Below are 82,329 nucleotides of genomic sequence, written 5' to 3'. Positions count from 1 at the left end.
TGAAACGGTGCGGTTGCACCCAAACCTCCAACAGTTACAGCACCCATTCCAAGTATCCCTGCAAGTAAAAAACTTGCTACTGATGCTCCTGCAAGCTGAGAAAGTATGTATGGAACCACATCATGTCCCGGGAACTTTTTAACAGACCACAAACCCAGTGTAACTGCTGGGTTTATATGGGCACCTGAAACATTTCCAAGGGCATATATAGATGCTGTAATTGCAAGTCCAAAGGCAAGTCCTATTGCAAGCCAGTCCCCCAACCCGCCAAGGGCACCTATTCCTATGTTAAATGCGTTGGGAGTCGTAACCCCGTGACTTATCATTAAGGTTATGGCTGCAGCCCCTGTACCCATGAAGACCAGGAAAAATGTTCCTATGAATTCTGCAAGGCACCTCTTTGTGAGGTTAACCAATTCAATCACCACCCACGGCATTGTAACACTCTGGGCACAGTATCCTTGGAAGAACCTTCTTCATTCTCTGGGCAGGGAATGGATAACCTCCCTCCCAGACATCAACATCTTCCCTTACAAGGTGGTCCATGCAGAGACCCATACCACAGATTATGCACATTGCAACTGCATCAGTATCCTTTCCTTCCTTTGCACAGATGTAACACTTCATTTTCTACAACCTCCGTCTTGTTAGGTTTTATAAATTATTGAGTGTTCTAAAATCCTGTTTAAAAAAATGGAAGTTTATACTGCCTCTTTCCACTGGCAGTAGTTGTGTCTGAAGTCAACGAGCGATGCTGATGCACAATCCTTACATACTCTTGCAGGTGAAGCTGGACTTTCCTTGTGCATTGCAATGATGTTGGTCATCATTGTGGCTGTTACAGGTTCGCTTGTTAAAAGACATGGGTAGTCAGCAAGGCGCATCAGACTTGAGAACCTTACAGATATTGCACATGCAGGGTATGCATAGCGCTGTGGGTTCATTATAACCTCGTTCTGACTTACAGGTTCCAGGTCAACCTTGAATCCTGCAACGTTTGGTTCAAGTGGTGCTCCAGACCCGTTTCTCATCCTGCGCTCCTTGTCAAGGTAGTTCCATCCCCTGTATATCATGTCCATGAAGTCGCAGTTGTGGAGCTCTGCTGCAGCACCCCTATCTGCATAGAGCTGCACGTAGTTATGGAACCTTTCTGTGAGAAGGTTAACTATCATCGGTGCGTTGAAGCCGTCGAGTTCAAGTATGTATTCAACTGCACATGCAGATGAGCCTGTTGCAAGGGATAAAGGTTGATATTCACTCTTGAATGAGGGTATTGCTTTCTTGAGTGTTGATTCCATTACATCTGTTGTTGCTTCTATCACAGCCATGATCACATCATCTTTGCACATGTTGTAGGTTGATTGAGCTATGTGATGTGATATATCCCCAACACAGTAAGCTGGAACCGTTACTATGTTACCGTAGTGCACGCCATCATCAACTGCATTTTTAACTGTTTTTTCCATCTTCTTTTTGTAATCCAGCATGTATTTGTTTACATCAAAGGATTCGTGTCCTGCTGCGTTCATGAGTTCTGTCTGGGCATCTATGGGGCTGTCATATATCCTTTTAATCATGTCTATCTCATTTTTTATGGCTTCTGTGAGCGTTGCTCCCGCTTCCACCTGGTTTGCAAAGGTTTCCCCTATACCGTAGGATGTGTTCATACCCCATGATTTTGCTGAAAGAAGGGCCTGTTTGTGTTTCAGGGGAATGTCAACCCCCTTGAGTATCTGGTTTACCACGTTACTTGTGCTCCCAGGTATGAGTGCAAAGTCAACAACACACGTTGGGCCGTAGAACCCTCCATACCGCCTTACAACCTCTTTACCTATGAGGGCCTCTGATTTTCCTATGGCTTCTATGAATTTTTCTGTACTTTTTCTGAAGGATTCATCCTCTTCGTAGAGTATTTCAAGAACTGCAGGCGTCTGATAATGCTCCACGAATGGATCGTCTTCAGGTCTTACTGTGTCTGTGAGATTTGAAAGGGCATTGTAGTGTGCATTAACCGAATCAACGTGCAGATCTATGACAGATTTACTCTGACCGTCTGCAACACCCATCTTGTTTACAACATCAAGGTACGCCTTTGTATCAGTTATCTTAAATTTTCCACCTCGGTTATTCTTGATGGTTTCTACATCTGCTTTTTGAGCTGCAATAGCTTCATTTACCATTTTCTCATATATCTCAGACATGTTATCACCGTAGATTTATTATGAACCATCACAAACATATATTTTGCTATATTTTTATTAATAAGCCATTTAGGACCTAAAGTTAATACTTAATTAATGGATAGTCCCTTGATTTTAACCATCATAGGTTTATGAATATCTATTTTATCAGTATCACCTTCAATTATCCTTCCCCTAACATTTAAAAACAAAACATTGCCCCCACTGAAAATGAAGTATTTAAAAATATGTAAAACAAACATTAAACCATGAACCCAGAATACTTTCTTCTTATAGGTTCATTACTGTTGCTTATAAGCATAATACTGAGTAAAACATCACACAAACTTGGAGTTCCATCACTTCTATTCTTCCTTTTAATAGGAATGCTTGCAGGTTCTGAAGGAATAGGTGGAATCTATTTTGATAATTCGTATATAGTGCAGTTTGTAGGGATAATTGCACTGATATTCATCCTTTTTTTCAGGTGGACTGGATACAAAGTGGGGAGATGTGAAGCCTGTGCTCTGGAAGGGTGTGGCCCTTTCCACTGCAGGTGTCCTGATAACAACTATTGCAGTTGGATTCTTCATAAACTGGATTGCAGGATTTCCTTTAATGGAATCTCTCCTGATTGGTGCCATCATCTCATCAACTGATGCAGCCGCTGTTTTTTCTATCTTTCGATCCAAAAAAGGAGGAATGAAACATAATTTAGAAGCTCTTCTGGAGCTTGAAAGTGGAAGTAACGATCCTATGGCTTACTTTCTGACGGTAACCTTGATCTTCATGATCCTGAATCCTGAAACTTCCATTCAGGGAATGATTATATCTCTCATCCAATCAATTGGTCTGGGAGTTATTCTGGGTGTCCTCTTTGGAAAGGGTATGGTGGAACTGATAAACAGGATCAAACTCCACCTTGAAGGACTTTATCCCGTTCTTACAATTGCTCTGGCCCTGCTTACATTTTCTTTAACCAATTATATGGGCGGAAATGATTATTTGAGTGTTTACATTGCTGCTTTAATCTTAGGAAACAGCGAGTTTGTCCATAAAACGGAACAGATCCAGTTTCATGATGGTTTGGCACTGCTCATGCAAATAATCATGTTTCTAGCATTGGGACTTCTTGTATTCCCCTCCCAGATGGTTCCAGTTATGGGTGTGGGAATTCTAATTTCCCTGTTTCTGATGCTGGTTGCAAGGCCCCTTGCAGTTTTTATATGCCTTTCACCATTTAAGGTTGGATTCAAGGACCAGATATTCATTTCATGGGTTGGTATCAAAGGTGCAGTTCCCATAATCCTTGCAACCTATCCTATAGTTGCAGGAATAAATGGTGGAGATATGATATTCAACATAGTTTTCTTCATAACATTAACATCTGCCCTTATACAGGGTTCAACCATTAACACCGCTGCAAAATACCTTGGGTTATCTGAAGAACCAGAATGAGAGGGTAAGATTTACTTAAATATTTTAAAATCTTAAAATAATTAGATAATAATAAAATAAAAGAGTTTTATCACTTTTTAAGCAAGGATACAAACAGCGTGGTTCAAATCTTCAACGTATGAATTTATATACTATTTCTTTAATAATTATTATTCAAGTGATTACAAAGGATGATAACTTCAATTAGGGTTTAACCTACATGAGGAGGTGTGTTATAGATGCAGAGAACACTCGTTGTTTATGAGAGCAGATACGGTTCAACCAGAATTGTTGCCAAGACCATTGCATTGATCATGGGGGCTGCAGTACACTGCGTTGTTGATGAGTTCAAAACTGAGTACAAGGACTTCGACTTCGTTGTCATAGGCTCTCCAATTTACATGGGAGACGTGGAACCCAAGATCAAGGGGTTCATCCATGAAAATCAGGATTGGCTATCTGAAAAACCTGTGGCCCTTTTCTGCACATGTCTCGACCGTAGGGGAGGTATTGATAACCTTAAATCCATTGAAAAGAGTCTTGGAAAGGATGCTGTTAGTATTGATACCATAGGTGGCCGATTGAAGTTGAACAACCTTGATCTGGAGGATTACAAAGCCATTGAATCCTTCCTGAAAAGGGCTGATCTTTCCTTTGAAGATATGGACTTCTTCAACATTGAAGAGGTGATAGAGTACGCCCTTGAACTTAAAAACCTCAAGGAAAGGGATATGAATAAATTGGATCCCTCAAAGCTCAAAGTATACGTGGAAAAGTTTTTAACATCCCACAACACCTGCACCCTTGCCACATCATTTAAAAACAGAGTCAGGGCAACTCCATTGGAGTATACTTACAAAGAAGAATACATCTACATCTTAACTGAGGGTGGGGAAAAGTTTGCAAACCTGCTCATGAACAAAAACGTTTCCCTGGCAATCAATGACCCATATAAAGGTATGGCAAGCCTTGCAGGGATGCAAATAACCGGAAAATGCGATATAATCCCAAGAGAGAGCCCTGAATATAAAGATGTGATGGATCTGAAGGGGATCAAGATGTCTGCAATTGAAGCACTGCCTGTGAATATGAATGTGATAAGGATAGGTCTTGAAAAGGTTGAGTTTCTCTACTGGAAATTCAGGGAGGAGGGCTACAATGCCAGACAGATCATTACATTCTAAATCTTGAGATTCGAATGGATTTACCTATGTCATTATTATCACAATATATTGGAAGTATGAGGCCATATTCAGTTAACCTGTTCAAAAAAATCCATTGTGGAGGTTGATCAGAAAAATTGCAGGGATCACCAGAAATACCCTTTGCAGTATACATCCAACGTGCAAAATAGGGAGGTTTTGAAGATTTTTCAGGATGGACTCAAAAAGATCATTAAAATCGTTACAAATTTGATGGTACATGTAGACTGGAACCTGGTTGAATGGGTGATCCCTTAATTTTGAGATATCACACTTGTTTCCAGGAAAAAATATGCATAGACTTTTTGAACTGAATTATTTTAAAATAATTTCTTGAAATTTATTTCACCAGGTAATGGTTTTTTAAACAGGAAAACTAATTAAAGTTCATTACTTTTTTTTATAAAGCTCTTTCCTTCGTTTTACAGTCAGTATAATTTTAAGTTTCAATCTATTTCGTTATAGAATAGTTTAACGAAGTAAATCTTCAAGTGAAGTTCAGCGAAAAATTTATTTTAGAGCATATTTTGACAATATAGCAATTTATAAACTTTTTAAGACCTAAAATGATACAATTATCTATTTAAAATTAATTTAAGAATAAAATAATGTTTTAAATAATATCTCTGGAAAGTATCCTTAAAACTTCCGAACATGAGTAATACTAATATATTTTGGAATAGCTTAAAGTAGCATATCTTAAAGGCACGTTGATACTTCCAAAAAGAAATGTAGATCACTGCATAAATATGAATCAGAAATTAGTTTTAGGTTTAAACCAATATTTGAACTCAAAAAAGACGATGAAGAGATCTAAGGGTAAAAAACAGGATAGTTGTGTTGTTTAAAATTTTTACAATAAATACAGTTATATCTAGTTTAAGAACATAATATTAATAGACTCAAATACCTAGAGGGGTTTCCTAATGAAAACCGTGGTTTTTTCAGATCTCCATGCCAATAAGCAAAGTCTTCAGGATATAAAAGCCACATTAAAAAATGCTGACTTAAGCATATTCTGTGGAGATATTTTGGGTTACGGTGAGGATCTGGAGGAGTGTATTGATTTCATTTTCCAACATGTGGATTTAGCGGTGCTGGGAAATCATGACCGTATGTCAATCACTCAAGAGAATCTGGATAACCAACATCCAGCAGTTCGAGATTCCATTGAGTATACCCGTGAAAGACTTTCTAATGAACAGATATTGTCAATAGGATCTTTGAAACCAGAAATTTATTTTGAAAACATGTATGTAACCCATTCTTTAGGGGACGATTATTTACGATCAAAAAAAGATTTGATACGATTGAGTGATCACACAGCTGCGAACATCAAATACATTTTTTTTGGGCATACCCATGAAAAGGTTTTTTTTGAGCACAATGGGAAAATCATTATCAACCCGGGTTCAATTACCAAAGGCAGAAATGGCTTTAAAAGAGGCTATGTACAAATAAATAATGGCGAAATAAAATTCATTGATCTGGAGGATGTACTATGAAGGTAGCAGTTACTGGAGTGGGTGGAGGAGTCGGCCAAAGCATAATAAAAGCACTGCAGGATACTCCCCATCAATTAGTTGGAATTGATAGTGATTTGCTGGGAGCAGGATTGTATGGAGTACCTTGTGCCTACCTAGGATACAACGCTAAAGAACCTCAATTCATACCCCGCCTTGAAGAGATATGTGAAGAAGAGAAGTGTGAAGTACTTTTTCCAGGTTTAGATGCAGAACTTCCCTATCTGGCAAGGCATAAGAAACAAATGGAAAGAAAAATGCCTTTAACTGTGATGGTCAGTGACCCCTCAGTGATTGAAATTGCAGACGATAAACTTAAAACCTACTATTTCTTAAAAAAACATGGTTTTCCTGCTTTAGAAACCTACAACCTTCGAGATTACAATGGAGAATTGAATTTTCCAGTTGTGGTAAAACCCAGAAAAGGAGGAGCTCGATCAGTTGATAAAACTGTGATTAAAGATGATAAAACGTTGGAAAGTCTCCAGCAATCATCAGAAGCAAATAAATTCGTAATTCAAGAATATGCACATGGAAATGAGTACACCTGCGGTGTAGTATCATTTGACGGAGATTGTTTAGGTCCCATCATTATGAAACGTCAGCTTAGATGTGGAGATACTTATAAAGCATTTGTTATCAAAGATGACGAGTTAGAGAATCATTTGAAAGAAGTAATTGGAGCTCTTAATCCCTATGGGCCCTGTAATGTGCAATTAAGAATGGATGAAGATGTTCCTTATATTTTTGAATTCAATGCACGTTGTTCAGGAACTACAGCCAGTCGTGCACTGGTTGGCTTCAACGAACCTGCCATGGTATGTGACTATCTCCAGGGAAAAACACCCTGCTACAACATTAAAGAAAGGGTTATTTTAAGGTACTGGAATGAATTAGTCGTGGAATATGCTCAGATAGAAAACATGGGACTGAACAAGCACGGGTATTCCAGACGTGATTTATAATTTTATTTTTGTGAATGTTTATTTTGCTGGAGATCCAATTTCACTAATTTTTAAAATAGTTACAACTCAATTGACTGTCATTATGCGTAGAATCAACAGTTCGTTCTGAAGAGGACTCATAATTATATTCACAAACATTATTGGCATGGATTCAGCGTTAACATGCTGATAAACGCATCAACAATTTCAAAAAAATAGTGTTTATATTTAAATTTATCTAATTCAGGGGATGTGTGAAATGTTATATAATACGTCATACATAAAATATAGGTAGTTAGTGAAAAGAAATAGGTGAGGTTAACGAAATAAACAACTCCAGCTGATAATCAAAAATCATTGCATTATTTCCTAGAATTGTAATATTTATCCCCTTATTGGAGTAAGTTTATTCCTGATATATTCAATTTTACATCTCATGATGTAAAAACAGTTGGGGGGAATGTATTGAAAAAAGCGGGAATAATAGGTCTTTTGACAGCCCTAATGGTATTAGCTACAGTTTCTACAGCAGTAGCTTGCCATATAGATATTAAACCTTGGAGCGATCCCAACGCCGTTAATCTCAATAGTAACGGCGTGATACCTGTAGCTATTTTAACATACGGAGGTTATGATGCTACTAAGACAGATACAAACAGTATAATGTTCGCAGGAGCCAAACCAGTTCGTTGGACCTATGAAGATGCCAACGGCGATGGGACTATTGATCTAATCTGTTTCTTCAAAAAACAAGATTTAAATATCCCTGATCCTGATGGTGACGGCTGGGCTTATGCTACTTTAACCTGCCACTACGATGCAAGTAAATATGGAGAGTATTACTTCGAGGCTTCGGATCTTGTAAAACTTGTAGGACAATAGATTAAAAAACCTATTTCCTCATATTTTTTTCAGAAGGGGGTTAAAAATGGCAAATTCTCATCCATTGAAGAATATGGTGGATTATTTATTTTTAAAATACCCTATAAATGATTTGTATAATCATGATACCATTACTAAGGAGGGGTATCAGGAGAATTATATCCCCGATATAATAGAAGGTATCTTAGATTTAGATTCCGTAGGCGTGAAGCCTGATGTGGAGTCTGTGGCTGAAATTCAAATCACCACTGAAGTTTCTGATGAAAAGCGTGTCAATGTTACCCTTCCGGATTTACCCGATATAAATGAATATATAAATTATTTAGAGGAAGTATGGGATAGTAAATGGTTAACCAATGATGGCCAGTTTGTACAGTTGCTGGAAAAAAAACTAAAGGAATTTATGGGTTTAAAAAAGTTTTTACTTGTTTCTAATGGTACTTTAGCCTTACAAATTGCTTTAAAAGTCCTGAATATAAAGGGCAGTGTTATTACCACACCCTTCACCTTCGCTGCCACCACCAATTCCTTACTATGGGAAAGATTAAATCCGGTTTTTGCAGACATCGACCCTGAAACATTCAACATTGATCCTGAGGATGTAGAACGGAAAATCACCCCAGATACTACGGCCATAATGGCTGTACATACTTATGGTAATCCCTGTGACGTGGAACGCATTGAGGAGATTGCAAAAGATAACGATCTCATGGTCATCTACGATGGGGCTCATGCCTTCAATGTTCAGTACAAGAATCGTTCAATTTTTTCCTACGGGGACATATCCACCTTGAGCTTCCATGCTACCAAGGCTTTCCACACCATTGAGGGTGGGGCTCTGGTAACCAAGGACGCAGAAGTGGAGGAAAAAATTAAACTGATTCGTAATCATGGTATTGACACCTCCATAGAAGAAGTGATCCTGCCGGGTACCAATGCTAAAATGAATGAATTTCAGGCTATAATGGGATTATGTAACCTTAAAAATATAGATAGAAGTATTCAGATACGTAAGTTTATTTATGAATGTTACGTGGAGAATCTGCAAGATCTGGATGTGAAATTCCAAAAAATTCAGGCTTCCCAGTACAACTACGCCTACATGCCAGTTTGTTTTGAGGATGAAAAAACAAGGAACCGTGTAGAACTAGCCCTGTCTCAAATGGGTTACTACCCGCGTAAGTACTTCTATCCACTGACCGTTGATTTTGAATACTTTAAAAGTAGATCAAAGGATTTGAACAGAAGATTTGATTTGAAAGCAGCCACTGACGTTTCTAGCAGCGTACTCTGCCTGCCATTATACCCAACTTTGTCCTCAGCAGATGTTTCTAAAATTGTGAGTATCATCAGGGAGGTTATGACCTGAACATTTGTTCTGTTCGTTTAATAAACGTTTTTTTTATTATAAGATGAGGAGAGTATTGTTTTATAAAATTGGTAATGTACAAATGTTCTGTCCAATTGAGAGGATGTGAATAGGGTTTTATTAGTTGTTACTTTATTTTTATAGGTTTTTCTATCGTTGGAGGGGGGATTGAATGGATGATCTTCGAGTTTCAATAGTTATCTTGAATTGGAATGGGTGGAAAGATACATTGGAGTGTTTGGATTCACTTTGGGAAATCAATTATCCAAATTATGATATAATAATTGTTGACAATGATTCCTACGATGATTCCGTTCTAAAAATAAGGAAATACCTTGAGATGGTATTTAAAACAGATAATAGCTTAAAAAAACATTTTGAAGTAAAAGAAACTTCCCAAATGGATTTAAAGGAGGAACCTGAGGAATCCACTAAAAATGAGGTAACCCTTATTAAAGCCCGAGAAAATTTGGGTTTTTCCTGTGGAAACAATCTGGGCATTGAATACGCCTTGAAGTTCACTAAGCCAGATTATCTTTTGCTTTTGAATAATGATACCGTGGTGAAGGGTGATTTTTTAAATGGGCTTCTGGCCCCTGCCATTGCCTATGAAGGGGTTGGAGTGGTGGGTCCTAAAACCTGTTACTTCCCTGAAAAGGATTACATCAATTCTGCCGGTGCACAAATGAAGTGGCCCCTGGGTATAGCCCAAAATAGGGGTATTGGTGAACTGGATCAGGGTCAATACGATGAAAGCCGTGAAGTGGATTCTGTGCTGGGGGCCTGTATGTTGATTAGGTCCCACGTTATTGAGGAAGTGGGGATGCTGGATTCTAATTTTTTCTTAATGATGGAAGAAACAGATTTCTGTTTGAGGGTGGCTAAAGCAGGTTATAAAATATTTTACCAACCTTCCTCCATAGTGTATCATAAAGAGGGATTTTCAACTAGATCTAGTCAGCTTTCACTCTATTATTCCTACAGGAACCGCATCATCATACTGAAAAAACATTTATCACATTCTAAACTAATTATTTATAGTAATCTGATCTTCTTTAGAGCATTAATGGATGCTATGGCCTTCTGGATCAGAGGTGAGTGGAAACTGTCTGGGGCAGTGATAAGAGGTTGCTACGCTGGTTGGAAGTTCTAAAAATTTAATGTTTCTTTATTTTCAAAAAAAGGTAACAGAGCAGATTAAACAGGACAAAAATATACCTAAAAATCAGTTTTTTATGTAGTCCCAAATACAGTCCATGGCATAATCCATTTTTTCTTCCAGATCCACATCATCTATAACGATCCATGAATTTATGGTTCCTGTAATAACTGATTGGATAAACAAGGAGATTTTGGAGTTTTCAATGTCCTGTCTTATTGTACCTCTGGCTTTACCATCGTCAAGGATGTTGTAAATTACATTTAGTAATTTAACAAGCAATTTTTCGTAGCGTTCATGTATGGTGCCATATTTTTTTACCCCTTCCATGAGAAGTACGTGCAGATCTTTATAATCTATTTTTGTACCATCTGATAGTATCGTGGCTTTTTTAGAGTGTTCACCATGACCCATCATTGAAAATGCTACGGTTTTTAAGAGTTCCTTGTGGGAACCCTCACAATCACTGATTCCATCAAGGACAAGGTGATAATAACGAAATATAAAGAGTTGCATTGTTTCATCCATAAGCTCATCCTTACTTGCGAAGTAGTGGTAGAAACCTCCAGAAGTTATATTGGCTTCTTTTTTTAGTTTGCTCAACGTAACATCGGTCAATCCATTTTCAAGATATAACTTAAATGCAGACTCCATGATCCTGAGTTTCGTTGTGATAAATATTCATCTCCCATCATTAAATTGGCAAAACTCGTTAAATTATTCGTTATTATTTTTACTTATTCGTAGGATAGGTTTATCCATATAAATGGGATTCCATCGGTAATTCATGAGATGAACCGTGTTTAGATTGAAATTGTTAGACCATACCTTGAATTCTTCCAATTAACTTCAGTAACGAAGTAAAGGGAGATATTAAGGAAAAAGTGTATTGAAACTGAAGTATCATTGGAAGAACAACGTAAATAAACGATTATTCAGGTACCACGGCGTGAATGTTCATTTAAAGTTTTCAGAAGTTTTATAACAGAATATGCTGCTAAAAGGCTTGTTTTCGGATTTGTTTTGCAGCTCATGTTCTGGGTTGTGGTTGTTATCTCACCGAAGTCACCCACGACATGGATCTCGTGACAGTTTCTGTCGATCTTTGGATCCGCCACGATCTTAACATCTGCCTCCATACCACAGGCAATACTCAGGGCAGCTGCAACGTTGATATTTGCAGGAAATTTACGCACTGCACCGCTTGCTTTACCATCATAGAGTACCTTTTCTGTGTCCGTTGAAATTCCAAGTGACCTTGGAGGTTTTCTGGTGACAAGGCTAACCTCCCTGATTTCACCTATGGAAGCTGATTTGACCCCGTCCAAACCTGCAATGGCCCCTGAAGGCATGTAAATTCTGGAATCATTCCTCTTGGCCAGATCTTCCAGGTGGTGTTTAAGATCCTGGTCCATCAGAGCCCCCAAACTCATAATAATAACATCACTTTTAGACTCCAGAACCTTGGGAACGATTTCCATCACTGCCCCTGGGGAAGCAGCCTCAACAATCAGATCCACGTAACTGAGCATGTCCTGCACATTCTGGACAGCCACACCTCCAGCATGTGATGCAAGATCTTCTGCCCTTTTCATGTCCTGGTCGTAGAAGAATTTGATGTGAACACCAAGGTTTTCTTTCAACGCAAAATCTGTGATTGTTCTTGCTATGGCACCGCAGCCCACGATCCCTACAACGGTGGTACGCTTTTCAACAGGATCCAACGAGTTTTCAGGGCCAGATACAGGAAAGGTGGCATCAGTCACCTTAGTTTCCATTAGTTCCTCAACAAGAGTTCTGTTCATTTTTACACACCTCTACTAATTTTTTGAAGCTTTAAACATCCTTAAAATGGCTTTTTTTGCTTTTTTTGCTGTTTCCTCATGAACCCGAACCTGGACTTCCCCATTTAAAAGACAGTTTTTGATCTTTTCAACTGTGTGCAGCTTCATGTTCTTACAGACTGCCTCATTCAGGGCAGGAATGAATGTTTTATCAGGATTTTCTCGCTGCAGACGGGTTATCATATCCACTTCAGTGCCCACAATGAAGGTTTCCCCTTGGGATCGTGCCACGTGATGGACCATGTCTCCTGTGCTCAGCACTTCATCAGCCAAGCTTTGCACCTCAGGATCACTCTCTGGATGGATGAGCATCTCTGCATCGGGGTACTGTTCCCTCAGGAAATGTAAGTATCCCTCATGGAACATTTTGTGAACGTAGCAGTGCCCGTCTTCAGGCAGGGGTATGATCTTCTTATCCACCCTCCGGGATACGTAGCCTGCCAGGTTCCGGTCTGGGCCGAAAAGGATCATTTCGTTGGGCAGACTTTCAACCACCTGCACCGCATTTGCAGAGGTGCACAGAACATCTGCCTCTGCCTTAGCCTCAGCAAGGCTGTTAACGTAAAGCACCACTGCAGCATCAGGATAAAGGATTTTAGCACGTCTGATGTCCTCTGCAGAGAGCATGTGGGCCATGGGACATTCTGCTCCTGCATCAGGGATGAGTATCTTTTTACAGGGATTGATTATGGCAGCTGTTTCTGCCATGAAATCAACCCCACAAAAAACCACCATGTCTGGATCCTCTAGTTCCAGTGCCTTTATGCACAGTTCAAGGGAATCACCCACAAAATCTGCAACTTCCTGCACATCACGAGGTTGATAATTATGAGCCAGTATCAGCGCGTTTTTTTCCTCTTTAAGTCTGAGAATTTCCTGGAGATGGTTTAACATGGGGATCACGTTTTGAAATAATGATGATTTGGTGAATGTAAAATAATGATGATTTGGTGAAAATTTTTTAAAATTTTTTGATATGAGTTTACAGGATTCAATTTACAGATATGATTCAATATAACAAACTTTAGACTTTTTTGGAAGTATCTGAGTACACAAATGTTGTTTTTAAATAATTAGGGCATCATGAGGTGGTTTTGAGCAAAGGTAAGTTAGATGCCCTAATCTATGTTTGATCTACAAAAATCCTTCAATTTTTTTAATATCTATCAATCAACCCTCAAATGGCCCCTGTCAGATCAACGTTTAGATCCAGTTTCCAAATACCCTCCCCCATATCAGCAACTGGAGATATGATATCCTCTATTTCTACGCTTTTTATGATTATGTCCAGCTTTCCAAAGGCATCTAAAGCCGTGCTAATGGCTCTTTGGACATCTTCTTCGTTGGAAGCGATTCCTTCAACAGCGATGGCTCTTCCACCATTGGCATTTATCTGGTTGGTGAGGCTTTCCAATGCTTCCTTCTTCCTTGCAACCAGGACAATGGATGCTCCCTCATTTGCAAAGAGTTTAGCAATTTCATTTCCTATCCCTGTATCTGCACCGTCAACAAGTGCAACCTTGTTTTCCAATTTCATATGGAACACCTGCATACTTTGGTAGAGAAGTGATTTTGGATTTTTAGTTGTCAAGACCTGTGATCCTTATTCCTCCGAATTGGGTTTTGTTTCTTATGTTCAATCCAATGAGGAGCGGGGTGATCTTCTCTATGATCTTGGCCCTTTCCAGTGGGCCGCAGTCTATGACCTTGACACCGGGGATCTTCTCGATGAGTTCAGATGCCACGACCTTGGAATCTACATCATCACCGGAGATAAGACAGTCACAGTCGATTGGTTCTTCGTAGTTCATGAGGGCTGCTGAGCTGATGTTGTTGAAGGCACATATCACGTTGCTCTCAGTCAGAATCCTTGCGGATCTCTCTGCTGCTGCACCATCCCAAAGGTCCAGGTAGGTTATGGGTGAGCCACCTATTGCTGATTCTAAAGGTCCTGTAGCATCCAGTAATGTTTTACCCTTTGCTGCTTCTTTAATAGAAAGTAGGGTTGATTTTTGAGCAGCCAGAGGTACCGTTAAAACCAACAGTTCAGCTTCTTCTGCTGCATCAGCATTTTCAGCAGCTTTGACATTTTTTACTTCACCCAAAAAGCCTTTGACTTTATCAACAGCTGCTTGAGCTTTTTCAGCTGTTCTTGAACCTATTATAACTTCTTCTCCAGCCTGAACAAATCTTATTGCAATTCCCAGACCCTGTCCGCCAGTTCCACCTATTATCGCTATCTTCATCTTAAACACTCCTTTTTTTATTTTTTTTAAAAAATAAAAGAATGAAATTTATTCTAAGAGGACGACTGGTTTGATTAGGTCCCTTGGTTTCTCCCTCATCAATTCTAGGGCGTCTTCTATTTTATCGAAGCCTTTGAAGGTGTGGGTGACCATGAGCTCTGGATCCATACGTCCGTAGGTCACAAGGTCTGCCAGTCTTTCCATTCTGGTCCTTCCACCAGGGCAGAGGCCTGTGATTATGTCTTTGTCAGCCATACCGAATCCCCAGTTCACACGGCAGAGTGGTATGGTGTCCTTTTCACCCTGTCCTTTACCGAAGTAGTTGTTGTTTGAGATTTTTGATCCTGCTTTGGCCATCTTCAATGCGTCCAGGAGTATTTCAGGGCCACCACCTGATACTATCACACCGTCGACACCCACTCCATCGGTTGCCTCCAGGATCTGGTCTGCTGTGTCTCCATTTTTGTAGCTGATTATATCTGTGGCACCGTATTTTTTAGCTACCTCAACTGAGATTGGTCGGGTTCCAACTGCGAATATTCTTCCTGCACCAAGTAGTTTTGCACCTGCTACACCGCAGAGTCCAACCGCCCCTATACCTAACACTGCCACAGTTGATCCGAGTTCGATTCCAGCGTTTTCAGCACCCATGAAACCTGTACTCATCATATCGGTGATCATGACGGCTGCTTCCTGGGACATTCCCTCAGGTAGATGTGCCAGGTTGTTGTCTGCCAGGTTGACGTGGAAGTATTCACCAAACACACCGTCCTTGAAGTTTGAGTACTTCCATCCCCCACATGGACCTCCAGTTTGTGAGGGGTAGCCACGCTGAACTGCTTCTGAATCCCAGTCCGGGGTGATAGCTGGTACAATTACCCTGTCTCCCGGTTTGAAATCCTTAACTTCGTCTCCAACTTCGTCAACGATTCCTACGGCTTCGTGTCCCAGGATCATGTTGTGCCTGTCACCTATTGCTCCTTCCCAAACTGTGTGGACATCAGAGGTACATGGAGCCAGTGCTGTTGGCCGAACTATAGCATCCCTTGGACCACATTTTGGCCTATCCTTTTCTATCCATCCTACTTCACCTATTTTCAACATTGCAAATCCTTTCATTTTTTTCACCTCGTAATTCTTACAGAGAGATTACTCTCTATAGTATATAAACATACCGAATAGTTGGTCTGTAACGATTGATAATGTAAGTTTGTAGAGAGTGTTCTCTTTTTTATAGAGAGCATTCTCTTTTTAGTTGCTTTGAACATGGAATTTTAGAGGGAATCCTTACAAAAAAGTAGGATATGAAATGTTAAACAATAATTAAATTCATTTTTAATGAATAAAAGATTTTTTAAAAGATAATAAAATTTTAAAAATTTATTTAGGAGTTAATAACGATTTTTAAATCAAATTAAGGATTATGAATCGTTTAATGAGTGGAAAATCAAAGAAATGTCTTGATTTTTTATGCACCTTAAACCTTCATGATTCTCCACGATGCAAAGTCCATTTTTATCCAAAGATGAACACCTCCCCATGTTGCCACTGTCGATCAAGCATTCAAAAACAGTATCCCCCATTAAAAAACCTAAAAAAAGGAAAATATATTAGGTTGTTCCCATTACTAAATATTGTAACTTAACGATTGATAATTTTTCAGGGATCAGTTTATAAAAATTAAAAAGAAGGCAGCATATGGAGACAAAAGTTAGGATCATGGAAACAGCCTTTAAACTCTTCCTAGAAAAGGGATTTGCTGATGTTTCGTTGAACGAAATCATAAAAAAATCGGATATAACCACAGGCGGATTCTACTACCACTTCGACAGTAAAGAGACTCTGCTGGTTGAAGTCATCAACAAGTACATTTTCAACTACTTCAGTTCAATCATACAGGAGATGAGGGAGTGTAAGGGCACCCACAAGGAGAAATTGAAAAGGGTGATACTGCTCATTGTTGGGGATGATTCAACCATCAACGAGACAACACAGCTTTGTGAAAGCGCCGAGAAGATAGACTACAGGACCCTGCACCTGCTGCTCTTTGAGGGTGTTCAGAAGTACGAGATGATAAGCAAGCGCTACACAGAATTTTACTACGATCTCTTTGATTTCATCAAGGAAGTCATTGAGGACGGTATGGCTCAGGGCGTTATCAGAGAAGACATCGACCCCACCGAGATCTCCCTAACCATTGAAACCATCATGGTGGGAACAGTCCTCATGTGGATAGGAATGCCTGCAATGCCCCTGGGAGAAAGGATGGACTCAAACATAAACCAGCTTTGGAGTTTCATAAAAAAAGCGGATTAATTCCGTTTCATTTTTAATTCAAAACTTCTTAATTCAAAACTTTTAAAAACTCATAACATTTCAATCCTTTACTTTTTGAATCCTTTTTTATTTAAATCAATTTTTAATTCTAAATTAAATCTTTTGTAGGTCAAATTTAGTAGTTATTTACCCTTTAAATATTTCTTTTAGTACCAATAGAGTTTTTATAGATTATTAACGGAAGTTGAAGAACCTTCCTTGATGAAACATATCACTTACTCCCACCTTTACAAACAGAATATTCGCTATGTTTATATAGTGGGTGCTGTATGAAACTTAATTCAAGGATTGTCAAAGTGGGATGGATCCAATTGATGGATAAATCTTCAAGGATTTTTAGGAGGGAAAGCAGATGATAATTGTAACAGCAAAAATAAAGGCCAAAAAGGGTGAAAGAGACAAGATCATTGCAAAATCTCAGGACATAATCAAATTCAGTCGTTTAGACCCTGGTAATATCAGTTATAATTTGTACGCAGACACAGGGGATGATGACCTTCTGGTGATGCTGGAAGAGTGGGAAAGTTCCGAACTTCTGGAGGCCCATATGCAGACGGAACACTTCAAAGCATTCGGCGAAGCTATTAAAGATAGTATCGCTGAAGAGATGGATATTGGAGTTTATTCAGCTGATAAACTGTAATTATATTTAAAATATGAAGTATAATGGACTTAAAATAGGGAGTATATATCCTTAAATAAATCAAAATGAACTTTTTTTTATTTTTAGTATTACTCCTATAAATCTATGAAAAGAGTTTAATCTATGAAAAGAGTTTTTCAATAAAAAGAGAGATAACATCCCCGTTTACAATGGGGGACTATTGAACTATTTTTTGATGGCTTCAAGGTTTTGAAAGGTGCCACCTTGGACTGTACTCCTTCTCATAGCCTGTTACTCCATCGTAATCAACACCAGTTACTGATGATGTTAATTCTGCACCCTGAGCATGTTTTGGGTTGTATTCAAGAACACCCCACCTGCCTGAGGATGGATCGTAGTTCAGCCATGTCTTGTAGTACCATCTGTAGGCGTAGTTTGAACCATAAATACCTGTGGGCATGAACCACCCACTTATAGTGTTTTTGGTTACTGTTACCCTTGAAGTTTTGGTTACTACTGTTTTTGCACCGGCCCTATCCTTTGCACTGGAATCCAGTGAAGAGTTGACCTCAACATCGGCACTTGAAGGTTTCGGTACAGTGGCGTTTAAAACCTGACCCAGTGATCTGGTCATATGCTCCTCTGTCCAGGCACTGCTGGATTTTTCAGAATCTTCAGAACTGTTTTTGGTTTCAGAGTTGTAGTGGCCGTAGGATCCATTGATGGCCCGTGTGTAGTAGCCCTGATCCTGGAACCATGGCTGTACCTTGGCCACGTTGTACACCTCTGAGCCTGTTTTCTGGCTGTTATCTGTAAGGTTTGTTGTTTCGTTCAGTTTTTCATTAAAATTTCCGTTTAAACTATCTTTCACAGTATCATTTGTTTTGACAGCACCTGCAAAAGGCAGGGCACTGAAAATCAGACACAACGTAAAAACCGCTGCGTATTTACATTTTCTATTAATTGTACCGCCTCCACGTCCCAACTTCATAAAGACTTGTTTTAGAACTTTTTTTGGTACCTTCTTTGATCACTTTAACATGATATATAAATATTTGGTCCTAATTTCTAAAAAACAGAGAGTAATGTGCTCTTTTTTTAATTTAAAAGCATTTAAGAAGGTATTAAAAGAAGGGTTCTGGAATGAGCTTTCTTAGTTTGTAATTTAAGTAAAAAATGGTTATTCAAGGGTTATTTATGAAAAAAAGCGTTCCCCAAATGATTTCTATTGGGTGCATGCAACGCGTTAAGATATATGACGTTAGCGTGCTGATTGATAATTTCAAGTTCTGATTCTGAGGGTATTAATTTAAAAATAATAAGGTTTTCAGTTGAATTTATGGTTTTTAAGTGTTATTATTGATTTTAACATTTTTTAGATGAATGATCACACAGTGCAGTAGTTCATAGGTGTACCTTGTTTTAAACTAGTATACGAGTATAAGAAGATATACCCAAAGTTCAAGGTATAATTAATAGGAGCAGTATAGTTAAGTATACTTGAACTTGAAAGTTTAATAAGTTGAACCAGTATAATTAAATATACCTAATGTTGCAGGTGATCATCATACCAATATTACCACTTGGAGTTCCCTCAGATTTGGAAAGGTACTTCTACAACCGAGAAAAAGACCTTAAAAGATTAAAAAACCATTTAAATGCATTGAATGAGGATGTTGCAGAACAAATACTCATCACAGGATACAGAGGTGTGGGGAAAACTTTTCTTCTTAAGAAAATGTTAAATGAACTGCCAGATAATATCCTTGTCTCATACATAGACATATCACGGGTCTACGGAAATCAAAGGGGAAATCTAAAAGAAGAACTGATAATGCAGTACTTATTGAACTCAATGAATGAGGCCTTGAAGGATAGTTCTGGAAAACTGAAAAATATATACAACACTGTGAACCATTTTTTAAGCAAAATAAGCCTGAAAAAATACGATTTTAAGGAAGCAGGAAACATACTTGGAGTTGCAGTTCCAGAGGGTCGCAACGACTATGAAAAATTGAGCAAATTTGTAATGGAATTTCCCCAGAAGGTGGTTGAATCATCAACAAATATCCAGGGGTTTGTAATTGTAATTGACAAATTTCAATTGATAGGTGAACTGGAAAATCCAAGCTCATTCTTCTGGCTGATTCGAAGTTACACCCAAAATCAGGACAATGTAAGCTACATATTCACGGGTTCAGTTTCAAAAACAAGTGAGATAATCCAAATGATAAACGGGCAAAACGGTGCATTCGGTGGAAGGATGATCCAGGTGAACATCGATCCATTCACACAGGATGAACTACAGGGTTACCTCAACGAGAAGGTGGGAGAACTTAAATTCACAGAAGATGGATTCCGGAGATTTTATGAATGTACAAGGGGTATCCCCGCATATATAAACAGTTTCTGCAATACCATGTCGTCTGGGGAGGTTTACAACAGCGAAAAAATTAAAGAAACCTTCTTCGAAAAGATGGATCAGATCACGGTTATGTGGATACAGATCTGGGGAACCCTGTCCATCCACGAGAAGGAGATCGTGATATCAATAGTTGACAAAGGTCCGCAAAAATGGAACGATCTACTGAAAACCGTACCTGTATCCAGAAATACCCTGGCAAAATATCTGGATATCCTTAAAAACAAGGGAATTGTTGTGTTCAGCGATCAAGATGGCTATAAAATAGAAGAAAAAATGCTTGAAGCCTGGATCAAACATAAAAAGAAAGTCAACGGTTACTACCCACCTTAGAATATCTATTTTCTGTCCTTCTTCTTTTTATCAATAATTTCTTCATAGGTTTCAAGCAGTATCTTCTCCTTGAAGTTCAGGGCTTCACCCTTCCTTTCAAGTTCATCATGCCTTTTTTCAAGCTTTTCAATCTCGGCTTGGTTTAAAAGTTCGGCGTACTTCTCATCCAGTTTTTCCTGCTCTTTCTTTATCCGTTTTTCATCCCGCTTCAGGTACTTGAACCCCATGTGATGCACTCCCTGTAAAAATTGTTATTATATTCTGTCCCTTTTTATATTAATAGTGAGGGGTTTTACAATTCATTGGAGATTGATTTTCAGATGCTCCAGTGAGAATATTATTTTTTAGAACACCACAATGTTTCAAAGGCGTGAAAATCTTTTTAAACCCCAAAAATCAATGCTACAACTATTTTTAACCTTTTTAAAGAACTGAACCAATGATCTGAGTTTGAACCTCGAACTATTTAATAATACTTATTTTAATAAAAATAATAAAGTATAAGTAATTGTATTACTTAATTAATAAGTAGTAATACAAATGAGGTGATAAAAATATGAAGAGAATTGCAGCCCTGCTTATTGCAACCGTGATACTTTGTGCAACGCCCTCTCTCGCAGTTGCAGTTTCTGCAGATTCGCAAAACAGCAATCTAATAAATTTAAGGGGGAAAGGAACTGATACCGAGCTTGATGATCCTGAGTTTGAAATTCCAATTGAAAATGAAACTGCAGATTTGACAGCTCCAATTGAGGAGAACATTACGTCAGACATAATTCAAGAGGACAACAGCTCCCTGAAGATTACAGAAGAAGAGACCAATGAAGACTCTTTATCTGATGTTCCCAGTAACACAACAGGGGTTGTTATGCAAACAACCAACTACACCTGCGGACCTGCATCCCTTGCAACCGTTCTGAACAATCTGGGCTTCAATGCAACAGAGATGGAACTTGCAGCCCTTGCAGGTACAGATGAAAATGGAACAACCATGTACGGACTGCTTCAGGCAGCAAGATCCAAAGGTTTAAATGCAACTGGTATGAAAATATCATCAAATGATCTTAAAAGTAATAATATTGTGTACATGACTGTGAACGGAGGAGCCCATTACAGCGTGATACGTTCAATAAACAATGAAACAGTATTACTTGCAGATCCAAGCCTTGGAAACATCAACATAACACGTGAAGAATTCGAAGAACAGTACAACGGCTACGCAATGGTCGTAGATGATCCCAAAGCGAGTGCTCTGGAAGAATCTGCAGTTAACAGTGAAAATAACCCAGACAAATCCTCTGGAGACAGTGCACCAGAAACCCCCATAAATACCTGTAACGATGCAAATTCAACCCTTGCAAATCCCCAGAACAGGACTCTAAGTCAGGATGAAATGATGGAGATAAAGGGTAAGAACTGGAAGTACCGACTGAAGAAAAAAGCTAAAAATAAGAAGAAAAAGAAAAAATGGAAAGCTCCTAAGGTAAGATGGTCCTACAAATGGAAAGGATGGGGGCGTGTGAAGAACAGAGTGTACTATGGTAGATGGATGTATGTTGGAGCGTTCGGTATGGTAGGAGCTATCGGTGCTGGAGGATGGGGCTATTGTGGTTTACCTGCAGCAATGGGAGCATGGCACAAAGGTGCAAAGGAATATATGAACCATCTAAATGAGGTCAATTAAAAAAAAAATATCTTTTTATTTTTTAAAAGATGGAGGAATAAAAATGGAAAATATTAATAAAGAGTGGTCCTTAGGATTGGTTATAATTGGATTATTAATATTATTTTCAGCACTAATTATAAAACCATTAACACTTATGAATATATTTTTTATGTGTTTTGCGATCTATTTTATATCTGTGGGAATCCTTAAAAAAGGCCATGAAGATACCATAGCAATTATAGTAGGAATCTCACTTTTAACATCCACAATAATTTGGACTATGATAAAAAATGTGTCTATTATAAGTTATCCCAACATTCTGTACTTAATCACTTCTTTACTCTTTATTATTGGAGGAATCCTTGGTCTTTTAGGATATATTCCTCAATGGTTCTACAAACAAAATATTTAGATCGATTAAGAGGGTAACATGACAATAACCCTAAACCTCAAAAATAAAGATTTTTCACCATGGTTAGTTATAGTAGGACTATTTATCATCTCAATAGCCTTAATTCCAGGGCCTTTCACACTTATGACCATTCTCATCATCATCCTTGGAATTTATTTCACAGTTTCAGGACTCCTTAACAAACGCCACGAAGATACACTGGCCATTTTAATGGGAATCTCCATTTTAACCTGCACTTTGATCTGGACTTCAATAGAAGGGACCGATATTACAAACTACTCCAAAATGACTTATATTGTCATTGCACTAATCACCATAATCTTGGGGATTCTGGGATGGATGGGATTGGTTCCAGAGTGGTTCAGATCCCTTGGGAGATGAGTTATGGTGGAAATAAGTAATAAATCACAGAAAATTCTAAAAATGGCCCTTAAAACAGCCATTTTGCTTGTGTTTTTATACGTTAGTCTTATAAACCCACAGGGGATTGAATTAAGGTTTTTAATGGCTGCAATAATGTTTGCTGTAATAATATTTCCTTTAAAAGCGTGATATTAATTAAACTACTTTTTTAATGATTTACATTCCAGTTTAAAGGACTTAAATTAACATAAAGCCCTCTATAGGTAAGTGGCGGTGAATAAAAAAATACTATTTCTTAAATGTTTTTCTACAGAAGAAAAATAGTGGGTGATTCATGTAGGCCCATTTTTATGAAAGAGTTTTTAAAATTGAGGTTCATATTATTACCCAAGGTAATTATCATGAGGCTTAGAAAGGATTTCATAATCAAACCTAATATCAATGCTCCATACGATGAGGAGTCTGAGAGGCATGCAGACTGGCTTGAACTCCTCTTCGATCTGATATTCGTTGCTGCAATCTCCCAGCTGGCACTGAACCTCACTGCAGATTACTCTCCCATCATCTTCTTAGAGTACATACCTGTGTTCTTTGCAGTATGGTGGAGCTGGGTGGGCCACACATTCTACCTCAGCCGTTTCGGTGCAGACGACATGTTCAACAGGTTTCTGACCATGATGCAGATGATTGTTGTTGCCATGATGACCGTGAACGTTAAAGACGCCCTTGGCTCCACAGGATTTGGATTCGCACTTTCCTATGCATTCTTAAGGTTCATACTGGTTGCAGAGTACCTCCGCATCTGGAGGCACGTGCCTGAAGCCCGCAGCCTCAGTAAAAGGTACATACTTGGTTTCGGTGCTGCAGCCATGATATGGGTGGTTTCAGCCTTCACACCTCCACCATTACGCTTCGCACTCTGGGGACTGGGCCTTCTCGTGGATGTAATAACACCCATAACCTCTGGGAAGATTCAGGTGAGCCTTCCGCCCCATCCAACCCACATACCCGAGCGTTTCGGACTCTTCACCATTATCCTCATAGGTGAAACAATCATCAGCGTTGTCTTCACTGTTATAAATGCAGGGCTCAGTATTTTAACTGAATTTACAGGTTTCATGGGGCTTCTCATAGCCTTCAGCATATGGTGGGGTTACTTCGAGGAGTCAGGTGGAGCTGAGGCCCACGTTCAGGAGGCAGGGCATCAGGTGGCCAAGTACCAGCTCTGGCTCTACTCACACTTCCCCCTCCTTCTTGGAATCGTTTCAACAGCAGTTGGAATAAAACATATCATATACCTTGGAACGGGATTCATGCCTTCAGGAGAGGTATGGCTTTTAACCTGCTCCCTGGGACTTGCACTCCTCTCCCTAACCCTGGTCTTCATATCCTCCTACAGCATGGAAACCTGTAAAGACTGGGCCCTTCAGATATTCAGATTACCCTACTACGTTATAATAGTTCTGGTGGTACTTACAGGCTTTTTAGGCTCCACCTTACCAGGATACATGATACTCGGAATTTTAACACTGCTTTGTGCCATTAAGATGGTTCTGAGCTTCAGGGAGCCTCCTGCTGTTTGTAAGATGTATAAATAATTCTGGATACTTTAAATAAAAAAACTTAGATTCCAGAGTTTTGTTTACAGTTCGTGAACAAAAAGTTTATGGTACGTAAACATGTTCTGGATCAATCCCTAAGACATAGTGTAGATTGTAATTTGAATAACCTACCCGTCGTGAAAGGATTTTACAATTCGTCTTGTCACCCCATAATTTGTATTAATTATTTAATAAATATTAAGATTTATTGTCTTGTGCTTACACATGCTGATCCACGGTTGCAATAAATTTCCAGTCAAAACACATGTTTTACTCAATAGTTTCTATTTACAGTTCCATTTATTTGATATATAATTTTCTATTTTCTTGTGATCGTAAAGGTTTAGCTTAAATATTTCAATTAGTAATATAGGGTAATATAAAAGATTGGGGATGATTAATATGAACTGCCCAAAGTGCGGTTTCAACAATAACACAGATGCAACTTTTTGTAAAAAATGTGGATACAATTTAAATAAAAATAAAAGTAAAATAAATAGTTTTAATGATCAGATAAACATTTTAGCAGTTTCTTTAGGTTTGATAGTTTCTATTATTTTCCTTTTCATAGGTGCTGCAGGTTTTATTGGAGTTCCAAACTCAGGGATACCCCTAGCTGCATATGTGGTCTTGGTCTTTTTTGTTGTGGCCTTTTTTGGAGCACTGGTAACTGGTTTTTTAGGCTGTGAAACTTCCAAGGATGGAATCATAAATGGTTTGTTCCTGAGCCTCATCATACTGATAGGTACCGCATTTTTATTAGCAGTGTTCGCATTCATAACTTCTGGAATTACTGCGGTAATTTCAAGTGCATTCGCTCCACTGGCCTCATCATCATCTACACTAACAGCATCAACAACCGCTACAACCGCATCAGATGTCACAACAGCCGCATCTTCAGACGGTATTTTACAGTTGTTACTTTATATTTTAGAGTTCATTGCTTCAATAGCTCTAGTATTTGTTGCAGGTGCCCTTGGAGGATCATTTGGGGTTTTCATCAGAAAAGGTATCAGAAACCTTTAGATTAGGGAGTGTAAAAATGATATTCTGTCCTAAATGTGGTTATAAAAATGATGAAGATGCAGCTTTCTGTGAAAACTGTGGGGAGAACCTTCGTTCAAAATCAGAAAACGGCAGCACAGTTTCTGGCATGAAAACATCCACAAAGCTACTTATTGGACTCTGCATAGTCCTGATTGCAGGGCTTGGAGTAACTTCAGGATTTCTGCTCCAGATGAACGGTGCAAAGGCCAACCCAACAAGTTCAGTTAACCAATCAGCAGCACAGGTGACGTACAAAGCAAGCTGGCATGAAGTTACAAGTTTTACAGGTGCAGCAGATGACATGAGAAGCTTCAACACCCAGGGAAAACAGTTCAAGGTTGTTATGTCTGCAACACCCCTCTTAAATTACAACGTTAACTCCATGTCCATGGATATCTCAGATTCAAACAACAACCTGTTGACAAGTGGCAGCCTTGAATGGGAACCCACAGAGGCACTATCTGAGAAACAGAAGACTATTGAAGTAACTGGACAGCCTGGAACCTACTACCTGAACATATACTCCAACGAACTTGAAAACTGGACCGTTAAAGTTTACGATTACTACTGAAGGAAGTGCTGAAATTGTTTTGCCCAAAATGTGGATATGAAAACGATTCAGATGCTGTTTACTGTGAGAAGTGTGGGAATTCATTGAATTCAAATTCAGGTTCAAGGACGACGATTATCTTGATAGGAGTAGTTGTGCTCCTCTTAGCAGGACTGGCATTAACAGCAGGAATGGTACTGAATGATACACAGAAAACTGTGATGAACAATAGCTCTGCACCCCATAACAATACAACGGTTGAAAAACAAACTCCTACCACCAGCACCAGTAAAACTACGGTGAAAAAAGCCAATGTCACAAGTTCAGGGGCTCCTTATTATGTTAACGATCCAACAGGTGACACAAGGGTCTGTCCAAACTGTGGGTCAAATAATTGGGAAAGTACCGGGGCCCAAACCGAAACAGAATCACAACTACACTGTAACTACTGTGGTTACACGTGGTGGGAGCCTGTTCCAGAAGATTACCAGTGACAAAAAGTTTTGTGATGAATTGAAATATTAATTATAATTTTAAGGATGTAAAAATAATGATTTGCCCAAAATGCGGACATGAAAATGATGAAGATGCAATTTACTGTGAAAAATGTGGAAAAAATTTGAAGAAAACGTCAGGAACATTAGGAAACCAAACGAAACTGTTGATTGGTCTCTGTGTGGTCCTCATACTCATTGCAGGTGTGACTGCAGGTGTTCTCATGAAGAATTCACAGAACACTTCAAAAGCCAATGAGGGGAGTGATGTTTCAAAGGACCAGATCTCAGAGGGTACAGGATTCCCTGTTTCCCTGGCACCAGACCTTGCATCTGAAATAGAAAAACAGAACGGAACCTTTGAAACCATCAAGTACGGTTCTGTCAGTCTTGATAAGTATCAGTGCATTTACATACTCTCAAAGGCCACTGTGATGCTGAACAAAAATGAATCAGGTAACATCACCATAAAAAGTGTTGGAGCTCCTGACAGTCCCTACGGCTTCGTTTCAACTGGCAGTCTCTCAAAGGATAAGTACGTGGACGTTGCATACAGAACCTACAACTGGATCAACACCAATGGAATTGCACCAAACTACGTGGGCATATCAAATCCAGGACAACCTGATCTATCCCCGGACACGATTTTAAGTGTGCTTTCAGATGTTCTTTCACAGTACAAGTCCACAGGAAAGCTTCCTGAAACTGTGGCGATCTGAAAGGGTGATCTTCAGTGAAAAAGCAAAGTGCTGTGGTGATCCTTTCCCTTTTCATTCTTTTCGTGGTTGTAGCTGCAGCATCATTCTATCTGTACCCTGGAAATGATGTTTCAAGCACAGGGGATTCTCAGTTGAAGGTTCTTGGAACTGAATCCTACGGCACGGTTGTGAGGGAGGGTCCCTATGGAAACACCACTTCAAAGGTGAAGATAGCCTACATCGTGGGAGTGCATCCAAAGGAGGCCAATGCACACCGTGCAATCAGAGAAACCATAAAAAACCAGTCTAAATCCCTTAAGTACTGTTACTACATCTACAGGATCAACGTTACAGAGGATGCAGATAACTACAATAAGGGAAGAAACAACGGACAGGTTCTGGCCCGTGACTACGCTGTACCTGATATTGTGAAGAACGATTTTCAGCTAGCTGTGGATGTGCACTCAAACGTTGGAAACTGGAAGGAGAACAGGTTTATATTCACACCTGTTGAGAAGGAGGGTTCAAAAGAGATGGCCATGAAAATAAAGTCTGAACTTCCATGGTTAACCTACTACGTACCTCCAAACCCTACAAGCACCCAGTACGTGACTGTTCCATTGATAAATGGAGGAGTGCCATCTGTACTCTATGAGACCTATACCCATGAGCCCTACAGAACAACTCTGGAGCATGCTGAGGAGTTTGTGCAAGTTGTGGATGGTCTGGACTTGGGATAATAGGGGATTAAGATTTTTAGAATGATACTGGAGGATCAATGAAATGTTTTGTCCAAAGTGTGGATATGAAAATGATTCAGATGCACGTTACTGTGAAAAATGTGGTACATCATTAATCAAGGATAAAGGACTCTCTAGAAACAAAAAATTTTTTATCATTGGAGGAGTGGTCTTAATTGCATTTTTAGGAGTTTCCGCAGGTTTTATCTTACCAGGATATCTTAATCATGGAAATAATTCAAGTAATTCAAGCCTTTCAAATCAAACAACGGTTGCATCAACCCATGGAAACAGTAACAGTAAGAACAGTACAGCTAACAAAGCCCATGTAATCGATTCTGGATCTACATCTGGATACGATGATTACTACTGGAATAGTGACTTTAACTATAAGTGGAAGGCTTATGAGTACGATAAAAATCATATAGAGATTAAAGGTACCATATCTATCCTTAACCCTCCAAGTACCATTGAACAGAACACGATTCTAAGAAAGGATCCAACTGCAACCAACCCAGAACTTGTGATCATTGATGTTTCACCCAAGATGTCTGGAAAGAGTGGCTATGAAACGTACACAACAATGCAGGGCTATTCAACAGTTGAAGACTATTACATGGACTATTTCAGATCCAATTTAATGGAGAATGGACCCTTCAGATAATGAGTTCAGGGAGGGGTTTTTACAACCCCTTTATCACTCCTTCAACCACTGATTTCATTTTTTTTGATTTACTTCAGAATTGTCTTAAAATTGATTTTAGAAGGGTTTTTGGGATGCGTTATAATAATCTTTAAAAATAATCTTTGTAGAGATAAATGCTGAATTTCTTTTTTTTATCAGTAAAACAAAAACCATTTTAAGAAGATTCTGTTTTATGGATATAACAGAATTTATGGTTCATGACATCCCCTGTTGGAGAATGTTGTTGCTTCTGTGTGTTTAAATTGTTTTTCTATTATGGCCCTTAGTTGTTGTTTCGTTTATGAATAAAAATGATAATTTAAAGGTACGAATAATACTGCTGAGTGGTTCATATAGTAGTTAAAAATAGCTTTATAACTGCACTGACCATTATTGAGTAGGTCACATTGATCATGGTCCCTGCTAAGAAGAAAAGCGAATTTTTATGCATATCCTCACTTCTAACTATTGTTTTAGCTGCAAATATAATGGCTAGGGCCACGTAGGCATCTAAAAGCATGAAGGTCATTATTAAAATGTTCTCACACTTACCAATTACAAAACCAGTATCTCTATCATTAACTGAGACAGTTTCACTGAGTTTTCCATGGGAAATTCTGTTTAAAATAAAATTTAGAATTATTCCACTTGTCAAAACTAGAAACAGGTATCCTCCAATTACCAGAAGTATCTTCAAAAGTTCCATTTCACTCCAACCTGTCTGAATATAAATTCATCGCCACCTCCAAATTTTCTTCAATGGGTTTGATTTTATCCCACATAGATTCTTTCAGATTTTTAGATACAGCCTGTTGACTTATACCCATTCTATCTGCAACAATTTCCTGATTACCCTCTTCATCATAAATCCTTACGATTTCACGCCTGCGGGATGACCAACTGTTTTTTATCATAGTAATCAGATTGAACTGCCCACCAAGGGCTGTATCAGTTAAATCATCACCAACTGACATTTCAAAGAGCAGTCCACTTTTTTTTAATGAAACCATCATGTTGGATGCTCGGTGAAATGCCGGGCCGTCCATCTGTGTTACGTCCTTCGTTGATACTGCTGTGTCTATCAGACCACGTACCAACACGAATCGCATCTTCTGAGGTTGTATTTCATTCCATATAAAATCCAACATCTCGTAGGTATTTTTAACACTTTTAAAAACGCACCCTATCTCATCTGCACCCTTGATAATTTTTATATTTGCATATAAATCATTTTTATATCTCTGATTAACCTCAAAACAGATCTGATTTAATTTTTTTTGAAAATCTTCCCTGTGATCCAGTTTGCGTGAGGCCACAACATCACCAAGTAATAGGTAGAGTTCCCCTTTCATGGTACCCTTTATGTTCACAACACCATATAAAAACAACCATATAAGTTGTAATTTAAATATACAACCCATATAGTTGTACAATCTATTTGGTTGTAAATAGGGTTTGCAAGGTCATGAAATAGGATCAATCAACTGAATTTATGTCGGATATTGCGTCTTCAACTGCATCCCGCACATAATGAACTGGATCACTTCTCAACCTTTTAAGGGGAATTAACGACTTAACAGATCTGATCTTTCCCAATCCAATAGCAGCATACCTCCTTGTTTCAGGCGTAGAATCTTCTAATAAATTTATTAAATCATTTTCAGCACTTTTATCACCTATTTTACCAAGTGCAGAAGCAACCAACTTTCTAACATCAGAATCTTTGTCTTTGGCTGCCCTGGATAAAAATTTAATATAATTTGGATCTCCCATCTCACCTAAAAGAAATGCTGCATGAGCACGTTTATCTGCATCAACATCATTAAATAGAGTTATACAGATATCTACCACTTCAGATTCGTCGGGTTTAGAGAGATCATCTGATGTGGAATTGATCTCTTCAGGATTTGAAGAGTTATCCCTTGTTTTATCATATTGTCCATCTATAGCCTTTAAAAATATTTCACCGTAGTTTTCCATGAAACCTTTACCAATGCCCTTGATTGAGATCATTGCCCCCGGATTGGTGGGCTTTGATCGTGCCATCTCCCTGAGTGGCTCATTACTACAGATTAAATATGGTGGAAACTCCTTTTTCCTTGCAATTTGATTCCTTAAAGACCTCAATTTTTCATATAACTCTTTATCAACACCTTCCATTAAATTTTCATTCTTTTTAAGTACGATGTTCAATTTTATGGGTTTTTCATTGAGTAAAAATTCAGTTCCCCTATCTGTTAATGATAGAACCCTTCTCTGATAAAATGAAACATCATTACTTTTAATGAAACCTTCAGCAATGAGTGATTCTATTAGAAGCTTCAATTGCATTTTGGAGAAGTAATAAAATAGAGAGTAAGTTAAAAGTTTATTCAAACCATTATCTATTATAAATGCAGCCTTTGAACCCCTTAAAACATTTATTGTCTTGTTAAAACCCACTGGAAATGGCATTTCACTCAATGAAAAAAGTATCAGCCTGGCTACTGTGGATTCATAGGAGTTTATGAATTTTGTAATCAGTTCCTTATTTTTTTCAAAAAGGCATTCTTCTAGGGATTCATAGTATTTAAAAGGTTTTCCACATTTACAGTTATCCCAACCAGTTCCTTCTTCGCGGGAATTGATTTCATGGTACTGGTTGCAACCTTCACAGATCATGTAGGGCATAACATCACCATGTAATAATATTACATAAGTTAGTAATATTAATTTCCCTTGTAGTCTGGAAAACTATGTATATCTGCAACCAGCGCACTCCTTGGAAGGTTCTGGTAAGTCCAACCTTAACCTCCTTTTCATTATATTCCTGCTTAAAACATCACACCATCATTTTAGAGTTATATTAAGGTGGTTTGGACGTCGTTCATCCGGGCTTTCTCAAGTTTCCCATCACCCCTTATATGGAGGATCTTAACTCCCCTTCTGAGGAGGGTTTGACTTATAAGGTTGTGCCTGTGACAGTTGAAGGGGTTTTCCTCACTGCACATGAGAGAGGTTTTCCTGGTTTTTAGAAGCTCCATAAGCTGGGATATTCCCTCCCTGTAAGAGAGTTCACCTTCGATCAGACTGTAAACAACCTTTCCATCTTCGTAGTACTTCTCATCCCTTGGTTTGCCCCCTATTTTGTCACCTAAAAATTCGTAGCCCACACCTTCATCTTCCAGGTTTGCCTTCAGTTTCTCCCTGTTGAAATGTGGAACGTACTTACTGTAGGGGGAGCTGCGCACATCCACGATCAACTCTACACCATGGGATCGGATTAGTTCCAGGAAGGTTTCCATGTCTACGTTGCTGTGGCCAACTGTGAAGAGGTAGTTTTCATCTTCCATAACGATTCCTTCATTTTATTGCATAGGTTTCTATGATTAAGCGTATCAATTTCTAAGTTATATAAATAACGTTTATATGATTATTTGAGGGTTGTAATTGTTTTTAGGAGTGTAACTTCCGATGATGGAATATGTGGAATTAAAGACTGTAAAAACCTAGTTTTGAGAGGATCCAAGAGAGTTCAATTCCAATCCAATCACAGTTAGACTTGTTTTCATAGATTTAGTTACTACCGTATAAATTTTAGCTACCAAGGTATAAATATAAGTGGAAATCATAGAATGTTTAGTGATATCCAGTAATTATACTGTTCAGATTAGACAAAGGTAGGGGGCCTGGCATTTATAGATTTAGATAGGATGTATCCTTCATGGGAGGAGCTGGAAGATGAATTAAACCCGGCAAAAAGAGCGTTAATTTCTTTTTTAGATAATTATATTCCTGAAAACTGGAAGATATTTGTTGAACCATGTTTGAATGGATCCTACCCAGACCTGATACTCCTAAACCCTGATAAGGGATTCATGATCTACAGGGTCATGGAAAGCTTATCAGAAAGTGTCAGTCCTGAAATGGATAAAAAACAGCTTGACTACTACAGGAACAAAATCATTCAGGAACTGGTACCAGATATGGCTGAGAAGATGGATGTCAACCCTAAAATATTCGTTGTTACTCAAATTGGGGTTTACATCCATGATCTGGGAGGGGAAGAGGTGCGTGAAAGGTACTCAGATTATCCTTACCTTGCTGCTGGGGGTTACGATGACCTGGATGAGGTTGGTCTGGGTGAGATCCTGCCGGGTGTTGAATATACCACCAGCAAGTTCATGGAGAGTGAATGGGCAGACGAACTTGAATCATGGCTGAAACCACCCTACCACAGGGAAAAACGCACCGATCTTGAACTAACAGACGAACAGAAGAAACGTTCAAAACCACAGCCCGGACATAAAAGGCTTAGAGGATCAGCAGGCAGTGGAAAAACACTGGTTGTGGCTTACAGAGCAGCTCAACTTGCTGCAGAGGGCCATAAAGTGCTGGTCATCACCTACAACAGAACCTTGTGGTACTACATCAGGAGTATCGTGGATAAAACACCCTACAACTTTGAATGGTCCAACGTAACCTTCAGACACTTTCATGGGTTCTGCCGTGACATTCTAAATGAGCTCATGGTTCCAATGGATGATATCAACGATGCACCCTTCATAGTTGATTATTCAATCAAGGATCGTGACATAGAGAAGTTCAAATTCGATTCCATACTCATAGATGAGGGTCAGGACTATGAATGGGACTGGTACCATCTCCTATCACAGTTTCTGAATGGACGTGACGAACTCTTCTTCGTGTGTGATAAGAAACAGAATGTCTACGATAGGGAGCTGAACTGGATCGACAACATGGGAGACTTCAAGGGTAAAGTGAAGTTCAGGGGAAAATGGCCAGAGTTGAACACTGTTTACAGACTTCCCAAGGAGATAGCTCAGGTTTCAAACAGGTTCAGTGAAGAATACGGCTTGGATCAGTCGGTTCATATGGATTTCTCCCAGGCCACACTTCTCAAGGACTCTAAAATCTTCCAGTGGAGGAACATCCAGATGGGAAACTGGCTCTCTGATGTTATGGAAGCCTACAACACCATAAAGAAGCTGGGAGTTAAGGACAACTCTGAAATCGTTATACTGGTCCCTAAAAACAGTACAGGTATTGAACTCGTTGAGTTCTTCAAGGGGATGGGGGTTGATGTTGACCATGTTTTCGTTGAGGGTAAGAAGTGGCGTAACAAAAAAACCTTTGTTTCAGGTAATGGACGTTTGAGGATCAGTACCATACACAAATTCAAGGGCTGGGAGGCTAAAAATGTTATCATGCTTGTGCCCACAGACTGGGCTGGAGATGAAAACCTGGATTCCATTGTTTACACAGCCATGACCCGAACCCTTGAAAATCTCATAGTCCTCAATGCAAATGAGAGGTACTGGGATTTTGGAAGAGAATTTGAGGAAGATGAAATCCTGGAGGAGGTTGAAGAGGATCTTAATGGGTACGAACTTGAAGCCTGGATGGAAACACTACCATATCCACTGGCTTCCATACTCTGGGCCGGTGTCAGCAGTTTCAACTACGAACACAAGGTGAAGTACCTTCTGAACTTCTTTGAAGCCCTCTCAGAGTTCAACTTCAACCTGATCCTCAGTGGATTCGCAACGGACAGAATATTCTTTGAAAGGGAAGTTTCAGCTTACCTCCAAAAGGAGAAGGAGTACCGTGAGGACTGGTTTGAAAAACCATCCTTCGGTATCTGGAACAACCTCTACTACAACATGGCATCCATCCTTCGAAACCAACTCATAAACAGTTACAGACGTGATAATTGCCTTAAATTCTTTGGAAACCCTAAGGTTGAATTTCTGGAAAGTTTATCAAATTTTGAACTTGTCATGTTACTTAAGGAGGTTTCAAAGCACCGTAACGTGTGGGAGGGTCATGGTCCACGAGTTTCAGAGGATGAGTACCATAAGAGGTACAAGGTTCTCCTGAAGGATCTCTTCAAGGTCAGGGATATTCTCCAGGATGTTTACAGGTACAGCTTCCTGGTGATCCCGGTTCAGGGCACAATGGAGAATGGTGAGTACAGTTACACAGTTAAGAGGTACATGACAACCAGATCCCCCTTCAGGCCCATGAACCTGGACAGTAACTCTCCACTGGACAACAGCAAGCTTTACCTGGCAACGAGCAGCAGGAAGGATCATCTGGAATTTCTACCCCTTTTCATAAACGTGGATGATGTTTGTTACTTCTACAACGGTAAGAATGAGGAGACAGGACTTGCAAGGTACAACTCCTACCACTACGACAAAGAACCTGAAATATTAGTGCCCTTTGACAGGTTGGAAGGGGTTTTGAGGTTGGTTGGGTGAAGGAGGGTTCAGATTTTTTAAAAAAATAGATATGTTTAAAAAATAGATAGGGCCTTGGATTTTTCTTTCTGAAAAAGGAAAAAACATCACCAGGCATACGTTTTATATATTACAATCCCGCGGTCCGGACTCCGTATTCAGCTTGCTGGCGTGTAAATCCTTCATATTCGAGCTGTTCAATTAATCCGGATCGTGAAAACGCCTGGCTATCTAAGTAGCTTTGAGCCATTTTTGCTGCTTGCTCATTCCAGTCAGCACCAGTTTGATCTACTCCGTATTCAGCTTCCTGTTGTGTAAATCCTTCATATTTGAGCTGTTCAATTAATCCAGATCGTGAAAACGCCTGGCTATCTAAGTAGCTTTGAGCCATTTTTGCTGCTTGTTCTTGACCCGCAGTTACACTTGTACCTGAACTATTAGTTGAGGTATCTGTAGATGGTGTAGAAGAAGATGTAGGAGTAGTATTAGGACTTGTAGTGGTAGTTGTAGCATCTGGTGCCATAAATGCAGATATTGCAACAATTAAAATTAATCCTATACAACAAATACCACCTATACCAATACCAAGTTTACCTCTTGAACTTTGTTTATTCCAAAAGCCCATTACCCCTCCAGATGAGCTTGTCTGTTTAACCTGTTCGGATGCAGGTAATTCAGTACCACATCCTTCACAAAACTTTGCAGTGTCTTTATTCATTTTATTACATTTTGGACAAATCTTTGTCAATTTTATACCTCTCCACTAATTTATTAAGCCAATTAAAAAATATTTAAAAACTTTAGCCAAAATTCCAAGCCCAATCCCTGCAATTAACCCTGTTGTAAATCTTAGAGCATTATTACTTACTCTAAAACTAAATAACTGAGTTATACCATCTAAAAACATAGGTAGTATCATTAGAATTGCTGTTAAAATTATTGTAATATCGTATTGGACATAAAAAAAATAAACAAAAATAAAATAAGAAAATGCCCCAATATATGCCCCTGTACATCTCGAACAAACTGGAAAATAATGTCCTTTTACCTTAAAAGTTCTCTCAGGTAACCTATGACATATAAATGATCCCTGAATATCTTTTATTTTATTATTAGATAATATATCTAAATCTTTAGAATTTTGACTTCTCATAATGACCAATAATATGTCAGTTATGCTGTTAAATAATATTTACTATTACAAGAAAATAGAAGGGATTATATTACTCCAAATAAATATATAAATATCTTATATTCGAAATGCAGTAAAAGTTCTAATAATCCTTATATTTGTTTTAAAATTTAAAAATAATTTTAAAGCTAATGGATCCTTTTTTAAAATACTCCTACTAAACTTCCAAGTATTCCAAAAATTATGAAACACATAGGTGCTATTAGATAATTAAAGAAAGAACTTCCCGGATTAAAAAATATAGCTTCAAATGCTAACATAGCAATTATAAGAAAAAGAATAGACAACATTCCATTTAAAAAACCATTTTTATTCATTACTTGAATATGAGGCTATAATTGCACCTAAAAATGGCGATATTATTAATAATCCAACTACTAAAATAGAATTAAGAAAGAGATTAGACTTGCAAGATATAAAAACATTGATATAATTTATAATGTACTGAATAAAGATTCAAACGAATTACTTAATGAAATAAAAGAAAAATAAACCATTAAATGTTCTTTATTTTTCATTTATTGTAACTTAATTTTGAATGTCGGAAAAATGTATATGCTTTATTTTATACATTCATGATTGATTTTATACAAAAATGTACTAAACAATAGCAATGTTGTTTATCCAATTTTGAGACTAAAACTTATATATTATCCAAATGGAATTATCAGTAAAAAGTGATAAAATAAAGTCTGGCGGATCTTTATGTGGAAAAAAACATCACACAATCTGAACTTAGCCAAAAAATCTCAATTTAATCATTTCTTATTTTTTTGAATAGCCCATTCCGCCTTTTCCTGAACATAAACAACTGGATCGTTATCCAATTTTCTAAGGTAAGGTAATGCCTTTCTAGATTTTATCTTCCCAAGTGAAGTTGCTGCATACTGCCGTACCTGAGGCTTTGGATCATTCAGAAGATCTATCAATGCATCTTCAGCACGTTTATCACCAATTTTACCCAGTGCAGCTGCAGCTAAACGTCTAACATTGCCGTCATCATCCTTTGTTGCCTGACATAAAACATCAACGTGTTTGCTGTCCCTAGTTTCACCTAAAAGAAAAGCTGTATGGGTTCGCATAATGTTACGAGGATCTTTCAGGATTATGCTGTGAAAATCGAATGGATCCTGAATTTCAGGTGGTTTTTCATTCTTTTTCTGATGTTTTCTTTTATTATTAGGAATGTAAACTGTTTTTCCAGATTTGTAATCCCTGATAAGATTTAAGAAGTTTTCTCCGTAGTTTTCCATGAATTTTTTACCAATACCCTTGATTGAAATCATGGCTTCCTGGCTGACCGGCATTTTTCTTGCCATCTCAATGAGTGGTGCATTGGCACAAACGATGTAAGCTGGCATTTCAATATCTTCTGCTATGCGATTTCTCAGGCTTCTCAGTTTACTGTAAAGCTCCTCATCAACACCAATCATCAGATCAACATTCTTGTTTTCAAATAATCCCATATCTAATGATTCTTTGTTGAATATGAAGCTGTTGCCTTCATCAGTTAATGATACAACATCGTTGTTTGGATATTCATCCACTGTTCTGGTTTTTAGAAACTTCTTTTCAACAAGGATCTCCATGAGTTTATCCATCTTCTTTCGGGATACGCCTGAGAGTACTGAGTAGGTTTTCAGCTGGTTCAGGTTTTCATCCACTATGAATGAGGATTTTGATCCCCTGAGAAAGCCTACAACTCTGCCCCTTGCCATATCATTGGGAAGTTCCTTAACAGCGTAGAGGATTATCTTAAGCACTGTTGATTCATAGAAATCCAGTAATTCTCCAATTATGCTGTCATGCTGTGGAAGCCTTTTGATTTTCCCTCTTCCCTTCAGATAAAGCTCTAAGGATTCGTAGTAGTTTAAGGGGTTTCCACATTCACAGTTACCAAATTTTGTGATTTCTTCCTCTGAATTAACTTCGTAGTAGACATTGCATTGTTCGCAGATAAGGTATGACATAGGATCATCTCTACTCGTAATATTTCAGATGGAGGATATAAATTTATAGGAAATTTAATAAGTTTCAGAGAAGCTTGTTTTTTAACAAAGAAGAAATTTATCCATAATACTTTATTAACTAACAATTAAAATTCTGGAAAAAGTGTTAGAATATCATCCAAATGAAACCTGAATCGTTAAAAATTAAGGAATAAACTTATTTAAGTTTAGATAATACTATAGAATAATTGATTATATCTTTAAAAGGTGAAAAATATGGAAAATCAATTTAAAGATTTCTATGACGTACTATCTGAAAACTTAGAATCATATCAAGGTGAATATGCTTCATTCATTGATCATGGCCCTAAACTTTTCAAACTATTAACTGAAATGCTTGAAGAAAATAGTATCAGTAAAGAGTTAAGACTTGAAATAAGTGCTGCCATCGCCTACTACGTTGTGCCCATGGATATAATTCCAGAACAGGTATACGGTCCCTACGGATACATAGATGACATTTACATCACAACCTACGTTATTAAGAGGATTGCAGATGAATTAGGATACGAATGCTTAAAAAAGCATTGGAAGGGAAAAGGAAACCTTGAATCCGTGGTTGAAGAGTGTTATGACAAATCTTTAGAGGTTCTTGAGGATAAAACTGATATTATTCTGAGTTACGTGGGACTGAAGGAGTAAAAAAATAGGGAATTCATTTGTTGTAATTGACGTTACTCCAATTTTCTCCTTCCAGGAAACTCAATAGCTCCTCAACTGAACCATCCTTCACTTCCAGATCTATCATTATCTCTGAATAATTTTCCATATAACAGTTTATGAGAAGCTTTTTTACATTTGAAGAAATAACAGGTCCTAACTCATTTAAAGTGGACATTATTTTTTCATTTTCAATTATCCCCTTCATCAAGATATTGATAGGGGATCCATTGACATCTGAAACATAGATGATTTCTTTCTTAACAGGACTTAAGATGGAATCTTCTTCTTTGGAAGTTTCTTCTTCGAGAGTTAGATCTTCATCGGGAACATCTACAACCGTTAAAGGATCGTTTTCATTAGGAACTGTTGAAGAATCTTTCTCAGAGACTTCTTCTGGTTTTTCTGAATCTGATCTATCGTCTGATATTTCATTCACTAAATCTTGATACTCTTTGAATTGGTCATTTATTTCCAAGGTGTAAGTTCCTGTCTTTGGATTATACTCCAATAAATTCTGCTCTTGAAGTGTCCATATGTAATAGTTGACCTTTACAGGATTATCAATTTGTTTTAATAGTTCACTTTTATCAAAGGGTTTTCCAACTTCAACGTAATCCTGGATTTCATTCAATGCTTTCATTGCATTGGTTTTTTCTGAACATTCCTTACACTTTCCAACGTATCCATCTTCAGTTGTTGAGGATTTGTAAAAATTCGATAGGGGTAACCTTTTACCACATAATTCACATTCCTTAAACCCATCATCAAGAAGCTTTTTTTCATATGGATTTTTTACTTGAGGGAGTGGTACTTCAGGTTTTAATGCTTCAGGTTCTACGGTTTCTTCTTGTTCTTCCTCAGTTTTATCCCCATATTTTTCTATAAATGAATTTAATTTATCTTCAGAGTTTAAAGCATAAACATCCAATTTTTCATCATGTATTATTAAATCAAATTCCTGTAGAGTCCATAAGTAATCCAAAAACTTCATTCTATCTTCGAATTGATTTTGGAGATCATCTTTATCGAAGGGAGTATCTGGCTCAATGTAAGCTTTGATCTCTTCCAAAGCGGTTATAGCATGGGATTTTTTAGAACACTCTTTACATTTTGAGTTGTAACCATCCTCAGATGTTGTAGAGGCATAGAATTGGGATACTGGTAATTTCTTGCCACATATCTCACATTCCTTTATTATTTTCTTTGTTTGTTTTTGTTTAGAAGGTTCTGCAATCTCTGATGTAATTATTTCTGGTTTTTTGTCACCATATTTCTCTATAAAACTATTTAATTCCTCTTCCGGATTTAAGGTGTATGAATCTTGTTTTTCATCTTGACTTATTAGATCAAACTCCTGTAAAGTCCAGATATAATCCAGAAACTTCATACGATTATCACATTGTTTTAAAAGGTCTTCCTTATTGAATGGAGTATCCGGCTCAGTGTACTCCATAATTTCCTCCAAAGCTGTGACTGCATAGGACTTCCTAGAACATTTCTTACATTTCGTTGCGAGATTATCTGGTGAAGAATCAGATTTACAAAAATCTTCTGATGGTAACTCCAAACCACACAACGCACATACTTTCTTATCTACATGATTTGAAGCAGTTTCATCTGCATCTGATGAAACATCCACATCCAACTTATCTGAATCATCCTTATTTAAAGAAAGATTCTCATCTGAATATTTTATGCCCAAAGAAGTATCTTCATTCGAATTAACATCATTTGAAGGAATGTTTTTATTTATGTCTTCTGAAACATCCTCTGAACTTAAATCTTCTGAAATATTGGAATTTGAAGAAACATCAACATCTAAATCATTTGAAAGGTCTGAATCTGAATTAACATCTGTATCCAAGTTTTTAGCTGCAAATTTTGCATATTTATTGACTAGTTCATCTACGTCCTTTTCATTGTTGAAAATGTAAACATCCCGTGTGAACTCCTTAACAATAACCTGTTTTTTTAAAACGTATAGATATGATTTGAAGAGATCAGGATTGTCCACCCTTTTTAGGAGACTTTTCTCGTTGAAAAGTTTTATGGATATTAACTCCATTATATCCTTCAGGGCCCTACCAGCATAAAGTTCTTCCAAACAATCTTGACATACATCCGGGTTTTCATTCAGAAAAAGATTTAATTCAGGATACTGTGTTTTTTCAAGTTCAGGCAATATTTTACCACATAAAACACAATAGCTACCATTATTTTCCTTTTTATCAGTATTTTCTGATCCTAAGTTATCATCCAAATCTGTAGGTGTTATACGATCCATCTCCTCAAGGAACTCTTCAATATTTTCAAGAAAATTAGAACTATCTAGTTGACCAAGACTAATGAAGTATCTCTTCTTGTTACCTTCAAGGACTTTGATCCTTTCCTTTTCAATTAAAACTCCATTGAATGGCCTTCCTCTTAACTCAGGATAATTTACCCTGATTAAAACGAAGGGGTTGTTATCCTCATCTTCTGCAAAGGTTGCAATAGTGTTTTTCTCTAAACCTTCCATAGAAAAGTCAAGAACACAAAGGGGAAGGTTTGAATCATTCAGTTTAGGTTCATTAAGCCCAAATGCGTAGAGTGATCTTTTGTCCTTTTGAGTGTGTGAAAACCAGATATTTTTTTCCTTCAAACGGTACACATTCACATCTTCATGGAAATTCCGCACTCCAAAACCATCAAAAAATTCATAAATAACACTAATTCTACCAAATTTAACTGAAGAATCCTTTAATAACCTAAAAAAGTTGTTATCAGATATTTTAATGCTACTTGGATTTTCTAAGACGTTTAATTTCATATTATTATCTCTCATGATCTGTGAGTCAATATGTTAAGGAGTTAATTGTAATGACCTACTATTTTATAATAGGACTAATCATTAATATGTTTAATATAAGATATAGGTAAATAAATTATTACATTTGTGTTTTATCGACGAGTTCAGGGGAGGGGGAAGTATAAATCAAAATAGATTGAATGACCGCGAGAATGTATCTCATGAACCTAGGTATTGGGTTCATAAGTTCGATAAAGGCTTATTAAGACAATTAGATAGGTCAAAAACGTTAGGTTCTGAAAAGAAACACAGTAAAACTCTAAAAGATATTAAAGCCAACGATAAAATTATTTTATTTTCAACGTTAGATCTTGATAAGCAAAAGAATATTCGCTTTATTGCATACACCATGGTTAAGGAGGCTTATTTAGACAATAAAACCATTTACAATCACTACTGTAGTCCAAAAAAATTAAAACTCAAGGGGATGAAATACTTCACGGATCCACTGGTTGCTAAAGATATGGCAAATGATCTAGAATTTGTCAAAAATAAAGAAAAACCAGCAAATGACTTTAAATCAGAATATAAAGAGATAACTGAGGAAGATTTTAAAGCTATACTTCGTAAAGTAAGTTTGACCAAGGAATATCCTGCATATTTCGAGAATGTGTCCTTTACAATGGAAGATTTCCTTTTAAATTCAATCAATGGATTATACAATGTTATAAAAAGAACTGAGAAAAGGAATCAATTTGAAATTAAATCATTCATCAAACTCCTGAAGAAGCTTCTAAATGAATATGGTATATCAAAAAGTTATGATGAAATTGAGGAGTTCTATGCCAGAAATGCATGGAAGTTAGGTTTTAAACATAATCCTTCACGGGATCCAGATAAATTTGTGGCTTTATATAATCGTTTGGGCAAAAAGAGGAATTTTAGTTACATAAGTTTGGAGTAGGTGGTATTCTATGGATTACGAAGATATAATAATGGCTATGAAAAATGGGAACGTTCCAGCAAATGGTGCATCAGAAGTCTGTATTGGTAGGGAAAAGGAGATAGAAGAGTTTAAATATTTACTCAAAAAAACAGGTGAAGGAAAAGCCATAACCAAATTCATAAATGGAGAATTTGGTTCAGGTAAATCCTTTTTCCTGAAGGTCGTTGAAGAAATTGCATTTGAGGATAATTTCGTTGTTTCAAAGGTTACATTGAATAGAGATGTGCCCTTCAACAAGATCGAAGTTGTGTACAAAAACATTGCAAAAAATCTCAAATGTAAAACCGGAACATCCCTTGAACACATAATCGAAAGATGGATAACCAAGCTCAAAATGATGGCATTCAATGAGACCACAGATCCTGTGAAACAGAATTTGATCGTTACTGAGAATATGCAGAACGATCTAGAAATGGCACGTGAACATTCCAATCCATTCGTGGTTGCAATAGAAAATTATCAGAAGGCCATGAACGCGGGTGATTATGAAACAGCAAAATATGCTCAATCATGGTTAAGGGGAGACTCCAACATACCATTCACAGAGAAAAGAAAATTTGGTGTTAAAGGAGATATAGACCGTGAAAACACCTTTAAATTCTTAGAAGCACTTGCAGCCTTCATAAAATCCATTGGATACTCTGGATTGGTTATCTTGATAGATGAAACAGAGTACATCATGAACTTAAATATGAAGAAACTTAGAGATACCGCTTACAATTACATCAGGGACATATATGATGAATGCAATTTAGGTAACTTTCAAAACACACTCTTCGTATTTGCTGGAACCCCTCAATTCTTTGATGATCCTAAGTTGGGAGTTCCAGCTTATGGTGCTCTTTACGATAGAATACAAGATGCCCTGGATACTTCCCTTAAGGATTTGAGAAAACCTGTGCTCACCCTTGAAGGATTTGAAAAGGATGATCTAATGGATATAGCTGGAAGACTCATGATCATGCACGAAGAAGTGTTTGAATGGAATGCCAAGGAAAAGATAAGTCCTATGATTGAAGAAATTGTCATTACACATGAAGAAAATGCAGGATTAACCGGAGGAAGGGTCACACCAAGAGTATTCATCCGATCATTCGTCAGTGTCCTGGATACAGTACAACAAAACCCAAATGAGTTCAGCACAGATAAAGATATCTTGAAGGTCTTTGAAGAAAAAGAAACAGAGTTAGAAGCGTTAGAAGATGACTGGTAACGACTCTGCTGTTGAACTTTTAAACAGCAGGATGAAGGGCTTCCTTGGGAATCGATTGAAGTGGAAGAGCCTGAATCCCATTCAAGAACAGGCCATTCCAGTGATCAAAGAAAAGAATGATACATTGGTTATTGCACCAACTGCTTCAGGTAAAACTGAAGCAGTACTCATTCCCATCTTCGATGATATCATCACGAACCATTTAGAACCTGTTAGTGTCATCTACGTATCCCCACTAAAGGCCCTTATAAATGATATGCACGAAAGAATTGAAAACTGGTGCAATCATTTCAATCTAGAAGTTACCAAATGGCATGGAGATGTTCCGGGCACTAAAAAAAGGGCATTCATTAAAAATCCAACTGACATACTTTTAATAACCCCTGAATCCCTTGAAGTTATTTTCATGAACAAATCCTCCGAGGAAAAGGAGAGGATTTTTAAGAATGTGAAGTACGTGATAGTGGATGAGATACACTACTTCGTAGAATCTGACCGTGGAACACAACTCAACTCCATCATAAATCGAATGAAAGCTTATTTTAACGATTCTGTCTCAATTGTGGGATTATCAGCTACTGTGGGAAATCCTGAAACTGTTTCTAAATGGTTAAATCCAGATAAACCTGCCAAGATCGTAACTGATCCTTCAAAAAGGCCCTTTGATTACAAAGTTCTCTGTGGTTCAGATACAGATATTTGTGAGGTTTTAAAGAGGTACGTTGGCCGGAAGATCCTCATATTTGTCCATTCAAGAAAGGATGCTGAGAGATATTACAATTTATTAAAAAGAGCCCTTAAAATAAAGAACATTTACATACATCACTCCTCCATCGATCGTGACGAACGTGAGGATAGTGAAAAAAAGTTCAAACACCTGAAGGATGGATTTATGATAAGTACCAGCACCCTGGAGCTGGGTATAGACATTGGAAATATCGATATTGTGGTTCAAATCAGACCCACATACAATGTAAGCTCTTTTTTGCAGAGAGTGGGGAGGAGTGGAAGAAAATCCAAGAAACAACGATCCATAGTCTTTTACAAGTGGGATGAGGAGATCTTCATAACCCTGGCTGAGATCGGTTTAATCAGTGAAAACCGTATAGAGGACATAAAAATTCCTGAAAAACCCAAAGATATCTATTTTCATCAGATGTTAAGTTCAATATTTGAAAAAGGTAAAATAAAACAAAGTGAACTTTTCAATAGTTTAAAGGATAGTTATGTATTCTCAAAGATAACCAAAGAAGATTTTAAATCCATAGTTGAGAACATGGAAGAGAGGGAATTTGTTCATAACATGAATGGAAATCTGAGTTTGGGTTACAACTTCGAGAAGAAATTTGGTAAACGTAACTTCATGAGCTTTTACAGTGTGTTCTGTCCCAATATGGAGTACACTGTTCGTGAAGGTGTTAAAAATATAGGTTCTCTGGATCTACTTTTTGTTGTACACTTCCTCCAAGAGGGAACTAAATTCATTTTAGGAGGTGTTCCATGGATAGTCAAGGACATCGACCACAAACGATTCAATGTTAAAGTTCAAAGGGGACCTAAGGGAAATGTTCCAGATTGGATATCTGAAGGTGCAGTTGTGGATCATTTGATAAGTAGACGAATCTACGAGATTCTCCTTGGAAACTACGATGAAGACCTTCTTAAGACTTTTGATGAACCTTCACAGGATAAGATCCATGAATACATTGAACATGCCGATTCTGTGGGTTTTAAAGAGGGAATAATTCCCGTTGAAATAGATTCAAACCAGGTTTATATATACACATTTGGAGGTTTAAAGGCTAATGCACTCCTATCCACAATTTTCAGACTTTATCATGACATATACGAAGTAAAAGACAATGCTTACTTTTCATCCTTTAAATTCAGGGAAAATTTAAGCTTCAACATGATTCAAGAAGTTATGGCCAACATTAAGGACGTACTCAATGAACCTGAAATAGACACCATAATCCATGAAAAAAGTGGAAAATTCGTTAAAAACAAATTCATAAATTATTTGCCATATGAGGACAATGCTAAGCTTAAAATGGAACTTCTTTACAGTCCAGAGGATCTCATCAAGCTTGTGAGTGAGAATTCAGTTGAACTCATTGGTTCCACTAATTTTAAGGATTGGAGATGAAGATTGACATCACAAAATCTGAACTTGCTTATTAATTTAAATAAATCTATGAGAATATATGGGATAAGCAGGTGAAAAGAACAGTTAAATTAAGGAACTTGAAATTAAGAAACGATTAAAAATTAAAAAATTAATTTTAATTTATTTATATCCCATTTAAAAGTTTTATATCCTCCAAATAGATTTCCATTGCAGTCCTGATGAATTCACTCCGATTGGAAGATTTTTGGTTAACAAATTCAATTAAATCATTTTCAAGGTTTAGACCTAACTGATGGTTTTTCAGTTTATTTTCACATATCTTGGATTTGAAGTTATGTAACCTGTATTCATTTAGCTTCACATATCTTATTGAATTTTTAACAATGCCATTGTAATTTAAACTATTTTCTGATTTAGATATGAGTTTATCCATGGATTCTACAAGATCTTCACAGACCATTAGGCTCATAAGTACCTTAGTTCCATTTGAAGTTTTTCCCTTCGAGGAATTTAACTTCTTCAAATTTTTAAGATCATCCTTTAAACCTTCAATGAATTGAATTTCTTCATCCTTCAAAGGTTTTTGTGCCTCTTGAAAGTATCTATGAAATTTTAAACAGATCTCAGAATGTTTTCTTTTGCCAATTAAATAAGGATTGATATCCCTTAACAGATCGTAAGCTTCACCATAGTTTAAATCCCATTTAATAGAGTTTCTTGCTTGATAAATATGGCCAATATCATAGATTTCTTGTAAAAATAAAGCCAATTCTTCGTTTTGTACGTTTAAACTGATGTTGAGCCAATAATCATTATTATTATTCTTTATATTGAGTTTGGCCTTGGAATCAAAAAATCCTATGAAGTAATTGGTTATCCACTCATCCACGTGACTCAGATCAATACCCTTCTCGAATTTGGAACTTTTAAGTTTTTTTGCAACTTCGAGACGATAATTTTTCTCTTTCGAATCAATTCTAGAGCCTTTTCTAGCTTTGATATGTTCTCCATATTCAATTAGTAATCTGGCCTGATCCCTGGTACTTATTAAATAGGGGTACACATTTTTTAAGAATTCACAGGCTAAATCTCCATAGATATGTAAACGGTAATTCGGAGTTGAAATAATACTAGAATCCATTTTTATAATGTTTTTAAGGGTTAATAGATAGTCATAATACCCATTTATGTAGAGTACCATACTGCTTTGTGGTTGGAGAAATACACCTCCACTAGACTCATAAACCCCTGCAAGGTAAGCTAATACATTCTCATCTAATACTTCGGAGTTCATTGCATTATTTTCTTCATTCATGTCAATCACATGATTTTAAGCTGTTCTAAGATTTAAGTGTTTATATAAAACTTTTAAAAAATAACCTTTACTATTGAATACTTAAGGATAAATCTAGATAAATGATATCAAATGAATTCTAAATGAAAAATTAGAATAAATGTTTAAAAAGGGAAAATAAGACTTATATCCCCAAATATCTGATAACATCTTCCTTTAAGGCGGATCTTTGAATTTGGAGTAGTGACTGTTCCCTCAATATCTCTGTGAATTCCTCTGTTAAACCCTTCAAAACCCTCTCCCACAGTAAGTAATAATCGTGGTTTATGTTAACATTTTTAACGCCTGTAAACTCGCTCATGCCCTGTTTAAGGAGATATGGGTTTAGGGTTGAGATAACCTCCTCTAAGGTTCTTTGTAAAAAAACTTCATCCATTTTTATGTAACAGGAGTCTGTGTTGTGCTTGGATATCTCTGTCATCCTGTCTCTTAGAACCTTCCTTGCCTTGGAAGTTAGTTCTTCAATATGTTCCTCAGATTTTTTAAATAGTTCATCAACATCTTCTGTTGTTATTATGTCCTTTTTAAATAGACATTCTGAGTTGTAATGTGTTAGAATTGGATTTTCACGGTAGTTTTCCACAAGGTAAAGCAGGGTTGATATTGGTAAGAGTGAAAGTTTTACTCCACCACTGATTTCATTGAATTCTGGGATCAACTGGATAACGTCTTGGTTGAAGTCAGGTGCTACAACAACCATGTACTTCACGTAGTCCCTGTAAACTCCCATTAACTGTTCCTTGCACATGTCTATGCACTGACTCTTTAAATTGGACACAAAATTTGGATTTCTATGGGTACCGTAACTCCCAGAATCAGCAGGTTTACAATTTACAACAACCATGTAAGGTTTTGGTGCGTTAGTTCCAATCAAAAGAAGGTCCCATCCCTCATTACGCCGGTTGAATACTGTTTCATATTCAAGTAATTGGAAGCATTCATCCACCAGGGTTTTAAAAACCTTTTCAGCGGTTTCATGATATTTTTCCCGTGCCAGAGCATCGTTCTTACATGAAATTTCTAGAATATCTTCTCTGATATTTTTTAGGGAATCTTCAATGTTTCTTCCCGATGATTTTACAATTCCATCCTCTTTTCTTCGTTTTTCCACAATTTCCTGTACTGCTTCCAGTCTCTGGCCTGAGATGAAATTGGGTTGTGTTAGAGTTGGATCTAACTTTTCTTCATAGATAAGTTCTGCAATAACTGCAGGATAATGTTTACAAAAGGGAGATCTGCCATGTTTCACACGGTAAATGTACTCTGGACATTTACCATCACATAGATATGAAAAATCTTCAGTTCCAAAGTTGTAAAGCTTCAACTTATGATTTCCAACTGTGGCTGTTATTAATTCATTATCGTAGGATTCTATGTTAACAACCTTTCTTAGAACGTAATCTTCTGAATCTTTGATTTTAGACACTAATCTTTGTTCAGATAATTCTTCAACAGTAGCTTTAAGCTTTGGAAGAGATATTTTAAGGTTTTCAGCTGCAAATTTGATTAATTCGTTGTGTTTATATTTAGAGTAACCTTTAAGCCCATTGACCTTGCATATCTCTCTAAGTTCTTTCATTGTAATTGTTTTTAGCAGATCCTGCTTTTCACTTGAAGACATAACAGATTGTATGAGAATAAATGCATAAAAAGGTTTTACTTACTTAGATTGGTTTAATTTATTCATTTAAGATGCAATTGATCAATGAAAAGAAATTTATGATTTCTTATAAAGAGAGTGGTTTGTATTTTTCTCAATGCAAAAACCTTCAAAATCAAAAATAAAATATTAACATCTTTATATTTATTATTAATTATAATAGGAATCTTCACATGTCAATCCAAAATATTAAATCTAATAAAACCGTAAACTATTACAGAATAACCATACCTGGAGTAATAAATGATGAAATATAGTGCAGGATTAATTTCAAAATCATTTTGGTATTTAGAATCCAAAAAAACTGCCAGGTACATGCTGGATGGATTAACTAGGGAAGAAATTCGTGACTTGGCCATTAAAGATAATATATATCAAGTTGAATCAGAATATCGTGCAAAAAATTTGGCTAATGCAATTTACACACGTTTAAACAGTTTACCTGAGATCATTTTAAAGGATGTTGTTGATTCAGATGTGGCCACTTCTAAGGTATTGGTTCTTATTTCTATAATGAAAACTGATCGTCTTTTCTTCGAGTTTATGCATGAAGTTTTTAGAAATAATATCATTTTAGGGGATTTAACAATTAAAGATAGAGATCTTAATCTATTTTTCCAAGAAAAGAAAGTTCAAAGTGAAATTGTTGATAAATGGGTTGATAAAACAATTAAAAAATTAAAGTCCAGATATTTAACTGTACTTGGTTATGCCGGAGTAATCAGAACTAACACTGATAAAAGAGAGATTATTGTACCATTTATAGATTACAAAATCAAACAAAAGTTAATTGATAATAATATGGCCCCCTATTTGTACGCTATTACTGGAGAAAAGTAGTTAATTTGGTGATTTAATGGATTCCATTGATGAGAGATTGAACAGGATCGAAGGTATAATCAAAAAAGATTCATTCCGCAGGAATAAAGGACTTGGAAATGAGGTGGGTTATTATATATTCGATTATGATCCTCAAAATGAGCTAAAAGTTCGTGAATACATCAGTTATTTAAAAAATAAAATTAATAATAACTCTAATTCCTCTTTCGATCTCATAGAATTTGATTTATACAATATTATTATTGAAATACTCCGAGAAAAGGGATATCTAAAAAAATCATTTGAATTTGAGAAAAATAAGGGCAGAAATTTTGCTAAAAAAGCAATTAAAAACTTATTAAAGTTAAGTAGTGAATCTAATTTAATTGTGAATCATATAAAAGATAATACTCCTAAAAATTCAGTTGTTTTCTTAACAGGAGTAGGTAAAAGCTATCCACTACTTAGATCACACAACGTTCTCAACAATTTGCATCAAGTACTAGATGAAGTTCCAGTGGTAATGTTTTTCCCGGGAAGATACTCTGGAAATGAACTGATTCTTTTTGGAACAATTCATGATACCAATTATTATAGGGCTTTTCCTTTAGTAGACTGAATTCAAAGTCTTTTTACGTATATCTGATATTAAATAGGGAAAATTAGGGGTTTAAAAGATGAATATTGGTGAAATATTTGAAAAACAAATTGATAGAGATATCAAAGGCGTTATTAAAGTCGGTCAACATGAACAAGAAAACATCTATCAAGAATTAAACGAATACGTAGTTACCAAGGAGTTATCCAAACACTTCAGGGAATTCTTTGAGAATTATAGAAAGGGAATTGAAGGCCCTACTGATGAGATGGGCGTGTGGATTTCTGGGTTCTTTGGAAGTGGTAAATCTCATTTTCTTAAAATATTATCTTACATACTAGAAAATAAAGAAGCTAAAGGCCGAAAAGCCATTGATTTTTTTAAAGACGACAAAAAGATTAATGATGCGTTAGTTATTGCAGATATGAACCTTGCAGAGAATGTCTCCACTGATGTTATTTTATTTAACATTGACTCTAAAAGTGCAGGTTCTCAAAGCAATAAAGATCCTATCCTTGATGTATTCATGAAAGTATTCAATGAAATGCAAGGATTTTGTGGCGAAATACCATTTTTAGCAAAACTAGAAAGAAAATTAAGTGCTGAAGGAATTTATGATCAATTTAAACAGGAATTCCAAAGCATTAATGGGGATGATTGGCTAAAAATGAGGGAAGACTTCTTTTTTATTCAAGATGACGTTGTAGAGACACTTTCCAAAATAGGTTACATGAGTGAAGAAACAGCCAGGAACTGGGCTGAAAAAGCAGATGAAAATTACAACATTTCCATTGAAAAATTTGCCAAATTAGTTAGAGATTACTGTGATGCTAAAGGACCAAATCATCATGTGGTATTCTTAGTGGATGAAATTGGCCAGTACATTGGAGATGATTCTAAATTAATGCTTAATTTACAAACTGTTACTGAAGATTTGGGGATTTACTGTGAGGGTAAAGCTTGGATTATTGTAACCAGCCAGCAGGATATTGATGATCTGGTAAAAGTAAAGGGTTATGATTTTTCTAAAATTCAGGGTAGATTTGATACTAGATTATCATTATCTTCAGCCAATGTAGATGAAGTAATTAGAAAAAGGATCCTGGCTAAGAATGAAACAGCAACTCAAACCTTAGAAGCACTTTATGAGGAAAAAGAAGCCATATTAAAGAATTTACTTTCATTTTCTTCTGATACAGCTGAGAAAAAATTGTATGATAACAGTAAGGATTTTGCAGCCGTATATCCTTTCATACCATATCAGTTTAACTTACTGGGAAATGTTTTAACTTCTATCAGAGAACATGGGGCATCAGGTAAGCACCTGGCCGAAGGGGAAAGATCTATGCTGGCATTGTTTCAGGAATCCGCTATTTCACTAATGGATAGGGATTTAGGGGTTTTAATGCCATTTAATATATTTTACAATGCTCTGGATAAATTTATAGATCATACCCACCGTTCAGTGATTATTAAAGCCATTTCGAATCAAAATCTGGATGAATTTGATGTGGAAGTCCTCAAAGTCCTATTCATGATAAAATATGTCAAGGAAATTAAGGCCAACATTGAAAACTTGACCACCTTAATGATCACCCATATTGATGAAGACCGGGTGGATTTAAAGGAAAAAATCGAAAAATCTCTACAAAGATTGCTCAGAGAAACTCTCGTTCAAAAAAATGGAGATATTTACTCATTTCTAACAAACGAAGAGCAGGATATTAACCGTGCCATTAATCAAGAAAATGTTGAAATGGGAGAAATCATCAATGAAGCCTCAACTGTGATCTTTGAGGATATTTTCACTGATAAGAAATACCGCTACGACAACCGTTACAACTTCGCATTTAACCAAGCTGTAGATGAAAGATACAAAGGAAATAGGCAGTCCGCCAATATTGGTATGATGATCATAACTCCCTATTATAATCTTAAAGAGGAGAATACTAATTCACAGTCCCGAATATCAGGTTTATCAGAAAGCGAAAAAGCATCAAATATCCTAAGAGGACTTTCTGATAATAATAATGAAGTTATAGTTCATTTAAATGGAGATGCAACATTTTTAGAAGAAATTGAAGGTCTTTTGAAGATAAATAAATACCTCACCAAACGAAGCGCTGAATTATCCCAAACTTCCAAGAGCATTCATGATGCCAAACAGGAGGAAGTCAATGAAAAAAGAGTTCGTATCAAATTATTTTTAGAAGAAGCCCTTAAATACGCAGATATCTACGTAAAGGGCGATAAAGTAAGTATTAAAGAAAAAAATCCAGTTGATAGGATCAATGAAGCTTTAGGTAAGCTGGTTAAGAAGATTTACCACAAATTGACCTATATGAAGACGGCGCCTGTGAAATCAGATATACTCAATGTCATTCGGGAGAGCAACCAGGAGCAGTTTGGTAAATCAGATAATTCAGAAAATAGTCTTGCCATTGAAGAGATGGATAAATACATTGAAACTGAAACCAAAATGCATGCCAAACCCTCACTCAAGACCATCTTAGATAAATTTAAAGGAGCACCATATGGTTTTGTTGATTTAGACGTAGAATGGTTAATCGCCACATTGTATGCTCAAAAAAGGATTTATTTGGTAAAAAATGCCCAGCAAATCAATTTTAAAACCAACAGTGCAGACGAGATCTTAAAATATTTAACTGAAAGAAAGTTCCAGGAAAAGATTTTGATTGATAGAAAAAAAGAAACCAGTAAACTTCAAATTAAAGATGTTAAAGAAGTTTTAAGGGATTGCTTTGGTGTGAAAAACAGCCCAGAAGAGGATGAGTCTTTAATGGAATTATTCCAGGACAAATCTCGTATTAGATTTAATGAATTAGAGAAAATAGAAAGGGAATATTTAATCGAAGATAGATATCCTGGAAAAGTTATCATTGAAAAATCTATAACGCTCCTAAGAGATGTCAATGGTATCAAACAATCGAATCAATTCTTTGATTCTGTAAGTAAAGAGAAAGATGATTTCTTAGATATGGGAGAGAATTTAGACTCAGTTTTGAACTTCTTTGAAGGAGCTCAAAAGAACATATTCAAAAGGGCCTGTGAAGTGACAGATCTCTACCATGCCAACAAGAATTACATCAACAATAAAGAACTGATGGAAAGAGTAGATAGAATTGAGGAAATAATAACGATGTCCTATCCATTTTCCAGTATTCACCAGCTTCCAGAGCTTTATGATAATTTTAACCGGCTTCATCAAGAAATTCTAAATAAAGAAGCTGAACCAATAAGGAATGGGATAAAAGAGGATTTAAATCACGTATTAGAAGAACTTGATTCTGATGAAATAAAACATGAATTTGAAGAAACTTTCCAAAATAGATTCCTGGAACTGGAAAATAAACTAAATAATTCCCAGAGGATTTCAGATATTCGAGGAATCCACGATGAAAGCTATTTTTTAAGTAGTAAATGTATTGGGGAAATAAATGGATTTAAGGATAAAATAGTTAAAAACAATGGTGACATTGAAAAAGGTCATGAAGGGAAACCCAAACCTAAACAAAAGGAATTGAGTATTCGTAATATTTCCAAATCAAGGATCACTATTAAAAAAGAAGAAGACATTGAGGAATTCCTGGAATCATTAAGAGAAAAACTCAAAGCTGAATTAGAAGAAGACACAATCATCAATTTAAAAATCTAGGGCAGGAAATTTCATGGATAAAAAGGCTATTAAGACATTTGCTATTGAAGCACGAAAGAAACTAATTGAAGAAGTCAAGTACCAGGCAAGTCTTTTAGGGATAACTGCTGATGGTATCACAGAACCTGTGGAAAAAGCAGAAGGTATAGAAGTATATGATATAGGTGCCGCTACACCTAATACTATCTATGATGAAGCCATTAAACAGAGAGAAAGTCTGGTTAAAAGAATTAATGAAAAGGGATTTGATAATGTTGTAGAGGAAGTGGCCTATACCTGGTTTAACCGAATAATAGCCATAAGATTCATGGAAGTAAATGATTATTTGCCCACCCGTGTAAGGGTTTTGTCCAGTGAAACAGAAGGGAAAATAGAACCGGACATAATCACCGAATCTCCAAATATCGATTTAGATTTCACTGAAGAAGAGATAGAACAAACATACCAACTCAAAAATGATAACAAACTGGATGAACTCTTCAAGTTACTATTCATCAAACAATGCAACAAACTAAACGAAATACTCCCTGAACTATTTGAAAAAACCGCAGATTACACAGAGCTATTACTATCAATATCATTCACCAATGAAGAAGGAACAGACAGACAATTAATCGATAATATCTCAGAAGAGGACTTCAAAGACCAAGTAGAAATCATCGGATGGTTATACCAATACTACAACACTGAACTAAAAGATGACACCTTCAAACAACTCAAAAAAAGGGTTAAAATCAGTAAAGAACGCATACCTGCTGCCACACAATTATTTACTCCCGATTGGATTGTCCGATATATGGTAGAAAACTCCCTGGGACGATTATGGCTGGAAGGCCACCCAGACAACAATCTCAAAGAAAACTGGAAATACTATTTAGACGAAGCAGAACAAGAACCCGAAGTACAAATAGAACTGGCAAAGATACAAGAAGAATCCAAAAACCTCAAACCAGAAGACATCAAAGTCATAGACCCTGCCATGGGAAGCGGACACATATTAGTCTACGCCTTCGAAGTATTAATGCAGATCTACACATCAGTAGGATACTCAAAAAAAGACGCAACAGAATCAATACTCAAAAACAATCTCTACGGATTAGACATAGATGATCGAGCTTACCAACTGGCCTACTTCGCAGTAATGATGAAAGCAAGATCGTATAATAAGGGAATACTCACCAAAAACATAGAACCACAAATCTGTGCCATACAAGAAAGCAAAGGAATATCTGATGAATTAATTGATTTCATAGCTGATGGGAACTCCAATATTAGAAAAGATCTAATATATTTAGTCGAAACATTCAAAGATGCTAAAGAATATGGTAGTATTCTTAAAGTAAAGGAAGATATTGATTATCATAGATTAGAGAAACAAATGGATAATATTAAAAAAATGAATATAAAAACAATCGAATCAATCAACTATCAAAATAAATCATTAAGCATCATCCAACCTTTAATAAAGCAATTAAAATTACTTTTAATGAAATTTGATATTGTGACAACAAATCCACCTTATATGAGTAGAAATAGTATGAATAAAAATGTTGCTAAATATCTACAATCAAATTATCCTGATAGTAAGTGGGACATTTTTGGAGTTTTCATAGAAAAATGTCAAGATATGTTAAATCCATCCTCTTTTCTTAGTATTATAACACAACATTCTTTCATGTTTTTATCAGTCTACGAAAATTTAAGGAAAAAAATTTTATTAAATGATATTATTAACATGGCTCATTTAGGTACAAGGGCGTTTGAAGAAATTGGCGGCGAAGTAGTTCAAACAACATCATTTGTTTTAAGAAAAAGCAATTTAGAGAATTATAATTCAACTTATTGCAGATTAGTAAATTTTAATAATCAAGACAAAAAAGAAAAGGAATTTTTATTAAGAAATAATTTATATCAAACTAAAAAAACTAATTATACTAAAATACCTGGAAGTACTATCGCTTACTGGATTCCAGAAAATGTATTTAAGCTTTTTGAAAAAAACAAAATAAGTGATTTTGCTGAAGCAAAAGCGGGAATAGTAACAGGTAATGATGATTTTTTCATAAAAGCATGGTATGAAATTAGTTTTTCAGCCATTTCTTTTGATATAACTAATTTTGATAATGAAAAAATTCCTCAGTGGGTTCCAATAAATAAAGGAGGAACTTATAGAAAATTTTATGGGAATAATACTTATATAATTAATTTAAAAGATCTATATGATATTGAAAAAACATCCAAATCAGTCCGACGAGGAGATCCTAATTACTATTTTAAAGAATCAATTACATGGTCTATGGTTACAGCTAATCCATCATTTAGATATTCGATTAACAATGTTTCAGGAGTTGCATCACCATCTCTATTTGTTTTTAACAAAGATTATACCAATTATTTATTGGGATTTTTAAATTCAAATGTTAGTGAATTTTTTACCAACACATTAAATCCTACAGTAAATCTTCACACAGGTGATGTATTAAATTTACCAATTATTATTTCAGAACAACATATTAGTGAAATAAATCGTTTAGTTGAAGAAAATATCTCTATTTTAAAAGAAGATTGGGATAGCTATGAAACTTCTTATAACTTCAAATCTCATGATTTTTTAATTTATTCCAGAAAATTTGATTTGAATATGATTGAAAAAAATTTTTTGAAAATGAAGCTTAATTATGAAACTCAATTATCAAACTACAAATCAAATCTTTTAAAAATGAATGAAATTTTTATTCAGTTATATGAAATGGAAAATATTTTAGATAATTTAATTCCTGAAAATCAAATAGAATTAAAAAATAAAAATCAATCAAATGAATGTAGATCATTAATTTCATATGCAGTAGGTTGCATTTTAGGCCGTTATTCTTTAGACAAAGAAGGTCTAATTTATGCAGGAGGCCAATGGGATCCATCCAAATACTCCAAATTCATCCCAGATGATGATAACATCATCCCTATTTTAGATACAGAGTACTTTGAAGATGATATTGTAGGTCGATTCGTAGAATTCGTAAAAGTCACTTTTGGAGAAGAAACTTTAGAAGAAAACCTCGAATTCATTGCCAAGGGCCTAAAAAAGAAAGGAACCACCAGTAGAGAAATCATAAGAAACTATTTCCTAACAGATTTCTACAAAGACCATGTAAAAACCTATAAAAAACATCCCATCTACTGGCAATTCGACAGCGGAAAAAATAACGGATTTAAAGCATTAATATACATGCAACGCTACGAACCAGACCTCGTAGCACGAGTCAGAATAGACTACCTACACAAAACACAAAAAGCACTAGAAACAACGATAGCACACAACGAAAGAATCATGGAAAGCTCCACCAGCACATCAGAAAAATCAAAAGCCGTCAAAACCAGAAACAAACTAGTAAAACAACTGGAAGAAACCAGAAAATACGATGAAGCACTAGCCCATATAGCCAACCAAAAAATAGAAATAGAGCTGGACGACGGAGTAAAAGTAAACTACGCCAAATTCCAAGGAGTAGAAGTAAACAAAGGCCAAAAAACCACTAAAATAAACTTACTCAAAAAAATTTAATGGTGCTTTTCATGAAAAAAAGTCATATTCAAGAAAAATTAAATCAACTTTTCCAGGGTTCCAGGCTGGTCTTCTGGTATGATGACAAAGCCGACTTCTGTGAAGAAATCCACGATCTGGAACTGGAAGATGCAGAAGTTTACCATCTAACATGGGATAACTGGTTATACACTAAATACTTCATGGAAATATTGGAACCTGAAAAAAAATACCTTATTTATGCACCATTTCCTAGACCTGCTGACGAAGATAATTACCTGGCAGATATGGCCTACTATGCACCACCATTTTGTGCCAATAAAATATCATTGATTAGTCATGAATTAAATATTCCAGAAGAATTTAAACCACTTTTAAAAAAATACAAAAAGTTTTGGAATGCTAATAGTCGTGCTAACAGGTTTAAAGACTTAAATATTAAAGAATATGACCAAGAAAAAATCATCATAGGTATCTTAGGTGTCCTGGCCAAAGTAAAGATCTTAAACTTCGATGAAATCCTGAAAAAGGTCCTCATGGAAGATGATATTAATGAGAATAAGTTCTTAACTGAATTTGAGAAAATGGATGTTCTTGATGCCTTCTGGGACCTTTGCAGTGAAAAATATGGCTACGAAGATAAAAATCCAACCATCCAGAAGTTTTTAATTTCATTGATTATCACATATACTTCCACCCAGTATAAAGGAGATATTCCTAAGGCCTGGGAGAAACTCTTATCTGAGCGAACCAACAGTGTTGCTGTTTTTATTAACAACCTCATGAACAATACTTATTATAAAGATAAATATGATGAAATTGCCCAGATAATTGCTCAAAAGATCAAAATAGAAGGCCATCTCAGGAGAGTTCCTGTAGAAAACTATTTTGAATGTGATACCTTTGAAATATTTGATAAAAATATCATTGATCACTTAATAGACATATTGAGCAGTAACCATGAAGAAATACCCTTCATTTATGGATTATTAGAAGAACGCAAAAAAACTCATTTTTATAAAAAATATGAACATCACTACAAAGTTTTGTACTGGGCTAACCTCTTAATTAAACAGGTGAACAAGTTCCTTGAGGAACCCTACATAGATAGTGTTGAAGAAATAATCCGAAAATACTGTGATTCATGGTCATTTATTGATAGATGTTACCGTAAGTTCTATTATCACTATGATAAAATCTCTAATCAAGACCAATTACATGATTTACGTCAATTAATTGAAAATATGTACAGTAACACATATTTATCTGGCTTAGCCATGAAATGGTCCGATAAATTGGAAGAATGCAGATCCATTCAAAATTTACCACTTGATAAGCAGTATAATTTTTATAAAAATAATGTGATACACTCTGTTAAAAACTCAAAAACAGCAGTGATTATCTCTGATGCATTTAGATACGAAATCGCAGAGGAACTGAAGGAAGAAATAGATAAAGATCCCACAAGAAAAACAAAAATTAAACCAATGGCTTCAACAATCCCCTCTTACACCGCTTTAGGAATGGCCTGTTTACTCCCCCATAAAGAAATAGGATTTGATAAGAAATTTAAAGTTTTAGTAGATGGTGAACCTTGTAACAGCACATCAGAAAGACAAAAAATTCTAGAAAAACACAACCCCAATTCAATGGCCGTTTCTTATGACGAGATTATCCCATTAACCCGAGATGAATTAAGAGATAAATTAAAAGACATAAATTTGATTTATGTTTACCACAATCAAATCGATGCAAGGGGCGATAAGTTATCAACTGAAAACGAAGTATTCACAGCTTCTGAAGAGTCCTTTGATGAAATATTAAAACTGATAAAAAAATTAACTGATGCTGTAAACTTTTCCAGTCATTGGATAACTGCAGATCATGGGTTTATATATAAAAGAGGTAAATTAGATGAAAGTGATAAGGTAGATCTTTCACAAAAAGACATTTACGTTAAAAATAAGAGGTATTTATTATCTAAAGAGTCAATGAATATCGAAGGAACTTCTAATTATTCATTAGATTATTTAGATATTCATGATATTAACGTTAACACTCCTAGAGGGGTAGATATATTCAAAACGCAGGGTGCTGGTCAAAATTATGTTCATGGAGGTTCTTCCCTCCAAGAAGTTATAGTACCAGTGCTACATGTAAAATCTAAAAAAGGTAGTAAAAAGCAAAAGGAAGTGGAATTGAACCTCATTTCACTGAGCAAAAAAATAACCAACATAAATACTATGCTCACTTTTGCTCAAAAAGAAAATATTTCCAATAAGATTGTACCCTTAGAAACTAACATATTCTTTGAAGATGAAAATGGTGAAAAAATATCCAATGAAGTCATTATCTACGCCAATAAAAACGTAGATTCTGCTAAAGACAGGGAATTTAAGGAAAAATTCACACTTAGAAACAGGAAATACTCAAAGAGTAAAAAATATTATCTGGTTATGAAAAATATGGAAAATAATGTTGAGATTAATCGTTACGAGTTTACAATTGATATAGCTATTTCAGATGACTTTGAATTCTGAAAGAGCTCCTAATAATTTTGAGGGGATGATATTTTTGGATAACTTTGATCTGCATGAAACTAATGATTTAAAGGATTCTCAGTTTAACGATGATTTGAACAACAAATTAAATGAATACTTCGAAGGAAGGATCGTTCGGAAGGATTTAACCAAAAAGATCAAGGAAGGGGCCAATGTTCCTGTATACGTTTTGGAATACCTTCTTGGTAAATACTGTGCAACCACCTATGAATCTTTAATTGAAAAAGGGGTTCAAACAGTTAAGGATATACTTTCTGAAAACTTTGTAAGGCCTGATGAAGCTCAAAAAATCATATCAAAGCTGCGTGAGTTAGGTAGTTACAGTGTCATTGATAAGGTTTCTGTTAAACTGAACTACAGGGCAGATAGATACGAAGCTGAATTTTCTAACCTTGGTTTAAAGGACGTACCAATATCTGAAGAATATCCCTCCAAATATGAACGTTTATTAGGTGGAAATATCTGGTGCATGATCCAGTTCGAATATTTCTATGATGAAGCTGATCCAAGGAGAAACCCCTTCATAATAAGGAAGTTAGCTCCAATTCAGATGCCCAATCTAGATCTAGATGAGATATTACATGTTCGGGATAACTTCACCAAAGAGGAATGGATCGATATTCTACTAAGATCCTGTGGAATGGAACCAACACAATTCGATGACAGGGTTAAATGGTTACTCCTAGCACGATTAGTACCTTTAGTGGAGAACAACTTCAATCTATGTGAGTTAGGGCCCCGTGGAACTGGTAAATCACACGTTTACAGGGAAATATCACCTAACAGCATACTTGTATCTGGTGGACAGACCACAGTTGCAAATCTCTTCTACAACATGTCAACCAAGATGGTGGGTCTGGTTGGTATGTGGGACTGTGTTGCCTTCGATGAAGTGGCAGGTATCCATTTTAAAGATAAAGATGGAGTACCAATAATGAAGGATTACATGGCCTCTGGTTCATTTTCCAGGGGAAAAAATGAAAAAAACGCCTCTGCTTCAATGGTGTTTGTGGGTAACATAAATCAGAGCGTTGATACCTTACTTAAAACTTCCAGCCTTTTTGATCCATTCCCAAGTGATATAGCAAAGGATACTGCATTTTTTGACCGTATGCACTGTTACATACCTGGCTGGGAAATACCGAAGTACAGGCCAGAGTACTTCACAGATGATTATGGATTCATAACAGATTATCTATCTGAATTCATGAGGGAAATGCGTAAAAGATCCTTTGCTGATGCATTCGATGAATACTTCCGACTGGGAAATAACCTGAATCAGAGAGACGTGGTTGCTGTTCGAAAAATGGTTTCAGGACTTATTAAACTCATATACCCCAATGGAAAATATGAAAAAGAAGATATTGAGGAAATACTCATCTTTGCAATGGAAGGCCGTAGAAGAGTCAAAGAACAGCTAAAAAAGATTGGTGGAATGGAATTTTATGATGTTAACTTTTCATACATAGATAATGAAACTCTGGCAGAAAACTTTATTTCAGTTCCAGAACAGGGTGGAGGCAAACTCATCCCTGAAGGAATGAACAAACCTGGACACTTATACACAGTTGGTAAGGTAGATAATGGAATGATAGGTGTTTTTAAGATTGAAACTAAGATGATGAACGGTACTGGGAAGTTCAACTGTACTGGAATTGGTTCAAAAAAAGAGGTCAAAGAATCTATTGATACCGCCTTCAGTTATCTGAAATCCAACAGTGCGAACATCAGCGGCATGATCAGTACCAAGAACAACGATTATTTGATGCAAGTACAGGATTTGAATGGAATTGGAATGACAAAACACTTAGCTTTAGCATCCTTTGTTGCATTATGTTCAGCAGCTCTTAACAAACCAGTTTTACCAAGCACAGCTATACTGGGCAGCCTGAGTATAGGTGGAACACTCATGAAAATAGAAGATCTGTCCAACACACTGCAAGTGTGCCTGGACAGTGGCGCTAAAAAGGTTTTAATCCCTATCAGCTCAAGTGCTGATCTAGCAACGGTTCCTCCTGAATTAATCGGTAACTTCAGTCTGATATTCTACCAATCCCCTGAAGATGCTGTTTTCAAGGCCCTGGGTGTTGAGTAAAATTTCTAAAAAGCTCTTTAATCTTTATTAAAAGGTAGAAGGTGATTCTATGAAAGATATAAAAGGTGTTACACATCCAATACCAACAGAATATGCAGAAAGAATCTACAACAATGAAAAAACTGTATTTGTGGGCAAATCCCACCTTGGAAGGGTTGAAAAAGGGGATAAATTCATAATCTATGAATCCCATGGGGCTAAAGCATACACTGGCTGGGCAGATATCGTATCCATTCAGAAGATGAAACCTGCAGCTATCACACGGAAGTACAAAAATCAGCTCATGATAACAGCTGAAGAACTCAAGGAATACGCTAAAAATAAGCCTGAAATGAACGTTATTGAGTTTGAAAACTTCCAAAAATTCAAAAAACCTGTTGTCCCCGAGCGTTTTGTCACAGTAGCAGGCAAATACATCTATGAAAATGAATTTAAGATGATTGAAAAAAATAAAAATTAATATTAAACTTTCAGAATAGAGGAAGCATTATGAGCAAACCCCAGGTATCTACCCATAGTTGGACTATACAAAGATTATATGATGATTTTTATAAGCCAGGTCAATTAGTTTTTAACACGGAGTATCAAAGATCTGAAGTATGGAATTTGAGTAGAAAACAAAAGTTAATAGATTCTATAATAAAACAGTATAATTTAGGAATGATTTTCCTTAGAAGAAAAGGTGATTTATACGAAGTTTTAGATGGTCAACAGAGATTAAAAGCTATATTTGATTTTATAAATAATGAATATTCTACATCAGCTGAATTTACCCCTGAAATTGGTGAAATGGATTTTGAAACTTTAGGGGAAGATAAAAATAGATATTCCCGTTTTTTTGCATTTGATCTTATTATTGCACTTGTAGAAAATGCTGATGACGAAACCACTTCAGATATATTTTTAAGACTCCAAGAAGGCATGCCCTTAAATACAGCAGAAAAACTCAATGCTATGAGGGGCAAAATGCATAATATAATTTTAGATTTGTCTAATTACCCTTTTATTAAAAATACTGGAATTAAAGACCATAGATTTGCTCATAGATTACTAGCTGCACAAATTTTTGCATTAGAATTGAATTCAAATTTTGATTTAATGGATTTTCATGATATAAATTTTCAATCTCTTAAGGATATGTACGAAAAATATTCAATTAAAAACCCTCCAGCTTATGCTATTTCAAATACAAAAAAATATCTCAATTTTTTAGGTAGGTCCTTTGGAGATAAAGCGCAGATAATTAGGCGGAGAGGAGATTTTATTCCAATTTATCTGCTTTATTCTTATTTAGAGAAAAAATATGCAACCCAAGGTATTGAAGAAATTTTTGTAGATTTTACAATGAATTTCTTGAACAAAGTGGAATCTACCAATATAAAAGATGTTTTTGTCACTTTAAAGGATAAACCATACCATGATTTCAAAAGATGGAGAAGTACAGGAGCTTTATCTTCAAAATCATTTAGAGAACGATTTAAAATAATTTTAGGAAAATTCCTGGAAGAATCTCCTTCTATTGAATTGAAAGACAAAACCCGTGCATTTGATTACGGGCAAAAACTAGCCATTTACTATAAGGATAAAGGTATCTGCCAAAAATGTCACAAAGAAATATCATTTGATGAAGTAGAGATTGATCATATCAACCCTTGGAGTAAAGCAGGCCCCACTACAGTAAATAATGGTCAATTATTATGTCAAGAGTGTAACAGAAAGAAAGGAAATAAAAGTTATTAAAAGATACTGAAGATTTTCATATCCTAAAATAATCTTTGATTAAAGATTATCTTTTAGTAACTTTTTTAAAACTAGTTTAATATCACTAATCTCACATATAGCAAAATCTTCAAGGTTTGAATATTCACTATCCAAATCTAAAACTCCCTTGAACTTTTCATTCAAATCGGAGATCTGATCACTCTTTGGACTACCTTCACCTTGATCTGGAACTACGACTAAAAGCAGGAACTTAGAATTTTTATCTGTCAAGGAGTACTCCAAGTTTTGTCCATTTTTCTTGTTGATGATGATTTTTCTGGTTATCATGCACACTGGAATTGGTCCAACGATTTCTTTAGGTGGTGTAGGTGCTTTAATAATTGCCTCAACGATCAAAATCAATTTCTCGCCATTAAAAACTGCCATAGTAAGATAAGCTATCCGGTACCTACTCTTTTCTACAGGGATCAATTCAGGTTCATCGAACAAAACTATGTTGTTAACCCCATTATTTCCCTTTAGATGGATCGTTTCTGTTTTGAAGGTTTCTGATATGACACCGTAGATCTGATTGACAAATTCTTCAGTTTTCACCATTTCTATCACAGATCTAGTTTTTATTTCAGATTATAAAAAGTTTTAAGTAATTAATAATGAATTAATTCTATACATAGGTTTGATTTTAATCTTGAAGGGACGTTTTATGTTAAAGGAAGATATTGAACAGGTTTTGAATAATTATAAAAGAGCTAGGAATGAAAATTTCACTGGACATCCTATGGCCAAAGTATTACGGATTAATTTTCCAAATGACCTTAAGGAAATTATAGATGAACCCAACAAGTACAAGATAACTGGTTCAGCAGGTCAGGGTAATTGGACATACTCCCCCTGGGTTGCAATATTTGATAAAAGAATAACCACAAGCGCTCAATCAGGATTTTATCCTGTTTATTTGTTTAAAGAAGATATGAGTGGTGTTTATCTTTCACTCAATCAAGGTGCTACTGATTTAAAGAACAAATATGGAAATAGAAGGGCTAATGAAATTTTAAATACAAAATCAAAAAATTTTAGGGACAAATTAAATGGTTTAATACAAGTATCTGATAATTTTTTAGAATCAATAGACTTAGAAGTGGAAAATTCCCCAAATGCACCTTTCTACGAAGCAGGTAACATCTATGCAAAATATTACAGTTTAAACAATTTACCATCAGAAGAAAAGCTTGAATCAGACTTAAAAGAAGTTTTAAATATGTACGATTTACTCGTTTCAGAAGATGAACCTCTGAAAATAATCGAAAATGAAAGTGAAATAGCAGAAAGTCAGAAGAAATTTGTTGAAATTTTCAAAAACGCTACTGATAAAATTGTTAGTGGTAAAGCTGGTTTTCAAGGCGGCCAGGAAGAAGGAAATTTCTATTGGTCAAACAAACTTGGGATTTGGTTATGTTCAAGAAAGATTGAAACGAGCAGGTATTGGAATGGTTTTGGAGTCGAAGAACCTGAAGAAGATTCAGGCCATACAATTATATGTGAAATAAATTTCCCACTAAGGGGAATTAGAAGATCGGTGGCAGGAGCCTTTGCAAAGGATGAATCCGAGAATATCTACGTGATTCACAGAGGTAAACTTGGTGGAAACTTTTCTAAGGTGTTTTTTGAAGAAAATTATGAAGGAGAATGGACTTCAGTTCAAGATGGAGATAGAAAAACTGACGTTGTTGTAATTGGTAGATTAGATGATCCTGTGCTACCTGAAAAAGTCAGAGATTTTGTTTTGATGATCGATAGAATGAAAAATGGACCTAAAATCGAAGAAACCCCATCTAATGAAGACAATGAACTTGAAAAACTTCCATCTGCATCATTCTATGAATTTTTAGTTGAATCAGGTTACTTCTTCGATCCAAAGATAGTTGAAAACTTCTTACTATCCTTGAAGGTGAAACCATTCGTTATTTTAACTGGTAACTCTGGTACTGGTAAAACCAAATTAGCTCAACTCTTTGCCAGATATCAGCTCTCAAACTACAACATCGTCCCTGTAGGTGCAAACTGGACTGAAAACAGACATTTACTTGGTTTCTACAACATAATCACCAAGAACTACCAAGAAACCACAGCCTTAACCTTAATCACAGAAGCTTCAAAGAATTCCCAAATTCCACATTTCCTAATTCTGGATGAGATGAACCTTTCACATGTTGAAAGATACTTCGCTGACTTTTTATCATCCATGGAAAGTCAAGAGGCCATACCATTACATTCAAACGAGGACAATAACGTTCCCAATGAGTTGAAAATACCAGGTAACCTATTAGTGGTTGGTACGGTTAACGTGGATGAAACAACCTACATGTTCAGTCCTAAGGTTTTGGATAGGGCTAACACCATCGAATTTTCAACTTCCCCTGCTAAAAGTTACATGTTGAATGATTATGGTGAGTACCAGTTAACAGGTAACAGTGAGTACCTTGAAGATCCACTCTCTAACCTTGAAATCAGAGATTGTAAACTCTCACAATTAAAAGAGGAATTAGAGGATGTTAAAATTGAGGGAGGAGACTACCTTTGGGATGTACTTGCAGATGAAGTCAACAACTTCCAGGAAGTCCTTGGAAAGGCAGGTTTTGATTTTGGTTTCAGGGTAATCGATGAAATATTACGTTTCATGTATGTTGCTTGGATCTACGAGGGTAGACCAGAGATTTGGGATAATTGGATGCGTTACTTCGATGCTCAGATCAAACAGAAGATGTTACCTAAGTTACATGGGTCCCAGAGGGTTCTTGAGAATGTTTTAATGGAGCTCTTTGAACTCTGTTACACCGAGGCTGTGGAACCTTCACCCCGCTACTTCGGAGATCTGAAATCAGATAAAAACGTGAAATATCTTTCATCTGCCTTGAAGATCCAGGAGATGGATAAGGTACTCTACGAGCAGAGATACGTTTCATTCATAAATTAGGGGACTTTTTTAATGGTGGAACAGAGAGTTCTTATACATCTTCAGGATAAAAAAGGGAATGAATTAGGTCTTTTAACCATAAGTGCCATTACAAATGGTTTAAAAAATGGAGAAACCTTTAAAAAGGGATTTTTAACCCTTGCGAATGTTCCCCTAGTTGAAAAACCAGACGATGAAACACCCATTCAGTACCACTCCAACAATGAGTTCAATGGTCTTTCTAAGTTAATGCTCCTTGAAGAAACCAAGTATCAAGTGTTATTTGAAACCCAAATCCAATTTGAAGATGAACCCAAAGTTTTAAAAACCATTCAACAGGGTAAAGCCAAAATCTTTGAGGAGTTAAGGTTCAAGATCAGTTCTGATAAGAGCTACAAATGTGCAGGGATTCTCAATTTTCACAGTTACGTTGGAAAGTCATTCTTCGATGTTGAAATGGATGGTGTTGAATCTGTTCCCTGTCCCTTTGAGGTCCGGTCCAAGAAGATAGGTTACCTGGATCATTACCCTGCCATGATTGGGGATCTGTCGGAAGTTGCCTCGGGCATGATCTACGAAATGGATTCTCCCCTAGCCCAATACCTTGAATTTCACAGAAAACCTAAAGAAACATTGTATGAAGATTTCATGTTCTTGGAGTATTTATTCAGACTTGAAAACCTTCCTACAGCCTACGAGTACATCAAGAGGAACATGTACAGTCTCTTGGAAAGTTACGTGGAGGTTGTTCCTGCAAGTTTTGCATCAAATTTAGGACCTTCAGAGATGTTAGATGTAATATCAAGACCAGAGCACCTTTTTAAATCTGATGACACACCAAAGGATTGGCCAAGTAGTTTAAAGGGATACGTTCCTGATACAATAACCCAACTGTATTATCATGAAACCATAGACACTCCTGAGAATCGTTTTCTCAAGTACTTCTTGGAGTTACTGGACAAACTGATAGAAGATCTTATAGTACAACTTTTAAAGATTAAAGATGAAGGTTACGTTCTTGATGAGCTTTACAAGTATCAAAGAATAGTTCAAGATTATTTGTCTGAAAAATGGGTGAGAAATGTTGGTAAACTCAACTATTTACCCCTAAATTCACAAGTTATACAGAAAAGGGAAGGTTACAGAGACATATTTAAGTACTTCATCCAATTCGAATTTTCCTTCAGACTCCAGTGGGATGAGGTAGAGGATCGTATCAAGGGATATGAGCGTAAATTAAGTGAACTCTATGAGTATTGGTGTTACTTCAAGCTTATAAAAGTTTTAAACAAGTTAAGTAATCAAAAATTGGTTTACACTGATATCTACAAGATCAGTAAGGATAAATGGTCCATAAAAGTTAAAAAGGGTCGTGATTCTCTTCAAAAATTTAACATCAAATTCAATGATAGGGAAATAACATTGAATCTCATGTACAATCGTCTATTCTCTCAAAACACCAAATATAAATCTTATTCATTACCTTTTAGGCCAGATTATACTATCTTCATAGAATTTGAGGGTGAAACTTATTTCGTTCATTTCGATGCCAAGTACAAGTCTGAGGGGAGGGTTCTTGATTTTTATGAGAAAATTGGCTCAAACCTTCCATCAGATGAAATTTACGAAGCTGAAGAAGAACTGGTAAATGAGAGGGATGCTGAGGAACAGATCTCACGTAAGTATAAGTATGGAGATGTTTACAAGATGCACACCTACAAGGATGCCATACTCTTCACTGAGGGGGCCTACGTTTTGTACCCTGGAGATGAGGAAAGGATATTTAATGAGATCTCCTCCAAGCCACTTCCTTCTGTTGGTGCCTTCCCTCTAACTCCAGGTAAGGATGGTGTTGAAGAGGAGAATCTACTTTTATTCATAAAAGCTATTTTAAAAAATATTTTGGAGAGATAACCATGAGTGAGAACACAATTTGTATAGTGCCCTGTGGAAGTAAAAAGATTTGGGATAAAGAACCAGAAATTGGACCAACAATGGCTAAAAATGTTTACATTGGGTCCTTTGCAGGTAAATGTCGTGAATATGCTGAGAAGTTTTATCCAGAATCTTGGTGCATACTTTCAGCCAAGTATGGCTTTCTCTTTCCAGAGGATATCGTACCTGGCCCCTACAACGTGAGCTTCAACAACAAAAAGTCCAATCCTATAAGTCTTGATGAATTAAAAGCTGCTGATTCAACACAAAAACTCTATAAATATGATGATATTGTTGTTTTAGGTGGTAAAAACTATACTAAGATGGTTAATGATATTTTTACAGATAAACATATTTACAATCCACTCAGTAAATGTAAGGGAATGGGTTTCATGATGCAGGAGCTTAATGAAGCTATTAAAAGGAATGTTCCCTTGTAGGATTATACCATCTTCTTAAAGATTCAATTTAATTAGGATTAAATGTACAACCTTTATATGCTAAGTTAAAATATAGACTTATTTATAAAATTCTTTAAGGGATCTTGAAATGGGACTAGATGTAGGTGGGGTTTCAGTTGAAAAAATGGATACTGGTAACAACTAAGGTTTTAGATTGGTTTAGTTTAGAAGAGGAAGATGAACTCGTTAAACTAATTAAAAATGACAGACCAGATCCAGGGGATATTGTTTTAGTGTACAAGTCCAGCCCCCATAGTACAATTGAGTACATCTACAAGTTAAAAGATAGTAGTTACGGTAAGTTAACCCTTAGAAAGGAGGATAGGATTAAATTTGAAAATCCTCCAAGTTTTCAGGATCTTAAAGGGGAAAAATTCTTTGAAAAGGGGATCAAAGGTTTCAGAAAGGGGATTGTGGAGTTAAACCCTGTAAGCTGGAAGATCTTAAAAGGTATCATTCAGAGGAAAAATCCATCCCAACTTAAGAAGATCAACCAGTTACTCAACGAAGATGAAACTACAGATGATTCTGAAGTTAAAAACTATTATAAAAGGGGTTTAGCCTGTTTTGAATATGGAAATTATCCAGAATCTCTTAAGTATCTGGATAAGGTCACAAAATTGGATCCAACCTGCCCCAAGGCACACTACCATAAGGGTGAAATATTCGAGAATATAAGTAACTTATTTTCTGCTATACATTGTTACAATAAAGTTTTAGATATTGATTCAAATTGTATTAACGCCCTTCATCGTAAAGGAATATGTTTTAGAATATTGAATAAAATAGATGAATCTAATAACTGTTTTGATGAAATTTTAGATAAAGATCCTTTTAATCTCCCTGTTCTTCTTGATAAAGGATTTAATCTCTTGACATTGAAGGATCATGAAGGTGCTTTGAGTATCTTTCAGGAGATACTGAAAGTTGAACCAGAGAACCTTGATGCACTTCGATCACAGGCCAAATGCCAGAAAGCTATGGGAAACTACTCAAGGGCAAGACAAACCTATGAAAGGATCCTTAAATTAAATCCAAAAGACGCTGACTCATGGTACTACCACGGATCAACCCTTGTAAAGGATAAAAAGTTATCAGAAGCAGTTTTATCCTACAAAAAGTGTGTTGAATTAGATAAGAATCATTATGAATCATTTTACAACCTGGGAAATGTTTTGTTCAAGTTGAATGAGTATAAAAGATCATTGGAAGCCTTTGAGAGTGCAATTGAATTATCACCCCTTTCAGCGGAAGCATGGATCTGTAAATCCAAAGTTCAGGAGATGGTTGAACCTGAAAAAGCCGAGGAATCCCTTGAAAAAGCTCTTCAAATCGATCCAAAGAATGTTGAGGTTTTGTACAGTCAAGCTAAACATTTCAAAGCACAAAATAACCGTGAAAAAGCTTTGGGAGTTTTGAACAATCTCCTTGAGATGAAATCCCATTTTCCAAAAGCATGGTTACTCAAGGGTGAGATCCTCATGGAAGAGGGAGAGTATGCAAATGCCCTTGAAAGTCTGGAATTTGCAATAGAGATGGATCCAGAAAATCCATTAACATGGCTTGGAAAGGCAGAGATACTTAAAATGACGGAAAAATTTGCAGAGTCTCATCTCTACTATGATAAGGTACTTCAACTGGACCCTGAAAATGTTAAAGCCATTCTAGAAATAGCAAACATACTTGGAATCAAAGGAAAGTACCAGGAAGCCCTTAAGTTCTGTGAAAATGCCGTTAAGATCAACCCAGAGCATTATGATATATGGAATGTTCAGGGAATGATACTCAGATGTTTAGATAGGGCTGAAGATGCTTTAAACTGTTTTAATAAATCTTTAAAACTTAATCCAGACTCTTCTGAGGTATGGTCTAACAAAGGATCCATTCTCATGGAAAATAATATTGATGAAGGTATGAATTGTTTGAAGAGAGCTTTAGAGCTGGATCCACTTAACACTCATGCAAGGTTAGAACTGAAAAAAATTGAGGATAGTGACTTGAATGGTTAAAGAAAGTGAAAGCGATTTTTACAGAAAGTACGACCTGATAAAGGCTAGAAAGAAACCTTCCAAAATAAATTTGGCAGCACATCAAGTAGAAGCAGAAACAAACCTTATGAACTGGCTTGACAAGGACATCCCAGGTAACAAGGGTGGAATATTGGTTCTACCTACAGGTGGTGGTAAAACATTCACTGCTGTGAGGTTTTTATGTCAAGGACCATTATCCAAGGGTTATAAAGTTCTTTGGTTAGCACATACTCACCATTTACTTGAACAAGCATATTACAGCTTTGGACCTCGTGAAATAGATCAGAGCAGAGGTTTTGAAGTAGGTTACATCCAGGAGCCTAGGGAAAAACTCAACGTCAGGGTTGTTTCTGGAACACAGGAACATTTCAATATCCAACAGATTGAACCCGATGATGATGTGATTATAAGTACCTTACAAACCGTAAGTAGTGGTTACAAACGAAAACAACCTCATTTGATGAAATTTTTAGAATCTGCAGGTGATAAACTCTTTGTAATCTTCGATGAAGCTCACCATTCTCCAGCTCCAAGTTATCGTAACCTCATCCTTAATTTGAGGGAGCAGTTTTCACAGATGTACCTTTTAGGACTTACAGCAACACCAACTTACACTGATGATAAGAAAAAGGGATGGTTAAAGGAACTATTCCCACAGGACATTCTTTATCAGGTTACTTTGAATGATTTGATGGCTCAAAGCATACTTGCAAAACCATTATTTGAGGACTCTCACACAGATGTTGAACCAGACTTCGATGAGCGGGAGTACAAGAAGTGGGTTAACACCTACAGGGATCTACCTGAAAACATAATCGATCAACTAGCACAAAATAGGAGTCGAAACCAGTTCATTGCACAAGCATATGCTAAAAATAAGGACAAATACGGCAAAACACTTATCTTTGCAGATAGATGGAGCCAATGTGTCCAACTATGTGAATTTTTACGCAAAGAAGGAATAAGGGCAGGCACCATGTTCAGCCATGTTCATCAAACTGGTACAGGTAGGATCATTGGTGGTGGAGATGCAAACGCCAAGGTCTTGAATAAATTCAGAAATGATGAACTGGACGTTCTGGTTAATATACGCATGTTAACTGAGGGTACTGATGTTCCAGATGTAAACACAGTCTTTTTAACGAGACAAACCACCAGTAAAATTCTTTTAACTCAAATGATTGGAAGGGCCCTCAGAGGTCCTAAGTTTGGTGGAACAGATTTAGCTTACATAGTCTCCTTTGTGGATAATTGGAATCAAAAGATCAACTGGGCAGAATGGGATCCTCTTGGAGGAGAGATTATTCCTATTGATACTCCTATTCCCATTAGAGCTCCATTGGACTTAATTTCAATCGATCTTGTCAGACGTTTATCAAGATTGATGTTTCAGAATAAAGGTATTGAAGTTGGCCCTTTTTTAAAGAACGTTCCAATTGGATGGTATCAAACGAAGTTTTACGTTCAATCTCAGAATCAGGATGATTACGAAGAAACAAGTAGGCTTGTAATGGTTTTTGAGGATGAAAAAGAATCCTATGCTAATTTCATGGGCTATCTTGAGTCAATAGATCTGTCTGAATTTGAGAGTGAGGAGAACAGTTTCGATTCAAAATCTGAAATTTTAGGTGAATGGGCTGAAACCTTCTTCGATCTTGAAAATAGTTTGGATGACAATATAAGTAGTAATCTCTTTAATGTTGCCTGTCACATGGGTCAGGAAAAAGAAAGACCTCCATTTTTCGAGTTTGAAGAGAGAAAAAATCATGACATGGATAAACTCGCTCGAAAATACCAAAACCTACAGCTCTTTGAGGTTGATGATAAATTAAAACTCGAATTTAATAGGGAGGATAGATACTGGGACACAATTTATCCAAACTACGACTCATTTATTAACCAGTTTTATGCATGTGTGCGCAGAATGAACGAATTAAAGAAAGAGATATCTGATGATGTATACGGCACTGGAAATAAGGGTGACGATGAGTTAGATGATGAAACCAAAAGAGAAGTGAAGAAAAAGTATCCAAGTTGTCTTTGCTGTGGAGAAGAAAAGAAAAAACTTCTGGAAGTGGATCATATCAATCCACGTTACTTCGGAGGAAACAATTCAATAGACAACTTGCAAACCCTCTGCAGATACTGTAACACCACTAAAAACACTCTGGAAATTGATTTTAGAACCAAATTAACACCTCTAACAAAAGCCCCAGAAACGTTGAGATACTTCAATCCTCCACGAAGTCACATCAAAGATGATGAAACTTGGAATAAATACATCAAAAGAATCTTCAACATGTTTTACTGTGCCAGTGCCGTAAAAACTCTTAATAGGGATTCAAATGGTGAATGGAGAGTTGAATTATATCCCGGTAACGATCCTAAATGGTTAAGGCCTTATTTAGAAGGTTTGACCAATAAAATTAGTGATAATAGAGAATATTGGGGTTTAGATGAACTTAAAAAGATAATCGTAGTTTGAAGGGGGGGCAATATTGCAAGATCTAACCAAAAACGAAATGGAAATTAAAGTTGCATCTTTAAATGGAAACTGGAAATTAAATACCCCAAAATTAGAAAAGGTTTTTGAGTTTGAAAACTTTAAAGAAGCTTTAGAATTCGTTACCAAGGTAGGGGAAATTGCTGATGAAATTCAACACCATCCAGACGTGCAGATCTCATACGGAACAGTGATCTTGAACATATACACCCATGACACACAGGGCATTACAGATCTAGACTTCAAACTAGCTGAAAGAATAGATTCACTTGAATCCAACAACGATGCAGAAGTTCTAGACAATATGGACATGCTCAAAAATGGATCTGATTTTGAAAAAAGAAAAGCTGCTGGAAGGTTAGGTAACCTAAGAGATGAAAGAGCTGTAAATTTATTAATAAAAGCATTAGATGATGATGACAGATTCGTTCAGAGGGCTTCTGCCAGATCCCTAGGTAAAATAGGGAATGAAAAGGCAATTAAACCTTTGATTCGAATTTTGGGTTTTGTTGATCCAGAGTTCAGATGGGCTGCAAAGGAGGCTCTTGTGGAAATTGGGGAAGCTTCAGAGGATGATCTAATTTCCATCATGGAATCGAAAAATTATCACCAGCGTGAAATGGCAATAGAAGCCTTAAGTGAGATTGGAAGTGAAAAAGCTGGCATATCCATAAAAAAAGCTCTTTCAGATGGGGAGAGCAAAGTTCGTTGGAGAGCTGCCAGAGCTGTATCTAAATGGTACGATGAAGAAACTGTGAACACCCTCAAGGAGTTATCTAAAAAAGATCCAGACCGTAAAGTTAGAGATGAAGCAATTAAATCTCTTAATATTGTGGAATCTATGGTAAAAAGTTTATTTAATGACTTTGAAAAACATTTGGATTATATAAGTACAGATATTAGAAGTAAAAATATCAAGGGCGGTAAATCCTTCAGTTCTCCTAAAAAGATGTTCTTTTCAGCTCACTTTGCAAGTCCATACAGAGTCAGATTTTACTTATATCAAGGCAGCAAAGGAATAAAAGAGTTGGAAAAAATGAAGGGTGATCCTCAGTGGGGAGCTATTTACCTCCAGAAAGAGGAGGATCTTGAGAAAGTGCTTGAAGCTGTTAAAAAATCTTATATAATCACTAAAAAAGATTTTGGATGATTTTTTTTAGAATATAACTTGTTTTTACTTTTTAAAAAAAGATAAACCCTTAAATTCTATTTTTTAATTTTATTAGAACACTTAAAATAGCCCATTAAAAAAATTCAACTCTGCTTAAAATTTACAAACCTCCCCAAACTCAAATAATAACCATTAAATAACAGTTAATACAATCTGCAAACAGCAATAATAATAACATGAAACTTTCAAAAGGGAGGATTCATAAATATGGTGAGGTTTTTACACACTGCAGATTGGCATTTGGGAATTAAATACTCCAGGTTAGGGGGTAAAGCTGACCTGGCTCGTGAAATTCGGATGGAAACTGTTCGAAGGTTGTTGGAAAGTGGGGAGGATGTTGATTTTATACTGGTGGCTGGGGACTTATTCGATGGCAACGAAGTTGATTCCAGTTTGATCCATGAAACATGCAAGAATCTATCAGGTATTGGAACACCAGTTTACATACTGCCTGGAAACCATGACCCACTCACAAGGGATTCAGCTTACAACAACCCTGTGTGGGATGCAGCTGGTAACATCCACATATTAAAGGAGGCTGAACCTGTGAACCTTCCAGGTGATGTTACACTTTATCCATGTCCTGTGAAGCAGAAACAGTCCAAGGAGGATCCCACAGCAGGGATAGAAAGGGAGGACAACAAGATCTCAATTGGACTTGCCCATGGAAACCTCCAGATACCAGGTTTCACAGATGAGTCTAACTTCCCAATCAATCCAAAGAGGGCTGATACTGCAGATCTTGATTACCTGGCACTTGGTGAATGGCATTCACTCTTCCAGTATGAAGAAAAAACCCTTTACCCTGGAACTCCTGAAACAACCAAATTTGGTGAAAACAACAGTGGTAATGCAGTGATGGTTGACCTTGAGAGGGGTGAAAAACCCATAATCAAACCATCACATGTGGGTAAGCTCAGATGGGAGCAGATGGAATCAAATATCAACGGTTTAGAAGATATAAAAAGCCTTGAAACAAGTTTAGAGAACCAGGAAAATCTGGTTTTAAACCTCAAGTTGAGGGGTGTTGTTGGTCAGGATTCCTTCGATTACCTTGAAAACTTCAAAGCCAATGATTTATTCTTTTTCAACCTCAACATGGATGATCTCTATTTGAAGCCCAACATGCTGGAGTTCCAGGCCATGATACCCGAGGGTTCCTACGTTCCAAAGACATTCCAAGCTTTGATGGCCCTTATGAAGTACCATCCCAAGACCCAGGAGCTTTCAGGTATATCAGCTGAGGATGCTGAAGCCATCTTTAGGGACGTAAAGGACCTGGAGAGTGTGCAGAACGCCAGTCCCGAAGTTCTTAAAAGAGCGTCTTTAATGCTTTATCAGATGGTTAAGGAGGTTTCACAATGATCGTGGAAAGTATAATCCTTGAGAACTGGAAGAAGTTCAGGGATCCTGTGGAGATCCAGTTCCAGGATGGTTTGAATGTTATACATGGCCCCAATGAAAGTGGTAAAACCACCCTCATGGAATCCCTGAGAACCATTCTCTTCTCCAAACACTCAAGCAGATCCAAAAACATCAAAGCCATCATCCCCTTCGATTCCCAACTGGCACCTCAGGCCATGGTAACCTTTAGAAATAATGGGGACCGCTACAAGGTAACCAAAAGGTTCATCCAGCCAATGAGTGCCCTTGAGAAGTGGAACATGAATGGTTGGGAACGTTTATCCGAGGGGGATGCTGCAGATAGGGCTGTTGCAAGTATCACAGGTGGTGAGCTGCCTCGAACAGGTGATACCAAACCCCAGTTCTGGGGTGTAAGCCAGTGCCTCTGGATGGTTCAGGGAGAACCCATAATCAGTGATGAACTCAACAGTGAAACCTTTTCATCCCTGCAACGCATGATCGGTGCATCGATAGAGTCTGGGGAAGAGAAGAGAATTCTTGAGGTACTGAATGAAAGATTTTCAGAGTACTACACAGCAACAAGGAAGGATAGAAAACAATCTCCCCTGTTAAAGTTAGAAGAATCCTTGAAAGAGGAAAAAGAAGAACTCCAAAAATCCAGGGAGAAACTCCACAGAAAGGATGAACTCATGCGTAACCTCGAAGACAACGAGTTCATGAAGAACAAGAAGACATTGACCTTAAAGGAAGCGCGTGAAGAACTTTCGGATCTTCAAAAAACCATTGAAGAAGCCAGAAACCATAAAGAAGAAAGGGAAAGGTTAGCTGGTGAAGTTGAAAATCTCAACACACATTACAACACCCTGAAGGAAAAAATCAACGACATCACCCATACAAGTGAAGAGATAGATGATCTGGAATCTAAAAATGATTCCTTAGAAAAAGATAAAAAACTACAAGAATCAGAGCTATTGAAAGCTGAATCTAGTATAAAACAGGTTAAAGAAGAAGTTGAAGATCTTAAATCCACCATGGAAGAGTTTTCAGAAGAAAAAACAACGGCGAGCATAGCCCACAGTACAGTTTTGAGGGAAATTCAGCTTGAGGATAAAGGTTCCATGCTTAAGGAAATGAATGGCCTTAAGGAGGAACTTGAATCCAAGGAGGAACAGTACAGATCCATCAATGCACCTTCAAGATCCCAGCTGGATGAAATTGAAACCCTCAAAAACAGTATAAGGGACACCAGGACCAAATTAGATGCTATTGGCCTGAACATCCATGCTTCAGGAGAGTTAGATGGTTCAATATACCTCGACGGGGAAGAATTCACATTAGACAGAGAAGATAGGAAGTGGAATGCCTATCAATCCGTTAGAATAGAACTGGAAAATGGTAGTTTTGAAATTAAAAGTGGAAATGAGGATGTTAAGCTCCTGAAATCTGAACTTGAGGATATGGAAATTAAATGTGCCAGTTTAACAGCACCCTACAATGAAACAGAATTGGAACCCTTGAGAGAACTTTTAAACACTAAAAAGGGTTTAAAAATTAGGATCGATCAAATCAAGAAGGATCTGGCTAAAAAAGGTGGTATGGATTCACTTGTGAGGGATGTTGCAGAACTCGAAGCTAAGATCCAGCGTAACTGGAGTAAGATTCCAGATGATTCACCCTTCAAGAACTGTATGGATGGGGACAAAAATGATCTTGCAGATTTACTATCAGAAAAGATCAACAAAATTGAAGAAAAGGAAGTCTTCCTTAAGGATAATGAGAGCAAACTTCAATCTAAACTGAAAGAGCTTCAAGATCAGTACACTGCAACTGACAAGTACATATCTCAGATGGAAAACAGGGTAAAAAGTAACCAAGAGTTCATTGAAAAATACCGTGAACGTTTAAGAAGTTTAGAGGAAGATGGAATTACAGTTGATTCCATTGAAGCCCAACAGAACGATATCTCCATGAAACTTGAAAGAAAGGAAAGAACACTAAAGATCTATCAGGATGAAATGGAAGAGAAGGAAGAAAAGCCCACAAAAGATTACAGTAACTCTGAAAACAGAGTAACACGGTTGGAAGAGGATGTTAAGGATTTGGAACTTTCACATGTCCGTATGGAGTCTGACCTCAATAACCTCACCCATGATTTCACCGACATGAACATCCTTGAGGAATCTATCAATGAGAAGGAGAAGACCCTTGAAGATATGAAAAATGATACAGCTGCCATTGAACTTCTCTACGATCTGACCATGCACTACAAGGAGAACACCATCGTTTCCCTAACGGATCCAATCAAGAGAATCGTGACAGATGATCTTGAGAAGATATTGGGTCCCAAGTACTCCTTGGAGTTTGATAATAAGTTGAAACCATGTTCTGTAACACCTGAAGGTCGTGAAGCTGAGGCATTACTTGATGCACTTTCATTTGGTACCCAGGAACAGATATGGTGTATATTTAGACTTGCACTGGGAAGACTTTTGAGTAAGGAGGATAGGCAGCTGGTGGTGCTTGACGATCCCCTTGTTAACACGGATCCATTAAGGATGCACCATGCTCTGGATGTGCTTGAGGAGAGTGCCAGGGATATGCAGGTCTTCGTTGTTACCTGTGATGTTGATAAGTACAACGCACTCAGTGATGCTAGGTTCATATCCATGGAAAATCTTTAGAGTAATACATTACATGAGGAGATTTGGAGCTGAAACCTCCTAAATTTCCTCCCCAATACTATTTTGAATTATTTTTAAAGATTTTGTTAATAAGGAATAAGTTTAAATCATAAAGATGTCAATACATTATATTCTAGGCGGGGTTACCCGAGTGGCCAAAGGGGGCAGGCTCAAGACCTGCTGGTGCAGACCTACCAGGGTTCGAATCCCTGACCCCGCATTTGAAACTTTTTCTCAAAAAGGATTTATTCTAAAATAAATTTCAATAATTTTAAAACGATCACATCAAAATTTTACTGATTTTAAAAATAGCTGAAAATAATTATGAAGTTTTTGTCAACCAATTTACATCAATCAAGGCCAAAAACCTCTTTCATGTATCTTTTCCTGTAAAAATTGAAATCATGGTACTCGTTCATGGTTAAAGATTCAAAATCACTTCTTAAGACTTCATCCCGACTCATCAAAAGATTTCCATCCTTAAAGGAATTGAATTTGAAGGATAATGGAGAGTAGTTCAATGTTCTAACATCTGCTGGAAAACAAGAAGATTCCTCAAGTTCTCGTTCCAGAGAAAGTTCAAAGTGCAGAGCTTCCTTCTTAGTGATATCCTCATCTAGGTAAATAGCCAGGTCAACATCCCTGAATTGGTTCTGCAGAAAAGATCCATGAATGTAAGCAAAAAGAATCTCATTCTTTCCCATTAGAACAGAACGAATTGTACCCACTACCTTTTTCCTCTGGATATCTGTAATTCTGTATCTTTTAATATTCTGCATGTCATGCTCCTTTCAGTTCTACTTTTAAATTTGGTATCACAAGATTAAGTTCTTTACTTAAAAACAAAGAACTTTCACGAACCCATCAAAATTTGATCCTTTAAACCCATTAACCTCTTCTAACAATTGATTTTTGAACCCTATCCAAGAATATTTTTAATAAAAGAAACATAATTAATGCCATGGAAGTGGTGAGTTAGATGGATAAACTGAAACTGGCCCGTGAATTTTCAAGAAAACTCCATTACCCTGAGGTGGAAAGGATCATCCTATTCGGTTCTGTGGCCACCGGTAAAAGACCGTGAAGACTCAGATGTGGATATTCTCATGATAAGCCGCAGAAAAATGGAAACAAAGGATAAGGTAATGGAAGAAGTTGGTCAGATGCTCCTTGATGAGGGGGTGTACTTTTCAGTTAAGGTCATATCACCTGAAGATTATCAAAAACTTAAAGGAACCTATTTCATCTCCCAGATAGAGGATGAAGGTGTAGTTCTTGAGTGATAATTACTTAATTTTCAAATAATGTTATTAAAGATTGTTTTTCTAATTCGAAAATATGAATTTTTTTTAAAAAATCCATCAATCCTATTTCTAAAGCTTAATCTCCACGATGGATCATCATCTATTTAAATTGGAACGTTAAACCATTTAACAGCAAAACTGTACCCTGTAGCTGTCAAGTTCACCCACAAGCAGCACTTACAGGGACATGGAAAATGGATCAACATGATAAGCTTCCCCCAGTTCCAGGAAATAGTTATAGATGAGTTGAAAAGGGATATTCGTCCTGAGATGAACCCTGATCAGCACAGGGCAATTTCAGCCCCGCAGGATGAATCCCAGTTCATAGTTGCAGGTCCAGGAAGTGGTAAAACCACGGTTATGGTCCTGAAGATCCTGAAGTTCATCTACGTGGATGATGTCAATCCTGGAAGCATACTTGCAACCACTTTCACGCGTAAGGCTGCAGCAGAGCTCAGATCAAGGATACTGAGCTGGGGCGATATCATACGCCAGAAACTCCTTTCAGATAATAATGACCTTGAAAAGGATTTGAGGCATCTTGATTTCAATCAGATCGTGACTGGAACCCTTGACAGTATCTGTGAGGAGGTTCTGAAGAATCACAGGGATCCTGGTTCTCCACCGCCTGTGGTTGTTGAGGACTTCGTTGCAAGGGCCATGATGATGAGAGTAGGACTCTTCACAGAGGAGAGGCACCATAATGAAGAATTAAGGGAATACCTCATCAACATCAGGGGCGGTAAGTTCGGTTTCAACACTGCTGAGATGAGCAGACTCCTCCTTGAGATCAAGGACAGGGTCTACTACGATCAAGTTCTATGGGAGGAGTTCAAAAGCAAAGGGGATGAACCTGGTGTTGAGATAGCTTGTCAGGCCATTGAGGATTACATCCATGAGTTTGAGGAGAGGATGCTCTTTGATTTCTCACTTTTGGAGGCTCATTTCCTTGACAAATTAAATGAGGGAAAGCTTGGAAGTTTCATGGAGGGTCTGAAGCTGGTATTGGTGGATGAGTACCTGATGTAAATGCTAATTCAGTTGTGGATTCAGGTGCGTCTGAAGCTGGTATTGGTGGATGAGTACCAGGACACCAACCTCCTGCAGGAGCAGATCTATTTCAAGCTCGCAGAGGCTGCAGCCTGCAACGGAGGAAGTTTCACAGTTGTTGGAGATGACGACCAGTCACTCTACCGTTTCAGGGGAGCCACCGTGGATCTCTTCACCAACTTCAAAGAAAGATGTGAAAAACAGCTTAAAATTGTACCGGATCTCATAAATCTCTCTAAAAACTATCGTTCAACATGTTCGATTGTTGATTTCTGCAACGAATTTGCTGTGCTGGATGATGATTTTCAGGGTGTTCGTGTTGAGGGTAAACCTCCAATAGAAGCTGCAAGAACCGGTGATTTCTGTGATTTCCCAGTGCTCGGCATGTTCAGGGATGATGCAGAAACACTGTCCAAGGACCTTGCAAAGTTCATTCACAGGGTTGTTTATGGTGAAGGATTCAAATTCAGGTACAATGGAATGGATTACGAGATAAGCTGTGATGAAATTGAGGGTTCTCCAACTGATGTTTCCATTCTTTTGAGTTCTCCCCTTGAGATGAATGCTTTTGGAAGTAAAAGGTTTCCATACTACCTCCGAAATGATCTCATGGAACTGAATCAACCAATACCTGTCTTCAATCCAAGGGGCCAGAACCTGGAGCGTACCTGGGAGGCCAGTGTGCTCTGCGGATTGCTTCTTGAGTGCATCGATCCAGGGTGTGAGGTTCAAAACTCCATTGAGAAGCTTCCAAAATCAGCAGTTCACAGGTTCGATTCCTGGAGGAAAAAAGCAAATGAATACATCGAATCCTATCCTGAACCTCATGAACCATTTTCACTTGGGGATTTCGTGGATGCCTGGAGGTCAA

At 36.7% G+C, this 82,329-nt stretch carries 66 protein-coding genes, 1 tRNA gene and 1 pseudogene (2 of these 68 running past the window's edge); 45 read left to right on the top strand and 23 right to left on the bottom strand.

Annotated features, from left to right (window positions below; translation table 11 throughout):
• The 3 genes from MCBB_RS04455 to MCBB_RS04445 all read right to left on the bottom strand — a co-directional run.
• A protein-coding gene (locus tag MCBB_RS04455; protein ID WP_269454997.1) for an MIP/aquaporin family protein crosses the window boundary here: on the bottom strand, positions 1-437 show its 5' portion. It extends 325 nt beyond the left edge of the window; 437 of the gene's 762 nt are visible here — the first part of the coding sequence; it begins with the start codon at positions 435-437; its stop codon lies beyond the left edge, outside the window.
• Positions 418-627, bottom strand: coding sequence for a DUF2180 family protein (locus MCBB_RS04450; protein ID WP_071906627.1), 210 nt, complete (start codon positions 625-627; stop codon positions 418-420). Before MCBB_RS04450 ends, MCBB_RS04455 begins: the two co-directional genes overlap by 20 nt.
• Before the next feature lie 74 nt (positions 628-701).
• Complete coding sequence (locus tag MCBB_RS04445) at positions 702-2,201, bottom strand: DUF2193 domain-containing protein (protein ID WP_071906626.1); 1,500 nt, start codon at positions 2,199-2,201, stop codon at positions 702-704.
• 492 nt (positions 2,202-2,693) lie between these two features.
• On the opposite strand from MCBB_RS04445, the gene MCBB_RS04440 reads away from it, so the two are divergent.
• The 7 genes from MCBB_RS04440 to MCBB_RS04410 all read left to right on the top strand — a co-directional run bounded on the left by MCBB_RS04440 (position 2,694) and on the right by MCBB_RS04410 (position 10,690).
• A complete protein-coding gene (locus MCBB_RS04440; protein ID WP_331709800.1) occupies positions 2,694-3,638 on the top strand; it encodes a potassium/proton antiporter in 945 nt (314 codons plus the stop codon).
• 218 nt (positions 3,639-3,856) lie between these two features.
• On the top strand, positions 3,857-4,801 hold the full coding sequence (locus MCBB_RS04435; protein WP_071906625.1) for a flavodoxin domain-containing protein: 945 nt from the start codon (positions 3,857-3,859) through the stop codon (positions 4,799-4,801).
• Between the two features lie 944 nt (positions 4,802-5,745).
• Positions 5,746-6,324, top strand: coding sequence for a metallophosphoesterase family protein (locus MCBB_RS04430; protein ID WP_071906624.1), 579 nt, complete (start codon positions 5,746-5,748; stop codon positions 6,322-6,324).
• On the top strand, positions 6,321-7,307 hold the full coding sequence (locus tag MCBB_RS04425; protein WP_071906623.1) for an ATP-grasp domain-containing protein: 987 nt from the start codon (positions 6,321-6,323) through the stop codon (positions 7,305-7,307). Before MCBB_RS04430 ends, MCBB_RS04425 begins: the two co-directional genes overlap by 4 nt.
• A gap of 576 nt (positions 7,308-7,883) precedes the next feature.
• The gene (locus tag MCBB_RS04420) at positions 7,884-8,168 is read left to right on the top strand and encodes a hypothetical protein (protein WP_145976009.1); all 285 of its coding nucleotides are present in this window, start codon (positions 7,884-7,886) and stop codon (positions 8,166-8,168) included.
• 205 nt (positions 8,169-8,373) lie between these two features.
• Positions 8,374-9,537: a DegT/DnrJ/EryC1/StrS family aminotransferase gene (locus MCBB_RS04415; RefSeq protein ID WP_197668944.1), complete on the top strand. Its 1,164-nt coding sequence runs from the start codon at positions 8,374-8,376 to the stop codon at positions 9,535-9,537.
• 172 nt (positions 9,538-9,709) lie between these two features.
• Positions 9,710-10,690 (top strand): glycosyltransferase family 2 protein, encoded by a 981-nt coding sequence (locus MCBB_RS04410; protein WP_071906621.1) that lies wholly within the window; start codon positions 9,710-9,712, stop codon positions 10,688-10,690.
• Between the two features lie 72 nt (positions 10,691-10,762).
• On the opposite strand, the gene MCBB_RS04405 is transcribed toward MCBB_RS04410, so the two are convergent.
• From MCBB_RS04405 to MCBB_RS04380, 6 genes are all read right to left on the bottom strand, one after another.
• Positions 10,763-11,350 (bottom strand): TetR/AcrR family transcriptional regulator, encoded by a 588-nt coding sequence (locus tag MCBB_RS04405; RefSeq protein WP_084789773.1) that lies wholly within the window; start codon positions 11,348-11,350, stop codon positions 10,763-10,765.
• A 281-nt stretch (positions 11,351-11,631) separates the two neighbouring features.
• Entirely contained in the window at positions 11,632-12,501 is an 870-nt protein-coding gene (locus tag MCBB_RS04400; RefSeq protein ID WP_084789770.1) for an aspartate dehydrogenase, read from the bottom strand.
• Between the two features lie 15 nt (positions 12,502-12,516).
• Positions 12,517-13,434, bottom strand: a complete 918-nt coding sequence (gene nadA, locus MCBB_RS04395) for a quinolinate synthase NadA (RefSeq protein ID WP_071906619.1) — start codon at positions 13,432-13,434, stop codon at positions 12,517-12,519.
• A gap of 283 nt (positions 13,435-13,717) precedes the next feature.
• A complete protein-coding gene (locus MCBB_RS04390; protein WP_071907990.1) occupies positions 13,718-14,077 on the bottom strand; it encodes an SDR family NAD(P)-dependent oxidoreductase in 360 nt (119 codons plus the stop codon).
• Positions 14,078-14,120: 43 nt separating this feature from the next.
• Positions 14,121-14,786 (bottom strand): NADPH-dependent F420 reductase, encoded by a 666-nt coding sequence (gene npdG, locus MCBB_RS04385; protein WP_071906618.1) that lies wholly within the window; start codon positions 14,784-14,786, stop codon positions 14,121-14,123.
• 48 nt (positions 14,787-14,834) lie between these two features.
• Positions 14,835-15,914 carry an NAD(P)-dependent alcohol dehydrogenase gene (locus tag MCBB_RS04380; RefSeq protein WP_269454996.1) on the bottom strand — a complete coding sequence of 360 codons (1,080 nt, stop codon included), beginning with the start codon at positions 15,912-15,914 and terminating at the stop codon, positions 14,835-14,837.
• Between the two features lie 570 nt (positions 15,915-16,484).
• On the opposite strand from MCBB_RS04380, the gene MCBB_RS04375 reads away from it, so the two are divergent.
• Positions 16,485-17,102 (top strand): TetR/AcrR family transcriptional regulator, encoded by a 618-nt coding sequence (locus MCBB_RS04375; RefSeq protein WP_071906616.1) that lies wholly within the window; start codon positions 16,485-16,487, stop codon positions 17,100-17,102.
• Positions 17,103-17,475: 373 nt separating this feature from the next.
• Positions 17,476-17,766: a putative quinol monooxygenase gene (locus tag MCBB_RS04370; protein WP_071906615.1), complete on the top strand. Its 291-nt coding sequence runs from the start codon at positions 17,476-17,478 to the stop codon at positions 17,764-17,766.
• 202 nt (positions 17,767-17,968) lie between these two features.
• On the opposite strand, the gene MCBB_RS04365 is transcribed toward MCBB_RS04370, so the two are convergent.
• Positions 17,969-18,718 (bottom strand): peptidoglycan-binding protein, encoded by a 750-nt coding sequence (locus MCBB_RS04365; protein ID WP_231916407.1) that lies wholly within the window; start codon positions 18,716-18,718, stop codon positions 17,969-17,971.
• 558 nt (positions 18,719-19,276) lie between these two features.
• Here MCBB_RS04365 and MCBB_RS04360 point away from each other — a divergent pair.
• The gene (locus MCBB_RS04360) at positions 19,277-20,482 is read left to right on the top strand and encodes an AAA family ATPase (protein ID WP_071906613.1); all 1,206 of its coding nucleotides are present in this window, start codon (positions 19,277-19,279) and stop codon (positions 20,480-20,482) included.
• Between the two features lie 5 nt (positions 20,483-20,487).
• Here MCBB_RS04360 and MCBB_RS04355 read toward each other — a convergent pair whose 3' ends face one another.
• Positions 20,488-20,709 (bottom strand): hypothetical protein, encoded by a 222-nt coding sequence (locus MCBB_RS04355; RefSeq protein WP_071906612.1) that lies wholly within the window; start codon positions 20,707-20,709, stop codon positions 20,488-20,490.
• Positions 20,710-21,038: 329 nt separating this feature from the next.
• Between MCBB_RS04355 and MCBB_RS04350 the strand changes: the two genes are divergently transcribed.
• From MCBB_RS04350 to MCBB_RS04305, 11 genes are all read left to right on the top strand, one after another.
• Complete coding sequence (locus tag MCBB_RS04350) at positions 21,039-22,166, top strand: C39 family peptidase (RefSeq protein ID WP_071906611.1); 1,128 nt, start codon at positions 21,039-21,041, stop codon at positions 22,164-22,166.
• Between the two features lie 43 nt (positions 22,167-22,209).
• Positions 22,210-22,560 carry a hypothetical protein gene (locus MCBB_RS04345; RefSeq protein WP_071906610.1) on the top strand — a complete coding sequence of 117 codons (351 nt, stop codon included), beginning with the start codon at positions 22,210-22,212 and terminating at the stop codon, positions 22,558-22,560.
• Between the two features lie 18 nt (positions 22,561-22,578).
• Entirely contained in the window at positions 22,579-22,941 is a 363-nt protein-coding gene (locus MCBB_RS04340) for a hypothetical protein (protein WP_071906609.1), read from the top strand.
• 3 nt (positions 22,942-22,944) lie between these two features.
• On the top strand, positions 22,945-23,112 hold the full coding sequence (locus tag MCBB_RS12070) for a hypothetical protein (RefSeq protein ID WP_171899086.1): 168 nt from the start codon (positions 22,945-22,947) through the stop codon (positions 23,110-23,112).
• A gap of 212 nt (positions 23,113-23,324) precedes the next feature.
• On the top strand, positions 23,325-24,521 hold the full coding sequence (locus MCBB_RS04335; protein ID WP_071907989.1) for a low temperature requirement protein A: 1,197 nt from the start codon (positions 23,325-23,327) through the stop codon (positions 24,519-24,521).
• A 405-nt stretch (positions 24,522-24,926) separates the two neighbouring features.
• Positions 24,927-25,550, top strand: coding sequence for a zinc ribbon domain-containing protein (locus MCBB_RS04330; protein ID WP_071906608.1), 624 nt, complete (start codon positions 24,927-24,929; stop codon positions 25,548-25,550).
• A gap of 16 nt (positions 25,551-25,566) precedes the next feature.
• Positions 25,567-26,142 carry a zinc ribbon domain-containing protein gene (locus tag MCBB_RS04325; protein WP_145976008.1) on the top strand — a complete coding sequence of 192 codons (576 nt, stop codon included), beginning with the start codon at positions 25,567-25,569 and terminating at the stop codon, positions 26,140-26,142.
• 14 nt (positions 26,143-26,156) lie between these two features.
• Positions 26,157-26,615, top strand: coding sequence for a zinc ribbon domain-containing protein (locus MCBB_RS04320; RefSeq protein WP_171899085.1), 459 nt, complete (start codon positions 26,157-26,159; stop codon positions 26,613-26,615).
• A 56-nt stretch (positions 26,616-26,671) separates the two neighbouring features.
• Positions 26,672-27,334, top strand: coding sequence for a pseudomurein-binding repeat-containing protein (locus tag MCBB_RS04315; RefSeq protein ID WP_071906605.1), 663 nt, complete (start codon positions 26,672-26,674; stop codon positions 27,332-27,334).
• Between the two features lie 14 nt (positions 27,335-27,348).
• Positions 27,349-28,053, top strand: coding sequence for a hypothetical protein (locus tag MCBB_RS04310; protein WP_231916406.1), 705 nt, complete (start codon positions 27,349-27,351; stop codon positions 28,051-28,053).
• Positions 28,054-28,096: 43 nt separating this feature from the next.
• Positions 28,097-28,717, top strand: a complete 621-nt coding sequence (locus MCBB_RS04305; RefSeq protein ID WP_071906604.1) for a zinc ribbon domain-containing protein — start codon at positions 28,097-28,099, stop codon at positions 28,715-28,717.
• A gap of 370 nt (positions 28,718-29,087) precedes the next feature.
• On the opposite strand, the gene MCBB_RS04300 is transcribed toward MCBB_RS04305, so the two are convergent.
• The 4 genes from MCBB_RS04300 to MCBB_RS04285 all read right to left on the bottom strand — a co-directional run bounded on the left by MCBB_RS04300 (position 29,088) and on the right by MCBB_RS04285 (position 32,070).
• Positions 29,088-29,444: a hypothetical protein gene (locus tag MCBB_RS04300; protein ID WP_071906603.1), complete on the bottom strand. Its 357-nt coding sequence runs from the start codon at positions 29,442-29,444 to the stop codon at positions 29,088-29,090.
• 1 nt (position 29,445) lies between these two features.
• Positions 29,446-30,108: a SatD family protein gene (locus MCBB_RS04295; protein WP_071906602.1), complete on the bottom strand. Its 663-nt coding sequence runs from the start codon at positions 30,106-30,108 to the stop codon at positions 29,446-29,448.
• Positions 30,109-30,214: 106 nt separating this feature from the next.
• Positions 30,215-31,408, bottom strand: a complete 1,194-nt coding sequence (locus tag MCBB_RS04290) for a HEAT repeat domain-containing protein (RefSeq protein WP_071906601.1) — start codon at positions 31,406-31,408, stop codon at positions 30,215-30,217.
• A 170-nt stretch (positions 31,409-31,578) separates the two neighbouring features.
• On the bottom strand, positions 31,579-32,070 hold the full coding sequence (locus MCBB_RS04285; RefSeq protein ID WP_071906600.1) for a DUF488 domain-containing protein: 492 nt from the start codon (positions 32,068-32,070) through the stop codon (positions 31,579-31,581).
• A 360-nt stretch (positions 32,071-32,430) separates the two neighbouring features.
• Here MCBB_RS04285 and MCBB_RS11860 point away from each other — a divergent pair, with 360 nt between their 5' ends.
• Positions 32,431-35,001, top strand: a complete 2,571-nt coding sequence (locus tag MCBB_RS11860; protein WP_084789766.1) for a UvrD-helicase domain-containing protein — start codon at positions 32,431-32,433, stop codon at positions 34,999-35,001.
• Between the two features lie 109 nt (positions 35,002-35,110).
• Here MCBB_RS11860 and MCBB_RS04275 read toward each other — a convergent pair whose 3' ends face one another.
• The 3 genes from MCBB_RS04275 to MCBB_RS04265 form a co-directional block, all read right to left on the bottom strand.
• Positions 35,111-35,728 (bottom strand): Ltp family lipoprotein, encoded by a 618-nt coding sequence (locus tag MCBB_RS04275; protein ID WP_071906599.1) that lies wholly within the window; start codon positions 35,726-35,728, stop codon positions 35,111-35,113.
• Between the two features lie 15 nt (positions 35,729-35,743).
• A complete protein-coding gene (locus tag MCBB_RS04270) occupies positions 35,744-36,133 on the bottom strand; it encodes a DUF2085 domain-containing protein (RefSeq protein ID WP_071906598.1) in 390 nt (129 codons plus the stop codon).
• Positions 36,134-36,930: 797 nt separating this feature from the next.
• The gene (locus tag MCBB_RS04265; RefSeq protein ID WP_071906597.1) at positions 36,931-38,142 is read right to left on the bottom strand and encodes a HEAT repeat domain-containing protein; all 1,212 of its coding nucleotides are present in this window, start codon (positions 38,140-38,142) and stop codon (positions 36,931-36,933) included.
• A 255-nt stretch (positions 38,143-38,397) separates the two neighbouring features.
• Here MCBB_RS04265 and MCBB_RS04260 point away from each other — a divergent pair, with 255 nt between their 5' ends.
• Positions 38,398-38,823, top strand: a complete 426-nt coding sequence (locus tag MCBB_RS04260; RefSeq protein ID WP_071906596.1) for a YkvA family protein — start codon at positions 38,398-38,400, stop codon at positions 38,821-38,823.
• 13 nt (positions 38,824-38,836) lie between these two features.
• Here MCBB_RS04260 and MCBB_RS04255 read toward each other — a convergent pair whose 3' ends face one another.
• Positions 38,837-41,653 (bottom strand): hypothetical protein, encoded by a 2,817-nt coding sequence (locus tag MCBB_RS04255; RefSeq protein WP_071906595.1) that lies wholly within the window; start codon positions 41,651-41,653, stop codon positions 38,837-38,839.
• Positions 41,654-41,828: 175 nt separating this feature from the next.
• Here MCBB_RS04255 and MCBB_RS04250 point away from each other — a divergent pair, with 175 nt between their 5' ends.
• The 3 genes from MCBB_RS04250 to MCBB_RS04240 are packed head-to-tail and all read left to right on the top strand — an operon-like array spanning position 41,829 to position 45,997.
• Positions 41,829-42,596 (top strand): hypothetical protein, encoded by a 768-nt coding sequence (locus tag MCBB_RS04250; protein ID WP_084789765.1) that lies wholly within the window; start codon positions 41,829-41,831, stop codon positions 42,594-42,596.
• 10 nt (positions 42,597-42,606) lie between these two features.
• Positions 42,607-43,851, top strand: coding sequence for a BREX system ATP-binding domain-containing protein (locus tag MCBB_RS04245; RefSeq protein ID WP_071906594.1), 1,245 nt, complete (start codon positions 42,607-42,609; stop codon positions 43,849-43,851).
• Complete coding sequence (locus tag MCBB_RS04240) at positions 43,841-45,997, top strand: DEAD/DEAH box helicase (RefSeq protein WP_071906593.1); 2,157 nt, start codon at positions 43,841-43,843, stop codon at positions 45,995-45,997. The genes MCBB_RS04245 and MCBB_RS04240 overlap by 11 nt, the downstream gene beginning before the upstream one ends.
• Before the next feature lie 145 nt (positions 45,998-46,142).
• On the opposite strand, the gene MCBB_RS04235 is transcribed toward MCBB_RS04240, so the two are convergent.
• The gene (locus MCBB_RS04235; RefSeq protein ID WP_071906592.1) at positions 46,143-47,294 is read right to left on the bottom strand and encodes a hypothetical protein; all 1,152 of its coding nucleotides are present in this window, start codon (positions 47,292-47,294) and stop codon (positions 46,143-46,145) included.
• A 163-nt stretch (positions 47,295-47,457) separates the two neighbouring features.
• Entirely contained in the window at positions 47,458-48,912 is a 1,455-nt protein-coding gene (locus MCBB_RS04230; RefSeq protein ID WP_071906591.1) for a hypothetical protein, read from the bottom strand.
• 327 nt (positions 48,913-49,239) lie between these two features.
• On the opposite strand from MCBB_RS04230, the gene MCBB_RS04225 reads away from it, so the two are divergent.
• Genes MCBB_RS04225 through MCBB_RS04190 form a run of 8 tightly spaced genes read left to right on the top strand, consistent with a single transcriptional unit; the run spans position 49,240 to position 64,023 of the window.
• Entirely contained in the window at positions 49,240-49,833 is a 594-nt protein-coding gene (locus MCBB_RS04225) for a DUF1819 family protein (RefSeq protein ID WP_071907986.1), read from the top strand.
• Positions 49,834-49,849: 16 nt separating this feature from the next.
• Positions 49,850-50,431 (top strand): DUF1788 domain-containing protein, encoded by a 582-nt coding sequence (locus MCBB_RS04220; protein ID WP_071906590.1) that lies wholly within the window; start codon positions 49,850-49,852, stop codon positions 50,429-50,431.
• Between the two features lie 58 nt (positions 50,432-50,489).
• Positions 50,490-54,086 (top strand): BREX system P-loop protein BrxC, encoded by a 3,597-nt coding sequence (brxC, locus tag MCBB_RS04215; RefSeq protein ID WP_071906589.1) that lies wholly within the window; start codon positions 50,490-50,492, stop codon positions 54,084-54,086.
• A 13-nt stretch (positions 54,087-54,099) separates the two neighbouring features.
• Positions 54,100-57,648, top strand: a complete 3,549-nt coding sequence (pglX, locus tag MCBB_RS04210) for a BREX-1 system adenine-specific DNA-methyltransferase PglX (RefSeq protein ID WP_071906588.1) — start codon at positions 54,100-54,102, stop codon at positions 57,646-57,648.
• 11 nt (positions 57,649-57,659) lie between these two features.
• A complete protein-coding gene (gene pglZ, locus MCBB_RS04205; protein WP_071906587.1) occupies positions 57,660-60,167 on the top strand; it encodes a BREX-1 system phosphatase PglZ type A in 2,508 nt (835 codons plus the stop codon).
• A gap of 34 nt (positions 60,168-60,201) precedes the next feature.
• Entirely contained in the window at positions 60,202-62,283 is a 2,082-nt protein-coding gene (gene brxL / locus MCBB_RS04200) for a protease Lon-related BREX system protein BrxL (RefSeq protein WP_231916405.1), read from the top strand.
• A gap of 49 nt (positions 62,284-62,332) precedes the next feature.
• On the top strand, positions 62,333-62,743 hold the full coding sequence (locus MCBB_RS04195) for a DUF365 domain-containing protein (RefSeq protein WP_071906586.1): 411 nt from the start codon (positions 62,333-62,335) through the stop codon (positions 62,741-62,743).
• A 29-nt stretch (positions 62,744-62,772) separates the two neighbouring features.
• On the top strand, positions 62,773-64,023 hold the full coding sequence (locus MCBB_RS04190; protein ID WP_071906585.1) for a GmrSD restriction endonuclease domain-containing protein: 1,251 nt from the start codon (positions 62,773-62,775) through the stop codon (positions 64,021-64,023).
• 39 nt (positions 64,024-64,062) lie between these two features.
• On the opposite strand, the gene MCBB_RS04185 is transcribed toward MCBB_RS04190, so the two are convergent.
• A complete protein-coding gene (locus tag MCBB_RS04185) occupies positions 64,063-64,602 on the bottom strand; it encodes a hypothetical protein (protein WP_071906584.1) in 540 nt (179 codons plus the stop codon).
• Positions 64,603-64,708: 106 nt separating this feature from the next.
• Here MCBB_RS04185 and MCBB_RS04180 point away from each other — a divergent pair, with 106 nt between their 5' ends.
• The 9 genes from MCBB_RS04180 (at position 64,709) to MCBB_RS04140 (ending at position 79,324) form a co-directional block, all read left to right on the top strand.
• Complete coding sequence (locus MCBB_RS04180) at positions 64,709-66,979, top strand: MrcB family domain-containing protein (RefSeq protein WP_071906583.1); 2,271 nt, start codon at positions 64,709-64,711, stop codon at positions 66,977-66,979.
• A 12-nt stretch (positions 66,980-66,991) separates the two neighbouring features.
• Positions 66,992-68,872 (top strand): DUF2357 domain-containing protein, encoded by a 1,881-nt coding sequence (locus MCBB_RS04175; protein WP_071906582.1) that lies wholly within the window; start codon positions 66,992-66,994, stop codon positions 68,870-68,872.
• Positions 68,873-68,874: 2 nt separating this feature from the next.
• Positions 68,875-69,333 carry a DUF6884 domain-containing protein gene (locus MCBB_RS04170; RefSeq protein ID WP_071906581.1) on the top strand — a complete coding sequence of 153 codons (459 nt, stop codon included), beginning with the start codon at positions 68,875-68,877 and terminating at the stop codon, positions 69,331-69,333.
• Between the two features lie 137 nt (positions 69,334-69,470).
• Positions 69,471-71,363 carry a tetratricopeptide repeat protein gene (locus tag MCBB_RS04165; RefSeq protein WP_071906580.1) on the top strand — a complete coding sequence of 631 codons (1,893 nt, stop codon included), beginning with the start codon at positions 69,471-69,473 and terminating at the stop codon, positions 71,361-71,363.
• Entirely contained in the window at positions 71,356-73,869 is a 2,514-nt protein-coding gene (locus MCBB_RS04160; RefSeq protein WP_071906579.1) for a DEAD/DEAH box helicase family protein, read from the top strand. The genes MCBB_RS04165 and MCBB_RS04160 overlap by 8 nt, the downstream gene beginning before the upstream one ends.
• A 13-nt stretch (positions 73,870-73,882) precedes the next feature.
• Positions 73,883-75,037: a 4a-hydroxytetrahydrobiopterin dehydratase gene (locus MCBB_RS04155; protein ID WP_071906578.1), complete on the top strand. Its 1,155-nt coding sequence runs from the start codon at positions 73,883-73,885 to the stop codon at positions 75,035-75,037.
• 228 nt (positions 75,038-75,265) lie between these two features.
• Complete coding sequence (locus MCBB_RS04150; RefSeq protein WP_071906577.1) at positions 75,266-76,423, top strand: metallophosphoesterase family protein; 1,158 nt, start codon at positions 75,266-75,268, stop codon at positions 76,421-76,423.
• The gene (locus MCBB_RS04145) at positions 76,420-79,104 is read left to right on the top strand and encodes an AAA family ATPase (protein ID WP_071906576.1); all 2,685 of its coding nucleotides are present in this window, start codon (positions 76,420-76,422) and stop codon (positions 79,102-79,104) included. The genes MCBB_RS04150 and MCBB_RS04145 overlap by 4 nt, the downstream gene beginning before the upstream one ends.
• Before the next feature lie 137 nt (positions 79,105-79,241).
• A tRNA-Leu gene (locus MCBB_RS04140) sits at positions 79,242-79,324 on the top strand.
• 130 nt (positions 79,325-79,454) lie between these two features.
• Here MCBB_RS04140 and MCBB_RS04135 read toward each other — a convergent pair.
• Entirely contained in the window at positions 79,455-79,883 is a 429-nt protein-coding gene (locus MCBB_RS04135) for a nucleotidyltransferase domain-containing protein (protein WP_084789760.1), read from the bottom strand.
• 327 nt (positions 79,884-80,210) lie between these two features.
• On the opposite strand from MCBB_RS04135, the gene MCBB_RS12065 reads away from it, so the two are divergent.
• Complete coding sequence (locus MCBB_RS12065) at positions 80,211-80,387, top strand: hypothetical protein (RefSeq protein ID WP_171899084.1); 177 nt, start codon at positions 80,211-80,213, stop codon at positions 80,385-80,387.
• A gap of 225 nt (positions 80,388-80,612) precedes the next feature.
• Positions 80,613-82,329: pseudogene (locus MCBB_RS04130) on the top strand (UvrD-helicase domain-containing protein) (it continues 698 nt past the right edge of the window).

Source organism: Methanobacterium congolense (genome assembly GCF_900095295.1).
Lineage (GTDB): Archaea > Methanobacteriota > Methanobacteria > Methanobacteriales > Methanobacteriaceae > Methanobacterium_C > Methanobacterium_C congolense.
The sequence above is the reverse complement of the archived record's forward strand: the minus strand, read 5'-3'. Positions and strand labels throughout refer to the sequence as shown.

Excerpts from the sequence above, each read along its gene's own strand:
- MCBB_RS04450 (WP_071906627.1), bottom strand. The coding sequence starts at position 627 with ATGAAGTGTTACATCTGTGCAAAGGAAGGAAAGGATACTGATGCAGTT.
- MCBB_RS04445 (WP_071906626.1), bottom strand. The coding sequence starts at position 2,201 with ATGTCTGAGATATATGAGAAAATGGTAAATGAAGCTATTGCAGCTCAA.
- MCBB_RS04435 (WP_071906625.1), top strand. The coding sequence starts at position 3,857 with ATGCAGAGAACACTCGTTGTTTATGAGAGCAGATACGGTTCAACCAGA.
- MCBB_RS04430 (WP_071906624.1), top strand. The coding sequence starts at position 5,746 with ATGAAAACCGTGGTTTTTTCAGATCTCCATGCCAATAAGCAAAGTCTT.
- MCBB_RS04425 (WP_071906623.1), top strand. The coding sequence starts at position 6,321 with ATGAAGGTAGCAGTTACTGGAGTGGGTGGAGGAGTCGGCCAAAGCATA.
- MCBB_RS04410 (WP_071906621.1), top strand. The coding sequence starts at position 9,710 with ATGGATGATCTTCGAGTTTCAATAGTTATCTTGAATTGGAATGGGTGG.
- MCBB_RS04405 (WP_084789773.1), bottom strand. The coding sequence starts at position 11,350 with ATGGAGTCTGCATTTAAGTTATATCTTGAAAATGGATTGACCGATGTT.
- MCBB_RS04400 (WP_084789770.1), bottom strand. The coding sequence starts at position 12,501 with ATGAACAGAACTCTTGTTGAGGAACTAATGGAAACTAAGGTGACTGAT.
- nadA (WP_071906619.1), bottom strand. The coding sequence starts at position 13,434 with ATGTTAAACCATCTCCAGGAAATTCTCAGACTTAAAGAGGAAAAAAAC.
- MCBB_RS04390 (WP_071907990.1), bottom strand. The coding sequence starts at position 14,077 with ATGAAATTGGAAAACAAGGTTGCACTTGTTGACGGTGCAGATACAGGG.
- npdG (WP_071906618.1), bottom strand. The coding sequence starts at position 14,786 with ATGAAGATAGCGATAATAGGTGGAACTGGCGGACAGGGTCTGGGAATT.
- MCBB_RS04375 (WP_071906616.1), top strand. The coding sequence starts at position 16,485 with ATGGAGACAAAAGTTAGGATCATGGAAACAGCCTTTAAACTCTTCCTA.
- MCBB_RS04370 (WP_071906615.1), top strand. The coding sequence starts at position 17,476 with ATGATAATTGTAACAGCAAAAATAAAGGCCAAAAAGGGTGAAAGAGAC.
- MCBB_RS04365 (WP_231916407.1), bottom strand. The coding sequence starts at position 18,718 with ATGAAGTTGGGACGTGGAGGCGGTACAATTAATAGAAAATGTAAATAC.
- MCBB_RS04360 (WP_071906613.1), top strand. The coding sequence starts at position 19,277 with ATGTTGCAGGTGATCATCATACCAATATTACCACTTGGAGTTCCCTCA.
- MCBB_RS04355 (WP_071906612.1), bottom strand. The coding sequence starts at position 20,709 with ATGGGGTTCAAGTACCTGAAGCGGGATGAAAAACGGATAAAGAAAGAG.
- MCBB_RS04350 (WP_071906611.1), top strand. The coding sequence starts at position 21,039 with ATGAAGAGAATTGCAGCCCTGCTTATTGCAACCGTGATACTTTGTGCA.
- MCBB_RS04345 (WP_071906610.1), top strand. The coding sequence starts at position 22,210 with ATGGAAAATATTAATAAAGAGTGGTCCTTAGGATTGGTTATAATTGGA.
- MCBB_RS04340 (WP_071906609.1), top strand. The coding sequence starts at position 22,579 with ATGACAATAACCCTAAACCTCAAAAATAAAGATTTTTCACCATGGTTA.
- MCBB_RS12070 (WP_171899086.1), top strand. The coding sequence starts at position 22,945 with ATGGTGGAAATAAGTAATAAATCACAGAAAATTCTAAAAATGGCCCTT.
- MCBB_RS04335 (WP_071907989.1), top strand. The coding sequence starts at position 23,325 with ATGAGGCTTAGAAAGGATTTCATAATCAAACCTAATATCAATGCTCCA.
- MCBB_RS04330 (WP_071906608.1), top strand. The coding sequence starts at position 24,927 with ATGAACTGCCCAAAGTGCGGTTTCAACAATAACACAGATGCAACTTTT.
- MCBB_RS04325 (WP_145976008.1), top strand. The coding sequence starts at position 25,567 with ATGATATTCTGTCCTAAATGTGGTTATAAAAATGATGAAGATGCAGCT.
- MCBB_RS04315 (WP_071906605.1), top strand. The coding sequence starts at position 26,672 with ATGATTTGCCCAAAATGCGGACATGAAAATGATGAAGATGCAATTTAC.
- MCBB_RS04305 (WP_071906604.1), top strand. The coding sequence starts at position 28,097 with ATGTTTTGTCCAAAGTGTGGATATGAAAATGATTCAGATGCACGTTAC.
- MCBB_RS04300 (WP_071906603.1), bottom strand. The coding sequence starts at position 29,444 with ATGGAACTTTTGAAGATACTTCTGGTAATTGGAGGATACCTGTTTCTA.
- MCBB_RS04290 (WP_071906601.1), bottom strand. The coding sequence starts at position 31,408 with ATGCCCTACATGATCTGTGAAGGTTGCAACCAGTACCATGAAATCAAT.
- MCBB_RS04285 (WP_071906600.1), bottom strand. The coding sequence starts at position 32,070 with ATGGAAGATGAAAACTACCTCTTCACAGTTGGCCACAGCAACGTAGAC.
- MCBB_RS11860 (WP_084789766.1), top strand. The coding sequence starts at position 32,431 with ATGTATCCTTCATGGGAGGAGCTGGAAGATGAATTAAACCCGGCAAAA.
- MCBB_RS04270 (WP_071906598.1), bottom strand. The coding sequence starts at position 36,133 with ATGAGAAGTCAAAATTCTAAAGATTTAGATATATTATCTAATAATAAA.
- MCBB_RS04265 (WP_071906597.1), bottom strand. The coding sequence starts at position 38,142 with ATGTCATACCTTATCTGCGAACAATGCAATGTCTACTACGAAGTTAAT.
- MCBB_RS04260 (WP_071906596.1), top strand. The coding sequence starts at position 38,398 with ATGGAAAATCAATTTAAAGATTTCTATGACGTACTATCTGAAAACTTA.
- MCBB_RS04255 (WP_071906595.1), bottom strand. The coding sequence starts at position 41,653 with ATGAAATTAAACGTCTTAGAAAATCCAAGTAGCATTAAAATATCTGAT.
- MCBB_RS04245 (WP_071906594.1), top strand. The coding sequence starts at position 42,607 with ATGGATTACGAAGATATAATAATGGCTATGAAAAATGGGAACGTTCCA.
- MCBB_RS04240 (WP_071906593.1), top strand. The coding sequence starts at position 43,841 with ATGACTGGTAACGACTCTGCTGTTGAACTTTTAAACAGCAGGATGAAG.
- MCBB_RS04235 (WP_071906592.1), bottom strand. The coding sequence starts at position 47,294 with ATGAATGAAGAAAATAATGCAATGAACTCCGAAGTATTAGATGAGAAT.
- MCBB_RS04230 (WP_071906591.1), bottom strand. The coding sequence starts at position 48,912 with ATGAAAGAACTTAGAGAGATATGCAAGGTCAATGGGCTTAAAGGTTAC.
- MCBB_RS04225 (WP_071907986.1), top strand. The coding sequence starts at position 49,240 with ATGAAATATAGTGCAGGATTAATTTCAAAATCATTTTGGTATTTAGAA.
- MCBB_RS04220 (WP_071906590.1), top strand. The coding sequence starts at position 49,850 with ATGGATTCCATTGATGAGAGATTGAACAGGATCGAAGGTATAATCAAA.
- brxC (WP_071906589.1), top strand. The coding sequence starts at position 50,490 with ATGAATATTGGTGAAATATTTGAAAAACAAATTGATAGAGATATCAAA.
- pglX (WP_071906588.1), top strand. The coding sequence starts at position 54,100 with ATGGATAAAAAGGCTATTAAGACATTTGCTATTGAAGCACGAAAGAAA.
- pglZ (WP_071906587.1), top strand. The coding sequence starts at position 57,660 with ATGAAAAAAAGTCATATTCAAGAAAAATTAAATCAACTTTTCCAGGGT.
- MCBB_RS04195 (WP_071906586.1), top strand. The coding sequence starts at position 62,333 with ATGAAAGATATAAAAGGTGTTACACATCCAATACCAACAGAATATGCA.
- MCBB_RS04190 (WP_071906585.1), top strand. The coding sequence starts at position 62,773 with ATGAGCAAACCCCAGGTATCTACCCATAGTTGGACTATACAAAGATTA.
- MCBB_RS04185 (WP_071906584.1), bottom strand. The coding sequence starts at position 64,602 with ATGGTGAAAACTGAAGAATTTGTCAATCAGATCTACGGTGTCATATCA.
- MCBB_RS04180 (WP_071906583.1), top strand. The coding sequence starts at position 64,709 with ATGTTAAAGGAAGATATTGAACAGGTTTTGAATAATTATAAAAGAGCT.
- MCBB_RS04175 (WP_071906582.1), top strand. The coding sequence starts at position 66,992 with ATGGTGGAACAGAGAGTTCTTATACATCTTCAGGATAAAAAAGGGAAT.
- MCBB_RS04170 (WP_071906581.1), top strand. The coding sequence starts at position 68,875 with ATGAGTGAGAACACAATTTGTATAGTGCCCTGTGGAAGTAAAAAGATT.
- MCBB_RS04160 (WP_071906579.1), top strand. The coding sequence starts at position 71,356 with ATGGTTAAAGAAAGTGAAAGCGATTTTTACAGAAAGTACGACCTGATA.
- MCBB_RS04150 (WP_071906577.1), top strand. The coding sequence starts at position 75,266 with ATGGTGAGGTTTTTACACACTGCAGATTGGCATTTGGGAATTAAATAC.
- MCBB_RS04145 (WP_071906576.1), top strand. The coding sequence starts at position 76,420 with ATGATCGTGGAAAGTATAATCCTTGAGAACTGGAAGAAGTTCAGGGAT.
- MCBB_RS04135 (WP_084789760.1), bottom strand. The coding sequence starts at position 79,883 with ATGCAGAATATTAAAAGATACAGAATTACAGATATCCAGAGGAAAAAG.
- MCBB_RS12065 (WP_171899084.1), top strand. The coding sequence starts at position 80,211 with ATGATAAGCCGCAGAAAAATGGAAACAAAGGATAAGGTAATGGAAGAA.